Origin of the sequence: Mycetocola sp. 2940 (genome assembly GCF_040548835.1) — a bacterium.
Taxonomy (GTDB): Bacteria; Actinomycetota; Actinomycetes; order Actinomycetales; family Microbacteriaceae; genus Mycetocola_A.
The window spans coordinates 1-113,048 of sequence record NZ_JBEPSK010000001.1 but is presented as its reverse complement, the minus strand read 5'-3'; the positions used below and the strand labels follow the sequence as shown (position 1 = coordinate 113,048).

Annotated in this window: 108 protein-coding genes and 1 pseudogene (1 of these 109 running past the window's edge); 48 read left to right on the top strand and 61 right to left on the bottom strand. The window is 66.6% G+C overall.

Annotated features, from left to right (window positions below; genetic code table 11):
• The 11 genes from murC to ABIE24_RS00495 form a co-directional block, all read right to left on the bottom strand.
• Positions 1-73, bottom strand: partial view of a UDP-N-acetylmuramate--L-alanine ligase gene (gene murC / locus ABIE24_RS00545; RefSeq protein ID WP_354495776.1) — the 5' portion only. 1,325 nt of this gene lie to the left of the window's left edge; 73 of the gene's 1,398 nt are visible here — the first part of the coding sequence; the start codon lies at positions 71-73; the stop codon falls past the left edge of the window.
• Between the two features lie 64 nt (positions 74-137).
• Complete coding sequence (gene murG, locus ABIE24_RS00540) at positions 138-1,214, bottom strand: undecaprenyldiphospho-muramoylpentapeptide beta-N-acetylglucosaminyltransferase (RefSeq protein WP_354495775.1); 1,077 nt, start codon at positions 1,212-1,214, stop codon at positions 138-140.
• Positions 1,211-2,419, bottom strand: a complete 1,209-nt coding sequence (gene ftsW, locus ABIE24_RS00535) for a putative lipid II flippase FtsW (RefSeq protein WP_354495774.1) — start codon at positions 2,417-2,419, stop codon at positions 1,211-1,213. Before ftsW ends, murG begins: the two co-directional genes overlap by 4 nt.
• The gene (murD, locus tag ABIE24_RS00530; protein ID WP_354495773.1) at positions 2,388-3,905 is read right to left on the bottom strand and encodes a UDP-N-acetylmuramoyl-L-alanine--D-glutamate ligase; all 1,518 of its coding nucleotides are present in this window, start codon (positions 3,903-3,905) and stop codon (positions 2,388-2,390) included. The genes ftsW and murD overlap by 32 nt, the downstream gene beginning before the upstream one ends.
• Before the next feature lie 2 nt (positions 3,906-3,907).
• Complete coding sequence (gene mraY / locus ABIE24_RS00525) at positions 3,908-5,002, bottom strand: phospho-N-acetylmuramoyl-pentapeptide-transferase (protein ID WP_354495771.1); 1,095 nt, start codon at positions 5,000-5,002, stop codon at positions 3,908-3,910.
• Positions 4,996-6,408, bottom strand: coding sequence for a UDP-N-acetylmuramoyl-tripeptide--D-alanyl-D-alanine ligase (locus tag ABIE24_RS00520; protein WP_354495769.1), 1,413 nt, complete (start codon positions 6,406-6,408; stop codon positions 4,996-4,998). The genes mraY and ABIE24_RS00520 overlap by 7 nt, the downstream gene beginning before the upstream one ends.
• 71 nt (positions 6,409-6,479) lie before the next feature.
• Complete coding sequence (locus tag ABIE24_RS00515) at positions 6,480-8,267, bottom strand: peptidoglycan D,D-transpeptidase FtsI family protein (RefSeq protein WP_354495767.1); 1,788 nt, start codon at positions 8,265-8,267, stop codon at positions 6,480-6,482.
• A gap of 39 nt (positions 8,268-8,306) precedes the next feature.
• On the bottom strand, positions 8,307-8,891 hold the full coding sequence (ftsL, locus tag ABIE24_RS00510) for a cell division protein FtsL (protein ID WP_354495765.1): 585 nt from the start codon (positions 8,889-8,891) through the stop codon (positions 8,307-8,309).
• Complete coding sequence (gene rsmH / locus ABIE24_RS00505; RefSeq protein ID WP_354495763.1) at positions 8,888-9,844, bottom strand: 16S rRNA (cytosine(1402)-N(4))-methyltransferase RsmH; 957 nt, start codon at positions 9,842-9,844, stop codon at positions 8,888-8,890. Before rsmH ends, ftsL begins: the two co-directional genes overlap by 4 nt.
• Before the next feature lie 104 nt (positions 9,845-9,948).
• Positions 9,949-10,380: a division/cell wall cluster transcriptional repressor MraZ gene (gene mraZ, locus ABIE24_RS00500; protein WP_354495761.1), complete on the bottom strand. Its 432-nt coding sequence runs from the start codon at positions 10,378-10,380 to the stop codon at positions 9,949-9,951.
• A gap of 274 nt (positions 10,381-10,654) precedes the next feature.
• Positions 10,655-11,041, bottom strand: a complete 387-nt coding sequence (locus ABIE24_RS00495) for an SCO2097 family morphological protein (protein ID WP_354495759.1) — start codon at positions 11,039-11,041, stop codon at positions 10,655-10,657.
• Between the two features lie 78 nt (positions 11,042-11,119).
• Between ABIE24_RS00495 and ABIE24_RS00490 the strand changes: the two genes are divergently transcribed.
• A complete protein-coding gene (locus ABIE24_RS00490; protein ID WP_354495757.1) occupies positions 11,120-12,214 on the top strand; it encodes a polyprenyl synthetase family protein in 1,095 nt (364 codons plus the stop codon).
• A gap of 13 nt (positions 12,215-12,227) precedes the next feature.
• Here the strand turns inward: ABIE24_RS00490 and ABIE24_RS00485 are convergent, their stop codons facing one another.
• Positions 12,228-12,572, bottom strand: a complete 345-nt coding sequence (locus tag ABIE24_RS00485; RefSeq protein ID WP_354495756.1) for an Rv2175c family DNA-binding protein — start codon at positions 12,570-12,572, stop codon at positions 12,228-12,230.
• A 150-nt stretch (positions 12,573-12,722) separates the two neighbouring features.
• Here ABIE24_RS00485 and ABIE24_RS00480 point away from each other — a divergent pair, with 150 nt between their 5' ends.
• Both ABIE24_RS00480 and pknB read left to right on the top strand, forming a co-directional pair.
• Positions 12,723-13,793 (top strand): LysM peptidoglycan-binding domain-containing protein, encoded by a 1,071-nt coding sequence (locus tag ABIE24_RS00480; protein ID WP_502916217.1) that lies wholly within the window; start codon positions 12,723-12,725, stop codon positions 13,791-13,793.
• Positions 13,794-13,922: 129 nt separating this feature from the next.
• Positions 13,923-15,863, top strand: a complete 1,941-nt coding sequence (gene pknB / locus ABIE24_RS00475; RefSeq protein WP_354495752.1) for a Stk1 family PASTA domain-containing Ser/Thr kinase — start codon at positions 13,923-13,925, stop codon at positions 15,861-15,863.
• A gap of 596 nt (positions 15,864-16,459) precedes the next feature.
• Here pknB and ABIE24_RS00470 read toward each other — a convergent pair.
• Genes ABIE24_RS00470 through ABIE24_RS00460 form a run of 3 tightly spaced genes read right to left on the bottom strand, consistent with a single transcriptional unit; the run spans position 16,460 to position 19,556 of the window.
• On the bottom strand, positions 16,460-17,833 hold the full coding sequence (locus tag ABIE24_RS00470) for a class II 3-deoxy-7-phosphoheptulonate synthase (RefSeq protein ID WP_354495750.1): 1,374 nt from the start codon (positions 17,831-17,833) through the stop codon (positions 16,460-16,462).
• A 50-nt stretch (positions 17,834-17,883) separates the two neighbouring features.
• Complete coding sequence (locus ABIE24_RS00465; protein WP_354495748.1) at positions 17,884-18,573, bottom strand: lysophospholipid acyltransferase family protein; 690 nt, start codon at positions 18,571-18,573, stop codon at positions 17,884-17,886.
• A gap of 17 nt (positions 18,574-18,590) precedes the next feature.
• Positions 18,591-19,556 carry an ROK family glucokinase gene (locus ABIE24_RS00460; protein WP_354495747.1) on the bottom strand — a complete coding sequence of 322 codons (966 nt, stop codon included), beginning with the start codon at positions 19,554-19,556 and terminating at the stop codon, positions 18,591-18,593.
• A 173-nt stretch (positions 19,557-19,729) separates the two neighbouring features.
• On the opposite strand from ABIE24_RS00460, the gene ABIE24_RS00455 reads away from it, so the two are divergent.
• Positions 19,730-21,556, top strand: a complete 1,827-nt coding sequence (locus ABIE24_RS00455) for an AMP-dependent synthetase/ligase (protein WP_354495745.1) — start codon at positions 19,730-19,732, stop codon at positions 21,554-21,556.
• Positions 21,557-21,627: 71 nt separating this feature from the next.
• Here the strand turns inward: ABIE24_RS00455 and def are convergent, their stop codons facing one another.
• The 3 genes from def to ABIE24_RS00440 form a co-directional block, all read right to left on the bottom strand.
• Entirely contained in the window at positions 21,628-22,119 is a 492-nt protein-coding gene (def, locus tag ABIE24_RS00450; RefSeq protein ID WP_354495743.1) for a peptide deformylase, read from the bottom strand.
• Between the two features lie 25 nt (positions 22,120-22,144).
• Positions 22,145-23,416: a MinD/ParA family ATP-binding protein gene (locus ABIE24_RS00445; RefSeq protein WP_354495741.1), complete on the bottom strand. Its 1,272-nt coding sequence runs from the start codon at positions 23,414-23,416 to the stop codon at positions 22,145-22,147.
• Positions 23,417-23,483: 67 nt separating this feature from the next.
• Positions 23,484-26,891, bottom strand: a complete 3,408-nt coding sequence (locus tag ABIE24_RS00440) for a pyruvate carboxylase (protein ID WP_354495739.1) — start codon at positions 26,889-26,891, stop codon at positions 23,484-23,486.
• Positions 26,892-26,966: 75 nt separating this feature from the next.
• On the opposite strand from ABIE24_RS00440, the gene ABIE24_RS00435 reads away from it, so the two are divergent.
• Positions 26,967-27,785, top strand: a complete 819-nt coding sequence (locus ABIE24_RS00435) for a ParA family protein (RefSeq protein WP_354496415.1) — start codon at positions 26,967-26,969, stop codon at positions 27,783-27,785.
• 340 nt (positions 27,786-28,125) lie between these two features.
• Here ABIE24_RS00435 and ABIE24_RS00430 read toward each other — a convergent pair whose 3' ends face one another.
• The 4 genes from ABIE24_RS00430 to pgsA form a co-directional block, all read right to left on the bottom strand.
• The gene (locus tag ABIE24_RS00430; RefSeq protein ID WP_354495737.1) at positions 28,126-28,671 is read right to left on the bottom strand and encodes a MerR family transcriptional regulator; all 546 of its coding nucleotides are present in this window, start codon (positions 28,669-28,671) and stop codon (positions 28,126-28,128) included.
• A 153-nt stretch (positions 28,672-28,824) separates the two neighbouring features.
• Positions 28,825-29,556, bottom strand: a complete 732-nt coding sequence (ftsR, locus tag ABIE24_RS00425; RefSeq protein WP_354495735.1) for a transcriptional regulator FtsR — start codon at positions 29,554-29,556, stop codon at positions 28,825-28,827.
• A gap of 3 nt (positions 29,557-29,559) precedes the next feature.
• Positions 29,560-30,030, bottom strand: coding sequence for an FHA domain-containing protein (locus ABIE24_RS00420; RefSeq protein ID WP_354496414.1), 471 nt, complete (start codon positions 30,028-30,030; stop codon positions 29,560-29,562).
• Between the two features lie 51 nt (positions 30,031-30,081).
• Positions 30,082-30,699 (bottom strand): CDP-diacylglycerol--glycerol-3-phosphate 3-phosphatidyltransferase, encoded by a 618-nt coding sequence (gene pgsA / locus ABIE24_RS00415; RefSeq protein WP_354495733.1) that lies wholly within the window; start codon positions 30,697-30,699, stop codon positions 30,082-30,084.
• Positions 30,700-30,826: 127 nt separating this feature from the next.
• On the opposite strand from pgsA, the gene ABIE24_RS00410 reads away from it, so the two are divergent.
• Positions 30,827-31,696, top strand: a complete 870-nt coding sequence (locus tag ABIE24_RS00410; protein ID WP_354495731.1) for an SGNH/GDSL hydrolase family protein — start codon at positions 30,827-30,829, stop codon at positions 31,694-31,696.
• 3 nt (positions 31,697-31,699) lie between these two features.
• Here ABIE24_RS00410 and ABIE24_RS00405 read toward each other — a convergent pair whose 3' ends face one another.
• Positions 31,700-32,413: a methyltransferase domain-containing protein gene (locus ABIE24_RS00405; protein ID WP_354495729.1), complete on the bottom strand. Its 714-nt coding sequence runs from the start codon at positions 32,411-32,413 to the stop codon at positions 31,700-31,702.
• On the bottom strand, positions 32,410-33,555 hold the full coding sequence (locus ABIE24_RS00400; protein WP_354495727.1) for a type III polyketide synthase: 1,146 nt from the start codon (positions 33,553-33,555) through the stop codon (positions 32,410-32,412). Before ABIE24_RS00400 ends, ABIE24_RS00405 begins: the two co-directional genes overlap by 4 nt.
• A 175-nt stretch (positions 33,556-33,730) precedes the next feature.
• On the opposite strand from ABIE24_RS00400, the gene ABIE24_RS00395 reads away from it, so the two are divergent.
• Complete coding sequence (locus tag ABIE24_RS00395; RefSeq protein ID WP_354495726.1) at positions 33,731-34,270, top strand: Dps family protein; 540 nt, start codon at positions 33,731-33,733, stop codon at positions 34,268-34,270.
• Here the strand turns inward: ABIE24_RS00395 and ABIE24_RS00390 are convergent.
• Both ABIE24_RS00390 and ABIE24_RS00385 read right to left on the bottom strand, forming a co-directional pair.
• Positions 34,267-34,503, bottom strand: coding sequence for a hypothetical protein (locus ABIE24_RS00390; RefSeq protein WP_354495724.1), 237 nt, complete (start codon positions 34,501-34,503; stop codon positions 34,267-34,269). The two genes, ABIE24_RS00395 and ABIE24_RS00390, sit on opposite strands and share 4 nt — an antisense overlap.
• Positions 34,500-34,829, bottom strand: coding sequence for a DUF7882 family protein (locus tag ABIE24_RS00385; protein WP_354496413.1), 330 nt, complete (start codon positions 34,827-34,829; stop codon positions 34,500-34,502). Before ABIE24_RS00385 ends, ABIE24_RS00390 begins: the two co-directional genes overlap by 4 nt.
• A 184-nt stretch (positions 34,830-35,013) precedes the next feature.
• Here ABIE24_RS00385 and ABIE24_RS00380 point away from each other — a divergent pair, with 184 nt between their 5' ends.
• From ABIE24_RS00380 to ABIE24_RS00365, 4 genes are read left to right on the top strand one after another with little or no spacing between them, the layout of a single operon-like run.
• On the top strand, positions 35,014-35,343 hold the full coding sequence (locus ABIE24_RS00380) for a hypothetical protein (protein WP_354495722.1): 330 nt from the start codon (positions 35,014-35,016) through the stop codon (positions 35,341-35,343).
• Between the two features lie 31 nt (positions 35,344-35,374).
• Entirely contained in the window at positions 35,375-36,205 is an 831-nt protein-coding gene (locus tag ABIE24_RS00375; RefSeq protein ID WP_354495720.1) for an MBL fold metallo-hydrolase, read from the top strand.
• A 9-nt stretch (positions 36,206-36,214) separates the two neighbouring features.
• Positions 36,215-36,616: an RNA-binding S4 domain-containing protein gene (locus ABIE24_RS00370; protein ID WP_354495718.1), complete on the top strand. Its 402-nt coding sequence runs from the start codon at positions 36,215-36,217 to the stop codon at positions 36,614-36,616.
• Positions 36,617-36,641: 25 nt separating this feature from the next.
• Positions 36,642-37,766 (top strand): acyl-CoA dehydrogenase family protein, encoded by a 1,125-nt coding sequence (locus ABIE24_RS00365; protein ID WP_354495716.1) that lies wholly within the window; start codon positions 36,642-36,644, stop codon positions 37,764-37,766.
• A gap of 7 nt (positions 37,767-37,773) precedes the next feature.
• Here ABIE24_RS00365 and ABIE24_RS00360 read toward each other — a convergent pair whose 3' ends face one another.
• Positions 37,774-38,151: a VOC family protein gene (locus tag ABIE24_RS00360; RefSeq protein WP_354495715.1), complete on the bottom strand. Its 378-nt coding sequence runs from the start codon at positions 38,149-38,151 to the stop codon at positions 37,774-37,776.
• A 119-nt stretch (positions 38,152-38,270) separates the two neighbouring features.
• Between ABIE24_RS00360 and ABIE24_RS00355 the strand changes: the two genes are divergently transcribed.
• Positions 38,271-38,642, top strand: coding sequence for a VOC family protein (locus ABIE24_RS00355; RefSeq protein ID WP_354495713.1), 372 nt, complete (start codon positions 38,271-38,273; stop codon positions 38,640-38,642).
• A 308-nt stretch (positions 38,643-38,950) separates the two neighbouring features.
• Here the strand turns inward: ABIE24_RS00355 and ABIE24_RS00350 are convergent, their stop codons facing one another.
• Positions 38,951-39,310: a nuclear transport factor 2 family protein gene (locus ABIE24_RS00350; protein ID WP_354495711.1), complete on the bottom strand. Its 360-nt coding sequence runs from the start codon at positions 39,308-39,310 to the stop codon at positions 38,951-38,953.
• Between the two features lie 91 nt (positions 39,311-39,401).
• Here ABIE24_RS00350 and ABIE24_RS00345 point away from each other — a divergent pair, with 91 nt between their 5' ends.
• A complete protein-coding gene (locus ABIE24_RS00345; RefSeq protein WP_354495710.1) occupies positions 39,402-39,908 on the top strand; it encodes an O-acetyl-ADP-ribose deacetylase in 507 nt (168 codons plus the stop codon).
• On the opposite strand, the gene treZ is transcribed toward ABIE24_RS00345, so the two are convergent.
• From treZ to glgX, 3 genes are read right to left on the bottom strand one after another with little or no spacing between them, the layout of a single operon-like run.
• Positions 39,909-41,648, bottom strand: a complete 1,740-nt coding sequence (treZ, locus tag ABIE24_RS00340) for a malto-oligosyltrehalose trehalohydrolase (protein WP_354495708.1) — start codon at positions 41,646-41,648, stop codon at positions 39,909-39,911.
• A gap of 1 nt (position 41,649) precedes the next feature.
• Positions 41,650-43,977, bottom strand: coding sequence for a malto-oligosyltrehalose synthase (treY, locus tag ABIE24_RS00335; protein ID WP_354495707.1), 2,328 nt, complete (start codon positions 43,975-43,977; stop codon positions 41,650-41,652).
• A complete protein-coding gene (glgX, locus tag ABIE24_RS00330; protein ID WP_354495705.1) occupies positions 43,974-46,184 on the bottom strand; it encodes a glycogen debranching protein GlgX in 2,211 nt (736 codons plus the stop codon). The genes treY and glgX overlap by 4 nt, the downstream gene beginning before the upstream one ends.
• A gap of 265 nt (positions 46,185-46,449) precedes the next feature.
• Between glgX and ABIE24_RS00325 the strand changes: the two genes are divergently transcribed.
• The 4 genes from ABIE24_RS00325 to ABIE24_RS00310 are packed head-to-tail and all read left to right on the top strand — an operon-like array spanning position 46,450 to position 49,298.
• Positions 46,450-47,646, top strand: a complete 1,197-nt coding sequence (locus ABIE24_RS00325) for a baeRF2 domain-containing protein (RefSeq protein WP_354495703.1) — start codon at positions 46,450-46,452, stop codon at positions 47,644-47,646.
• Positions 47,647-47,695: 49 nt separating this feature from the next.
• Positions 47,696-48,088 (top strand): DoxX family protein, encoded by a 393-nt coding sequence (locus tag ABIE24_RS00320; protein ID WP_354495701.1) that lies wholly within the window; start codon positions 47,696-47,698, stop codon positions 48,086-48,088.
• Positions 48,085-48,792, top strand: coding sequence for a hypothetical protein (locus ABIE24_RS00315; RefSeq protein ID WP_354495699.1), 708 nt, complete (start codon positions 48,085-48,087; stop codon positions 48,790-48,792). The genes ABIE24_RS00320 and ABIE24_RS00315 overlap by 4 nt, the downstream gene beginning before the upstream one ends.
• A complete protein-coding gene (locus ABIE24_RS00310; RefSeq protein WP_354495697.1) occupies positions 48,789-49,298 on the top strand; it encodes a mycothiol transferase in 510 nt (169 codons plus the stop codon). Before ABIE24_RS00315 ends, ABIE24_RS00310 begins: the two co-directional genes overlap by 4 nt.
• Here the strand turns inward: ABIE24_RS00310 and ABIE24_RS00305 are convergent, their stop codons facing one another.
• From ABIE24_RS00305 to ABIE24_RS00290, 4 genes are read right to left on the bottom strand one after another with little or no spacing between them, the layout of a single operon-like run.
• Positions 49,299-50,660: a maltokinase N-terminal cap-like domain-containing protein gene (locus ABIE24_RS00305; protein WP_354495696.1), complete on the bottom strand. Its 1,362-nt coding sequence runs from the start codon at positions 50,658-50,660 to the stop codon at positions 49,299-49,301.
• 38 nt (positions 50,661-50,698) lie between these two features.
• Entirely contained in the window at positions 50,699-51,610 is a 912-nt protein-coding gene (locus ABIE24_RS00300) for a hypothetical protein (RefSeq protein ID WP_354495694.1), read from the bottom strand.
• Positions 51,603-54,239: an ATP-binding protein gene (locus tag ABIE24_RS00295; RefSeq protein WP_354495693.1), complete on the bottom strand. Its 2,637-nt coding sequence runs from the start codon at positions 54,237-54,239 to the stop codon at positions 51,603-51,605. Before ABIE24_RS00295 ends, ABIE24_RS00300 begins: the two co-directional genes overlap by 8 nt.
• A complete protein-coding gene (locus tag ABIE24_RS00290) occupies positions 54,208-56,883 on the bottom strand; it encodes a DUF4062 domain-containing protein (protein WP_354495691.1) in 2,676 nt (891 codons plus the stop codon). Before ABIE24_RS00290 ends, ABIE24_RS00295 begins: the two co-directional genes overlap by 32 nt.
• 132 nt (positions 56,884-57,015) lie before the next feature.
• Here ABIE24_RS00290 and ABIE24_RS00285 point away from each other — a divergent pair, with 132 nt between their 5' ends.
• Positions 57,016-58,728 (top strand): NAD(P)/FAD-dependent oxidoreductase, encoded by a 1,713-nt coding sequence (locus ABIE24_RS00285; RefSeq protein WP_354495689.1) that lies wholly within the window; start codon positions 57,016-57,018, stop codon positions 58,726-58,728.
• Positions 58,729-58,732: 4 nt separating this feature from the next.
• On the opposite strand, the gene ABIE24_RS00280 is transcribed toward ABIE24_RS00285, so the two are convergent.
• Positions 58,733-59,602, bottom strand: a complete 870-nt coding sequence (locus ABIE24_RS00280; protein ID WP_354495688.1) for a DUF72 domain-containing protein — start codon at positions 59,600-59,602, stop codon at positions 58,733-58,735.
• Positions 59,577-60,014, bottom strand: a complete 438-nt coding sequence (locus tag ABIE24_RS00275) for an MSMEG_6728 family protein (RefSeq protein ID WP_354495686.1) — start codon at positions 60,012-60,014, stop codon at positions 59,577-59,579. Before ABIE24_RS00275 ends, ABIE24_RS00280 begins: the two co-directional genes overlap by 26 nt.
• Before the next feature lie 103 nt (positions 60,015-60,117).
• Here ABIE24_RS00275 and ABIE24_RS00270 point away from each other — a divergent pair, with 103 nt between their 5' ends.
• Positions 60,118-61,164, top strand: coding sequence for an ATP-dependent DNA ligase (locus ABIE24_RS00270; RefSeq protein WP_354495684.1), 1,047 nt, complete (start codon positions 60,118-60,120; stop codon positions 61,162-61,164).
• A 110-nt stretch (positions 61,165-61,274) separates the two neighbouring features.
• On the opposite strand, the gene ligD is transcribed toward ABIE24_RS00270, so the two are convergent.
• Entirely contained in the window at positions 61,275-62,327 is a 1,053-nt protein-coding gene (ligD, locus tag ABIE24_RS00265; RefSeq protein ID WP_354495682.1) for a non-homologous end-joining DNA ligase, read from the bottom strand.
• 145 nt (positions 62,328-62,472) lie between these two features.
• On the opposite strand from ligD, the gene ABIE24_RS00260 reads away from it, so the two are divergent.
• Complete coding sequence (locus ABIE24_RS00260; protein ID WP_354495680.1) at positions 62,473-63,306, top strand: class I SAM-dependent methyltransferase; 834 nt, start codon at positions 62,473-62,475, stop codon at positions 63,304-63,306.
• 71 nt (positions 63,307-63,377) lie between these two features.
• On the opposite strand, the gene ABIE24_RS00255 is transcribed toward ABIE24_RS00260, so the two are convergent.
• The 5 genes from ABIE24_RS00255 to ABIE24_RS00235 form a co-directional block, all read right to left on the bottom strand.
• Positions 63,378-63,611, bottom strand: coding sequence for a helix-turn-helix domain-containing protein (locus ABIE24_RS00255; RefSeq protein WP_354495678.1), 234 nt, complete (start codon positions 63,609-63,611; stop codon positions 63,378-63,380).
• Positions 63,611-64,096 (bottom strand): DUF2975 domain-containing protein, encoded by a 486-nt coding sequence (locus ABIE24_RS00250; RefSeq protein ID WP_354495677.1) that lies wholly within the window; start codon positions 64,094-64,096, stop codon positions 63,611-63,613. Before ABIE24_RS00250 ends, ABIE24_RS00255 begins: the two co-directional genes overlap by 1 nt.
• A gap of 77 nt (positions 64,097-64,173) precedes the next feature.
• Positions 64,174-64,734, bottom strand: coding sequence for a dihydrofolate reductase family protein (locus tag ABIE24_RS00245; RefSeq protein ID WP_354496411.1), 561 nt, complete (start codon positions 64,732-64,734; stop codon positions 64,174-64,176).
• A 96-nt stretch (positions 64,735-64,830) separates the two neighbouring features.
• The gene (locus ABIE24_RS00240) at positions 64,831-65,265 is read right to left on the bottom strand and encodes a YbhB/YbcL family Raf kinase inhibitor-like protein (RefSeq protein ID WP_354495675.1); all 435 of its coding nucleotides are present in this window, start codon (positions 65,263-65,265) and stop codon (positions 64,831-64,833) included.
• Between the two features lie 98 nt (positions 65,266-65,363).
• The gene (locus tag ABIE24_RS00235) at positions 65,364-66,125 is read right to left on the bottom strand and encodes a class I SAM-dependent methyltransferase (RefSeq protein WP_354495673.1); all 762 of its coding nucleotides are present in this window, start codon (positions 66,123-66,125) and stop codon (positions 65,364-65,366) included.
• Between the two features lie 128 nt (positions 66,126-66,253).
• Between ABIE24_RS00235 and ABIE24_RS00230 the strand changes: the two genes are divergently transcribed.
• From ABIE24_RS00230 to ABIE24_RS00215, 4 genes are all read left to right on the top strand, one after another.
• Entirely contained in the window at positions 66,254-66,604 is a 351-nt protein-coding gene (locus tag ABIE24_RS00230; protein ID WP_354495672.1) for an ArsR/SmtB family transcription factor, read from the top strand.
• Positions 66,601-67,101 carry an SRPBCC family protein gene (locus tag ABIE24_RS00225; protein ID WP_354495671.1) on the top strand — a complete coding sequence of 167 codons (501 nt, stop codon included), beginning with the start codon at positions 66,601-66,603 and terminating at the stop codon, positions 67,099-67,101. Before ABIE24_RS00230 ends, ABIE24_RS00225 begins: the two co-directional genes overlap by 4 nt.
• A 133-nt stretch (positions 67,102-67,234) precedes the next feature.
• On the top strand, positions 67,235-67,360 hold the full coding sequence (locus ABIE24_RS00220; RefSeq protein WP_354495670.1) for a hypothetical protein: 126 nt from the start codon (positions 67,235-67,237) through the stop codon (positions 67,358-67,360).
• Positions 67,357-68,103: an SDR family oxidoreductase gene (locus ABIE24_RS00215; protein ID WP_354495668.1), complete on the top strand. Its 747-nt coding sequence runs from the start codon at positions 67,357-67,359 to the stop codon at positions 68,101-68,103. The genes ABIE24_RS00220 and ABIE24_RS00215 overlap by 4 nt, the downstream gene beginning before the upstream one ends.
• 268 nt (positions 68,104-68,371) lie before the next feature.
• Here the strand turns inward: ABIE24_RS00215 and msrA are convergent, their stop codons facing one another.
• Positions 68,372-68,893: a peptide-methionine (S)-S-oxide reductase MsrA gene (gene msrA / locus ABIE24_RS00210; RefSeq protein ID WP_354495667.1), complete on the bottom strand. Its 522-nt coding sequence runs from the start codon at positions 68,891-68,893 to the stop codon at positions 68,372-68,374.
• Positions 68,894-69,066: 173 nt separating this feature from the next.
• Here msrA and ABIE24_RS00205 point away from each other — a divergent pair, with 173 nt between their 5' ends.
• From ABIE24_RS00205 to ABIE24_RS00185, 5 genes are all read left to right on the top strand, one after another.
• On the top strand, positions 69,067-70,854 hold the full coding sequence (locus ABIE24_RS00205; protein WP_354495665.1) for a DEAD/DEAH box helicase: 1,788 nt from the start codon (positions 69,067-69,069) through the stop codon (positions 70,852-70,854).
• A gap of 7 nt (positions 70,855-70,861) precedes the next feature.
• Positions 70,862-71,506 (top strand): alpha/beta hydrolase, encoded by a 645-nt coding sequence (locus ABIE24_RS00200; RefSeq protein WP_354495663.1) that lies wholly within the window; start codon positions 70,862-70,864, stop codon positions 71,504-71,506.
• A 105-nt stretch (positions 71,507-71,611) separates the two neighbouring features.
• The gene (locus tag ABIE24_RS00195; RefSeq protein ID WP_354496409.1) at positions 71,612-71,908 is read left to right on the top strand and encodes a DUF503 domain-containing protein; all 297 of its coding nucleotides are present in this window, start codon (positions 71,612-71,614) and stop codon (positions 71,906-71,908) included.
• Between the two features lie 118 nt (positions 71,909-72,026).
• A complete protein-coding gene (locus ABIE24_RS00190) occupies positions 72,027-73,106 on the top strand; it encodes an NYN domain-containing protein (RefSeq protein WP_354495661.1) in 1,080 nt (359 codons plus the stop codon).
• Positions 73,107-73,209: 103 nt separating this feature from the next.
• Positions 73,210-74,034 (top strand): class II glutamine amidotransferase, encoded by an 825-nt coding sequence (locus tag ABIE24_RS00185; protein ID WP_354495659.1) that lies wholly within the window; start codon positions 73,210-73,212, stop codon positions 74,032-74,034.
• Here the strand turns inward: ABIE24_RS00185 and ABIE24_RS00180 are convergent.
• A complete protein-coding gene (locus ABIE24_RS00180) occupies positions 73,985-74,467 on the bottom strand; it encodes a DUF7144 family membrane protein (RefSeq protein WP_354495657.1) in 483 nt (160 codons plus the stop codon). The two genes, ABIE24_RS00185 and ABIE24_RS00180, sit on opposite strands and share 50 nt — an antisense overlap.
• A 66-nt stretch (positions 74,468-74,533) precedes the next feature.
• On the bottom strand, positions 74,534-75,916 hold the full coding sequence (locus tag ABIE24_RS00175; RefSeq protein ID WP_354495655.1) for a hypothetical protein: 1,383 nt from the start codon (positions 75,914-75,916) through the stop codon (positions 74,534-74,536).
• Between the two features lie 174 nt (positions 75,917-76,090).
• On the opposite strand from ABIE24_RS00175, the gene ABIE24_RS00170 reads away from it, so the two are divergent.
• Positions 76,091-77,512 (top strand): ATP-binding protein, encoded by a 1,422-nt coding sequence (locus ABIE24_RS00170; RefSeq protein WP_354495653.1) that lies wholly within the window; start codon positions 76,091-76,093, stop codon positions 77,510-77,512.
• Here the strand turns inward: ABIE24_RS00170 and ABIE24_RS00165 are convergent.
• The gene (locus ABIE24_RS00165; protein ID WP_354495651.1) at positions 77,509-77,793 is read right to left on the bottom strand and encodes a DUF8691 family protein; all 285 of its coding nucleotides are present in this window, start codon (positions 77,791-77,793) and stop codon (positions 77,509-77,511) included. The two genes, ABIE24_RS00170 and ABIE24_RS00165, sit on opposite strands and share 4 nt — an antisense overlap.
• A gap of 169 nt (positions 77,794-77,962) precedes the next feature.
• On the opposite strand from ABIE24_RS00165, the gene ABIE24_RS00160 reads away from it, so the two are divergent.
• Both ABIE24_RS00160 and ABIE24_RS00155 read left to right on the top strand, forming a co-directional pair.
• On the top strand, positions 77,963-78,382 hold the full coding sequence (locus ABIE24_RS00160; RefSeq protein WP_354495650.1) for an SHOCT domain-containing protein: 420 nt from the start codon (positions 77,963-77,965) through the stop codon (positions 78,380-78,382).
• A gap of 64 nt (positions 78,383-78,446) precedes the next feature.
• Positions 78,447-79,112 (top strand): GAP family protein, encoded by a 666-nt coding sequence (locus tag ABIE24_RS00155; protein ID WP_354495648.1) that lies wholly within the window; start codon positions 78,447-78,449, stop codon positions 79,110-79,112.
• 7 nt (positions 79,113-79,119) lie between these two features.
• Here ABIE24_RS00155 and ABIE24_RS00150 read toward each other — a convergent pair whose 3' ends face one another.
• From ABIE24_RS00150 to ABIE24_RS00130, 5 genes are all read right to left on the bottom strand, one after another.
• On the bottom strand, positions 79,120-79,725 hold the full coding sequence (locus ABIE24_RS00150; protein ID WP_354495646.1) for a M23 family metallopeptidase: 606 nt from the start codon (positions 79,723-79,725) through the stop codon (positions 79,120-79,122).
• An 80-nt stretch (positions 79,726-79,805) separates the two neighbouring features.
• A complete protein-coding gene (locus tag ABIE24_RS00145; protein ID WP_354495644.1) occupies positions 79,806-80,672 on the bottom strand; it encodes an SGNH/GDSL hydrolase family protein in 867 nt (288 codons plus the stop codon).
• Positions 80,673-80,772: 100 nt separating this feature from the next.
• On the bottom strand, positions 80,773-81,648 hold the full coding sequence (locus ABIE24_RS00140; protein WP_354495643.1) for an SGNH/GDSL hydrolase family protein: 876 nt from the start codon (positions 81,646-81,648) through the stop codon (positions 80,773-80,775).
• An 81-nt stretch (positions 81,649-81,729) separates the two neighbouring features.
• Positions 81,730-82,671, bottom strand: a complete 942-nt coding sequence (locus ABIE24_RS00135; protein ID WP_354495641.1) for a pseudouridine synthase — start codon at positions 82,669-82,671, stop codon at positions 81,730-81,732.
• A 65-nt stretch (positions 82,672-82,736) separates the two neighbouring features.
• Entirely contained in the window at positions 82,737-84,620 is a 1,884-nt protein-coding gene (locus tag ABIE24_RS00130) for an FAD-binding monooxygenase (protein ID WP_354496407.1), read from the bottom strand.
• A 268-nt stretch (positions 84,621-84,888) separates the two neighbouring features.
• Between ABIE24_RS00130 and ABIE24_RS00125 the strand changes: the two genes are divergently transcribed.
• Positions 84,889-87,483 (top strand): ATP-binding protein, encoded by a 2,595-nt coding sequence (locus ABIE24_RS00125; RefSeq protein WP_354495639.1) that lies wholly within the window; start codon positions 84,889-84,891, stop codon positions 87,481-87,483.
• 22 nt (positions 87,484-87,505) lie between these two features.
• Here the strand turns inward: ABIE24_RS00125 and ABIE24_RS00120 are convergent, their stop codons facing one another.
• Positions 87,506-90,538 carry a hypothetical protein gene (locus tag ABIE24_RS00120; RefSeq protein WP_354495637.1) on the bottom strand — a complete coding sequence of 1,011 codons (3,033 nt, stop codon included), beginning with the start codon at positions 90,536-90,538 and terminating at the stop codon, positions 87,506-87,508.
• A 101-nt stretch (positions 90,539-90,639) separates the two neighbouring features.
• Entirely contained in the window at positions 90,640-91,866 is a 1,227-nt protein-coding gene (locus ABIE24_RS00115; RefSeq protein ID WP_354495635.1) for an endonuclease/exonuclease/phosphatase family protein, read from the bottom strand.
• Positions 91,867-92,017: 151 nt separating this feature from the next.
• Here ABIE24_RS00115 and ABIE24_RS00110 point away from each other — a divergent pair, with 151 nt between their 5' ends.
• Positions 92,018-92,275, top strand: a complete 258-nt coding sequence (locus tag ABIE24_RS00110; RefSeq protein WP_354495633.1) for a zinc-ribbon domain-containing protein — start codon at positions 92,018-92,020, stop codon at positions 92,273-92,275.
• A 134-nt stretch (positions 92,276-92,409) separates the two neighbouring features.
• On the opposite strand, the gene ABIE24_RS00105 is transcribed toward ABIE24_RS00110, so the two are convergent.
• Positions 92,410-94,074 carry an MDR family MFS transporter gene (locus ABIE24_RS00105; protein WP_354495631.1) on the bottom strand — a complete coding sequence of 555 codons (1,665 nt, stop codon included), beginning with the start codon at positions 94,072-94,074 and terminating at the stop codon, positions 92,410-92,412.
• The gene (locus ABIE24_RS00100) at positions 94,071-94,706 is read right to left on the bottom strand and encodes a TetR/AcrR family transcriptional regulator (protein WP_354495629.1); all 636 of its coding nucleotides are present in this window, start codon (positions 94,704-94,706) and stop codon (positions 94,071-94,073) included. The genes ABIE24_RS00105 and ABIE24_RS00100 overlap by 4 nt, the downstream gene beginning before the upstream one ends.
• Before the next feature lie 75 nt (positions 94,707-94,781).
• Here ABIE24_RS00100 and ABIE24_RS00095 point away from each other — a divergent pair, with 75 nt between their 5' ends.
• On the top strand, positions 94,782-96,236 hold the full coding sequence (locus tag ABIE24_RS00095; RefSeq protein ID WP_354495628.1) for a serine hydrolase domain-containing protein: 1,455 nt from the start codon (positions 94,782-94,784) through the stop codon (positions 96,234-96,236).
• On the opposite strand, the gene ABIE24_RS00090 is transcribed toward ABIE24_RS00095, so the two are convergent.
• A complete protein-coding gene (locus ABIE24_RS00090) occupies positions 96,233-97,540 on the bottom strand; it encodes a glycosyltransferase (RefSeq protein WP_354495626.1) in 1,308 nt (435 codons plus the stop codon). The genes ABIE24_RS00095 and ABIE24_RS00090 overlap by 4 nt on opposite strands.
• A 162-nt stretch (positions 97,541-97,702) precedes the next feature.
• Between ABIE24_RS00090 and ABIE24_RS00085 the strand changes: the two genes are divergently transcribed.
• Positions 97,703-98,029: a GYD domain-containing protein gene (locus tag ABIE24_RS00085; protein ID WP_354495624.1), complete on the top strand. Its 327-nt coding sequence runs from the start codon at positions 97,703-97,705 to the stop codon at positions 98,027-98,029.
• A 38-nt stretch (positions 98,030-98,067) separates the two neighbouring features.
• Positions 98,068-98,838, top strand: a complete 771-nt coding sequence (locus ABIE24_RS00080; RefSeq protein WP_354495622.1) for an alpha/beta fold hydrolase — start codon at positions 98,068-98,070, stop codon at positions 98,836-98,838.
• A 21-nt stretch (positions 98,839-98,859) separates the two neighbouring features.
• Here the strand turns inward: ABIE24_RS00080 and arfB are convergent, their stop codons facing one another.
• Complete coding sequence (gene arfB / locus ABIE24_RS00075) at positions 98,860-99,282, bottom strand: alternative ribosome rescue aminoacyl-tRNA hydrolase ArfB (protein WP_354495620.1); 423 nt, start codon at positions 99,280-99,282, stop codon at positions 98,860-98,862.
• 106 nt (positions 99,283-99,388) lie between these two features.
• On the opposite strand from arfB, the gene ABIE24_RS00070 reads away from it, so the two are divergent.
• From ABIE24_RS00070 to ABIE24_RS00060, 3 genes and pseudogenes are all read left to right on the top strand, one after another.
• On the top strand, positions 99,389-100,408 hold the full coding sequence (locus ABIE24_RS00070; protein WP_354495618.1) for an aldo/keto reductase: 1,020 nt from the start codon (positions 99,389-99,391) through the stop codon (positions 100,406-100,408).
• Positions 100,405-100,532 (top strand): annotated as a pseudogene (locus tag ABIE24_RS00065) (aldo/keto reductase); the annotation flags it as partial. The gene ABIE24_RS00070 and the pseudogene ABIE24_RS00065, both read left to right, overlap by 4 nt.
• An 82-nt stretch (positions 100,533-100,614) precedes the next feature.
• Complete coding sequence (locus ABIE24_RS00060) at positions 100,615-101,259, top strand: DNA alkylation repair protein (RefSeq protein ID WP_354496405.1); 645 nt, start codon at positions 100,615-100,617, stop codon at positions 101,257-101,259.
• Positions 101,260-101,292: 33 nt separating this feature from the next.
• Here ABIE24_RS00060 and ABIE24_RS00055 read toward each other — a convergent pair whose 3' ends face one another.
• Positions 101,293-102,468 (bottom strand): ROK family protein, encoded by a 1,176-nt coding sequence (locus ABIE24_RS00055; RefSeq protein WP_354495616.1) that lies wholly within the window; start codon positions 102,466-102,468, stop codon positions 101,293-101,295.
• Positions 102,469-102,623: 155 nt separating this feature from the next.
• Here ABIE24_RS00055 and ABIE24_RS00050 point away from each other — a divergent pair, with 155 nt between their 5' ends.
• The 4 genes from ABIE24_RS00050 to ABIE24_RS00035 are packed head-to-tail and all read left to right on the top strand — an operon-like array spanning position 102,624 to position 107,985.
• Entirely contained in the window at positions 102,624-104,774 is a 2,151-nt protein-coding gene (locus tag ABIE24_RS00050; RefSeq protein ID WP_354495614.1) for an alpha-galactosidase, read from the top strand.
• 40 nt (positions 104,775-104,814) lie between these two features.
• Positions 104,815-106,125, top strand: coding sequence for an ABC transporter substrate-binding protein (locus tag ABIE24_RS00045; RefSeq protein WP_354495612.1), 1,311 nt, complete (start codon positions 104,815-104,817; stop codon positions 106,123-106,125).
• A 1-nt stretch (position 106,126) separates the two neighbouring features.
• Positions 106,127-107,071, top strand: a complete 945-nt coding sequence (locus ABIE24_RS00040) for a carbohydrate ABC transporter permease (protein WP_354495610.1) — start codon at positions 106,127-106,129, stop codon at positions 107,069-107,071.
• Positions 107,071-107,985, top strand: coding sequence for a carbohydrate ABC transporter permease (locus ABIE24_RS00035; RefSeq protein ID WP_354495609.1), 915 nt, complete (start codon positions 107,071-107,073; stop codon positions 107,983-107,985). The genes ABIE24_RS00040 and ABIE24_RS00035 overlap by 1 nt, the downstream gene beginning before the upstream one ends.
• Positions 107,986-108,068: 83 nt before the next feature.
• Here the strand turns inward: ABIE24_RS00035 and ABIE24_RS00030 are convergent, their stop codons facing one another.
• Both ABIE24_RS00030 and ABIE24_RS00025 read right to left on the bottom strand, forming a co-directional pair.
• Positions 108,069-108,716 carry a hypothetical protein gene (locus ABIE24_RS00030; protein ID WP_354495607.1) on the bottom strand — a complete coding sequence of 216 codons (648 nt, stop codon included), beginning with the start codon at positions 108,714-108,716 and terminating at the stop codon, positions 108,069-108,071.
• A complete protein-coding gene (locus ABIE24_RS00025; RefSeq protein WP_502916223.1) occupies positions 108,700-109,476 on the bottom strand; it encodes a bestrophin-like domain in 777 nt (258 codons plus the stop codon). The genes ABIE24_RS00030 and ABIE24_RS00025 overlap by 17 nt, the downstream gene beginning before the upstream one ends.
• Before the next feature lie 184 nt (positions 109,477-109,660).
• Here ABIE24_RS00025 and ABIE24_RS00020 point away from each other — a divergent pair, with 184 nt between their 5' ends.
• The 4 genes from ABIE24_RS00020 to ABIE24_RS00005 all read left to right on the top strand — a co-directional run bounded on the left by ABIE24_RS00020 (position 109,661) and on the right by ABIE24_RS00005 (position 112,898).
• On the top strand, positions 109,661-110,149 hold the full coding sequence (locus tag ABIE24_RS00020) for a type II toxin-antitoxin system HicB family antitoxin (RefSeq protein WP_354495603.1): 489 nt from the start codon (positions 109,661-109,663) through the stop codon (positions 110,147-110,149).
• A gap of 78 nt (positions 110,150-110,227) precedes the next feature.
• Complete coding sequence (locus tag ABIE24_RS00015; protein ID WP_354495601.1) at positions 110,228-111,073, top strand: DUF4097 family beta strand repeat-containing protein; 846 nt, start codon at positions 110,228-110,230, stop codon at positions 111,071-111,073.
• A 32-nt stretch (positions 111,074-111,105) separates the two neighbouring features.
• Entirely contained in the window at positions 111,106-112,068 is a 963-nt protein-coding gene (locus ABIE24_RS00010; protein WP_354495599.1) for an ATP-binding cassette domain-containing protein, read from the top strand.
• Positions 112,065-112,898 carry an ABC transporter permease gene (locus ABIE24_RS00005; RefSeq protein WP_354495598.1) on the top strand — a complete coding sequence of 278 codons (834 nt, stop codon included), beginning with the start codon at positions 112,065-112,067 and terminating at the stop codon, positions 112,896-112,898. Before ABIE24_RS00010 ends, ABIE24_RS00005 begins: the two co-directional genes overlap by 4 nt.
• The last annotated feature ends 150 nt before the right edge of the window (positions 112,899-113,048 follow it).

The following is a 113,048-nucleotide window of genomic DNA, read 5'->3' as shown; positions in this document are numbered from 1 at the left end:
ATCCACCGATCCCCACGAAGTGAACAGTTCCGAGCTCGTCCGGGATCTCGGTGGTGAAGTCGGGTTTGATCACGCTGGTGTTCTCTTTCGTTCGGTGGCTCTGGGGCAGATTCAGTTATAACTCATGGGGCTGGACGTCAGCGGCCCGCGACCGCGTCGTGGATGAGGTCGATCATCCGGCTCGAGCCTTCGAGGGTCCCCATCAGCCGTGACTGCACTGCCATGTCCTGTACCCGCATCCGATCGGTGAGCAGGGGAATGAGGGATTCCGAAATCCATTCCGGGGTGAAACGCGCGTCGAGCACGATCACGGCGCCGCCGGCGTGGACGGCGTCGGCGGCGTTGTACCGCTGCTCGCCGTTCCCTACCGGGTATGGCACGTAGGCGGCGGGGATGCCGAGGGCCGAGAGTTCGGACACGGTCGCAGCGCCGGCGCGGGAGACCGCGAAGTCCGCGACGGCGAGGGCGAGGTCCATCCGGTCGCAATAGGTCACCAGGTGGTAGTGCTCTGTGCCTGGGTCCTCGAGATCTGACTTGTTCCCGGTGATGTGGAGGATCTGGTACCCGGCGTCGATGACGGACTGCCTCGCCGCGAAGACGGTCTCGTTCACCCGGCGCGCGCCGAGGGACCCGCCGGTCACGAGGAGCGTGGGACGGTCCACGGCGAGCCCGAAGAAATCCCTGGCCGCTTTGCGGGCGGCGTCACGATCGAGCCGTTCGATCTCCCGGCGCAGCGGCATCCCGACGAAGCGGGAATTCCTCAGCTTCGTGCCGTGGAACGCGACACCGACGTGGCGCGTGAAGCGGGCGCCGAGCCGATTCGCGAGGCCGGGTTTCGCGTTGGCCTCGTGGACGACGATCGGGATTCCCGCCCGGCGGGCCGCGAGGTAGGCAGGAGCGGCAGCGTAGCCGCCGAAGCCGACGACGACATCGATCCTGTGTTCGGCGATCATGGCCTGGATGCTCGCGACGGCCGCCGAGAAGCGCGGACCGAAGCTCAGCGCTTTCCGGTTGATCCGCCGCGGGAACGGCAGTTTCGCGATGGTGAGCAGTTCGTATCCGCGGTCGGGAACCAGCCGCGCCTCCAGCCCTTCCTTCGTCCCGAGGACGTACACACCGGCATCCGGTTCGCGCTCGGTGAGGGCATCCGCGACGGCCAGGAGCGGGTTCACGTGTCCGGCCGTGCCTCCTCCGGCGAGCAGGTACGCGGTCACGAGCGGGACCGCCCCTCTGCAGCGAGCCGCGGCGGTGACGCCTGTTCCCTGGCAAAGGCGAGAATGATGCCGATGGCGGCGAGTGAAGTCAACAGAGCGGTTCCTCCTGCGGAGATGAATGGGAGGGGCACGCCGAGCACCGGGAGCAGGCGGAGGACGACCCCGATGTTCACGAATGCCTGGCCGATGATCCAGACCATGATGGCGCCGGTCGTGATGCGGACGAAGGGGTCTGAGCTGCCGCGGATGATGCGCACGAACCCCACGGCGAGCAGCACGAACATGACGAGGACGACGACCGCTCCGATGAGGCCCAGTTCTTCGCCGATGATGGCGAAGATGTAGTCGTTGGACGCGGCGGGCAGCCATGAGTACTTCTCGCGCGAGTTGCCGAGGCCCAGCCCGAACACTCCCCCGTTGGCGAGGGCCCAGGTACCGTGCAGCGGCTGCCAGCACAGGTTCTCGTAGTCGAGGCATTCGTCGTCGAGGAAGGTCATGATCCGGGCCATGCGGTTGGGGCTGAGGATCGCCATGACGACGAACAGGAGCAGTCCGGCGGCGACAGGAACGGCGAGGAACCGGAGCTTGACGTTCGCGAAGAACAGCGCCCCGATGACGAGGCCGGCCATGATGACAACGGTGCCGAGGTCCTGGCCGGCCAGAACCAGGCCGAGGGCGAGAGCTGCCACCGGGAACACGGGGATCAGGGCGTGCTTCCAGTTGCCCAGGAGGTCCAGCTTGCGCGAGAGGATGCCGCCGAGCCAGATCGCCAGGGCGAGCTTGAGCAGTTCGGAGGGCTGGCCGTTGATCGGACCGAGCGCGATCCAGTTGCGGTTACCGCCTCCGTCGAAGCCGAGGGGGGTGAACACGAGCATCTGGAGCACAAGCCCGGCGGCAAGGACGAGCCAGGCCCAGCGTTTCCAGAAGCTGACCGGTATCCGGCTGATCACGAGCATCAGAGGGATGCCGAGGACAGCGTATGTGGCCTGTTTCCAGAAGCCGCCGAAGAAACCCTTGTTGTCGAGGAACGAGTCGACGGAGGAGGACGACAACACCATCACCAGTCCGACGCCCACCAGGAACAGGGTCGTGCCGAGCACGAGCAGGAAATTCCGGGACTGCGGCGTGAGGGTGCGCCCGAGCAGGATGCGTGCTGATGCCGCTGTGTCGTCGCTACGCGGTGGGCTGGTCGTCGGGGCGCTCATCGGTCAACCCTCCCCATCGTTCCTTCACAGCTTCACTGAATTGACGTCCTCGTTCGGCGTAATTGGCGAACTGGTCCATGGATGCCGCGGCGGGGGCGAGGAGAACGACGTCACCCGACGCTGCCACCCCTGACGCCAGCTCCACGGCCTCGGTCATGACATCACCAGTGTCGTTCGCCGTCACCTCGAACACGGGGACGTTCGGCGCGTGTCGCTGGAATGCCGCGAGCACCGCGACGCGGTCGACCCCGATTACCACGGCGCCGCGGAGACGCTCGGCGTGCCTGGACACGAGATCTCCGACGTCGACGCCCTTCAGCAGGCCCCCGACGATCCAGACGACCGACGGGTATGAGCGCAGCGAGGCGTCGGCCGCGTGCGGATTCGTCGCCTTGGAGTCGTTGACCCAGCCGACACCGCCGGCGGTGAGGACGTGCTGGATGCGGTGTGCGTCGAGCGAGAAGCCGAGGAGCGCCTGCCGGATGACCGCCGGCGGGACGCCGAACGACCGGGCCAGCGCTGCGGCGGCCAGGACGTTCGCGACGATGTGCGGCGCCGAGAGTCCCGCTGCCGCGAGGTCGTCGACGGTGGTGAGTTCGAGCGCTGAGGTGAATCGGTCCTCGAGGAACGCGCGGTCGACGAGGATCCCGTCGACGATGCCCAGGTCGCTCGGTCCGGGAACCCCGAGTCCGAACCCGATCGCACGTGCGCCTTCGGCGACGTCGGCCCGGCGGACCATGTTCTCGGTGACGAGGTCAGAGCGGTTGTAGACACAGGCCACGCGGGTGCGCGAGTACACCTCGGTCTTCGCATCGATGTACGCCTCGAGGGAGCCGTGCCAGTCGAGATGGTCGTCGGCGATGTTGAGGCACACGCTCGAATACGGAGTGACCTTGTCCGGGCCGGACTGGCCGGTGAGGTAGTGGAGCTGGTAGCTGGAGAGTTCGACGACGAGAACGTCGAAACCCTGCGGATCGCGGACGGCGTCGAGGGCGGGGACGCCGATGTTCCCGCACGGGGCGACGCGGAGTCCGGCCTCGGCGAGCATGGCCGCCGTCAGCTGGACGGTTGTGGTCTTGCCGTTGGTGCCGGTGACGAGGATCCATTCGGCCGGTGTGCCCACCTTGTCACGCACACGCCAGGCCAGCTCGATGTCGCCCCAGACCGGGATGCCGGCCTCGGCGGCCCAGACGAGCACGGGATGCGACGGCGGGAAGCCGGGCGAGACCACGAGGAGTTCCGGTTGGTGAGCGACGAGCTCAGCGGGAGCCGCATCGAGGTCGCTCGTCACGAGGCGTGCGCCGATCACCTCGATCAGGCCGGCGCGTTCGTCCCCCGCTGCCGAGGCGACGACGAGCACGTCGGCACCCAGTTCTGCGAGCGTGTCGGCGACCGAGAATCCGGTGACGCCGAGTCCGAGCACGCCGACGCGCAGGCCGGCCCAGTCGGCGTGCCAGCTGGTCAGGGTGTCCAGTCGGTTCGTCACCGTTACCTCAGGATCCACTCGAGGTAGAACGTCCCGACGCCGGCGGCGACGAGCAGGCCACCGACGATCCAGAACCGGACGACGACGGTCACTTCGGCCCAGCCCTTGAGTTCGAAGTGGTGATGGATCGGGCTCATCCTGAAGATCCGCTTGCCCCGGGTCACCTTGAAGTATGCCCGCTGAACGATGACCGAGCCGGTCTCGATGACGAAGAGGCCACCGATCAGGAGGAGGAGCAGTTCGGTCCGGGTGAGGATCGCGAGCGCGGCGATCGCGCCGCCGAGGGCCAGGGAGCCCGTGTCGCCGAGGAAGATCGACGCGGGTGACGTGTTCCACCAGAGGAACCCGATGAGCGCTCCGCAGATGGCCGACGCGACGATGGCGAGGGCCAGCGGGTCGCGGACTTCGTAGCATTTGTAGGCGACGTCGTCGGCGAGGGCAGCACCGAAACAGGACTGGTTGTACTGCCAGAATCCGATGATGACGTAGGAGCCGATGGCGAGGATCGACGCGCCGGTGGCGAGGCCGTCGAGGCCGTCGGTCACGTTCACGCCGTTGGACGCCGCCGTGACGATGAAGCTGGTCCAGAGCAGGTACAGGGTGACGCCGATGACCGGCCCGAGAATCATGAGGTCGAGCGGCAGGTCGCGGGTCAGCGAGATCGCTGTCGACGCCGGCGTGACGCCATCCGCGCTGGGAAAATTGATGGCGAGGATACCGAACGTCACCGCGACGAGGACCTGGCCGAACACCTTCGCCCAGCCGCCGAGGCCCAGGCTGCGTTGTTTGCGGGTCTTGGTGAAGTCGTCGACGAACCCGACCGCGCCGAGGCCCACCATCATGAACAACACGAGCAGGGCGGACACGCTGATCGAGTCCCCGGTGATGAGCATGGCCGTGAAGAAGCCGAAGAGCGTGGCGGCGATAATGACGAGACCGCCCATTGTGGCGGTGCCGCGCTTGGCGTGGTGGGATTTCGGTCCGTCGTCGCGGATGAACTGGCCCCACTCCAGTTTCTTGAACAGTTTGACGAACAGGGGCGTGAGGAACAGCGAGAACGCCATCGCCAGGGCGCCTGCCGTGAGAAGTGCTACCACGAGTACAGATCTCCTAATCGATCGCCCAGGAATCGCAATTTCGCAGAGTTCGAGGACTTCACGAGAACCGTGTCGCCCGGGGTGATCTCTGCAGCGAGGTACTCGTAGGCCGCATCCATATCGCCAAAGTACACGCTCTCGCCATCCCACGAGCCCTCGTTGATGGCGCTGATGTGCATCCTGCGGGCTTCGGGGCCCACGACCACGAGCTGTGAGATGTTTAGGCGAACGAGTTGCAGGCCGATGCGATCGTGCTCCTCGCCGGAGTACTCGCCGAGTTCGCTCATCGCGCCGAGGACCGCGATGGTCCGCTTGCCGGGTTCCGCGATCTGCGCGAGGGTCTTGATCGCGGCAGACATCGAATCGGGGCTCGCGTTGTACGCATCGTTGATGATGGTGACGTCGTCCCGTCCGCCGAGCACCTCCATCCGCCAGCGTTCAGCCCGCGTGAGGGTCTCGAGGGCCGCGGCGGACCGGGCCAGCGGAACGCCGACGGTGTGGGCGACCGCCAGTGCGGCCAGCGCGTTCCAGACGTGGTGCTCGCCGAGCACCCGAAGTGTGATCGACACGGGCTCCTCGCCCGGGACGTGGGCCGTGAACGTGGTTCCGGTGCGTGACCCTGAGATCCCGCTCGCCCGGACGTCCGCCGACGAGTCTTCGCCGAAGCGCAGCACCCGGGCGGGCGTCCGTTCCGCCATGGATGCGACCCGGGAGTCGTCGGCGTTGAGGACGGCGACGCCGTCCGGAGACAAGTCGGTGACCATTTCGGTCTTCGCGGCGAGCGTGGCGTCGATGCCACCGAACCCGCCGGCGTGCGCGAGTCCGACTTTGAGCACCACGCCGATGTCCGGCCGGGCCATCGCCACAAGCCTGGCAATGTCGCCGACGCCACTGGCGCCCATCTCGACGATCAGGTACCTGGTCGATTCGGTGGTGCGGAGCATGGTGGTCGGTGCGCCGACCGCGTTGTTGAACGAGCGGATCGGCGCGACCGTCTCGCCTTCGCCCGCCAAAATCCTCTCGAGCATGTTCTTCGTCGTGGTCTTGCCGTTCGACCCGGTGATTCCGATCACGGTCAGGCCGCCCGCCCGAACGCGCTCGACAACGAACCGGGCGAGCTCACCGAGCGCTGTCACGGCATCCGCGACGACGATCTGCGCGATGGCCGCATCGACCGGGTGCTCGACGATGGCGAGGACCGCCCCGCGTTCGACAGCCGCTCCCACGAACAGGTGCCCGTCGGTGTCGTCTCCGCGCTTGGCGACGAAGATGCCGCCTGGCACGATCTCCCGCGAGTCCGTCTCGACCGGGCCGTCCACGAACGTCTCGCCCGTGGCATCCGTCCCCGCGGGGTGCAGGATGCCGGAAAGCCGGTCTGCGATCTCGGACAGCGTCAAACGAATCATAAAAATGTGTCTTTCCGGCACGCGCAATCGGTGCGGCCTGTGCGAGTGGGAATCAACTCGCACGCTTTGGGTTAGTAGGTCCCCGGGTAGCTCGCGCCGGGGGTCGTCGACGGTGGAATTCCGTACTTCTTGATCACCTGGAGGACCGCCTCTTTGAACACGGGTGCTGCCGCCGCTGATGACCGCTTGTAGAGCGGATCCTTCAGGGTGACAGTGACCACGTATTCAGGGTCGTCGGCCGGAACCGCGCCTGCCATCGATGAATAGAACGTGTCTTGAAGTATACCGTTGATGATCTGCTCGCCCGTTCCGGACTTCGCCGCGACCCGGTAACCGGGGATCTCGAGGGACTCGGACCAGAATCCCTCGGTGACGACGGTCTCCATCATTCCGAGGGTTTCGAGGGCTGCTTTTTCGGAGATCACCCGCTCCGCTTTCGGCTGCTCCGGAACCTGTGTCACCGTGCCATCGGGGTAGCTGCATCCCTCGATCAGCTGCAGCGGCAGCTTCTCGCCCAGGTTGGCGAGGGCCTGGTAGGCGCTTGCCAGTTCGATCCCGGTGACGTCGACTCCCTGGCCGAACATGGTGGTGTAGTAGGTCTGGTTGTCCCATTCCTGCCAGGGGTGGAGAACGCCCTTCTGCTCACCGGGGAAGTTCAGCCCGCTCGCGTGCCCGAACCCGAACGCGTCGAGGTAGTTGTAGCGATCCTCCGGGCTCATCTTCTCGCCGAGCTGGCTGGTGCCGGTGTTCGACGACGTCTGGAGGACGCCGGCGAGCGTCAGGTGCTGCCGTTCGTGCGGGAGGGCGTCCTTGATGCTTGCCCCGTTCTCTGGCTTGTACCGGTAATCGGCGACGACCTGGGAGGCCGGCGTTGCCAGCCCCGCGTCGATGAGGGATGCCGCGGTCAGCGGTTTGAAGACGGAACCCGGCTCGAAGCGGTCCTGGAACACGCGGGACCGTCGTTCCTCCGATGCTGTCGACGACACGTCGTTCGGGTCGAGCGACGGAGCTTCGGCAATGGCCCGGATCTTGCCGGTCTTCGCCTCGGTCACCGTGATCGTTCCCCATTTGGCACCCTGGGCCAGAACCTGCGAGGCCACCAGCTGTTGGAGGTACCAGTTCAAATCGCTGTCGATCGTCAGCTGGAGTTCGCCGCCCGGTTCCGGCTCCTTGGTGACGACGGTCGTCCCGGGAAGCGCGACGTTGTCCTTGCTTCGCTGGAACGCCTGCTGCCCGTTCTTGCCGGTCAGGCAGGTGTCCTGGGCGAGTTCGAGTCCGCCGAGCCCTGCGTTGTCAGTTCCGACGTAGCCGACGATCGCGCCGGCGACGGCTCCGTTCGGGTATGTGCGGCCGGAGGTCTGCTGGGTGTAGATCCACCAGGTGCCGCGCTTCTTCAGCTCGACGAGCGCCTGGTAGGTGCTGTAGTCGACACCCCGGGCGAGAATGGCGAAGTTGGCCGACGCGTCCTTCGCCAGCGCGTCCTCGACGATCTTTTCCAGGTCCTCCGGCTTCTTGCCGGTGGCGGCGGCGACCTCGGCAAGCGCCTCGGCTGCCGGTACGGTGACGCTCTCGCCGTTCTCGTCGGTCCGGGTGATGTCGTCGACGTCCTTCGGCGAAATCGTCACGTCGAACAGGGTCACGCTCCCCGCGAGCAGGACGCCGTTGGTGTCGACGATGTTCCCGCGGGGGGCGTAGAGCGTGCCCGCACCGGACGTCTTCTCGAGCGAGGCGGTGACGAGCTGGTCGGCCCTGACGACCTGGATGTCGACCAGTCGCACGACGAACGCTCCGACGATCGTGACCACGCACAGGATCGCGACAGCCACCCGTCGTCGTGTCGAGAGGGAGTGTTTCACCACGCGTCGTCCTTTGAACCGTGGCATCCGGTAGTCCGGCGCCTAACGGGTCTGTGGCGCGGGGATGCCGTTTTCCAACGATACGGGCGCGACCGGCGCGGCCGGGTCTGCCACGCCTGTACCGGTCGCATTCGGGTCGACGCTCGCCCCCGGGACGGTCACGAGGGGAACACCGGCGATCAGCGAGTTGCCCACCAGTGTCGACGGGCCGACCGGAACCTCGGTCTCCGTGGCCGCCGCTGCCGGTACACCGACGACGGCGCCGTCGGAGAGCCGGAGGTAGGCGGGTGTTCCGTTGATGACCATGCCGAGCGCCTGGGCGTTGGCAGCGATGTACTGGGGAGACGAGACTTCGAGCAGGTCGTCTGAGGCCGACTGCTGCTGCCAGCCGAGGGTCGTCTGCTGCTGCTGCAGTGCCGAGATCTCGTAGGCGCCCTGGCTGAGTCCGACGCTGAGGAGGAGCTGCGCGACCACCATGGCGAGAACGCCGCCGATGGCGACGACGGCGTACGCCAGCTTCGGCCGCGGGCTGGGAGACACGGCCGGGACGGCGCGAACCGGCCTCGGTGTCGTCTGTGGAGTGGGCGCGAACGCCCCGTGGGGCAGGCGGACTGCGGTGGCGCTCATGAGTTCCTCATTTTCAGTCGTTCAGCCGCGCGCAGCCGGACGGGGGTGGCGCGCGGATTCTCTGCCTTTTCCGCCTCGGTGGCGAGTTCCGCACCTCGGACGAGAAGCTTGAATTGCGGGGAATGTTCGGGGAGTTCGACCGGAAGGTCGGCCGGCGAGGTCGACGATGCGGCCGCTGCGAAGTCTCGCTTGACGATGCGATCCTCAAGCGACTGGTAGGAGAGAACGACGATGCGTCCGCCCACCTGCAGGGTGTCGAGGGCAGCGGGAATGGCCGCCCGCAGCACGCTCAGCTCGGTGTTCACTTCGATGCGCAGGGCCTGGAAGACCCGCTTCGCCGGGTGGCCGGCGCGGGACAGCGCGGCGGGGGTGGCATCCTGCAGCAGCTGGACCAGCTGGCCCGAACGGGTGATCGGTGTGACGGCCCGCGCTTCGACGATCTTCCGTGCGTACCGGCCGGCGAGCTTCTCTTCGCCGTAGTCCTCGAAGATCCGGCGGAGGTCACCCTCCCGGTAGGTGGCGAGGATGTGTTCAGCGGTGAGTTCGCTGGTGGCGTCCATGCGCATGTCGAGCGGGGCATCCTGGGAATAGGAGAAGCCCCTCTCGACGCGGTCGAGCTGGAGCGAGGAAACGCCGAGATCGAAGAGGATTCCGCTGGTGTGCTCGATTCCGAGCCCGTCGAGAGCCTGACGGATGCCGTCGTAGACGGTGTGCACGGGATGAAACCGGGCCGAGAAGCGCTTCAGGCGCTCCTCTGCGATCGCCAGCGCGTCGAGGTCGCGGTCGAGTCCGACAAGCGTCAGCTCAGGAAAGCGCTCGAGGAACGCTTCGGCGTGACCGCCCATCCCGAGCGTCGCGTCGACGAGCACAGCGCCTGGCTTGCTGATCGCAGGGGCAAGCAACTCGATGCAGCGTTCGAGCAGAACGGGGGTGTGGATGTTGTCGAGTTCCATGATTCTTTCGGGAGGGGCCCTGGGTCCTGATCCCCATCCATTCCGACCTGCCACCGGGGAAGTGTGTCAGGGCGCGTGAACGGCTGGGAGTCAGGGTCCAGGGACTAGAAGAGCCCGGGGATCACCTCCTCGGCGGTGTCAGAGAACACGGCTTCCTGCTCGGCCAGGTAGGCCTCCCAGGCTTCGGTGTCCCAGATCTCGGCGCGGCTCCCCGCGCCGATGACGGTGAGGTCACGGCTGAGGCCGGCATAGCTGCGGAGGGTGGAGGGAACGGTGACCCGGTGCTGCTTGTCGGGCGTCTCGGCGCTGGCGCCGGAGAGGAAGACACGGAGGTAGTCGCGAGCCTGCTTGCTCGTGACGGGGGCCTGGCGGATCTTCTCGTGAAGCGACTCGAACTCGCGGTTACTGAACACGTAGACGCAGTGCTCCTGACCGCGGGTCATGACCACTCCCCCGGCAAGCTCGTCGCGGAATTTCGCCGGGAGGATGATGCGGCCCTTCTCGTCGAGCTTTGGGGCGTACGTACCAAGAAACATCGCAACGCGCCCCCTTTCGCTCCGGCCAACCTCAGGTGTTCTCCACTTTACTCCACTTCACACCACAAATCTACGAAAAAGCCGGTATTGGAGCCTCAACCGACCCCCAGTCCGCGTCAAACCGGGGTGTAAAGGAGTGGAGGGATTTGGAGGGCGCGACAGCGAAAAGGGAGCGCGGCGCGGCTTGATGAGCCCGGACGAGGCCGTTTACGGGCACAAAAAAGGGCCGACCTTCCGGTCGGCCCTCAGTTCAGGGGGGAATGTGGAGAACCGCTTAGCGGTCGTCCTGGCGCTTGTCCCAGCGATCGTTCATGCGATCCATGAACGTGGTCGAGCCCTTCGTCTTGTTGCTTGTCGAAGCCGAAGCGTATCCGCCGCGGTCGCCAGTCTCTTCAGCCCCGGCCTTGCCGGGCGTGATGGCGACGAGAACGCCTGCGAGCATCACTCCGAATCCGAGGATGCCGATGATCGGCTGCTGCAGGACGACACCGAGCACGAGTGCAGCGGCACCGACGATCGTAATAACGCTTCCGAGCGCGATACTTCGATAGGTGGGGCGACCCCGCCGATCTCCGACGGTCGACACGAAGTCGGCGTCGTTCCGGTAGAGGTTGCGCTCCATCTCATCAAGAAGCCGTTGCTCCTGTTCAGACAGTGGCATGATGTTCCCTCCAACTCGGGTGCGACACAGGTCCATCGGACCCGATTCTAGCAATGCTCAGATCACTAGGCTAGCGGTGTGAGTGAAACTGCCAACCTGCACGATCTGGTCCAGTCCCGAATCGATATCTTCCTGGGGTCGCGTGAGTCCATTCTCGCCCAGGTCGGGGCGGATCTCGCGCCATTCTCCGCCTTCTCTCGGGAGTTTCTCAGCGGTGGCAAGCGCTTCCGGGCCAGCTTCTGTTACTGGGGCTGGAACAGCGTTTCGGACGGGCAGTCCGACTCCGACCAGGACCTCGCCGCGGTCGTCTCGGTCGCCGGCGCTCTGGAGATTTTCCACGCCGCCGCACTGATCCACGACGACATCATCGACAACTCCGACACCCGCCGCGGCGCGCCTGCCGCGCACCGGCGATTCGAGTCTCTCCACCGCGATTCAGGGTGGGACGGGAACAGCGACCCGTATGGGCGGGCCGCTGCCATCCTCCTCGGCGACCTTCTCCTCGGCTGGAGCGATGAGCTCCTCGACGAAGGCCTGGCGGCGCTTGCCCCGGAGCTTCGGCTCGCTGCGCGCGCGGAGTTCGTCCGGATGCGCACCGAGGTCACGGCCGGCCAGTACCTCGACATCCTCGAGGAACGAGCCTGGCGCTCGCGCGCCGAGGACGAGCATCTCCTGCGGGCGGAGCAGGTGCTCACCTATAAGTCGGCCAAGTACAGCGTCGAAAGCCCGCTGGTGATCGGCGCGCTGCTCGGCGGCGCGAGCGACGACCAGGTGTCGGTGCTCCGCGCATTCGGGCTTCCCCTCGGCATCGCTTTCCAGCTGCGCGACGATCTGCTCGGTGTTTTCGGGGATGCCGCCGTCACAGGCAAGCCGAGTGGCGACGACCTGCTCGAGGGCAAGCGCACCGTGCTCGTTGCTCTCGCCCGGACGGCGCTCCAGCCGACGGCGAGGCGCATCTTCGATGAACTGCTGGGTGACCCCGATCTCAGCGCCGACCAGGTGTCGTCGCTTCAGGCGACAATTCGGGAATCCGGCGCAGTCGACAAGGTCGAGTCCATGATCGCGCATCACGTCGAAAGCGCAACGACCGCCCTCCGCGGCGCCGACCTCGGCGACGAAGCGACGGCACGGTTGCTGTCACTCGCCGAAGCGGTGACGCGCCGCAGCTACTGACCCGGGCCGTTCCTCAGGCCAGAGCCTGGGCGATCCGGCGCACTTCGGCCTTCCGGCCGGCGCGCAGGGCATCGATCGGGGCGGCGCCGAGGCTCTCCTCCGGGCTCAGCATCCACTCCATGGCCTCGTCGTCCGTGAATCGGGCGTCGGCCAGGACGAAGAGCGTGCCCCTCAGCTCGCTGAGCGGGAGGTTCTCCTCGCCGAGGAAATCGGCGGGAACGCTGAGGACACCGTTCCTCTTGATCGCGAGGAGCTGTCGCTCCTCGATCAGCCGGCGGATCCTGCTCGGGGTGAGGTTGAGTTTCTCGACGAGGTCGGGAATGGTCAGCCACTGTCGGTTTTCATACGCATCTGTCACCGTACGAGTGTGACACGTCGCCTCGGTTCGGCGGAGCCGGTTCTGTGTTTCAGGCGCGTTACGCCAAACCCCATTGGCCACATTGATTGACTCTCGGCGCACCCGTGTGGGACTGTTGGGGTCGATTGACACACGAACGGGGGCCATTTCATGGCGCAACGAACTGCGACGCCGCGCTCCGCGGCTGATGCGCGCCAACGGGCACGCAATCTCACTTTGCCGATCCTGCTGACGGGGTCGCTGGCCGCAAGCATGCACCTCACGATGCCGACCGAAGCCACCGCCGCCCCGCACTCCCCCACGCCGCGGTCCAGCACGCCGGCCCCTGCGCCGCTGGCCCAGGTGGCAGCACCGGCAGCGGTCCAGGCGCCGCCCGCCCAGTACACGGTGGCATCCGGTGACACGGTGAGCACCATCGCGGCCAGGTATGGCCTTGCGACGGCATCCCTGCTGGCCCTCAACGGGCTCAGCTGGTCGAGCCTCATTTTTCCCGGCCAGGTCCTGAACCTGACCGGAGCCACAGCGACCCCCGCCGCGACGCCGGCTCCGTCCCCGCAATCCCCAGCCCCGCAGTCTCCATCCTCACAGTCGAGCTACACGGTCGTCGCAGGCGACACGGTCAGCGGAATCGCCGCCGACCACGGAGTCAGCGTCGCTGCCATTTACGCAGCGAACGGCCTCGGCGCCGCGAGCATCATTTATCCGGGACAGTCCCTCGCCCTTCCCGCCGGGGCCCCCGCGGCATCCGGTTCCGTCTCTCCGCCGGCTCCGGCACCCGCGCCGACACCGCAGGCCACGAACGACGTGGTCACCCCGCTCAGCGCCGAGATGGCGGTGAACGCCAGCATCATCATCACCACCGCTCGGTCACTCGGTGTCGGCGACGAAGCCATCGTCGTGGCACTTGCCGCAGCCGCGCAGGAATCCAGTCTCCGCAACGTCCAGTTCGGCGACCGGGACTCACTGGGTCTCTTCCAGCAGCGCTCCAGCCAGGGCTGGGGCACACCGGAGCAGCTTCTCGACCCGGTGCGGGCGACGACGGCATTCTTCGGCGGGAAAGCGAATCCCAACCCCGGCCTGACCAGGGGACTGCTTGACATCCCGAACTGGACCTCGATGACCGTCACCGACGCCGCACAGGCCGTCCAGAAGTCCGCCCACCCCGGTGAATACGCGAAGTGGGAAACGTCGGCCCGCTCCTGGCTCGGGCAGCTCCGCTGACCCCGACGCCCGAACCACACCCGCGCGGGTGGCCCGTATCTCACAATCCGGTCACAAATATGAAGCCATTGCGCTCTGGTGCGGTGTTTTGCCAGCGTGCATTGCGCCTCGCTCCATAGACTTCCACTCGTGACAACCAGCCAACGCACCGACCCTATGATCGGTCGTCTCATCGACGATCGCTATGAGGTGCGATCGCGGATCGCTCGCGGGGGCATGGCAACCGTCTATCTCGCCACGGATCAACGCCTGGAGCGGCGCGTGGCGATCAAGGTGATGCACGGACACCTCGCCGACGACAGCAACTTCCGCAACCGTTTCGTCCAGGAGGCACGGTCGGCCGCACGCCTGGCCGATCCGCACGTCGTGAGCGTGTTCGACCAGGGCCAGGATTCCGACCTCGCGTACCTCGTCATGGAATACCTGCCGGGCATCACCCTCCGGGATCTCCTCCGTGACCACGGCAAACTGACTCCGCGCCAGGTCGTCGACATCATGGATGCCGTCACCAGCGGACTCGCGGCAGCGCACCGCGCAGGAATCATCCACCGCGACCTCAAGCCCGAGAACGTCCTGCTCGCCGACGACGGCCGGATCAAGATCAGCGACTTCGGGCTCGCCCGTGCCGCCAGCGCGAATACGGCGACCGGCCAGTCGCTTCTCGGAACGATCGCCTACCTCTCCCCCGAACTCGTCACCCGGGGCGTCGCGGACGCGCGGAGCGACATCTACGCGCTCGGCATCATGATGTACGAGATGCTGACCGGCGAACAGCCGTACAAGGGCGAGCAGCCGATGCAGATCGCCTACCAGCACGCCAACGAGTCGGTTCCCCGGCCCAGCGTCGTCACGCCCTCCGTTCCCGACCCGCTCGACGACCTCGTGCTCTGGGCGACGGAAAGGTCTCCTGACGAACGCCCCAGCGACGCCCGCGAACTCCTGGAACGCCTCCGCGAGGTCGAGAAGCAACTCGGGTTCGGTGCTGCGTCAACGGCCCACAATCCCACGATGCTCATGCCGGCCGCTCCGATCAGCGACACCGCCGAATTCACCCAGGCCCTCACCTCGGCGAACATGTCGACCGACCCGGTGGCCCCCGACGACGCGACATCCACCCTCCGGACAGCGACGGCCCGTCGCCGCAAGAAGGGCTGGTGGATTCTCGCCCTCGTCCTGCTGCTTGCCGTCGCATCCGGTGGAACGGGCTGGTATTTCGGCGCCGGCCCTGGCTCCCAGGTGCTCGTGCCCAGCCTGATCAACGCGACGCCGGAAGAGGCGACGGCGACGCTCACGGACCTGGGCCTCGAGGTCGTTCGGGGTGAGGAATACAGCTTCGACGTGGCTACCGGCCTCGTGTCGAGCACCGTTCCCGCCCCCGGCAGCCAGGTCGACCGTGACGCCACCGTGACCGTCAACGTCTCGCTCGGACGGCAGGCCGTCGAGCTGCCGGCCCTGGCGGGAATGCCACAGAGCGAGGTCGAGGTTTTCCTCTCAGACAACCGGCTCACGCTCGGCACCGTCGACCAGCAATTCCACGACGAGGTGGCATCCGGTGCTGTCATCTCCGCCGTCGACCCTGCCTCAGGGACCGACTTCTCCGGCGGCGGCCAGATCCTCCAGGGCGAGACGCTCGACCTGGCTGTCTCGGCGGGTGCGGTGCCCAACGTCGTCGGCCTCACGCCGGACGCCGCGCGTGCCGCGTTCGAGCAGAGCGGGCTGGTCGTCTCGGACGATGTCACCGAGAAGTACAGCGATGACATCGACAAGGGGCTCGTGATCTCCGCCAGCATGCCGGAGGGGACGGTCCGCCCCAACGACACGGTGAAACTCGTCGTGTCCCTGGGCGTCGACCTCGTCGAGGTGCCGGACCTGATCGGCAGCAATGTCGCGGCCGCGAAGAAGACCCTCGAAGACGCCGACTTCGTGGTCGAGGTGGTCAGCGACATCGCCGAACCCAACTGGGGAAGCCCGTTGCTCACCGTTGACTCGACCGACCCGGTCGCCGGGAAGATGCTCAAGCGGGGTTCGACTGTCACCATCACGGCATACCTCTTCGAGGAAGCGCCGTAGGCGGCCCTCTTCAACCGATCGGTGGCATCCGTGTCCGCCGCGGGCAGCCCGATTCGCCACACCTTGTAGCCCGATCGCGATTTCCGCGACGATTCGTGGCAACCCAATCTGCGCAACGACAGTTCGTGGCGACTCGACCCTCGCTTCGCACCTCTCGAACCGACAACCGCGGCGCCGCACCCGTCAGAACGACCGACAGCGCCCGCTCACTGCCAGCAGCCCGATTCACCACACCTCGTCGCCCAATCGCCAGTTCAGCAACCATTCGCGGCAACTCGACCTACGCAACGACGCTTCGCGGCAACTCGCCCCCGGGCGCCGACCAATCGAACCCACGATCGCGGCGTCGAGCCCTTCGGAACGACCGACAGCGCCCGCTCACTGCCAGCAGCCCGATTCACCACACCTCGTCGCCCAATCGCCAGTTCAGCAGCGTTTCCCGGCAACTCGACCTGCGCAAGGACACTTCTTGGCAACTCGACCTGCGCCACGACGCTTCGCGGCAACTCAACCGGCGCGCCCGCTCCCCGATGGTCCACGAGGGCGCAAAAGTAAAGGCGCCGGGGTACTCCCCCGGCGCCTTCTGCGTTGCCGTTCTACTTGCCGAGTTCCTCAGCGACGAGGAACGCCAGCTCGAGGGATTGCATGTGGTTCAGCCGCGGGTCGCAGAGCGACTCGTAGCGGGTGGCGAGGGATGCCTCATCGAGCATCTCCGACCCGCCGAGGCACTCGGTCACGTCATCGCCGGTCAGTTCCACATGGATGCCACCGGGGTGCGTTCCCGCGGCCCGGTGCGCCTCGAAGAACCCCTTGACCTCGTCCACCACGTCGTCGAACCGACGGGTCTTGTACCCGTTCGGAGTCGTGATCCCGTTGCCGTGCATCGGGTCGGTGACCCACAGCGGTGTCGCATCCGACGCCTTGATGGCCTCGAGAAGAGGCGGAAGGGCATCCCGGATCTTGCCCGCGCCCATCCTGGTGATGAAGGTGAGGCGCCCCGGCTCGCGGTGCGGGTCGAGCTTGTCGATGAGGTCGTACATCGCCTCGGGCGTGGTCGATGGCCCGAGCTTCACACCGATCGGGTTCCGCACCCGCGACAGGAAGTCCACGTGGGCACCGTCGAGGTCGCGCGTGCGCTCCCCGATCCAGACAAAGTGAGCCGAGGTGTTGTACGGGGTGCCGGTGCGCGAGTCGATCCGCGTCATCGGGCGTTCGTAATCCATCAGGAGGCTTTCGTGCGCCGTGTAGAACTCGACGCGCTTGAGCTCGTCGAAGTCGGCGCCTGCAGCCTCCATGAAGCGGACGGCCTTGTCGATCTGCCCGGCCAGCTGCTCGTACTGGTGGTTCGCAGGATTCGTTGCGAAGCCCTTGTTCCAGCTGTGCACCTGGCGCAGGTCCGCGAAACCGCCCTGGGTGAAGGCCCGGATCAGGTTGAGCGTCGACGCGGCCATGTGGTAGCCCTGCACGAGCCGGTTCGGGTCCGCCCGGCGAGACTCCGGGGTGAAGTCGTACCCGTTGACGATGTCGCCGCGGTACGCGGGCAGTGTCACATCGCCGCGGGTTTCCGTGTCGCTGGAGCGCGGCTTGGCGAACTGCCCGGCCATCCGGCCCATCTTGATGACGGGCATGGACGCGCCGTAGGTGAGGACGACAGCCATCTGCAGGATCGTCTTGACGCGGTTGCGAATCTGGTCGGCCGTCGCGCCGGCGAAGGTCTCGGCGCAGTCACCGCCCTGCAGGAGGAAGGCGTCACCGCTGGCGGCGCGGGCGAGACGCTCCCGGAGGATGTCCACTTCACCGGCGAACACGAGAGGAGGAAAGGAAGCGATCTGCGCAGACGCCCTGCCCACGGCATCCGGGTCGGGCCATTCGGGCTGCTGCTTGATCGGCAGTTCGCGCCAATAGTCCAAACCGGAAATCACAGAATCATCTGCCAATACCACCGGGTCAGTCACATCTGTCACGAACATTTTCTTTCTCTGAGGGGAACCGGGCACCTGAGAGGGCCCAATTTCCAACCCTACCGCGAAAGAGTTGGTGCCTTTTCCTTGACGCTCGTGGCGTACACGTCGACGTATTCCTGCTTGCTCAGCCGCTGCATCTCGTACATCAGCTCGTCGGTGATCGAGCGGAGAATGAACCGGTCGCCTTCCATGCCTTCGAATCTGCTGAAGTCGAGTGGTTCGCCGATGATGATCCCAATCCGGCGGACGCGGGGAAGCCGCGTACCGATCGGCATCATCTTTTCGGTGTCGATCATGGCGATGGGAACGATGGGGACGCCGGCCTCGAGCACCATGCGGGCCACACCGGTCCTGCCGCGGTACATTTTGCCGTCGGGGCTTCGCGTGCCCTCCGGATAGATGCCGAGCAGGTCGCCGCCGCCGAGAACGCGGAGCCCGGTGAGGAGGGAGGCCTCGGACGCTTTGCCGCCGGAGCGGTCGATCGGCAGCTGCCCGGTCATCTTCATGAAGACCCGGGTGACCCAGCCCTTGAGGCCCTTGCCGGTGAAATATTCGCTCTTCGCGAGAAACGAGATCCGCCGGTCGAGGTAAAGCGGCAGGAACACCGAGTCGATGACCGAGAGGTGGTTGGAGGCGATGATCGCACCGCCGGTTTTGGGGATGTTCTCCTGGCCGACCACCCACGGGCGGAACAGTGTTTTCAGCAGCGGTCCCGCCACCAGGTACTTCATGAACCAATAGAACATCGTCGTCCCAGTATCCTCTATGCCCGGCTGCCGGGAAGGGTTCGACGTGCGGAGACCCTGGCGAGGTCCGCGGCCCCGACGACGCCGGCATCGTTGACGAGTTCAGCGATGCGGAACTCGGGTTCGGGGTGGTATCCCCGCGCCGGCAGGTGTTCGAGGTAGGAGTGGCGGATCGATTCGAGCAGCAGCTCGCCGACCTGGGCGACTCCCCCGCCGAAGACGAACAGCTGCGGGTCGAGCACGGCTGAAAGCGACGCGCAACCCTGGCCGAGCCAGATGCCGAGTTGCCGGAGCGCGGCGATGGCTCCGCCGTCCCCCTCGCTGATGAGTTCGGACACGTCGTGCCCGGTGAGGATGCCGGCACGGTTACGTCGTTCGGCCAGGGCCTGGCCGATTCCACCCGCGTCTGCGAATTCGTTGGCCATCCGGAGGAGGGCGCGGCCGGAGGCATACTGTTCGAGGCAGCCGTGCTGGCCGCAGCCGCATGGGAGGCCGTCGGGCACGAGGCGGAGATGACCGAGTTCGGCACCGGCGCCGAATCCGCCGCGGAACAGCCGGTCTTCGGTGACGAACGCCCCTCCGACACCCGTCCCGATGGTGAGCATCACCATGTCGCTGACGAGCCGGCCGGCGCCGAACCGGAACTCGGCCCAGCCGGCCGCGTTGGCGTCGTTCTCGATGATGATCGGCAGGTCGATGCGCGCGGACAGCCGCGACTGGAACGGCTCGTTCCGCCAGTTGATGTTGGGCGCGTAATACACGGTCGACTGGGCGGCGTCGATGAATCCGGCGGCGGCCACACCCACGCCCTCGACCTGCCGACCGGATGCCAGCCGGGTCACCATCTCGACGACCGCGTCCTCGATCAGCTGCGTCGAGCCCGTCGGAGTCGCGACACGCGCCTCATCGACGATGGACCCTTCTTCGTCGACGAGGGCGCCGGCGATTTTGGTCCCGCCGATGTCGATGCCAATGGCGTGCACGTGGAAGAACCTCCGGGGCGGGGACGGTGAGCAGTCGAAAGCCACAACAATGATCCTCGCGGCCCGAATCAGTTTAGTGATCCGCGCCAACAGCCGCCATTGTCAGGCTGCCAGAAGCCGACTGACCCCTAGAGTAGACGTATCGTGGCCCCTCAGGTACCAAAGGAGTTACCGTGGAACAGTTTGAAGTCCCCGCCGTCGTCCCGGCCGATCCGAACGCGAACGCGACCGACCTTCTTGTGGAACGAGTGAAGCTCACTCCGAACTCTGCCCTGTTCGCCATCCCCCGCGGCGCCGGCTGGGAAGATGTGTCCGCCGCCGAATTCCACCGCCAGGTCGTCGCCCTGTCGAAGGGGCTCGTCGCCGCCGGCATCGAGCCCGGCGACAAGATCGGGCTCATGGCCAAAACCAGCTACGAATGGTCGCTCATCGACTTCGCGACCTGGTTCGCGGGTGCGATCCTCGTCCCCATCTACGAGACCAGCGCACCCAGCCAGGTGCACTGGAACATGACCGACTCCGGTGCCGTCGCCGCCATTGTCGAGACCGCCGACCACTTCGCCCGGTTCGACGAGGTCCACCCGGATCTCCCGCTCGTCCGGAAGGTCTGGCAGATCGACCTCGGCGACCTCGACAAGCTGGCAGCGAGCGGAACCGGGGTTTCCGATCAGGAGATCGAACGTCGCCGCAACCTTGCGGTCGGTTCCGACATGGCGACGCTGATTTACACGTCGGGGTCGACCGGCAAGCCGAAGGGCTGCGTCATCACGCACTCCAACTTCGTGGAGCTGACTCGCAACTCGGCTGTCGCGTTGGGTGAGGTCGTCGACGGACCGGGCGGAGCATCCACGCTTCTCTTCATCACCCTCGCGCACATCTTCGCGCGGTTCATCTCTGTACTCAACGTGCACGCGGGCGTGAAGACGGGTCACCAGCCCGACACGAAGCAGCTGCTGCCGTCGCTCGGATCCTTCAAACCCACGTACCTGCTCGCCGTGCCACGCGTGTTCGAGAAGGTCTACAACTCCGCTGAGCAGAAGGCCGAAGCGGGCGGCAAGGGAAAGATCTTCCGCAAGGCCGCCGACGTGGCCGTCGCCCACTCGATCGCGAAGCAGAAGGGCGCCTCGATCCCGCTCGGACTGAAACTCCAGTTCGCGCTGTTCGACAGGCTCGTCTACGGCAAGTTGCGCACCGCCATGGGCGGCCACGTCGTCTACGCCGTCTCAGGTTCCGCCCCGCTGGGCCCCCGGCTCGGGCACTTCTTCCACAGCCTCGGCATCGAGATCCTCGAGGGCTACGGCCTCACCGAGACCACGGCACCGGCGTCGGTGGGCCGCCCAGGCAAGACCCCGATCGGCACCGTCGGTCCGGCGATGCCCGGCGTCGCGATCCGGATCCTCGACGACGGTGAGATCGAGGTGAAGGGGATCAACGTCTTCAAGGAGTACTGGAAGAACGCGGATGCCACGGCTGCATCGTTCCACGACGGCTGGTTCCGCACCGGTGATCTCGGTTCGTTCGATGCGGAGGGTAACCTCACCATCACCGGGCGCAAGAAGGAGATCATCGTCACGGCGGCCGGAAAGAATGTCGCCCCGGCCGCGCTCGAGGACCCGATCCGCGCCAACCCGGTGGTGGGACAGGTCGTCGCCGTCGGTGACCAGCGCCCGTTCATCTCGGCGCTGATCACCCTTGACCCGGAGATGCTTCCGACCTGGCTGGGGAACAATGGCCAGGAGACGAATCTCACCCTCGACCAGGCGGCGAAGAACCCGGCCGTCCTCGCCGAAATCCAGCGGGCCATCGACGCGGCGAACGCCAGGGTTTCCCGCGCCGAATCGATTCGCAAGTTCGTCATCCTTCCCACCGAGTTCACCGAGGCCAGCGGGCACCTGACGCCGAAGATGAGCATCAAGCGCCATGTCATCCTCGCGGACTTCGCCGGCGAGATCGACAAGCTGTACGCTGACGCGCCGACCCAGGGCATCCCCCTGGGCTGAGCCGAAACGATGACGGCCGGTCCCTCTCGATAGAGTGGGACCGGCCGTTTCTTCGTGCCGGACGAAGCCGGCTAGAACCAGTCGCTTTCGCGGATCTCCTTCATGGCTGCGCGACGATTCTCCTTGTCGAGCCGGTCGAGGTACAGCAGGCCGTCGAGGTGGTCGATCTCGTGCTGCAGCGCCTGGGCCAGCAGTCCTGTACCGCTCAGCTCCACGGGTTCTCCGTCGAGGTCGTTCCCTGTGACGCGCACGAACGGGTAGCGAGGGGTCGGGTACCAGAGCCCGGGCACCGAGAGGCAGCCTTCATCGACCGGCTCCTTCTCGCCCTTCGTCTCCACGAGAACCGGATTGAGGATGTAGCCGATGTCACCGTCGATGTTGTAGCTGAAGGCCCGCAGGTTCACCCCGATCTGGCTGGCGGCGACGCCGGCGCGGCCCGGAGGCGTCACGCTGTCGATCAGGTCGTGAACGAGGCCCCGGATGCCGTCGTCGATGGTGTCGATCGGTTCGGACGCGGTCTTGAGGACCGGGTCTCCGAAGATGCGGATCTGTCGTTCTGTCACTGGTGTCTTTCGGTCGGGGCGATGGTCATCGACGTCGAGAGGGCAAACCCTCGACGACGTGTGCGGCGAGAATGCGGGCAGCGTGCCGCGTCACCGGGCGGAGGTTGTGGAAGTCGATGGCGGCGCCCGCGGCGAGTTGCGGGTCGTACGGGATGCGAACGATCTCACGCACGCGGGATTTGAAGTGGCTCTCGATCTCATCGAGGCGCACCATGTGCGCGCCCTGGGTTGCCGTGTTGAGGGCGACGACGGAGTTTGCCACGAGGTGCTCGTACCCGTTCTGCTCCAGCCAGGTCAGGGTCTCGGATGCCAGGCGGGCCTCGTCGACACTCGAACCGGAGACGATGACGACGGAGTCGGCGAGCCCCAGGGTCGCACGCATGACGGAGTGCACGATGCCTGTGCCGCAGTCGGTGAGCACGAAGGAGTAGTACCGGGCGGCCAGTTCGGCCACCGTCGTGTAGTCGTCTTCGTTGAACGCTTCGGCCAGGTGCGGGTCGGTGTCGGATGCGAGAACGTCGAGCCGGGTCGAGTCGCGGGCGACGTGCTTCGAGAACTCGGTGTATCCGGTGATGGCGTCGACGTCGCGGACGATGTCGCGAACGGTGTAATCGGTGTGCTGTGCGATCCGTTCGGAGAGGGTTCCCCGGTCGGGATTCGCGTCGATGGCGATCGTCCTGTCCTCGCGGGCGTCGGCGAGAGCCATCCCGAGAAGTGCCGTCACCGTCGTCTTGCCGACCCCGCCCTTGCGGGTGAGGACCGGAACGAACCGAGCTCCTCCGTTCACCGGGCGACGGATGCGGCGGTCGAGTTCCTTGCGTGCGGTCGCGGCCGCTGAGTCGCCGAGGTTCACGCGGTGGAAGGTCGTGTTGTACACGAATCGCTGCCAGCGGCCCTCCGGCGCGACCTGGGCTCCCGGCATCCCGTCGAGGAGCCGTTCGCTCGTCAGCAGGGCCGACGTCTCCGGCGCCCCGGTGGCGTACCGTGTCGCGCTGATCCCGGCCGGTGCATCCTGGGTCGGAACGGTGGCAACGGGTTCCACGACCTCGACGGAGCGTGTGGACGGCGGGTCGGCGGCCAGGGTGTCCGGGTTCACGGGGACGTCGTCGATGGCCACGGCGCGTTCGTCCTCAGGTATGTCGTGGATCGGCGACGCCGGGAGCTGGACGGTCACTCTCGGTGTTTCTCCGACGACGTCGATCGCCGCCGTGTCGACGTGAATGTTCTCGAGCTTGGGTGCGACGACGTCGTCACTGGTGTGACGCGCGGATCCGCCGTCTGATCTGGTAGGAGCCATGAGACTACCCCCTTCGTTCGGGTTCGACCTCAAGCTTAGGCGGCAGTCGCGAAATCGCGAGCATTCCTCACTCTTCCGGGTGGACCACGACGAGGAGGTCCCCGGCTTCGACCTGCTGGGTGGTCGGGATGGCGAGTCGCTGGACACGTCCGGTGACCGCCGACGTAATGCCCGCCTCCATCTTCATCGCCTCGATGGATGCGACGGCGTCTCCCGCCTCCACGAGGTCACCTTCCTGCACCTTCAGGGTGACGACACCCGAGAATGGTGCGGCGACCTGGCCGGGCTTCGACGTATCGGCCTTCTCGACCACCTTGGTCTCCACCTTGATGCTCGTGTCGCGGATGAACACCGGTCGCAGCTGCCCGTTGAGGGTGGTCATGACGGTGCGCATGCCCTTGTCGTCCGGCTCGCCGATCGCTTCGAGGCCCGCGTAGAGGCGCACGCCCTTGGCGATCTCGATGACATGCTCGGCGCCCGGTTCGAGCCCGTAGAGGTAATCGATCGTGTCGACGACGGAGAGGTCGCCGTAGGCCTCACGGACCGACTCGAACTGCTTCGTCGGCCCGGCGAAGAGCAGCCGGTTGAGGGTGGCCCGTCGGTCGAGCGACGTGCCGTCGAGGAGCTTCTGGTCGTCGTCACTGAGCGGCGAGACCTCGATGTTGATGTTCCTGCCCGCGAGTACCTTGCTGCGGAAAGGCTCCGGCCAGCCGCCGGGCAGGTCGCCGAGCTCGCCGGCCATGAAGCCGACGACGGAGTCCGGGACGTCGTACTTCTCCGGGTTCTCGGCGAAGTCGGCCGGGTCGGCCCGAACAGCCGCGAGGTAGAGGGCGAGGTCACCGACGACCTTCGACGACGGCGTGACCTTCGGCACGCGGCCGAGGATGTTGTTCGCCGCGGCGTACATGTCCTCGATCAGTTCGAAGTGGTCGGCGAGGCCCAGCGCGATGGCCTGCTGGCGCAGGTTCGACAGCTGCCCACCCGGGATCTCGTGGCGGTACACGCGTCCGGTGGGGCCGGGCAGGCCTGACTCGAACGGCTTGTAGATGTGGCGGACGGCTTCCCAGTACGGCTCGAGGTCGGTGACGGCCTGGAGCGAGAGCCCGGTGTCGCGTTCGGTGTGGGCGAGAGCGGCGACGAGGGCGGATGCCGACGGCTGGCTGGTCGTGCCGGACATCGGTGCGCTGGCCACGTCGACCGCGTCCGCTCCGGCCTGGGACGCCGCGAGAAGTGTCGCCAGCTGGCCGCCGGCGGTGTCGTGGGTGTGCACGTGCACGGGCAGGTCGAAGCGGTCGCGGAACGCCGACACGAGCCGGGCCGCGGCGGCCGGGCGCAGCAGCCCCGCCATGTCCTTGATCGCGAGAATGTGCGCGCCCGACGAGACGATCTCGTCGGCAAGTCTCAGGTAGTAGTCGAGGGTGTAGAGGTTCTCGCTCGGGTCGAGGAGGTCACCGGTGTAGCAGACGGCCACCTCGGCGACGGTGGTGCCTGTGGCGAGCACGGCGTCGATGGCCGGGCGCATCTGGCTCACGTCGTTGAGGGCGTCGAAGATGCGGAAGATGTCGACGCCGCTGTCTGCTGCCTCGCGGACGAAGGCATCCGTCACCGCTGTCGGGTACGGCGTGTACCCGACCGTGTTCCGGCCGCGGAGCAGCATCTGGATGTTGATGTTCGGCAGCGCCTCGCGCAGGCTCGACAGCCGCTCCCAGGGGTCTTCGCCGAGGAACCGGAGGGCGACATCGTAGGTGGCGCCGCCCCATGCCTCGACCGAGAGAAGCTCGGGGGTCAGCCGGGCGACGTGCGGCGCGGCGGCGAGCAGGTCACGCGTGCGGACCCGGGTGGCGAGGAGGGACTGGTGCGCGTCGCGGAACGTGGTCTCGGTGACGGCGAGGGCAGTCTGCTCCCGGAGCGCGCGGGCGAAGCCCTGCGGGCCGAGCTCGAGCAGCCGCTGGCGCGCGCCGGCCGGGGCCGGCAGGCTCAGGTCGATCGCCGGGAGCTTCTCGGCGGGGTGGAAGTTGGTCGGGCGCGGACCGTTCGGCTGGTTCACCGTGACGTCGGCGAGCCAGTTCATGATCTTCGTCCCGCGGTCCTTCGAGACCCGGCCGCGCACCAGCTCGGGGCGTTCGTCGATGAAGGAGGTGCTGAGGTCGCCGGCGACGAAGGAAGGGTCCTCGAGCACGGACTGGAGGAAGGAGATGTTGGTGGAGACCCCGCGGATCCGGAACTCGGCCAGGCCGCGCTTGGCACGCGCGACGGCCGCGGGGAAGTCGCGTCCGCGGCAGGTCATCTTGGCGAGCATTGAGTCGAAGTGCGGGCTGATCTGCGCACCGGGGTTGATGGTTCCACCGTCGAGGCGGATGCCGCCGCCGCCCGGTGACCGGTAGGTGGTGATCTTTCCGGTGTCAGGGCGGAAGTTCTGCGCCGGGTCCTCGGTCGTGATCCGGCACTGGAGCGCGGCCCCGTGCAGGTGGATCTGGTCCTGGGTGAGCCGGAGGTCGGCGAGGCTCTCCCCCGCCGCGATGCGGATCTGAGCCTGGACGAGGTCGACGTCGGTGACTTCCTCGGTGACGGTGTGCTCGACCTGGATCCGCGGGTTCATTTCGATGAAGACGTGCTTGCCGGCGTTGGCGCCGGCGGTGTCCAGCAGGAACTCGACGGTCCCGGCGTTGACGTAGCCGATCGACCGGGCGAACGCGATGGCGTCACGGTACAGGTTGGCGCGGAGCTCGTCGCTGATGTTCGGCGCCGGTGCGATCTCGACGACCTTCTGGTTGCGGCGCTGCACGGAGCAGTCCCGCTCGAACAGGTGCACGGTTTCGCCGCCCTTGTCGGCAAGGATCTGCACTTCGATGTGCCGCGGGCGGATAACCGCCTGCTCGAGGAACATGGTGGGGTCGCCGAAGGCACTGTCCGCCTCGCGCATCGCCTCGGCCAGCGCCGGAGCGAGCTCGTCCTTGGTGGCGACGCGTCGCATCCCGCGCCCGCCGCCGCCGGCGACGGCTTTGGCGAAGAGGGGGAATCCGACGGCGTCGGCGCCGGCCAGAAGCTCGTCGATGTCGCGGGATGCCGGGGTGGAGGCGAGAACCGGAACGCCGGCTTCGATCGCGTGGGTCTTCGCGGTGACTTTGTTGCCGGCCATCTTGAGCACGTTCGAGGTTGGTCCGATGAAGGTGATGCCGTTCGCGGCAGCCTGCTCGGCGAGATCGGGGTTCTCCGAGAGGAAGCCGTAGCCGGGGTAGATGGCATCCGAACCGGATTCGATCGCGACGCGGATGATCTCTGCGACATCCAGGTAGGCCCGGACCGGGTGACCGGGTTCGCCGATCTGGTATGCCTCGTCTGCCTTCAGCCGGTGCATGGAGTTGCGGTCTTCGAACGGGAAGACGGCGACGGTTTTTGCGCCGAGTTCGTAAGCGGCGCGGAACGCGCGAATGGCGATTTCGCCTCGGTTGGCAACGAGAATTTTGTTGAACATGCAGACCTCTCTGGCAACACGGCGCACAGGGAACAGTTAGGTTCTGCAAGCTTAGTGAAGGTAACGTATCTACTTGTGCACGTACTCAGCGTCTCGAGCCTCAAGGGAGGCGTCGGGAAAACCACCGTCAGCCTTGGCCTGGCGTCAGCCGCGTTCGCCAAAGGCGTTCGCACTCTCGTCGTCGACCTCGACCCCCAGTCGGATGTTTCCACCGGCATGGATATCTCCCTCGCCGGTCGACTGAACATCGCCGATGTCCTCGCTTCTCCCAAGGAGAAGACGGTTCGTCAGGCGATCACCCCGAGCGGCTGGACGAAGAACCACGCCGGCACCATCGACGTGCTCATCGGGAGCCCGTCCGCCATCAACTTCGACGGTCCGCACCCGTCGATCCGCGACATCTGGAAGCTCGAAGAGGCCCTCGCCCACGTCGAGGACGACTACGACCTCGTGCTGATCGACTGCGCCCCCTCGCTCAACGCCCTCACCCGCACCGCGTGGGCGGCCAGTGACCGGGTGGTCGTCGTGACCGAGCCCGGCCTGTTCTCCGTGGCCGCGGCCGACCGTGCGTTGCGCGCGATCGAGGAGATCCGGCGTGGCCTCAGCCCCCGCCTGCAGCCCCTCGGCATCGTCGTCAACCGTGTGCGCTCCCAGTCGATGGAGCACCAGTTCCGGATCAAGGAACTTCGCGACATGTTCGGTCCCCTCGTGCTCAGCCCCCAACTGCCCGAGCGCACGTCGCTCCAGCAGGCGCAGGGCGCGGCGAAACCGCTGCACATCTGGCCGGGCGACAGTGCCCAGGAGATGGCAGCGAACTTCGATCAGCTGCTCGACCGCGTTCTCCGCACCGGTCGTGTCGGCGAGTACGCCGAGACCGCGCAGGCCGCACGCTAACGCTGCCTCGCCCGCTCCCCGGCCGCCAGGTCATCCGGTTCGGACCAGGTCACCCGGTACGCCGGATGTTTTCGTCCGCAGTGGATGACCCGGCGAGCAGCAGGCGACCGCCGAGCGATCGCGCACCGCGGCATCCGCCCGGTCGAACCGATCGCAGAGTCCTCAGCGAGCCGACGCTCCCCCGGTCGCGAAGTCATCCGGTTCGGACCAGGTCACCCGGTACGCCGGATGTTTCCGTCCGCAGTGGATGACCCGGCGAGCAGCAGGCGACCGCCGAGCCGGCACTGTGGCGCGTCGGATGTCTTCGTCCGCTTGGGACGACCGGGCGACCGAGAGTGCGTCAGGCGGTGCGTGCCGCGCGACGGGCGGCGAGTTCGTCCATCGGGTCGGCGGACTGCGAGTCGAACTCGATGAGGGTCGTCTCCACCTCGCGGAGGACCTTGCCCACGGCGATGCCGAAGACGCCCTGGCCGCGGCTGACGAGGTCGATGACCTCGTCGTCAGACGTGCACAGGTAGACGCTGGCTCCGTCGCTCATGAGCGTCGTCTGCGCGAGGTCGTTGACCCCGGACTCCCGGAGCTGGTTGACGGCGGTCCGGATCTGCTGGAGCGAGATGCCCGTGTCGAGCAGGCGCTTGACGAGTTTGAGCACGAGGATGTCGCGGAACCCGTAGAGGCGCTGCGACCCGGAGCCTGCGGCACCCCGCACCGTGGGTTCGACCAGGCCGGTGCGGGCCCAGTAGTCGAGCTGGCGGTAGCTGATTCCAGCGGCGCGGGCGGCGACGGCGCCACGGTAGCCGGCCTGGTCGTCCATCTCGGGAAGCCCGTCGGTGAACAGCAGCCCGAGGTCATAGCGAGCATTATCGTTGGCGGGGATTTCGCTCATCCGGGTGCTCCTCTTGGTTCGGCTGCGGCGGTACCGCACACTCAACGGTACCGAGGGCTGCGGGGTTCTACAACGACATCCGACAGGGGAGGTCGGCGTGTCGGCGGGCCGTGATCATTCTGTGACAATCAGGGCCGCGGTGTCAGTCTAATCTCACGACGTCAATCGGCCCAGTGCGCTTCGCACGAGGCTGGCGCGAATCACATCGAGCTGGCCGGCGATCTCACCGGAAAGTTCAGCGGCACGGGCGCGGCTTGCTGCGTCCTTGCGCCGGGCGATCGGGAGCAGGGCGCTCTCGATCATGCTGACCTCGCGCTCTGCCGTGGCCCGGTACCCGCGCAGGTGGCGCGGCTCGATGCCGCACTTCTTCAGGGCGACGAGCGAGCGGAGCACCGTGACGGCATCCTCGCCGTAGCTGTCGGCCGGGGTGAGGATCGATGCCGAGATCGCCTCGGAGAACAGCGTCGCGGTCGCCCCGGATTCACGGAGGATGTCGTCGCGCTGGTAGCGGCGTCCTGCGGGGATGATCGTGGACAGCTGCCCGTTCGGCGCGGCCCCGGGCAGCACCGGCGTGCGACCGGCATCGATGTCGGCCAGATGCCCGCGGATGACCTTGAGCGGCAGATAATGATCGCGCTGCATCGAGAGGATGAGGCGCAGCCGTTCGACGTCCTGGGGCGAAAACTTGCGGTAGCCCGATTTCGTGCGCGCCGGTGAGACCAGCCCCTGCTCTTCGAGAAACCGAAGCTTCGAATTGCTGAGCTCGGGAAACTCCTGCGCCAGCCGCGCCAAGACCTGGCCGATGCTGAGAAGCTGCGGGGCTGCACTCCTGGATTTGCCGGGGTCGCGCTGGTCGTAATTGCGGTGCGCTGCCTGGGCAGTCACGATCTAGGCGCCCGCGGGCGGGTGCAGGTCGAGTCGGGACGGGTAGAACGTCAGCCGGAACTTGCCGATCTGGACTTCGGCACCGTCACTCAGCAACGCGCTGTCGATACGGACCCCGTCAAAATAGGTTCCGTTGAGTGAGTTGAGGTCCTTGATCTCGAACGCCACCCCGTGCCGGAGGAACTCGGCGTGACGACGCGAAACGGTGACGTCATCGAGGAAGATGTCGGCGTCAGGATGCCGGCCGGCGAGCGTGACGTCCGCGTCGAGGAGGAAGCGGGCACCGCTGTTGGGACCCCGGCGGACGATCAGCAAGGCTGAACCGCTCGGCAGGGCAGCAATGGCATCCTGCTCTTCGAGACTGACGTCGCTGTCGACGTTTGAGAGGTTTGCGCCGAACTCCCGGCTAAAACTCGCGGTTGTATCGTTTGCGGCACCACCGGCTGCTTCGTTCTGCGCCGCTGGCTCGCGCAGAAACGCCCCGGTGGGGGGACTCTGCTCGTGGGGATATGACACCTGAACCTCCTAGGGTTCCAGCGTATCGGATCGGGGGCCCCTCTGCCCCGTGCGTTTGCCAGTTGCTCGCACGGTTTGGACGATGTACAGTCCCCCGGCCCACCAATACAGCGCGGCGCCGACAATCGAGATCACCAGCCCGACCGGCTGCGTCACGGCAGCGGTGGCAGGGAATGCCGCTGCGAGCATGAGCAACGGCAGGCCGACGAACAGGCAGGCCGTCGCCCACTTGCCCACCCAGTTCACCGGGAACGCACCGTGCCCGATCCTGGCGAGCACGGCGGCGAGCACGACGAGCATGACGTCCCTCGCGATGATCACCACGACGAGCCAGAGCGGGATGAGGTCACGCCAGCCCAACCCGAGCAGCGCGGCGAGGATGTAGAGCCGGTCCGCGGCCGGGTCGAGCAGCTGGCCGAGTTTTGAGACCTGGTTGAGGCGCCTGGCGAGGTATCCGTCGAGAAAGTCGGTGAGACCGGATATCGCCAGCACGACGAGAGCGAGGATGTCCTCCCCCTCGACCAGGAGGATGAGGAACACCGGCACGAGTGCGAGGCGCAGAAAACTCAGGATGTTCGGGACCGTCAGAATACGGTCGCTCGCCTCTGGGTTCTCCCGCTTCGTCACGAGACCAGTCTACGGATCGCCCCTCCGCGCCGGGGAAACGCCGCGCGGCGGCGGCAGAGCACCGGGCGGTTCCCCCAATCCGGGTCACATGGCAGGAGCGGGCCGGGCGACGACGTACCCTAGACGAATGAACCCGCCGCGACACCCCCCGACCCCGGATGCCCGTCGTCGCGGGCGCGGATTCGTCTCGGCTGTCGCGCTCCGGGTCGGGATCCCGGTTGTCGTCGTCGGCGTTCTGCTCAGTGTTGCTTTCGCGACCGTTCCACGCCCGGCTCAGGGAACGTCGGCCGGCTCGGACAGCGGCCCGGCCATCGCCGCCGAACGGCAGTCACGACTGGTCTCGTTCGCCGACGCGCGGGACCTGCTGGCCGATTCCGGCCGGCCGTTCGTCGTCACCGTCATCGGAGACTCCACGGGCGACGCACCGGGTGAATGGGTCGACCTGGCCTTCCGGCAACTCTCCGAGGACCTCGACCGTCCCCTGGTACAGCACCCGTGGGACCTGCTCACGAAGTCCTACCTGCCGGAGATCAGCTCGAACACGGATGCCGCGTCCGCCCCGATCATCGTCTGGAACGGCTCGGCGAGCGGCAAGACCGGCGCGTATTCGCTTGCGCACTTCGACACGATGGTGCCGGCGCAGCCGGACCTCGTGATTTTCAACCACGGCCTGAACAACGTCCCGAAACCGGAGACCGTGGCACCGCAGCTCACCGCTCTCGTCGCCGAAGTGGAGCGGTACTGGCCCGCGTCTGTCGGCTACGCGGCGATCCTGGAGAACCCGCGATTCGACGACTGGGCGGACGCACACGCCGCCGTGCTCGACAATGTCGGCTCGTGGCTCGCCGAGAACCAGGCCATCCGTGCCATCGACGTGTATTCCGCCTATCGGGCCGCCGCGTCGCCTGAGTCCCTTCTGCTGCCTGACCTCCTGCACCCGAGCCCCGCCGGCTCCGCGCTCACCGCAGCCACCGTGCTGGAGACGCTTCGCCGGTGACCCTTAGTCCGGATCCCGCAGCAACAGGAGCCGGAAGGGGACCTGCGCGCTCACGGTCCAGCCGGGAGGCGCCAGCGCAATGAGTTCGCCCAGCATGTAACTGCGCCGGATCGACATCAGTCCGTCTTCACGGATGAACGATCCCCTGAACCGCGCAGCCGCGAACGCCGAGAACAGCAGGTAGGCCGCGACGGACCGGCGGATGTCGCTGTGCACGACGGCCACGCGTGCGAGCCGTTCCGAGTCGGCGAGCACCGCACCCAGTTCGGCGGCGCTGAGGTGGTGCAGCACGTGGTTGGAGAGAACGAAGTCGAACTGTGCGCCCTCGTCGGCGAGCTCCGTGCTCGAGCACACCCGATGCGCGAAGCCAGCAGCCGGTGGCAGGGTTTCGACGTAGTCGAAGGCACGCGGGTCCGGGTCGATGGCCGTCACCTCGAGCCGCACGCCGTCACGCCGTGCCCAGCGCAGAAGAGCCCGTGCGACGTCGCCGCCGCCTGAGCCGATGTCGAGCACGGTGTGGACGGGACCGGTGAATCGCGGGCGGATCTGGCGAACGTAAGTCGTCCACCAGCCGGCAACCACCCGGTTCACGTGCGGGAACGCCGCGTAGGTGCGGAACAACGCCTCCCGGTCGCACGAGGCCTCGTCCATCCGCTCGACGAGCGCGTCATCGCGCGTCGACAACGGCAGACGCACGCCGGCTCGCATCAGCGTCATCGCGGGACGCCCGTTCGGGTGAACAGCCCGGTTTCGACGGTCAGGCCCGGGCCGAACGCCATCGCGCAGACGCGATCGTCGGTGTGGCTGTCTGTGTCGGCGGCCTGCTCGAGGATCTCCTTGAGCACGAACAGGACGGTGGCGCTCGACATGTTGCCGTAGTCGCGCAGGATGCGCCTGGACGGTTCGAGCTGGCTTTCGCTCAGGCCGAGTCTCGCTTCGACCTTGTCGAGGATGCTGCGGCCGCCCGGATGGATCGCCCACGAACGGATGCCACCGGCCGGGTCGGCGGCCAGCGCGGGCTCGTTGGAGAGGAGCGGGGTGAGCGCCCCCTCGATGTAGGTGTCGATGATCTTCGGCACAGCTGCGCTGAGCACCATCTCGAAGCCGGCGTCCCCGATGATCCAGGCCATGTCCTTGTCCCCCACCGGAGTGAGGTCGCTGGCGAGCCTGTCGATCGTGAGGAACGGAGCATCCGAGGCGGGCGGCCGGCCGGTGACGATCGCTGCGGCCGCGCCGTCTCCGAAGACCGACGACGCGACGATCTGATCAGGGTCGTTCGACGACCGCACGTGGATCGTGCAGACTTCGCACGAGACGACCAGCACGACCGCGGCCGGGTCTGCACGGCAGAACGCGGCGGCCGCCCTCAGCGCCGGGAACGCGGCATAACACCCCATGAATCCGATGTTGTAGCGTTCGGTGCTGCTGGGCAGGCCCAACTGCCTCACGAGCTCGTAGTCCGGCCCCGGCGCGTAAAACCCGGTGCACGACACCGTCACCACGTGGGTGACGTCACTCGCGGCGATGCCCGGGCACGCCTCGAGGGCAGAACGGGCCGCCGCCTCGAACAACGGGCGCGCCTCGCGGATGTACACGTCGTTGCGGGTGCCAGTCGACGGCGACAGCAGCACGCCCGTGGGCCCGTCGTAGAAGACCGACTCGGCGTCGGCGTCGTTCGCAACGAAGTCGGCGATGACGCTCCGCCTGGTCTCGATGCCTGACACGTCGAACGACGTGCGCACCAGGCGCTCCCCCAACCGGGTCAGCCCCGGCTGCCGCGCGAACACATCACGAGCATCCGCCTGAACGAGAACCGTGGGCGGCAGTGCTGTCTGGATGGTACGGATGTACGCGGGCATAGTTCACCTTAGGCAGACGACGCGGCGGCTGCGGCTCGCTTGACTATTCCACTGAGAACGCACAGCAAACCAGCGACCTTTATCAGCTTCACCGGTGATTGCAAGGGCCTTGAGGGCATTCCGGGGAGTCCATAGCGTGTCCAGTGCTCACATCCACCTCCGAAAGGACTCTTCCATGTCGACTGCAACCCGCGAACGCACCAGCACCTCTGAAGCCGGAGCAAAGACGACAAGGCGGCAGAAGCCCGAGCGTGGCTTCCTGGCTTCGAAGGAGCTCGCGGACTGCCTGCAGAAGGTCCTCGTCGACCTGATCGAACTGCACGTCCAGGGAAAACAGGCCCATTGGAACGTCGTCGGCAAGAACTTCCGCGACCTCCACCTCCAGCTCGACGAGGTCGTCGAGGCCGCACGCGAATTCTCCGACGAGGTCGCTGAGCGGATGCGTGCACTGCACGCCACCCCGGACGGCCGCAGCGACACCGTGGCCGGGAACACCACATTGCCCGAATTCCCGGCAGGCGAGACCGACACGGCGAAGACCGTCGATCTCATCACGGTCCGGATCGAGGCAGCCGTCGGCACCATGCGCGACGTTCACGACCAGGTGGACGAAGAAGACCCCACGAGCGCCGACATCCTGCACGCCATCATCGCGAAACTCGAACAGTACGCCTGGATGATCAGCGCCGAGAACCGCACGACCGGCAAGAACTAGAGCGGACTGTCGCTGGCTGAGGAGACGGTCGCCATCACATCGACGACGGCGACCGGAATCCCCGTCGTGATGAGCAGGTAGGCCGGTTCGAGGATGCCCTCACCGCTGTTCGCTACGAGCCAGTGGGGAGTGTCTTTCGCCATCGCGTCGGTGATTTCCTTCTGAACGGCAGCGAGCTCCCGGTTCGGGATCGTGTACTTGACGCCACCGTAGATGACTTCGATGCGCTTCATAGCTGGCCTGCGTCGGTCGAGACGGAGTTGGCGGGCGGTTCGGGGACGATCTGGAGTCCTCCGGCGGAGTTCGACGATGCGCTCAACGCGATGATCCACTCCCGGTTGAGGGCAGGCAGGCGGGACCCGAAGTACTTGTAGTGCAGCGGGATGTTCGGGGCGAGCCAGATGGTGCTTCGCCCGTCTCCGACCGCCGGGTCGTCCTTCCAGCTGAAGTAGAACGATTCGCCACGCCGCAGCTTCGCACCGATCACGATCTGGAGGTGAGCAAGCACCCGGTCGTCAAAATCGACAGTCAGCGTCGAATCGTAGAAGAGCTTGCCCATCGGGACCTTTCGGAGTTTGCAGGACCAGCGGGGGAACCGATCCATTTTGTACCCTAGTCGCCCGGTAGGCGCAGAGCGAGCCGAGAAGAGCGTCCCGGTGACGGATCGCCGCGTCGCTTATCCGTCCTGCAGCCTCTGCACAAGGCCCTTGAGCCTGAATCCTGAGCGGAGGACAGTCGACGGAATGAGACGACTTTACTATTCCAGTGGATCCCTGCTGACTGGCGACGAGGTGTGCAAAGCCGTCCTTCGATACGCTCGCGCCCTCGCCATCACCGGCGACGCTGACATCATCGTTATTCCTGTCGTCACCGACGACGGGATATCCGGGCTTGCCCACATGCTCGTCGGGCCGGCGAGCCAGGTCTTCTCGATGCCCGCTGCAAGCCAGGGAGACGACCCGTACGACGCAGACATCATCGACAAGCTCAACGCCATGACACGAGGCCTCCAGCCGAGTCGCCCGGAGGCTGAAGCCGCGCGCACCGACGTGCACGATCTCGACATGTACTGAGTCCAACCACGGCGGGCCGTAGGATCGAGCCATGTCCGCCTGGAACGAAGTCTCCGACCGCGTCTACCAGCGGCGTTACGATCCGCTCGACATCTCCGTCTGCGTCGTTGTCGGCGACACCGGGCTTCTCCTCGTCGACACACGCTGCAATCCGCGGGAAGCCGACGAGATCCGATCCGACATCGCTGAGCTCAGTTCAGCGCCTGTCCGGTGGGTGGCGAACACCCACGCCCACTACGACCACAGCTTCGGCAACCAGCGATTCGGGTACGCCGAGATCATCGGCCACCACCTCGTGCCGCAGCACTTCATCGAATTCGAGCAACCCCGGCTGACGGCCTGGGCGGCGAACCCCGCAGGGTCGCCGCAGTACGACTGGGACCAGGTGGAACTGACCCCGCCGACCGTCCTCGTGCACTCCCCGCACGAACTCGACCTCGGCAACCGGCTGGTCCGTTTTCACCCGCTGACGCCCGGTCACACCGACACCGACCTGGTCGTCGAGATTCCGGATGCCGCCACCTGGCTCGTCGGCGACATCATCGAACAGTCGGGTCCCCCGATGTACGGCTCCGGCAGTTTCCCGCTCGACTGGCCCGGGGTGCTTGACACGCTCGCCAGGTCGATCGGGCCGAACGACGTCCTCATCCCGGGGCACGGCAGCCCGGTCGACCGGGCGTTCCTGCTCGAGCAGGCGGCCGTCCTGCATGTCGTCGCCGACGGCATCCGCTCGTCATTCGATCAGCACGAGCCGGTCGAGTCGGCCAGCGAACGCGTCGCGTCAGCATCACGGCTGCCCCTTGAAATCGTCGAATCAGCTGTCCTCCGCGGCTACAGCCTTCTGTCGGCGGCACGGTCGTAGGCTCGGAGAATGAACACCCCCGTTCCGAGCGCCCGCGTCGACAGCTGGCTGTGGGCCGTCCGCATCTACAAGACGCGGTCGATGGCCACGACGGCCTGCCGTGCCGGGCACGTGCGGGTCGGCGGGGAACGCGTGAAAGCGTCGCATCCGGTGAAGATCGGCGATGAAATCCGCGTGCGCGAAGGCGGATTCGACCGCATCGTCGAAGTCGCGCGGATCGTGGTCAAACGGGTCGGCGCCCCCGTCGCCGCCGAGTGCCTGGTCGACAGGACTCCCCCGCCACCACCCCGTGAAGAGGTCGCGCTCGTGCCGATGCGCGACCGAGGGGCAGGGCGCCCGACCAAACGGGAGCGCCGCGACCTCGAGAAGCTGCGCGGCCGGGATGCCGTCGCGTACGACCCGGAGGACTGATCGGGCGGGTCGGTAGTCTGGGGGCGTGACGAACCTCGACATCGACCTGCTCGAGCGGATCCGCTCGAGAGCACCCGGCTACGACCGCGACAACCGGTTCTTCGCCGAGGACCTCGACGAGCTGCGGGCCGCCGGCTACCTCGCGCCGCAGTCGCTCGCCGATGGGGTGAAGAACCAGAGGTTGCTCGCCCGGTACGCACCGGCGACTGCGCTGGGGATCAACATGCATCACGTGGTGGTCGGGGTCGCCCGGGTACTCCATGACCGGGGTGACGCGAGTCTCGACTGGATCCTCGACGACGCCAGGAACGGAGAATTATTCGGCTTCGGGGTCAGCGAAGCCGGCAACGACGAGGTGCTCTTCGACTCCCGCACCGCGGCGGTGCCCGGTCCGGACGGGTCGTTCTCGTTCACCGGACGCAAGATCTTCACCTCGCTCTCACCGGCCTGGACGCGACTCGGCGTCTTCGGCCGTGACGACTCGGACCCTGCTGCGCCGACCCTGGTGCACGGGTACCTCACCCGGGAGTCCGGGGGCCACTCCCCGGTCGGGACCTGGGATCCCCTGGGGATGCGGGCAACTCAGAGCTTTTCGACCCAGCTGGACGGAGCCGTCGTCCCGGCCGAACGGATAGCCCGCGTCCTCCCCGTCGGCCCCAGCCCCGACCCGTACATCTTCGGGATCTTCAGCAACTTCCTGCTGCTGATCGGCTCGGTGTACGCCGGCATCGCCGATCGTGCGCTGGACCTCGGCGTCGAGGCTGCCGGGCGCCGCACCTCGATGAAAAACGGCGGGCGCCGGTATGCCGACGACCCCGATATCCGCTGGCAACTCGCCGACGCGGCCATCGCGCTCGATTCGCTCGGCCCGCAGCTGGAAGCCCTTGCCTCCGACGTCGATCACCTCGGCGACCACGGCTCCGGCTGGTTCCGGCTCCTGGTCGGGGCGAAGACGCGCGCCGTCGATGTCAGCCGCAGTGTCGTGGAGACCGCCATCCGGGTGTCAGGCGGCAGCTCCTACGACGCCGGAAACGAACTGTCGAGGCTGTACCGCGACTCCCTCGCCGGCCTGTTCCACCCCAGCGACCCGGAGTCAGCGCACTCCACCGTTGCCACGAACCTGCTCGGACCGCTGAACGGCGAGGCCTGATCAGCGCCTACATGGAGAGCACCGAGAGCACGTTGCCTGCCGGGTCGCGGAACCACGCGATGGACGGGCCGTTGTCGCGCATGATGCCCTTGTCATCGGTGGGGAGATTCGGGTCGTCATAGATCTTGGTCTTGATCCCGCGTCCGTTGAGGTCGTCGACAGCGGCGTCGACGTCGGAGACGACGAGGTTGAGGATCGTGAAGGATGCCGGGGTGTGGTCCGGCTTCGGATACGCCATCACGTCAGCGCCGCCCGGGAGCTTGATCCGAAGAACACCCATTTCGTCATCGGTCACGGTCAGACCGAGCTTCTCCGAGTAGAACGACCGCGCCGCGTCGATGTCGTCGACGCTGAAACTGCTGAACCCCTGGGCCGGTGTGAACATGGTTTTTCCTTTCTCCTGAAACACGGTTCACGATGGCACAGGCGAACCCGATCCGCGAGGGGGGTTCCGGCATCCGTCGGTCGCTTTCTAGGCTGGGCGCGATCGCGAAGGAGATACTCATGGACTGGAAAATCGAACTCATCGCCGTGCCGGTCACCGATGTGGACGAGGCGATTGAGTTCTACGCCAACAAGGTCGGTTTTCACCTCGACCAGGACTACACCGTCACAGAGGGCCTGCGCTTCGTGCAGTTGACGCCGCCCGGATCGGCCTGCTCGATCGCGTTCGGTGAGGGCATCACCGACATGGCGCCCGGCTCACAGACCGGGATCCAGGTGGTCGTGCCCGATGCGGATGCCGCCCGCCAGCACCTTCTCGACCACGGCGTCGAGGCCAGCGACGTGGACGACCAGCCGTGGGGTCGGTTCGTCTTCTTTCAGGACCCCGACGGCAACAAGTGGGCGTTGCAGCAGTTGCCGCCGCGCGACTGAGCGACGCGGGGCCACCGCCGACCGGCCCACAACTCCGCCAGACTCGCGGCCGCGGCCGCTCCCGTTCGCGCAAATCTGCTGCACGGACAGCACACGCCGCAGAACCTGGCGGAGTTATGTGCAGTTCCAGTCCGACCTGCCGGCTGATCGGCCACGGCTGACCGGCGCACAACTCCGCCAGACTCGAGGCCGTAGCCGCCTGCTCCGACAAGAACCCGAGGCACGGCAGCTTCCCGCCGCGGGATCTGGCGGGGTTATGCGCACGTCGGAGCCGGTCCTCCGTCGCTACTCGATCACCAAGAAGGGGGTCAGGACGGCCGCGCCTGGTCCATCCACCACTCCGTGAACTCGGCCGCACGGCCCTCCTGGCCCGGCCGGATCACCCAGAGATTGCTGTACGTCCGGCCGCCGGTGTAGGCCGTCGTCCCCTGGACCACCCAGACGTCGTCCGTGACCACGAGGGGCGACCACTCGAACGAGTGGTTGCCCGGCTCGTCCTTTCGTTCGAGCCAGCCCTCGACGATCGCGTCGACTCCGCGCCAGGGTTCGATCCACGGTTCGGTGTAATACAAGGCATCATCCGTGAACAGGGCACGGATGTCTTCCGGTTTGTTCGATTCCCAGGCGCGCTCATACGCCTGCATCCAGGATGTCGTGAGGTCGGTCATGGATCCGGTTTACCCTTCCCGGGCGCCGGCGGGCAACCGGTGGTCCGGGCGACCGCACCCGATTACGCTGGCAGGTCGACGAAGGAGGACCATGCAACTCGAACTGGTCGAAGGCGACATCACGGCGCAGACCGTGGATGCCATTGTGAACGCCGCCAACAGCTCCCTGCTCGGTGGCGGAGGGGTCGACGGTGCCATTCATCGCGCCGGAGGGCAGGAGATCCTCGCCGCCTGCCGTCACCTGCGGGCAACGACGCTTCCCCACGGCCTGCCGACCGGTGAGGCGGTCGCCACCACGGCGGGGCGGCTCAACGCACGGTACGTCATCCACACCGTCGGTCCGGTGTGGGATCCGGCCGACGACCGGTCCCACCTCCTGGCCGCGGCGTACCGGAACAGCCTCGTCCTCGCGACGGAACTCGGTGTGGCGTCCATCGCGTTCCCGGCCATCTCGGCCGGGATCTACGGCTGGCCGCTGACGGATGCCGCCACGATCGCCGTCCGGACGGCCCGCGACGTGGCACCGTCATTCCCGGTCCGCTTCGTCGTGTTCAACCGGCCGGCAGCCGAGGCCTTCCGCAACGCCCTGGCGTTGTGATCAGCCCAGCACGACCACCGAGTGCGCCGGAACGAGCCGTTCGCCGCCGACCGGCTGGGCCAGGCCCTCGCCTGACGCGGTGAACGAGAGCAGCACCTGCCCGTCGGGCACCGGAAGTGTGTGCGCGGTGCCGTCGAAGTTCACCAGGACACGGGCAGCGCCTCGGCGAAGAACGAGCCAGCGTTCCTCCTCGTTGACCTCGACACTCGTCGAGCCGAACCGAGGGTCGGTGAACTCCGGGTGTTCCCGGCGCAGGGCGGCTGCGGAACGGTAGAAGTCAAGGACCCGGGCGTGATCGCCGTTCGCCAGCTCGTCCCAGTCCAGCTTCGAGTTCGTGAACGTGGCCGGGTCCTGCGGGTCGGGCACGACGTCCGGGTCCCAGCCCATCCGGGAGAACTCGGCGATGCGTCCTTCTGCCGTCGCCCGTCCCAGTTCCGGTTCCGGATGCGACGTGAAGAACTGCCACGGCGTCGACGCGCCCCACTCCTCCCCCTGGAACAGCATCGGGGTGAACGGGCCGAGCAGGGTCAGCGCCGCCGCGATGGCGAGCTGTCCGGCATCCAGCTGCGCCGACAGTCGGTCGCCGATGGCACGGTTGCCGATCTGGTCGTGGTTCTGGTTGGCGACGACGAGGCGCCAGGTCGGCATACGTTCGGTGTCGATCGGGCGGCCGTGGGTACGTTCGCGGAAACTCGAGAAGGTCCCGTCGTGGAAGAACCCGCGGGTGAGGACCTTCCCGAGAGCCGAGAGGGGTTCAAAGTCGGCGTAGTACCCGGTCGTCTCCCCGGTCAGGGCAACGTGCACGGCGTGGTGGAAGTCATCGCTCCACTGCCCGTCGAGGCCAAAACCGTTCGCCTCACGCGGGGTGATGAGCTTCGGGTCGTTGAGGTCCGACTCGGCGACGAGGCTGAGCGGACGGCCGACCGACGCACTGAGGGCCGCGACCTCGCCGGCGAGCTGTTCGAGCAGGTGCACGGCGCTGTGGTCGGTGAGCGCATGCACGGCGTCGAGGCGCAAGCCGTCGACGTGGTACTCGCCGAGCCACATCAGTGCGTTGTCGAGGATGTAGCGACGGACGGTGTCGGAGTCGGGGCCGTCGAGGTTGAGCGAAGACCCCCAGGTGTTTCCGGGCCCGTCGGTGAGGTACGGCCCGAACTTCGGGAGGTAATTGCCGCTCGGACCGAGGTGGTTGTAAACGACGTCCTGGATCACACCGAGCCCGGCGGCGTGGCAGGCGTCGACGAAACGACGGTACCCGTCGGGCCCGCCGTAGCCCTCGTGGACGGCGTACCAGAGCACCCCGTCGTAACCCCAGTTGTGGGTTCCGTTGAACGCATTCACGGGCAGCAGCTCGACGAAGTCGACGCCGATCGACACGAGGTGGTCGAGCCTTTCAGCGGCAGCGTCGAAAGTTCCCTCAGTCGTGAACGTGCCGATGTGCAGTTCGTAGATCACCGACCCGGCGAGCTGGCGCCCGGTCCACGCGGAAGCCGCCCAGTCGTGCCCCGGGTCGACCACCCGGGAGAGCCCGTGCACGCCGTCGGGCTGCTGCCGCGAACGCGGGTCGGGGAACGGGCCGTCGCCGTCCACCAGGAACCCGTAATCGGTGCCGGGGGCCGGTTCGAGCCCACGGCTCTCCCACCAGCCGCCGTCCGTGCGGCTCAGCTCGAGCGTGTCGCCGCCCAGTCGCAGGTCGACGCGGTTGGCGCGAGGCGCCCAGACGCGGATGCCGTCGGTCATGTCAGTTCCCCATCGCTCGGTGATCGTCGAAGTCGTCGGTGACGAGAAGGGCGACCGGGTACTGCCGAAGAAGGTCAGCGAGTCGCACCGTCCCGCCGGCGTAGCGTTCGCCGGTGAGCGCGTCGAGCCAGCGGTGACCGGCAAGCTCGAGCGTCGTGTCGGCCCAACCGCCTGCCGCCTCCAGCCCCAGCGGCAGGCGCGTCGCCACGGTCACGGCGTTCCCGCGGTCGAAGGCGACGACGTGGTCTGCGGCGCTTCCGTAGGCAGGGACGGGAAGGTAGCGGGAGAACCATTCCGGCTTGTCGCGGCGAAGCCGCAGCGCCCGCGAGGTGACCAGCAGTTTCGCCGCACCGGTCTCATCGACCTCCGGCAGCCAGCCCCGGTCGACCCGGGCCAGGTACTCACGGCGGATTCCGAAGTCCACCTGGCGGCGGTTATCGGGGTCGACGAGCGACGTCTCCCACAGTTCGCTGCCCTGGTACACGTCGGGAACACCGGGGGCGGTGAGCTGCAGCAGTTTCGCCCCGAGCGAGTTCGACCAGCCGGCCTGCTCCACGCGGGCGACGAAGGTCGTGAGGATGCCGTTCAGTCGCTCGTCCTCGAAGATCGCGGCGACGAGGTCATGCATTCTCGCTTCGAACGCCGCATCCGGGTTCGTCCAGGTGGTCGACGTTCCGGCCTCGCGCGATGCTTTCTCGGCGTAGGCGTCGAGCCGTTCGCGGCTGATCGGCCAGGCGCCGAGAACGGCTTCCCACAGCAGTTTTTCGAATGGACCGTCGTCGAGCGGCGCGATCTCCCGCAGTTGCCCGAGAACGGTTTCCCACTCGGCGGGGATCTCCGCCAGCACCGAGATGCGCGCGCGGACGTCTTCGCCACGCTTCGTGTCGTGGGTCGACAGCGTGGTCATCGATGCCGGGAGAACCGCCTGGCGGTGCTGCTGGCGGGAGTGGAAGTCGTCGACACTGATCGAGAACTCCCCCGGCTCAGCCCCGACCTCGTTGAGCGATGTGAGTCGACTGAACCGGTAGAAGGCGGTGTCCTCGACTCCCTTGGCCATGACCATCCCGGAGGTCTGCTGAAACCGGACAGCGGCCGGATGCTGCCGGTCGGCCAGCACCGGAAGGAGGGCGTCGATGCGGTCGGCCAGTTCCGGGCGCCGCGCTGCCGCAATCCGCGCCGCGTGCCGGAGGTGCTCTTCGCCGAACGGCACATACGAGCGGTACACCGGAAAGGCGGCGAGGAGTTCGGCGAGAGCATCGGCAGCCCCCGGAACCTCGGGGACCAGGCGCGCCAGTCGCAGCACTTCGGAGCGCAGGATGCCGTCAGCGATGCGCCGCTTGTTCTCGAAGATCAGTTCGGGCCAGATCGCGTCGGCCTCAACGGTGGTGCCCTGAAGCCGGCTCTCGAGCGCGTCGAGGGCGGTCTTGCCTGCCGGGTCGACGAGGACCCGGTCGATGTCGCCGAGCGCATCGTATCCGGTGGTTCCGGCGGTCGCCCAGCTCGGCGGAAGCTGCTCGTCACCCTCGAGGATTTTCTCGACGAGCACGTACGTGCCCCCGGTCGCCGCTTGAAGCGCATCGAGGTACCCGCCCGGGTCGGCGAGGCCGTCCGGGTGGTCCACCCGCAGCCCGTCCACGAGCCCCTCGCGGACCCAGCGAACGATCTCAGCATGCGACTCGGCGAAGACCCACGGCACTTCGACGCGGATGCCGGCGAGCGAGTTCACGGCGAAGAACCGCCGATAGTTGAGGTCGGCGTCCGCCCGGCGCCAATTCACCAGCTCGTAATTCTGCCGGCCGTGGACGACCCGCGGGTCCGCTCCGTCGTCGGCGCTGCCCGGAGCGAGGGGAAACGCGTTGTCGTAGTACCGCAGCTGCCCGTTCGTGATTTCCAGCGCGTCGAGCTCGGTGTCGCCATCGCCGAGAACGGGGATCCGGATCTTGCCGTTCGCCGCGTCCCAGTCGACGTCGAACGCTTCGGCATATCGTGAGCCCTGGCCGTGGGTGAGCAGGTCCTGCCACCAGCCGTTGGCCGACGGCGTCGCGACGCCCATGTGGTTGGGCACGATGTCGACGAGGATGCCGCGCCCGGCCGAGCGCGCGACGCTCGCGAGCGTGGCAAGGCCATCGGCGCCGCCGCGGACCGGGTCGATCCGCGAGTGGTCGATCACGTCATAACCGTGGTCAGAGCCCGGTTCGGCGACGAGGAGTGGCGAGAGGTAGAGCCAGTCGGCGCCGAGCGAGGTCACGTAGTCGGTGACCTCGCCGGCGTCGTTCAGGTCGAAGCTCTCCCGGATCTGCAGACGATACGTCGACAGAGGGAGCTTCACGTTACGGCTCCTGGCTTCACTTCGGTGGAGTGCGTGAGCTGCGATCCGCTGAGGACGGCGAGGGATGCCGCCACCGAGTGGTCCGGTTCCGCTTCGGGAGCGCTGTACGCGCGCATGACGAGGAGCGACCGGGCGGCGACGTGCTGCAGCGATCCCGCCTTGCGGGGCACGGAGTCGGCGCCTTCACCGGCGGTGTCGACGACGATCTCCCATGCCTTCGAGTACTCCTCGGGCGGAAGCGTGAACTCGGCGTCTTCGGCATCCGCATTGAAGAAGAGCAGGAAGTTGACGTCGGTGATGGCCTGGCCGCGGGCATCACGCTCGCGGATCCCCTGGCCGTTGAAGAACACACCGACGGTGCGGGCGAGTTTCACGTCCCAGTCTTCCGGCTGCATCTCTTCGCCTTCACGGTTGAGCCAGACGATGTCCGACAGCGGCTCTCCTTCGCCTCGGCGAACGGGCCGGCCGTCGAAGAAGCGGCTGCGACGGAACACCGGGTGCTCCTTGCGCAGCCTCGCGACGGCGGAGGTGAACTCAACGAGTGGTGCGTCCGCCTGGTCCCAGTGCACCCAGGTCAGTTCGTTGTCCTGGGCGTACCCGTTGTTGTTTCCCTGCTGGGTCCGTCCGAGTTCGTCGCCGTGCAGGAGCATCGGCACCCCCTGAGACAGCAGCATGGTGGCGATGAAGTTGCGCTGTTGGCGCGCCCGGAGCCCGAGCACCGTGGGGTCGTCGGTCTCGCCTTCCGCACCTGAGTTCCACGAACGGTTGTGCGATTCGCCGTCGTTGTTGCCTTCGCCGTTGGCGTCGTTGTGCTTCTCGTTGTACGACACGAGGTCGCGGAGGGTGAACCCGTCGTGTGCGGTGACGAAGTTGATCGAGGCGACCGGCCGGCGGCCGGAGTGCTCGTACAGGTCGGCTGAGCCGGTGAGCCGCTGCGCGAACTCCGCGAGCGTCGACGGCTCGCCGCGCCAGAAGTCGCGTACGGTGTCGCGGTACTTGCCGTTCCATTCCGTCCACTGGGGAGGGAAGTTGCCGACCTGGTACCCGCCGGGGCCGACGTCCCACGGCTCGGCGATGAGCTTCACCTGGGAGACGATCGGGTCCTGCTGCACGAGTTCGAAGAAGGTGGAGAGCCGGTCGACTTCGTACAGGTCGCGCGCAAGTGCGCTGGCGAGGTCGAACCGGAAACCGTCGACGTGCATCTCGGTGACCCAGTACCGAAGGGAGTCCATGATGAGCTGCAGGGAGTGCGGGTGCCGCACGTTGAGCGTGTTGCCGGTGCCGGTGTAATCGGTGTAGTACCGCTTGTCGTCGTCTTCGAGGCGGTAGTAGGCCTCGTTGTCGAGGCCGCGGAACGACAGCGTCGGGCCGAGGTGGTTGCCTTCTGCTGTGTGGTTGTACACGACGTCGAGGATGACTTCGATGCCTGCTGCGTGCAGCGAGCGGACCATGCCCTTGAATTCCTGCACCTGCTGGCCGTCTTCGCCGGTGGACGAGTAGTCGCTGTGCGGGGCGAAGAAACCGATGGAGTTGTAGCCCCAGTAGTTACTCAGGCCCTGGTCGAGCAGCGTGGAGTCCTGCACGAACTGGTGCACCGGCATCAGTTCGATCGCCGTGACGCCGAGCTTGAGGAGGTGCTCGATCGTGGCGGGGTGGGCGATCCCGGAATAGGTGCCGCGCTGAGACTCGGGGATCGCCTCGTTGAGCTGGGTGAGACCCTTCACGTGCGCCTCGTAGATCACGCTCTGGCCGTAAGGGACCCTCGGATGCCGGTCGCCGGCCCAGTCGAAGAACGGGTTGACCACAACGCTGAGCATCGTGTGCGGGGCGGAGTCCTCATCGTTGCGCGAGTCCGGGTCGCCGAAGTTGTACGAGAACAACGCCTGGCTCCAGTCGTTGGTGCCGCACGTCGCCTTCGCATACGGGTCGAGGAGAAGCTTGTTCGGGTTCGCACGCTTCCCGTGGCTCGGGTCGTAGTCACCGTGCACACGGTAGCCGTAACGCTGTCCAGGCTGGACCTCGGGAAGGTAGCAGTGCCAGATGAAGGCCTCCACCTCCCGCAGCTCGATCCTGGTTTCGTCGCCACCCTCCTCATCGAAGAGGCACAGCTCGATCTTGTGTGCAGCTTCGCTGTAGACGGCGAAGTTCGTGCCGCTTCCGTCGTAGGTTGCACCGAGCGGGTAGGCGGTTCCTGGCCAGGTTTCCATCGATCTCCTTGGTGTACTTCGCCGGCGAGTTCTCGCACGGCGCGGGTACAAATCTAGTTTGTCGACGCCCGACCTCCCTCTTCGGGGGTTTTCGCTGGCTTTTTCGCACGACGGATGATAAGCGCATTTCGCATTCCGGCGGCACCCGCAATTCGGTCTTGTGCGTCTGGACCTCCGAGGGTTTCATGGAACCATCGCTACATCGCTGTGCGGTCGCCGATCTGGTAGATCCCCGGTGTAACGCCACACATCGGAGGAGGACGTCATGGCCAACCGACCAGCAGTGGAGAACGAGAAAGCGACTCGCGACATCCGCAACGAACAGTTCCATGATTGGGCGTCGCTGTGGCGCCGCCAGGAACGTTCATCTGTTGTTCATGTCGAGGCCGCCGCACTGTTCGACGGTTCAGGGCAGGATGCGGAGACTCGCAGGCAATCCATCCAGGATTCCCTCGCCGCCGAAGGCGCGCCAGACGAGGACCGCGCCGTCATCGACCGGATCCTGTCCGAGCCGACCGGGGTGGGCGGGCCCTGTTCGCGATTCGTGGTGGTTACGGATGGAGAACCGGTGGTGAACGAGGTTCTCGCCGGACCGATGGCATCCGCCGAGATCGTGTCGCATACGAAAGTTCCGAACCTGCTCCCCCTTCTCGTCGACCGCGGCAACGACGCGTTGTATCTCGTCGTCGAGGCGGGCAGGGACGGTGGAGAGATCCATGCTTTCCGGGCGCGCCACAGCGCAGCGCTGCGCAGTGAGGACGTGCAGGGGCGGACGGACAGCCTGAACAAGGTCCAGGCGGGCGGCTGGGCGCACAGCCGGTACCAGCACCACTCGGAGGAGATCTGGAAGCAGAACCAGAACCAGCTGGCCGATGCGGTCGACGCATTGGTCAGGGAACTGCGGCCCCGCCTGATCGTCCTGGCCGGCGACCTCCGCGCTGTGCAGCTCCTCGTTGAGGAGCTCGCACCGGCATCGCGGGAGATCGCATCGACGGTCGCGACCCATGTGCGGGCCGCCGGGTCATCGCGCGGAGCGCTCAACGACCATGTCGCCTCGAAGCTCGACGAGCTTCGCGCAAAGGACGAAACCGCGGCGATCGACCGCCTGTCGGCCGGCGACTTCGAGAACGGCGCCGTCGGGGTCGGTGCGGTGATCCACTCCTTGCAGCAGGGGCAGGTGGAGACCATACTCCTCGACCTCGATGCGCTCGGCGACCGGCCGCTGTTCGCACTCGCCTCCGAACCGTGGGTGGCCTCTGCCCCGGAGGAAGCGCTCGGCGCAAAGGTGCTGGAGTCGGTTCCGGCGGCGCTCGCCCTGGCCAGGGCGGGGCTCGTCGCTGACTCCCGGCTGTTGTTCGTCGAATCCGGTCGGCTGCCGGAGCGCGCGGGCGTGGCCGCGGTGCTTCGCTGGCCCACCGGCCCCGCGGTACCCGGAACCGCACGCTGGACCCCGCGTCCTTAGGAGCCCGCGTCCGTCGCGGAAACACCCGCTAATCCCCTACTGTGGCTGGATGAGTGCGAAGACGACTCCTCCGGCCCAGTGGGCGGGAACGGCCCTGGCCGGCCTGTTCGCGGTGACCGGGACGCTGCATTTCCTGCGTCCGGCCATCTTCGATGCGATCGTGCCCCGGGGCCTGCCTGGCTCCAGCCGCATGTGGACGTGGGCGTCGGGGATGGCCGAGTTCCTTCTCGCCGGTCTCGTAGCATCCCGGTTCCGCAACCTGGGCGGTCTGCTTTCGGCGGTGTTCCTCGTCGCCGTCTTTCCGGCGAACGTCCGCACCGTCCGGGTGGTGCGAAGACAACCTCCGACGGTCCGGCTGATCGCGCTGGCGCGGCTGCCGCTGCAGGCGCCGTTGATCGCTCTGGCTCTCCGGGTCGGCCGAGGCGAGGACGGAACCCGATGACCGGCACCCGGAAGCCCGACACCGCAGCCGCTGTCGGCCACCTGCTCGCGAACGTGTTCGCGCTGCTGCAGCGGTGGCGGCATCCGCGTCCGATCCATCCTCACGGCGTCGCGCTCGAAGGGACCGTGCGGTTCCTCACCGGCAGCGCCCCCACCGGCTTGTCCTGTTTCGATGATCCTGTCTCGGCCGAAATCGCCGTTTCGGCGCGGGCCTCCCGGTCGCTCGGCGTGCCCGCTCCGCTGCCCGACGTCATCGGGCTGGCGCTTCGGCTTTCGCTCCCCACCGGTCCCGCCGACCTGGTTCTCGCGTCGACCGGCTTCGGCTTTCCCTCACGATTCTGGCTGGCGTTCCAGCGGTCACCATCCCGTGCCCGGTTCACGACCCTGTTCCCCTATCGATCGGCGCGGGGTCCTGTCCTTATCGCCGCCCGCACGATCGAGCCGGCGAGCCTCCCGACGGAACCGTCCGCCCTGGCCAGGGCGCTCGAAAAAACGACCTGGCGCCTGCGCCTCTATTCCGCGACGACGGCCGGGCGCTGGTATCCGTTCGCGATCGTCGAACTCGGCCGCTCGCCCGAGCAAGCGATCGACACGTCGGACCGGTTCGACCCGATGCGGAACCCGCTGCCGGGTTCTGACTGGTACCCGTGGGAACGCCGCCTGCGGCAACCCTCCTACTCGAACGTACAGAGGAGATCTTCATGACCGGCGCAGACCTTCTGACGGATGCTTTCGGGAGGGTGGCCGAGAGCGTCCACCGCACGGTGAAAGGCCTCGACGCGCGAACGCTGATGGCGCGGGTTGACCCGGACGCGAATTCCATCGCCTGGCTGATCTGGCACCTCACACGGATCCAGGACGACCACATCGCCGACATCCTCGACACCGATCAGATCTGGCTCTCAGCGGGGTGGGTCGACCGGTTCCGGCTGACCCTTTCCCCGGCCGACACGGGCTTCGGTCACTCGAGCGACGAGGTCGCCGCCGTGGTGGTGGACTCTCCGGACCTGCTGCTCGGTTATTTCGACGAGGTGCATGACCGCACGATGCATCTTGTTGCCGGGGTGTCGAAAACGGAACTCGACCGGATCGTCGACGAAAACTGGACCCCGGCCGTCACGCTCGGAGTCCGGCTCGTCAGTGTGCTCGCCGACGACCTCGAGCACGTCGGCCAGGCCGCGTTCGTGCGGGGCCTGCTCCAGCGCCGCTGATCAGCGGGCGCGGGCGGCGAGCCGCCGCAGCGCCGTCAGCGGGATGGTGAGCCAGTCGGGCCTGTTGCGTGCCTCGTACACGGCCTCGTACACGGCCTTGTCCATCTCGAACGCGTCGAGGAGTTCGCGGTGGGCGCGGAGGTCCGTCCCGGACTCAGCGATGTAGCCGTCGAGGAAGGCGTGGCGGGACGCACTCGTCCATGCTGCGGCGTGTTCCGTGCTGCCGAGCGATCCGGCCACGTAGTCGAAGCTGCGGAGCATGCCGGCGACGTCGCGGAGGGCGAAGTCTGGCCGGGATCGTTCGAGCATGGGTCGCATCGGTTCACCCTCGAAGTCGAGGAGGATCCAGTGACCGTCGGCGAGCAGGACCTGGCCGAGGTGGTAGTCGCCGTGGATGCGCTGCAGCGCAGGCCAGTCCAGGTTCCCGGCGGTGGAATACAGGCGCTCGATCGGCTCGCGAAGTTCGGCGATGGCAGGGACTTCATCGATCGCAAGTTGGAGCCGCGCCTGCCAGCTGGCGAGGGTTTCGGCGACGTTCTCCGCCGACGGGGAAAGGGTTCCGAAGGCCTCTGCCAGGGTGCGGTGCACTTCGGCGGTAACGACCCCGAGAGCATGGGCGTCTGTGGTGAAGTCCTCCCCGGCTTCACTGGCACGCAACGCGAAGCGCCACGCGTCTTCGGCGCCCGCCAGGAACTCCTGGGCGAATGCGAGGTGCCCGCGGGCGCGGCCTCCGGGTTGCCCGGAGTCGTCCCACTCCCCTTCGATGCATCCGATCGAGTGCGGCACACTCTCGGATCCCGCCGCCGCCAGGGCTGACTGCAGCACGACGTCAGGGTTCTCACCGTGGTGCAGCGCCCGGAAGACCTTGCAGATCACCCGGAGGGGTCCGTCCGGGGTCGTGACGCGGTAGATGATGGAGGTGTTGGACTGTTCCCCACGGAGGACCCGAGCGGCGAGGATCGTCGTCAGGTCGAGGTTCGCGAAAGCGCGGCCGGTGGCATCCGCCCCTTCGGAAACCGCGGCGGCGTTCGCGGTGATCATGCGCAGCAGCGCTTCGGCGTAGGCGGGGTCGTGGGGTCCGTCGTACAAGTGGACGGTGTCGTTCCCGTCAGCGTAGGTGCCGATCAACGCCGCATCGCCGTCGTCGAGGGGTGATGTCCGCTCGGTGACGGGCACCTGGTAGAGCACGGGAACGGTCGCGCCATGGTCCATGATCAGGTGCGTGTGCACGCGGGCGTCGACGGCTGGGATCTGCCAGCTGCCAATCAGTTGGAGCTCGGGAAGGCGTCCTTTGCTGGCGAACCAGCGTTGGGATCCGAGCCAGGGGGCGATGAGATCGAGGTGGCTCGTCAGCAATGACATGTACGAAGACTATTACGCCTGCGGGTCAGACCCGTCTGTCACGCCTCGGGGTTGACAGCGCTTCTCCGAGTGTGGGGTGCCTGTTCCGCGCCTCGGCGAGCACGACGATCGCAGTACAGATACAAAACCGCGTACGCGACGAGCGCCACGCTGAGGGTGACCACCACCGGCAGGGTGACCGCGTTCTCCCACAGCAGCTGGTCCCGGCAGAGGACGACGGCGAGGTTGAGGAGGACCAGGCTCACCATCTGCGCCTGGAAGATCCAGCGGAACGCGCTCCAGCGGGAGTCGACCAGCAGCCAGATGTGCACGGTGCCGGGAAGGGTGAGCACCGTTCCGACCACGCGCGCGGTCAACGGCGTGAGCTCCCACGCCCACGAGCCGATGGCCACAGCCGGGTTGAAGAAGAGCACCAGGCCGGTTGCCAGCGAAACCGCCCCGAAGATGGCGAGCAGAATGCGCACCGGGCGAGAGATCGTCGTATCGACGGCATCCGGTCTGCCTCGATCCGCCCGCCAGTTCACCACGAGGACGCCCAGCAGCAGCACCGGGCTGACGAGATAGAGCGTCGCCCAGGTGATGAACGAGATGTGGCCGAAGTGGAAACGGTCCCAGTGGAGCACCGTGGCGATCGCCAGGAGCGTCGCGAAGAGCACGACCGCCGGGAACCCATGCCTGACCCGGTGCCAGCGATCCTGTCTGAGCACCTGAAGAAAAAACCAGATGCCTCCGGCGTAGGCCGCCCCAAGCACCATGGCGGTGAGAGGCGGCTGGATCGTCCACGCGAACAACCGCTCGGTGTCTGCCGGAAACCCATACAGCAGCACGACCGCGGCCGCGAGGAAGGGCAGCACTAGCACGGCGACCGCTTTCGTAAGCGGTCGGATGCCGTCATCACCGCGCGCGGGGCGCGTGCGTCCTTCCGATCCCCCGGTCTCGTGGTCAGCCATCTTCTGGGCCTCCTCCCGTGCCTGCCTGTGCGGGGAGGCGCAATGCTTCCTCAGCCGCTGCCCGAGCCGAGAGGCTCCGCCCAGCTGCTCGGGCCTGCTCGAACGCCGATGCTCCGTCGCTCGCCAGGATCTGCCCGACCCACTGCTGGTGGAACGAGAACGACGGAGCGTTGTAGATGCCGCTCTGCTCCCGCAGCCGTTCGGCAGCTCCAAGGAGACGACCAGCACGCTCGAGGTCGCCGAGCGATGCGGCTGTCGCCACCATGCCTTCCAGGCCGTACGCGATTCCCTCGTCGTGCGCGAGGCCGAGCGACAGGGTGAGACTCTCATCGAACGACGCCTGCGCTGCGGGAAGCGCCCCGAGCAGGATCTGGGCCCAGCCGAGGTGGTGCAGGGCAATGGTCTCGCTGAGTTCGTCCTGCTGCGCTCGAGCGAGGGTCAGGCTGTCCTGGAACCGGTCGAGGGCGGCCTGAACATCGTGCTGCAGCAGGGCCACCCGCCCCAGGGTGACCAGCGCCATCCCCTGCCCCCACCTGTCCCCGGCGCTGCGGAAGATGTCCAGGCTCGACTCGAGATGCTCGGCTGCTCCGGCGGGGTCGGGTTCACGTGCGGCGAGCAACGCCAGCGCGAGCGTAATCCGGGTCAGGGCTTCGCCTGGAGGGTCGCCTGCCCGGCGGAACAGCTCGGCGCTTTCCAGGAGGCCGGGTATCACTTGGCCGTCCGGATCCTGCCAGAAGGCGGTAGCACGCGCGTAGTACAAGGCCACGGCGCGGGTGAGGTCCTCGACCGGCGCGCCGGATGCCAGTACGGACTCCATCCACCGGCGCACCTCCCCGAAGTGGCCGCCCAACCACCAGTAGATGTACAGCGTCCAGACGAACTCGGCGGCGCGATCCCAGTCCTCCCGCTCGAGGAGGTACCGCGCCGTTGCCCGGAGATTGTCCCGATCGTCGGTGAGCCTCACCATCCACTCCCGTTGCTTCGGGCCTTCGAGTTCGGGCTCGGCTTCGACCCCGATCGCGAGGAAGTAGCGGGCGTGCCGCTCGCGGAAGTCGGCCAGGGTCCCAGCCGCCTCGAGTTGCTCGAGAGCGTACGCGCGAACCGTCGCCAGCACCGAGAACCAGGAACGGCTTCCGCGGTCCTGCTGTTGCACGAGGCTGCTGTCGACGAGTGCGCCGAGTGCGCCCAGGGTGTCGGCGCTGGGCGTCGGATCCCACACCGCTTCGATCGCCTCGAGTGCGAACCCGCCCTCGAACACTCCGATGGCGGCGAGGAGGTCTTTCTCGTCGTCGCCGAGCATCTGCGTGCTCCACTCGATGGTGCGTCGCAGCGTCTGCTGCCTCGCCGGAAGATCACGCGGCCCGCCCCCGAGGAACGGCAGCAGGCGGTCAAGCCGTTGGAGGATGGCCGCGGGCGACAGGACCCGGATCTTCGCCGCCGCCAGTTCCAGCGCGAGTGGTACACCGTCCAGTGCCGCGCTGATGCCGGCAACCGCTCCCATATTGGCCTCGGTCACCTCGAAGTCCGGCTTCACCGCGTGAGCGCGCTCGACGAACAGCTCAACCGCCGGCACCCGCACAATCGCGTCGGGTGTGATCGCCGCCCCCGGCGCAGGAAGCGCTAGGGGCCCGACCGCGAAGCTGCGCTCCACTGACACCCGGAGGAGAGCGCGGCTGGTGACGAGAAGGGTCAAATCCGGGACCGCCGTCAGCAGCTGCGTCAGTGTCGGAGCCGCATCGACGATCTGCTCGAAGTTGTCCAGGATCAGCAGCATTCGGCGAGCGCGCAGCGCCATCGTCAGTTTCTCGAACAGCGGGCTGTCACCGTCATCACGCACTCCCAAAGCCTGTGCAAGGGCGACAGGGACGAGCGCCGGGTCGTGTACTGCTGAGAAGTCGACGAACCGCACCCCACCGTCGAAAGCGTCGCGGACCCTTGCTGCTGCCGCGATGGCGAGCCGGCTCTTGCCGATACCGCCCGGTCCGGTGAGCGTCAGCAACCGGGTGGACCCGCCCCGCAGTATCCGTTCGAGGGATTCGAGTTCCTTGTCGCGGCCGATCAGTTCGGTGAGCGGCACGGGCAGGATCACCGCGTCGTCCGAATCGATGACCGCCGGTGGCGCCTCAGGAGGTGCAGCCGTCAGTTCGTCCCTGCTCTGGTCGAATCGCTCAGCGAGAAGGATGGCGAGGTCCGCTTCGATGAGACCCCGCAGTTCGCGTGCGTCGGAGAAGTACTTGAACGACGCTGAATCGTCTGAGCGGATGCGATCGAGCAGGTCGGTGAGACGGGGTTCCCTCGCCTCCGACTCCCGGATGTAGATCAGCTTGGGCATCGACCGGGCCGACAGGAGGTATTCGTCAGCGAGACCCGACACCTCCTCCCCGGGCGCAACCCAGCCGTACCGATCCCCATACAGGCCGACGAAGACATCGCTCTGCGCCAGGTAGGCGCGATAGAGGTCGCGTGGGGGGTGGGGCCGTGCGCCGAGTTCGAACATCACCGGCGCGAGGTGCAGGCGCTCGATCGCGGTGCGCGCCGCCTTGCGCTCCGGCGCCAGCTCTTTCAGAGTCGAGCTGACGAAGACACGGAGGCGCTGGTCAGGCGTTCGAATCGCTCGCGAGGGATTCATCTGAAAATTCTGGAACGATCCGGTCACTGCGTCCACCCCTCGTCTCCTGCAGGAGAGGCACGTTCAGGGCCTCCTCAACGGCTTGTGTGGGCGTGAGGGCCCGCCCTGTCTCCCGGGCCCGGTCGAACGTCGGAGCGGATTCGCCGGCGAGAATGGGGGCGATCCAGTCGGGGAGGAAGGAGATCGCCGGTGCGTTGTAGAGCCCCGTCTGCTCCCTCAGCCGTTCGGCGGCTCCGAGCAGGCGACCGGCGCGCTCGAGATCGCCGCGGGAAGCTGAGATCGCAACCATGCCTTCCAGACCGTGGGCGTTCTCTTCGTGGTGGCCGAGATTCAGTGACAGGCGGAGGCTGGCGGCGAACGACGCCTGTGCCTCCGGAATGGCGTCGAGCAAAAGATGCGCCCATCCGAGGTGGTGCAGCGCGATCGCTTCGGTGAGTTGGTCACCCTGCCGTCGGGAGAGTGCCACACTCGCGGTGAACCGCTCGAGCGCGCCGTCGACGTCGTCCTGTAACAGGGCAACGTGTCCGAGGGTGACGAGCGCCATCGCCTCCCCTCGCGCGTCACCGGCGTTGCGGAACAGCGTCAGGCTGGACTCGAGCTGCTCTCCGCCACTGGCCGCGTCAGCTTCGGGCCCGAGGAGCAGGGCCAGCCCAAGCGAGATTCGGGTCAGTCCCTCGCCTGAAGAGTCTCCCGCGCGATGGAACAGCTCAGCACCCTCACGAAGGCCGGGCACCACCTGTCCCTCGGAGTCCAGCCAGAACGTGATCGCGTGTGTGAAATAGAGGGCAATCGCCCGGGTGCGGCCGGTGACCGAAGCCCGGGAACTCAGGATCGTCTCCATCCAGCCGCGCACCTCTCCCAGATGTCCGCCCACCCACCAGAAGACGTACAACGACCACGCGAAGGCGGCCGCCCGGTCCCAGTCCTTCTGCTCGAGAAGGTATCGCCCCGTTGCGCGGAGGTTGTCTGAGTCGTCGGCGAGCTTCGCCATCCACTCCTGCTGCGACGGACCGACCAGCCCCGCGGCTGCCTCCAGCCCAACCGAGATGAAGTATCGGGCGTGTCGTTCCCGCACGTCGGCGAGGATCCCCAATGACTCGAGCTGTTCGAGTGCATAGGCCCGCACCGTGGCCAGAACGGAGTAGTAGGAACGATCGCCCTTGTCCTGTTGACGCACGAGACTGTTGTCGGCGAGGGTGCCCAGAGCACCGAGTGTGTCGGCGCCGGGGTCCCAGACCGATTCGATCGCCTCCAACGAGAACCCGCCATCGAACACCCCGATCGCGGCGAGGAGACTCTTCTCGTCGCCGCCAAGCATCTGTGTGCTCCACTCGATCGTCTGCCGGAGGGTCTGCTGGCGGGCAGGCAGGTCACGGGGCCCGCCACCCAGAAACGGCAACAGGTGGTCGAGCTTCGTAAGTATCGACGCCGGCGACAGGACGCGGATCTTCGCTGCCGCCAGCTCGATGGCGAGCGGTAAGCCGTCCAATGCTGCACAAATTCCGACGACGGCGTCGACGTTCACCGACGTGACCTCGAAGTCCGGCTTCACGGCGCGGGCGCGCTCGAGAAAAAGCGCGACGGCGGGGACCCCGACCACCGCACCCGGGTCGGCACCCGTCCTCTCGGTGGGCAGGTCGAGTGGCCCGACCGGGTAGCTGTGCTCGACCGACAGTCGGAGCAGGCTGCGGCTCGTGACCAGGAGGCTGAGATCCGGTGCTTCGGCGAGCAGGTCAGCGAGCGTGGGGGCGCCGTCCACGATCTGCTCGAAGTTGTCGAGCAGAAGGAGCATCCTGCGGCCGCGGAGCGCCATGGCGAGCTTCTCAGCGATGGGAGCGTCTCCTGTGTCCCGAACGCCCATGGCCTGGGCAATCGTGTGAGGCACGAGAGTCGGATCGTGCACCGGCGAGAAATCGACGAACACCACACCGTCCGGAAAGGCGTCGCCCACGCGCCCGGCCACCGCGATGGCCAGCCGGGTCTTGCCGATGCCGCCAGGGCCGGTGAGGGTGAGAAGCCGGGTCGACGCACCCATGAGCATCGGAGCGATGGCGTTCAGCTCCCGCTCCCGACCGACCAGGCCGGTGAGCGGCACCGGCAGCCGGACCGACTCTGCAGGAACAGCGACTTCCTCCTCCCGTGGTTCTTCGACCGGGTCCCCGTTCCTGCCGAGGTCGAAGCGCTCGGCAAGGAGCGTCGCGAGGTCCGCCTCGAGAAGCCCCCGCAACTCGCCGGCGTCGGAGAAGTACTTGAACGACGCAGTGTCGTCTGAGCGGATGCGATCGAGCAGGTCGGTGAGTCGCGGTTCCCTCGCATCAGACTCGCGGATGTAGATCAGCTTCGGCATCGTCGGAGACGACAACAGGTATTCGTCCGCCAGACCCGACACGTCTTCACCCGGCGCGACCCAGCCGTACCGGTCCCCGTACAACCCCACGAAAATGTCGCTCTGGGCCAGGTAGGAGCGGTACAGGTCGCGGGGCGGGTGAGGTCGTGCCCCGAGCTCGAACATCACCGGGGCGAGGTGAAGACGTTCGATGGCGGTGCGCGCCGCCTTGCGCTCCGGAGCCAGCTCCTTCAGGGTCGAACTGACGAAGACCCGGAGGCGCTGGTCAGGCGTTCGAATCGCTCGCGAGGGATTCATCTGCAAATTCTGGAACGATCCCGCCGTTCCGTCCACCCCGCCAATAACCCGGTGGTGGGATCCCGGGGCCAGGGGTACTGTGGCGGCATCCGGCCGCGGTTTCGGCCGGGCAAAGCGGGTGAAGGGTGCGACATGGCCAGTGACACGGACACGACGAGCACCGAACCGATCATCCTGGCTTGCGCGGCCGCCGATGACACGAGGGAACAACTGGCCGCGGAACTCTCCCGACGCTATTCAGCGAGTTATCGCATCCTCTCCTCGGCGAGCGCGGCAGAGTCCGCACACCTGCTGCGGTCCGCCGCAGATGCCGGGAGTCCTGTCGCCCTGGTGCTTTCCGACGACCTCACGGAGGACAAGGACGACGGCACCATCTTCGACGTGGCGCGCCGGCTGTTCCCCGACGTCCGCCGCGGTCTGGTCGTGCGGTGGGGCTCATGGGTGGACCCGGATGTCGCCCAGTCGATCTTCTCCGCCATGACCCGCACCCTGATCGACTACTACGTCGTGCAGCCCCGGCACAGCCCCGACGAATACTTCCACCGCACCGTCACCGAGTTCCTGCTCGAATGGGAGCGCGCGGCCGGTAACCATTCCCCCGACGCGATCGTGCTCGGCCGGGACGGGCTGCCCCGGGTACACGAGATCCGCCGGTTCCTGTCGCGGGCCGGCATCCGGTTCCGTTATGCCGCCCCCGGGTCGCCGCTGGCCGAAACCACGGCCGCCGACACCGGGCGGCCCGAGTCTGACGCCCCTGCCGTGCGCCTCGCCGACGGCCGACTTCTCGTCGACCCCACCAACGCGGAACTCGCGGATGCCGTCGGCCTCACCACCACACTCCCCTCGCACACCGTCGACCTCGTGATCGTCGGCGCCGGGCCCGGTGGGCTGGCCGCCGCCGTCTACGCCGCCTCAGAGGGCCTGGACACTCTCGTGCTCGAACGGGAGTCCATCGGCGGCCAGGCCGGGTCGAGTTCGCTGATCCGGAACTACCTCGGGTTCTCCCGGGGCGTCTCAGGCGCCGAGCTCTCCGAACGCGCGTACCAACAGGCCTGGGTCTTCGGTACCCGCTTCGCCCACACCCGCGAGGTGGTCGGTATGGAGATCGACGACGACGGCTTCGTGATCCGGGTCGCCCCGGGTGACAGTGTGCGCGCCCGTGCGGTGGTGCTGGCGAGTGGCGTGTCGTACCGCAGGCTCTCGATCCCCGGACTCGACCCGTGGGTGGGCTCCGCCGTCTTCTACGGCGCCTCCGCAGTCGAGGCCAAGGCGCAGACGGGGAGGATCGTGCACGTCGTCGGCGGGGGCAACTCCGCAGGTCAGGCGGCGTTGCACCTGGCCCGCTATGCGGCATCCGTCTCGCTGATCGTGCGCGGCCCCAACCTCGCCGCCAGCATGTCGGCGTACCTCATCGAAGAGCTGGAGGCGGCGGGCGTTGCCGTGCTCACCGAGGCGAAGGTCATCGGAGGCGGGGGGTCTGGCGACCGGCTCGACCACCTGGTGCTGCGGCATCGAGGCACCGGTGAGGAGACGACGGTTCCTTCGAACGCGCTGTTCATCACGATCGGCGCGGCTCCCCACACCGGATGGCTGCCGGAGCAGGTGCTCCGCGACGACTGGGGGTTCGTCTGGACCGGAAGCGATGTCGTGCTCGAAGGTGGGAGGCGCGCCTGGTCGCATGAGCGGCCGCCGGGGGTGCTGGAAGGATCGGTGCCCGGCTTCTTCGCGATCGGCGACGTGCGCCGTGGCTCGGTGAAGCGGGTGGCGTCGGCGGTCGGCGAAGGCTCCGTCGTGATCTCGTCGGTGCATGCGTTCCTGGCCGAACGTTCCGCAGAGCGAGGCTGAGAGGTCAGTCGGCTCTCGAGAGGAGCTCCCGGAGGCGCATGGCGTCGTACGGCGCCCGCACCTTGACGTCGTTGTCGCAGTACACGTAGACGTCGCGTGGCAGGCGGTCGGGAACGGTGGCACCGGTGCGCCAGCCGTCGATGCGCGCGGCCCATTCCCGCAGCGCCTCCTCCGGGTATCCGCTCACGTACAGCTCCTCCGCGCCGTGCAACCGCACGTAGACGACGTCCGACGTCACCTCGAACAGTTGCGGGAAATGACCGGCGCTGTCGGCGACGACGATGCCGGCGTCCTGTTCGCGCATGAGCTCGACGAATTCGTCACAATCGAAACTCGGATGCCGCACCTCGACACAGTGCCGGATCGGCCGGTCCGCGTCGGTCTCGAGCCAGGCACGGCCATCGAGCCGTTCGTCGTGACCGCGGGCGAACTCCACCGCCGACGCTGTCGTCCGTGGCAGCGCTGCGAGGAACGAGCGCACCGATTCGGGATCGAACGCCAGGTTCGGTGGAAGCTGCCAGAGAACGGGGCCGAGTTTCGGCCCGAGGGCGAGCAGCCCCGACGCGAAGAAGTTGGGCAGTGCCGTGGCTGCGTTGCGCAGCCGGAGGAGATGGGTGAGGTATCGGCTGCCCTTCACCGCGAACACGAAGTCATCGGGCACCTCGGCGGCCCAACGCTGGTAGTTGGCCGGCGTCTGCAGCGAATAGAACGACCCGTTGATCTCGACCGAGTCCAGGCGTTCCGCCACGTAGGCCAGTTCGTTCTTCTGCGCGAGGCCCTTCGGGTAGAACACCGACCGCCAGGGCTTATACCGCCAGCCGGAGATTCCCACCATGGCCCGGCCGGCGCTATCGGGTGGGCGCGGGCCAGACATAGGGCAGATCGTCGGGGACGCCGGGGAACAACGGTCCGTAGTGCGCCGGGTCCTTGCGAATCAGGTTCGATCGGTGGCTGAGGTGGAGCGCTTCGTCGCCGAGCCACGGCGGCAGGTCGAGGTCGTCCTGACCGATGATCTCCACCTCCGGGGCGAACAGCAGCACCTGCGCGCGGACCGTGTCGGAGTGCCCGCGCTCGATCCAGGCATCCGTCATCTCCAGGCCGTACCGGGTCAGCGCCGGAACGTATCCGCGCCACATCTTCGCCGCCGGGTGGTTACGCCAGCCGTAGGTGGGGATCGTCACCGCGCGGAGCAGTTGCAGCGCTTCCACCCGCTGTTTGCCGAGGCGCGAACGGTCGAGAACACGCGCGCTTTCGGCGAAGGACGGGTACGGGAGGAAGGTCTGCACAGTGGCACGACGCTAACACCGGCGCTCGCCGACGCGACACGGGTTGACGCGGGGTCAGTGCTGCCACTGTCGCCGCGACCCGCGGGTACGGCAGGATCGAGCCATGGAAACTTCGGCGCTCCCCTCCCCCATGCTCGCCAAAGCAGTCGACGCGGTCCCCGAGCCTGACAGCGTCGACGGCGGCCTGAGCTACGAACCGAAGTGGGACGGGTTCCGCGCGATCGTCTCCTTCAACGGCGACACGGTGGAGATCGGCAGCCGCGGGGCCAAGATGCTCACCCGGTACTTCCCCGAACTGACGGATGCCCTCGCCCGGCTCCTGCCTGGACCCTGCGTCCTCGACGGCGAAATCGTCGTACCGACGGGCGAGCCCGGCAGCCAGCGTCTCGACTGGGAAGCGCTGACCGCGCGCATCCACCCGGCCGAGAGCCGGGTGCGGATGCTCGCTGCCGAGACCCCGGCCATGTTCGTCGCCTTCGACCTTCTCGGGCAGGACGGCGAGAGCACCCTCGACGTGCCGTTTGCCGAGCGTCGGACCCGCCTGGAGGAGCTCGTCGGCTCGGCGGAGCACCCGCTGCACCTCACCCGGACCACACGCGACGTCGGACTGGCCCGGAACTGGCTGGTCGAGTTCGAGGGAGCCGGGCTCGACGGTGTGATCGCCAAGCCGCTCTCCGCCGGCTACGCGCCCGGTAAACGGCTGATGCTGAAGATCAAGCACCACAGGAGTGCCGACGTGGTGATCATCGGCTACCGCGTCCACAAGAGCGGTGCGGGTGTCGGTTCGCTGCTGCTCGGCCTCTACGACGAGAGCGGCGTCCTGCGGAACGTCGGAGGAGCATCCGCCTTCAGCAACGCCCGACGGCTCGAGCTCGTCGACGAGCTTGCTCCCCTGGTGCAGCGGGATGAGAACGGCGAGATCGCGAGCGCCGCAACGGATCGCAGCCGGTTCAGCGGCAGCAAGGACGTCTCGTTCGTACCGCTGGAGCCGACGCGGGTGGCCGAGGTGCAGTACGACCAGATGGAGGGCATGCGCTTTCGGCACACCGTGCAGTTCTTCCGCTGGCGGCCTGACCGCGAGGCGACGTCGTGCACCTTCGACCAGCTCGACCGGCCGATCGCCTATGACCTCAGCGACGTCCTCGACTAGTCGTACGGGCCAACCAAACGCTCAACAGGATCGGATTCACGAAACCGACGCTCTACAGGAAGAAGTGCACCATTTCAGCGGCCTTGTCCTGTTGACAGATGGGTCACCGACTAGTCGCCTTTTTTCGGGAGGTCGCCGTCCCAGTTCTCGGCGTTCTTGCGGCTCGGCTGCACGCGGGGCGGCTCCCCCGGCATCTTCGGGAAGTCAGGCGGGAACGGCAGCTCGCCCTGGCCGTTCGACACGTCGCGCTCCCACCACTCGAGCAGGACGTCGATGGTGCCGGGCTTCTCGTGCAGGTTCGCCCACGGGTCACCGACCGTGCGCAACCGGTCGGGCACCGTCAGGATGGTGTACGCCGTGGGGTCGGCGCTCTCGAGTTCGTCCCACTCCAGCGGGCACGACACCGGCGCATGGGCGAGTGCCCTCGGGCTGTATGCGCCAGCCATGGTGCGGTCACGGTTGGCCTGGTTGAAGTCGACGAAGATCCGCTCGCCGCGTTCCTCCTTCCACCACTTGGTGGTGACCTTGTCCGGCATCCGTCGTTCCAGTTCCCGGGCGGCGGCAATGACCGCATGTCGGACGTCGAGGAACTCCCGTACCGGGTCGATCGGCGCGAACACGTGGATGCCGCGGTTGCCGCTGGTCTTGACGAAGGCGGTCAGACCCGCCTCCTCGAGCACGGTGCGGAGGGCGAATGCGGCGGGAACGGCGTCGTCGAAGTCGGTGCCCGGTTGCGGGTCGAGGTCGATGCGCAGCTGGTCGGGATTGTCGGAGTTGTCGGCCCGCGACGGCCACGGGTGGAACACGACGGTGTTCATCTGCGCGGCCCAGACGGCGGCGGCAGGCTCGTCGAGGACGAGTTGCGGATGGGACCGCCCGCTGGGGTAGACGACGGGGACCGAACGGACGTAGTCGGGAGCTCCCTTGGGCGGGTTCTTGGAGAAGAACTGTTCGCCGTCGATGCCGCCGGGGAACCGTTGAAGCGACACCGGGCGATTCCCGTTGGCCCGGATGAACGCCTCGCCGACATCGACCAGGTAGGTGGCGAGGTCGAGTTTCGTGATGCCCGGTTCGGGCCACAGCACCCGCGTGGGACTGGAGATGCGCACGGCGCGCTCGTCGGTCGGACCGGGAACCGCGAGCATCACTGCGTCTTTTGCCATGGGGTCAACCTACCGGCGAACGGCATGGGCGGCTACGCACGAATTCCGTCGCTGAACCCGGTTGCCTGCCCGTGACGGTCCGGCGCATCCTGAGGAAAACATACGCAGCGGCACGCCAGTGCTGCCAGAAACGAAGGGAAGAACCATGACGGAAGTTCTCACGGGAACGGACGCCGACAAGGCGCTGAAAGCGAAACATCGTGCAATGTGGGCGCTCGGGGACTACCCGACGCTTGCGTCCGACCTCCTTCTCGACCTGGGCGCGACGATCGTGCACGCCTGTGGCATCAGCGCCGGACAGCGGGTACTCGACATCGCGGCGGGGTCGGGAAACGCAGCCATTCCCGCGGCGCAGGCAGGAGCGAGCGTCGTCGCGAGTGACCTCACCCCTGAGTTGCTCGACATCGGCAGGCGCAAGGCTGACGAGGCGGGTGTATCCCTCGAGTGGCGGCAGGCCGACGCTGAGGCTCTCCCCTTCGCTGATGGTGAGTTCGACACGGTCATCTCGGTCGTCGGGATCATGTTCGCCCCGCACCACGAGGTGAGCGCGAACGAACTGCTCAGAGTCTGCCGGCCGGGTGGAACGGTCGGTCTCATCAACTGGACCCCCGAGGGTTTCATCGGGCAGATGTTCGCCACCATGAAGCCGTACGCGGCGCCGCCCCCTCCCGGTGCGACACCTCCGCCCCGGTGGGGAGACGAGGATCACGTTCGCTCGTTGCTCGGCGACCGGGTGACCGACGTCACCGCGACACGGAAGTCGCTGCCGGTCACCGCCTTCGACTCCGCCGAGGCGTTCCGCGACTACTTCAAGGAACGGTACGGGCCCACGATCGCGACCTACCGCAACATCGCCGACGATCCGGAGCGGGTCGCCGCGCTCGACCGCGACCTGGTCGAACTGGGCAAGCGCTTCGACAAGGGATCCGGCGACCTCGAATGGGAATACCTGCTGGTGACTGCACGAAAGTCCGCGTGACCTGTCGTCCGGGACCCCATCGGCGCGGGGTCCCGGACGCCGGCCTCATCGCTGCGGGTCATGACGAGACGCTAACGGGCTTCGAGACCTTCCGGGGAGCCGTCTGGTACCCAGCGAAGCAGGTCGCCCGGCTGGCATTCCAGCACCTCGCACAGCGCCTCGAGCGTCGTGAAGCGTACTGCCTTGGCGCGCCCGTTCTTGAGTACCGCGATATTGGCTGGCGTGACCCCGACCCGTTCAGCGAGCGTGCCCACCGGCATTTTGCGCCTGGCGAGCATGACGTCGATGTCGACGACGATCGGCATCAGATCACCTCGTTCAGCTCGGACCGCAGTTGTTCTGCCTCGATCTCGCGGGCGACGGCCTGGGCCAGCAGCATCCGCAGGACGAGCACGATCAACGCGACACCGGCGATGACGAGTGACGCCCCGCAGATGAGACCGACGATGCCGGGCGCCACGCCACCGGGCGCGAGCAGGACGGCGAGGAGGAAGGTCAGGAGTGAACCCGCCGCGATCGCCCCGATGATGATGTCGACGTAACGGAAAGCGCCTCGGGTGAACACCGAGCCTCTGTTCACCATCGTCAGCAGGCGCCACACGCAGATCGCGCTGACCTGCATGGTCACGATTCCGAGAGCCAGGATGCCGACGAACAGTGCCCGGATCCAATCCTCCGTCCCTTCCAGATCCGCCCACACCAGCGGCAGTATGACAAACTGCACCCCCAGCGACCCCACGAGTGCGAGGGCGATTACGATGCGCAGCGCGACGATTGTCAACTTTCCCATGGAGGAACCTTCTTCCGTTTCGATAGAAAGATATCGATAAACGGTAGATTTCGCAAGGTGCTCGATCACCGTCAGGGCTACGGACGTGCTGCGTACCGCAGATAGACGATGCCGCTCGCGAAGCGGCGCTCGTCCAGCAGCTCGAGCCCTGCGTCGCTTCCGTCCGGGAAGAACGGCGTCCCGCCCCCGACGAGCACCGGGCAGAGGAACAGCTGGTACTCGTCCACGAGGCCGGCGGCGACCGCGGCTGCGGCGAGCGTCGGGCCGCCGATGGAGATGTGGCGTTCCCCTTCTTCTTTGAGCCGGGCCACGGCATCCGGGTCGAACTCCCGCTCGACCCGGGTTCGCGGCGTGGTGGCCGATTCGAGCGACCGGGAGAACACGATTTTGTCGGCTTTCCGCCACAGATCGGCGTAATCGAGCATGACCTCGGACTGGTCGGGCATCTCCGGAACGGCCTCCCACACCTTCATGACCTCGTACATCCGCCGGCCGTAGAGGTACGTCGTCGCCGACCGCTCCAGGTCGTTGACGAAGGCGTGGACCTCCTCGTCGGGTGCTGCCCAGTCGAAAGTGCCCGACGTGTCGTTGATGTACCCGTCGAGCGAGACGATCCCCGTGTAGATCAACCGGCCCATGGCGTGTCCTCCCTGTGCGATGGGGACCATTCGACCACGGTGGACTTCACAAGGCCACCACCTGCGGCGTCCTCCCCCGGAACGAACTCCTCCGCGTCAGCGGGAGTACGTGCCGATGAGCGAGGCCTGCTCGAGAACCGCGTTCGCGTAGCTCCGGAGGAACTCGGCCCGGTTCGGTGAACCGTCGACAGCGCGCGAGAGCGCGTACACCGTGAAGGTGTAGTGGTGCGTTCCGTGCCCGGCCGGAGGTTTTGGCCCGTACCACCCGGGTTCGCCGGCGTCGTTCGGCCCCTCGCGGTAGTCGGCGACCGCGACCTGCGCCGTCCCGGGCGCGAGACCGTACGCGGTCCAGTGGGTGAAACCACCGCGACCTGGCGCATCGGGGTCATGGCAGATGAGAGCGAGTTCGACGGCGGACTGCGGGACGCCGTCGATCGTGAGCGACGGCAGATCGTTCTCCCCGTCACCCGTGCAACGGACGGGAATCCGTTCACCGTCAGGAAAGTCGGTCGAGTGGATCGAGAGTGCCACGAGTTTTCTCCTTTTTCGGTCAGCGTACGAATCGGTCGGCGCCTACATTCTGGACCGGATGACGTGCTGAGAGCACTCCCCGGACGACGGTTTCGTCGTCACGCCCCCTTTTCGCGTGCGCGACCGACCGCGAACCGGAACGCGTTCTCCAGGCGATAGCCGCCTCCAGGCATCCGGAACCCCCGGGCTGCGTTGAGAACCGTACCGGCGCCCTCGGCGAGGCCGACGCTGTCTTCGCCGAGCAGGATGCCACGGACAAGCGCGCTGTCATCGGGCGCCTCCCACCGCGCAGGAACCGTGCCGGACGCCACGAGCCTGAGCCCGCCCGCACGGACCAGCCGCTCGAGTCCGCCCGGAAGCCGGAGATCGTCGTCAGGCGGAAGCTCTTCGTCGAACGAGGCCGCGACCGCCTGTTCGATCAGGTGGATGTCGTTGCGTGCGGCGTCCGCCCAGTTGGCGACGGCGACGAATCCTCCGGGAACGGTGACGCGCGCCATCTCGGCGAGCGCAGCATCCGGGTCGTCGACAAACTGCAGGGCGTTGACCGCGGTCACCACGTCGAAGGATGCGGCGGGCCACGGCAGGGAGTCGACGGAACCCGGGCGGATGTCAGCTGCGGGAACCCTGGCGCGGGCAAGGGTGAGCATGCCGGGCGCCGGGTCGATTCCTGCAGTGACGGCACCTGCCTCCTGGACCATGCCGAGGAACTCCCCGCTTCCGCAACCGACGTCGAGCACCCGCGTACCCGCGCGGATGCCGGTGGCCGCCACGATTGCCCGCCGCACCGGGTCCGCGAAACTGCCCCACAGTTCCGCCCACTCAGCCGCGACCGCCGACCAGGCGTCTCCTGCATCGTCCACGGACGCCTCCTCGACCACCCGGGAATCGGGCTCGGCGGTCACACTAACACCGGCGCGACGGGCACGACACCGGTGGCAGTCCAACAACCCCTTGGCGGGCGCTGCCGTCGGTGCTAACCTGCAACCAAATGGTTGTAGATAAGTTGAGCGACCCGACAGTGGATCGCATTTTCCAGGCCCTCGCGGATGCGACCCGCAGGGACATCGTGTCGCGCACCCTGTCGCACGAACTGTCGGTCTCGGCGCTCGCCGAACACTACGCGATGAGCTTCGCCGCTGTGCAGAAACACGTGGCGGTACTCGAACGCGCAGCCCTCGTCACCAAGGTGCGGCGGGGGCGGGAGCAGCTCGTCCACGGCAACGCCGAAACGCTTCGCCGTGCGGCTCGCCTGCTCGACGCGTACGAGAAGATCTGGCACGACCGTGCCGAACGCCTCGGAGATCTCCTCTCCGAGTCAGAGAAAGGAAGAGAACAGTGACCGTGATCAGCTCACACAAAGACGTCGAAAACCTGACCCTCACCGTCACCGCCGAGTTCGCCGCCGGCGTCGACCAGGTCTGGCAGCTCTGGGAGAACCCGCGTCTGCTCGAACGCTGGTGGGGTCCCCCGACGGTGCCGGCGACCTTCGACCGACTCGACTTCGAACCGGGCGGAGACGTCAGGTACTACATGACCGGGCCTGAGGGCGAGAAGCCGCGTGGCTGGTGGAAGTTCGTCGACATCAGCGCGCCGCACCGCCTCGAGTTCGATGAAGGATTCGCTGGTGACGATGGCGAACCTCTCGACCCCGACGACGGCGCCCGTTGTGTCGTCACGCTCGAAGAAGAAGAAGGCGTCACGAGAATGACCTTCGTCACGACGTTCAGGAGCACCGAGCAGCTCCAGCAAATGTCTGACATGGGTATGGAAGAAGGCCTGACCGAGGCGATCGGGCAGATCGACGGGATCCTCGCGGAATCCGCTGTCCGTCGCTGACCCGCGGCATCCGGTACCTGCCCGACAGGAGACGACGCGCTGACCTGTGCGTTCTCTCCTGTCGGGCGTCCGTGTGCCCCGATTCCTCCGGTCGGCCGGGGCCCGCCGCCTGGCCTGGTCCTAAGGTGATGGCATGAGTAACAACATCCCCACCTGGCCCGCACGAACCGGCATGGCAGGAGTTGCCCTCTTGTCGAGCGTGGCCGTCGCGTTGATCGCCGCGGCGTGCTTCGTCTGCACCTTGATCTTCAATCAGTGAGCACGGCGAGGCGGGTCGCGCTCGTCACCGGAGCCGGTCGGGGACTCGGGGCGGAGATCTGCCGCGCCCTCGCCAACGACGGATGGGCGGTGGCGGTCAACGACCTCACTGAACCAGCCGCGGCATCCGTCGCAGCAGCGATCCGCGCCGACGGAGGCACCGCCGAAGCCTTCGGTGCCGACGTCACCGATGAGGTCGCCGTGACCGACATGGTGGCCCGCATCACAGACACGCTCGGCGTGGTCACCGCGCTCGTCGCCAACGCGTCAGGTCCACAACCACCGATCCTGGTCGAGGACCTCCTCTGGGCCGACGTGCTCCGACACCTCGAGTTCTTCGCCAAGAGCCCGCTCCTGCTCACCCAGGCCGTCCTCCCGTCGATGAAGGCGGCGGGAACGGGGAGGATCGTCCACATCGGTTCCGACCTCTTCGAGCGGGGGGATGCCGGATGGTCGGGCTACATGGCGGGGAAGGGCGCGATGCTCGGCCTCACCAGGGGGTGGGCTCGCGAACTCGGCATTCACGGCATCACGGTGAATCTCGTCGCGCCCGGGTGGATCCCGGTCGAACGTCACGGGGCCCTCTCCCCCGACGTCGAATCGGAGTGGCGGGCGCAGCAGGGCGTCCAGCGGATGGGGGTTCCCGCCGACGTGGCGGCGGCCGTCGCCTTTCTGGCATCCGATCGGGCGGGCTTCATCACCGGCGAGCGACTGGCCGTGAACGGCGGGCATCACCTCGGCTGAGGAGAGGGATACCACCGCGGTCACGACAGACCGAGAGGAAGACCGGTAGGACCACCCGACCAGTGACGGACCGGGCCAGGTCGGGTGGTCCAGCTCAAGGCACCTCAGCCAGAATCCTGCGGGCGCGGCGTGCCCGCATCACCCCTGTCGGGTGAATGCGGCGCGCCAGCGGCGGCGCAGGGTTTCGCCCGAGCCCGCCTCGTCCGGTCCCGGTTGCAACGAAAAAGCGCTCTCGAGCGAACTCGGGAGCGCTTCTCGACGGGGTGCTTTAGCCGGCGACCTCGGCCTCGCGGCGCGGAAGCTTCCAGCCCGGGCGGACGAAGTGGCAGGTGTAGCCGTTGGGGTACTTCAGCAGGTAGTCCTGGTGTTCCTCTTCGGCCTCCCAGAACTCCCCGGCAGGCGTGACCTCGGTGACGACCTTGCCGGGCCAGAGGCCTGAGGCGTCGACGTCGGCGATGGTGTCCTCGGCGACGCGCTTCTGCTCGTCAGAGAGGTAGAAGATCGCCGAGCGATAGCTCGACCCGACGTCATTGCCCTGGCGGTTCTTCGTCGACGGGTCGTGGATCTGGAAGAAGAACTCGAGCAGGTCGCGGTACGAGATCTGCTGCGGGTCGAACACGATCTCAACAGCCTCGGCGTGGTTGCCGTGGTTTCGGTACGTCGCATTCGGGGTCTCGCCGCCGGAATAGCCCACGCGCGTCGAGAGCACTCCCGGGCGCTTGCGCAGGAGCTCCTGTGCTCCCCAGAAACATCCTCCGGCGAGAATCGCGGTTTCGGTGGTACCAGTCATGGTGTGGCCTCCTCGTGTTGAACACTGTCCATTGTCGGGCATCGTGTCGAGAAGGAGAACAGAGCGGCATCCATTGCTGTTCCCGGGTGCCTGAGAGCGGGCCGAGAGTTATCGGCGGCGCCTGCAACATCCGTCACGACAGATACACATCCACATAGGACTACCGTTAGGGTATGACTTCCCCTGATACAACTGTGCCCAGCGACGCTGATTCCGCCGGCCAGAAATTTTCCGAGCTTGGGCTCGCTGACGCAGTGCTCAAGGCACTGCGTGATGTTGGTTACGAAACCCCGTCCGCCATCCAGGCCGCCACCATTCCGCCACTCCTCGCCGGTCGCGACGTCGTCGGACTCGCCCAGACCGGAACCGGCAAGACTGCCGCATTCGCCCTGCCGATCCTCTCGCGCCTCGACATTTCGCAGAAGACCCCGCAGGCCCTCGTGCTCGCGCCGACCCGTGAACTGGCGCTGCAGGTCTGCGAGGCGTTCGAGAAGTACGCGGCGCACCTCAAGGGTGTCCACGTCCTGCCCGTCTACGGCGGCCAGGGTTATGGCGTCCAGCTGTCGGCCCTGCGCCGCGGTGTCCACGTCGTCGTCGGGACTCCCGGCCGGATCATGGACCACCTCGACAAGGGCACCCTCGACCTGTCCGAGCTCAAGTACCTCGTGCTCGACGAGGCCGACGAGATGCTGAAGATGGGCTTCGCTGAAGACGTCGAGACGATCCTCGCCGACACCCCCGACGACAAGCAGGTCGCCCTCTTCTCCGCCACCATGCCGGCAGCGATCCGCCGCATCTCGGCCAAGTACCTGCACGACCCCGAAGAGATCACGGTCAAGAGCAAGACGACGACCTCGGTGAACACCACCCAGCGGTACCTCGTCGTGTCGTACCCGCAGAAGGTGGACGCCCTCACCCGCATCCTCGAGGTCGAGAACTTCGAGGGCATGATCGTCTTCACCCGCACCAAGAACGAGACCGAGACCCTCGCCGAGAAGCTCCGTGCCCGTGGCTACTCGGCCGCGGCCATCTCGGGTGACGTCGCCCAGGTGCAGCGTGAGCGCACCGTCAATCAGCTCAAGTCGGGCAAGCTCGATATCCTCGTGGCGACGGATGTCGCGGCTCGCGGACTCGACGTCGACCGCATCAGCCACGTGGTCAATTACGACATCCCGATCGACACCGAGTCCTACGTGCACCGCATCGGCCGCACCGGGCGTGCCGGGCGCAGCGGAACCGCGATCAGCTTCGTGACGCCGCGTGAGCGCCGCCTGCTCACCGCGATCGAGAAGGCCACCCGCCAGCCGCTGACCCAGATGCAGCTGCCGAGCGTCGACGACGTCAACGCCACCCGCCTGAGCCGCTTCGACGACGCGATCACCGAAGCACTCGGCCAGCCGGACCGCATCGACCAGTTCCGCGACATCATCGGCCACTACGTCAAGCACCACGACGTTCCCGAAGCCGACGTCGCGGCCGCGCTCGCTGTGGTGTCCCAGGGCGACACCCCGCTCCTGCTCTCGCCCGAGGAGATGCGCGCCCAGCGTGACCGTGACGAGCGTGAGCGGAAGGAAGCATCCGCTTCTCGTCCCAGCCGCGACGACCGCGGACCATCGCGTTTCGAACGGGGTGACCGGGTCGAGCGCCGCCCGCGAAGCGCGAGCGACTCGTCGCTCGCGACCTACCGCATCGCCGTCGGCAAGCGCCACAAGGTCGAGCCGCGCCAGATCGTCGGCGCGCTCGCGAACGAAGGCGGGCTGAGCCGGAACGACTTCGGCCACATCGACATCCGGCCCGAGTTCTCGCTGGTCGAGTTGCCGGCGAACCTGTCCGACGACGTGCTCGCGAAGCTCACCGGCACCCGCATCGGCGGCAAGCTGATCGAGTTGCGTCCCGACCGCGGCGCCCCGGGCAAGCGGGACGACCGCGACGACCGCTCGGCGCGCAAGCCGCGGCGCTAGGCCGCTCATGTCCGCTCTCATCGACGTCGCCGTTCGACGCCCAGCCGACCCGGCGACCCAGCCGGGGCAACCGCTGCTCTTGTTCCTGCACGGTTTCGGGTCGCACGAGGAGGACCTTGCCGGTCTCGCCTCGTTCCTGCCGGACCGGTTCGACTGGGTGTCGTTGCGCGCGCCTCTCGCTATTTCGGCGAGCGGGTTCGCGTGGTTCCCGATCACGACGCCGGGTAAGCCCGAGCCGGCACCGGTCCACGACGCAACCGAAGCGATCCTGCGGTGGCTGGATGATCACGTCGACGAGTCGACTCCGATCATCCCGGTCGGGTTCTCGCAGGGCGGCCTCATGGTTACCCAGCTGCTCCGCCACTCCCCTGCGCGTTTCGCCGCCGGGGTCGTGCTCTCCGGGTTCAGCCTCGACGCTGTGCTCCCCGGCGACGAGGAGCTCGCCCGGCTGCGACCACCGGTCTTCTTCGGGCGAGGCGACGTCGACGGCGTCATCTCACCGCAGACCACCGCGCGGATCGCCGCGTGGCTGCCCGCACACAGCACCCTGACCGAGAAGGTGTATCCGGGCCTCGCTCACTCGATCTCGGCCGAAGAGCTCGCCGACATCTCGGCGTTCCTCGACGACGCGGTGCCCGCGACCGCCTCCTGAGGCGCTTGCTCGGTTAGAGACGGCTGGACTTCTCGAGAAAGTCCAGCCGTTTTCGGCCGAGCAACGCGGATGCCGCCGGCAACGCCCGCGTGGCATCCTGAGGGGATGTGGATCGGCTGGATCGAATTCGACCTCCTGCTCGGCGACGTGCACACGCTCAAGGAGAAACGCTCGGCCGTGCGACCCCTCGTCGCCGAGCTTCGCCGGCGTTTCGAGGTGAGCGTCGCCGAGGTCGGCCACCTCGACCTCCACCGGCGGACTGCGATCGGCGCCGTCGTCGTGTCGGCAGATCATCGTCATGCCGCCGAGGTCCTCGACGAGGTGGAGCGTTCTGTGGCGAACCGTCCGGAGTTCGAGTTGCTGTCCGCGCATCGCGGGTTCAGCACGTCGCACGACGAGTGAACGCTCGGATGCTGCCCACGTCAGCAGCCCCCGGCGCTCACCGATTGGGCTCACAGTTGGCGCGCCCGCCACGCACGGGCCAGACTGGGAGCACACCCTCCACCGAGAAGAGCTCGACATGCCCGAACCCGTCGATTCACGCGTCGCCGTCTACATCGACTTCGACAACATCGTGATCTCGCGCTACGACCAGGTGCATGGCCGCAGTCAGTTCATGCGCGACCGCGCCCGCGGCTTCACGGCCGCGGACCGCGAAACGGACCCGGAGATCGCGGAGAAACTCGGCCGCGCGACCGTCGACGTCGGCGCGATCATCGACTTCGCCTCGTCGTTCGGGACGCTAGTCCTCACCCGCGCCTACGCTGACTGGTCGGCCCCGGTGAACGCCGATTACCGCGGGCAGCTCGTCAGCCGCGCCGTCGACCTGGTGCAGCTGTTCCCCGCCGCCGCCTACGCGAAGAACGGTGCCGACATCCGCCTCGCCGTCGACACGGTGGAGGACATGTTCCGCCTCCCCGACCTCACCCACGTGATCATCGTGGCGGGCGACTCGGACTACATCGCACTCGCCCAGCGCTGCAAGAGGCTCGGCCGCTACGTCGTCGGCATCGGCGTCGCCGGATCGACGAGCCGTTCGCTGGCTGCCGCCTGCGACGACTTCGCGACCTACGACGCGCTGCCCGGCGTGAAGCCGATCCCGGCCGCACCGCTCAAGGAGAAGCCCGAGCCCGCAGCCGCCACGGCCACCCGCCCGTCCCGGTCGAAGAAGACGGTGACGGATGCCACCGACACCGCCACGAAGGAACCGTCGGTTCCCAAGGAGCTCGCCTCCCCGGCCGCCCCGGTGTTCTCCGACCCGGACTCGGCAGTTCCGCCCAGACGGCGGGCGTCCCGGCGTGCCAAATCGCCCGAGCCCGAGGTCGAGGAAGAATCCGAGGTCGAACCGGACCCCCAGGTGGTTGCCACCAGTCTTCTCGAGCGCGCCCTCCGGCTGGGACATGAGAAGGATGACGCCGACTGGCTGCACAGCTCAAGCGTGAAGACCCAGATGAAGCGGATGGACCCGTCGTTCAGCGAGAAAGCACTCGGATTCCGCTCCTTCTCAGACTTCGTCAAATCGCGTGACACCGTGGCCGAGATCGACGAGACCAGTACCGCCCGGCTCGTGCGCCTCTCCCCGGCGCTCTCCGACCGGTAGTCGCTCCGGGATGCCGCCACGGGGCATCCCGGAGCGGTGGTTCATCCTGCGCGGATGATTCGCCCGGCGACCTCACGGTGTGGACTGCGGGACGGAGGTCGTTATGTGTCGTTGGATTGCGTATTCCGGTTCGCCTGTACTTATCGAAGATCTGCTGTACAAGCCCGCCAATTCGCTCGTCGTCCAAAGCAAGCACTCCCGGCTGGGCGTGGAGACTGTCAACGGCGACGGTTTCGGTGTCGGCTGGTACGGTTCCCACGAGACGCCGGGGATCTACCACAGCATCGAACCCGCCTGGAATGACCGGAACCTGCGGGAACTCTCGGCGCAGGCATCCGCCGGGCGGGTTTTCGCCCACATCCGTGCGTCGACGGGGTCAGCGGTACAGCAGACCAATTGCCACCCGTTCCGTCATGGTCGGTGGCTCTGGATGCACAACGGCGCGATCGCAAATTTCCCGACGGTGAAGCGTGACCTGACGCTGGCTGTCGATCCGTCGCTCTACCCGGATATCGAAGGGTCGACCGACTCCGAGGTGTTCTTCTTCCTCGCCCTCACTTTCGGACTCGCCGAGGACCCGCCTGGGGCCGTCGCCCGCGCGGTGGGACTCATCGAGGAGACCGGTCGGCGCCACGGCGTCGAGCTACCGATCCAGATGACGGTAGCGACGACCGACGGTGAGACCACGTGGGCGTTCCGGTACTCGAGCGCCAGGCAATCCCGATCCCTGTTCCACAGCACCGACGTGTCGACGTTGCGCTCGCAGTATCCGGACAATCCCGTGCTCCACGATCTCTCGAAGGATGCGCGACTCGTGGTGTCAGAACCGCTCGGCGACCTGCGCGGAGCGTGGCAGGAGATCCCGGAATCCTCGTGCATCATCGTCCGGGGCGCCCGAGCCGACCTGCACGACTTCGCACCGGTGTGACGATCAGGCGACGCCCCTCCGAGCCGCGCAGCTCCTGGCCCCGCACGACAACCGCGTAGATGATGATGATGTCGATCGCGATGACGATGAAGGACCACCAGGGCTGCAGCGGTACGAGGAACATCTGCACGACGGCGCTGAGGACGGCGACGACAATCGCCGTCACCCGCGCCCAGCCGGCTTCGGAGAAGAGCCCGATCGCGGTCACGAGTTGGAGGGCGCCGACGAACAGGTTGACCCAGCCCCACCCTTCCACATTGAGGAGGAAGAGTTCTCCTTCGACGACGGCGTAGTACGTGTCGGGACCGACGACGGCCGCCAGACCCTGAATGCCGCTGAAGACGCCGCTGACCAGAAGGATGATCGCCGCAAACCTCACCCATCCTGCCCACTCCGTTTGCGGGGCGGCGCGCCGGGAACTCTCGGTGCTCATGGTGTTGTCCTCTCCTGGTTGGTGGTTGTGCCCACAGGGAGATGCCTCGGGCGCAGCGGTCCCGCGTCACTCGACCTCGACGACGGGCACCCCTTCTTCGGCGGCCGCCGGCACCGTGACCACGGGGCGTTGCACGAGTTCCAGGACGGCCAGGGCAAGTACAGCCAGCACCAGCGTCCACAGGGTGAGTTCAACGGTGACGGGTCGCACGAACAGCACGACCAAGGCCGCCACAACGGCGATGAGGGCTCTGAGCAGGGTGCGGTGCGTGTAGATCCAGACTCCGAAACGACCGGTCGTGATGCCGCGGCGCTCGGCCGCGCCGCGAATGGCACCCGCCGTTTCGCTCGCCATGCCCCGAAGTCGTCGGGGAATCTCGAACGGGCCAGCCAGCCAGCCGACCAGGGCCACGACGAGAGCAAGCACGAGGACCGCAATCGCGGTGTTCCGTATGTCACCGGCGACGGTCTCATAGAGCAGCCCGGCAACACCCGCCGGAAGAACGGACGGGCTGAGTGCCGAGATCACCGCGATGCTTCCCGCTGCGAGGGCTGCCAGCGTCACAGCCATGGAGAGGGCCAGCGCGATTGCCGCCCAGATGAGTGCGATCGGACGGCGACGTGCGACGAGAACGCCCAGCGCCAGCAGCAGTATGGCGATCCAGGGCAGCCAGGCACCTGCGGTCACCGCGAGGCCGTAAGCGAGCCGAGCCGTCGCGAGGGCATCAGACTGCGCGATGACGATCGTTCGGTCGACCTCGGGAATCTGGTTGGCAAGGCCAATCCCCCGGTCGATCAATGCTGATTTCACGGCGTCGATGATGGGGCCGAGCTGAATACCGATTGACCCGTCGTCGCCCAGCTGGAGCGCGGCATCCGGGTCCGCCCCCATGGCGCGCACGAGTTGTGTGTGACTGACGCGCAGAGCTGTGGCCCAGACGTTGGCGAATGCCTCTGACTCCACAAATCGGGTGACCACGTTCTCCAGGAGCGACTGGACGCCCGAGGCCGCCGGCCCTTTCAGCAACTCGAGTGCCTCAGTCGCCCGCGGGCCCGTGCCGAGCTCCGTAATGCCATCGATGACATCCGCCGTGAGCGTTGGGATATCGATCCGCTGGTTGATCTCCGCAAGGACCTCGTTGGCGATGTACGCCTGAACTTGCGGGTCCTCGGCCAGCGGGGCGTACGTCGCAACGAACTGGTCAGTGTCGGTCAGAACGACTTTCGACCACGACGCCACGAGCGCAACGGGGGCAAGCAGAGCCCCGAGGACGATAAGCACAGTCGCGAGAAAGGTCCATGCCCAGCCCCGAGGCTTCCGGCGAGGGAATTCTCCCGTCTCGGCGGGCGTCGTGGGACGCTGCGCTTTGTACTGTTCGCGCAGGGCTCCGTTTTCGGCCTCGAGTTCTTCGATCCGCCTGAGCAAGTTGACATTCGCCGGGTCAGTCATGAGCTCCTCGATCGTGCCGATTCTGTGTGCTGACGGTTACTCTGCTCGACCACCGTGCCGTCCAGATCACCCACGGAGCATGAGATATCGCCTGAGGTCGGGAGGTCCCTACCTGCCGCGGACGTACGGCATTACTCTGTGGCTGAACGCCACAGCCCTGGATGAATGGTGACGATGACCACGAACACGCTCGACTCCGCTCCCGAGACGACCGCGGTGTCGCTCGACGGCAGGTCCTTCCAGTTCGCCGGATCGCTTCGGTCGGCATTCCAGCCCGGCGGGTTCGTCACCCTCCACTCTGAGGACGGCACGCGGCAGCTGGGCCAGGTGGAGGAGGTCGCCTTCTCGATCGGTGGCGGCGACCTGCAGGGCTCGGGCCGCATCCTGGGAGTCGTGTCCGACGACGGCGAGAAACTCGACCAGCGCCGCGGGGTGCCCTTCGGTGCGGCGCGCGTGCGAGTGGCAGACGCCGCGGAGGTCGAAGCGCTGTACGACGACCCTGGGGCCGTCCTCGAGATCGGCTCGTACCTCGCTTCGGCAGACGTTGCTGCGCACCTGCTCCCCCACCGATTCAACCGCCACACCTTCTGGTGCGGCCAGAGTGGGTCGGGCAAGACGTATGCGCTCGGCGTCGTCCTCGAGCAATTGCTTCTGCGCACCAACCTGCCGATGGTGATTTTCGACCCGAATGGGGACTTTGTTCGGCTTCGGGAGTCCAGCCCGTCAGCAGAAGACACGGATGCCGCGCGCGCGCTCGCGGAACGTAACATCCGGATTCTTCGTCCGTCGTCTCCGGACCCCGATTCGCTTCGGGTCAGGTTTGTCTCACTCCCCTTGCACGCGAAGGCCGCTGTCATGCACCTCGATCCACTCGATGATCGGGAGGAGTACAGCGAGCTCATTCACATCGAAGAAACGATGGGGGCCCTGGACGGAAAGGACGTCGTGTCCGCACTGATCGCGCGGGGCACGTCATCCGCGGCGGCCCTCGCTGCCCGGGTGGAGAATCTCGGGCTCCTCGACTGGAATGTCTGGGCGCGGGGCTTCGAGGCGGTCACCGACATCGTCGACACCCGGCCCGATGCGACGGTGCTCGACCTCGGCGGGTTCGACAATCCCGACGAGTCACTCGTCGTGGCGATGGCGGTGCTTGACGATCTCTGGGCGAGGAGGGAACAGCGGCGCCCGCTGCTCATCGTGATCGACGAGGCGCACAATCTGGGCTCGCCCGAACACCAAAGTCCCCTCCACGTCGCAGTGCGCGAACGACTCATCCAGATAGCAGCGGAGGGAAGAAAGTTCGGTCTCTGGCTCCTGCTGTCGACGCAGAGGCCGTCACGGATCCATCCGAGCATCATGTCGCAATGCGACAACCTGGCGCTGATGAAAATGACTTCGCCGATCGACCTCGATGAACTGGCGACGATCTTCGGATTCGTTCCGCCCGCGATGCTCGCTCGAGCCTCCCGTTTCGCCCAGGGTGAAGCGCTGTTCGCCGGCGGATTCACCGCCGCGCCGATGATGGTGAAGATGGGCGGTCGCCTCACCCTCGAGGGCGGCGTCGACGTACGAGTGCCGATGAGGCCGTCGAGCTAGGTTCCCGACACTGAGTTCGGAACCGGGTTCACCGACACCAGTTCGATGTTGAGGTTCCCGAAGATCGTGAGGATTCCCTGCAGCTTCGTCTGGTCAGGGACGAACCCGACCAGGTGCGTTTCGCCGTGTTCCACCTTGCTGATCTCAAAACCGTCGATCAGGTCGGCGACCGGCTCGCTGAGCGTGCCTTTGATGACGATCTCGAACGATTCACTGGTCACTGCCCTGCCCTCCCACGCCTCCGCATTCATCTTCCGGTCCGCTTTTCGCTCCGTCGTCATCCGCAAAGGGTGAACGACCCGAACCACGGCAGGTGGTTTCCGGACCGGAGCCGACCTTTCTCGTCGGTAGGGCGAGAAGTCCGCGGCAGGTGACGGGATGGTGCGGCAGATGTCACCCACTGCGGATGACTATCTGGGCCTCGCCTGTGGGTTATGTTGCAGTGGATCGATGCGGGATGACACAAAAGAGGAGCTGATGGGCATGGACGCGTTGAGCAACCTGTGGGGCATTCTCCTGTGGTTCTTCTGGATCTATGTGTTCATCGCCTACCTGTTCGCTTTGTTTCTCGTGCTCGCAGACATCTTTCGCGATAAGTCGCTGAACGGATGGCTCAAGGCCGTCTGGGTCATCTTCCTTGTCTTCCTGCCTCTGGCGACTGTGATCATCTACCTCCTCGCCCGGGGTAAGGGAATGAACGAGCGAAACTCGCGTGGCATGGTGAGTCCGTCCGACCCCGCCGACTACGTGCCTCGATGGGGTGAAGGGGTGAGCGGATCCGATGAGATCGCCAAAGCCCAGTCGCTCCTCAAGTCCGGGGCGATCTCAGAGGCGGAGTACGCAGCGCTCAAGGCCAAGGCACTGGGGTAGCGCTCCGCGCGAGCCGGTCGCGCCGCGAAGGCGACGGTCGGATGACACAGATCGGCGAGACGCCATGACTGAGGCCATCGGGCAGATTCTGCCGCTGGCGATAGCCGTGGCACTGAGCACCATCCCGATCCTCTCGGCGATTCTCATCCTCCTCTCCGACGCGAAGCCACTGGTGAGCGTCATGCTCCTGATCGGCTGGGCCGTGGGCATGTTTCTGGTGCTCGCGGTGTTGACGATCGGGTTCGGGCTGGTGCCGACGTCATTCCGACGGCGAGATGACACGGCTGTGGGAGTGATTCGGATCCTTCTCGGCAGTGCCCTGCTCGTGTACCCGATCGTCACCTGGCGGCGCCGGCACAGGCGGCAACCGTCGGAGTCGCCTCGCTGGATGAGCGCTCTGGACCGGATCAACGCGTGGGGGGCACTCGGTTTCGGAGGAGCCCTCGCCCTTCGCCCGAAGAACCTGATCCTTTCCGTCGCCGGTGCCGTGGTGATCCGTGACGCCTCACTCCGCGCCGGGGACGCGGTCGTCGTCATCGTCGTTTTCACGCTGGTCGGGGTCTCGACGGTCGCCCTCCCCATCATCGGATATCTCCTGGCGCCGGAAAAGGCCAGAAACCCGCTTGAGGCCACCCGAAAATGGATCATCGCCAACAGCGATGCGCTCATGCTCGGGGTCGCGCTCATGGCCGGCGCGGTGATCATCGGGTCCGGGTTGACGAAATTGTGAGCATCTCTTACTCCGCCGGTTGCACCACCGCGCCTTCGCCGGGAACGCCGGTAGTACGGAGTTCGAATCCCGGTCTCCCTGCCGCCTGCTCGCGGTACCGCCGAAAGGTGATCGGGATGCCCCGGGCGAAGGGCAGATCGTCGCTGTCCATCGCCTGGAGGTGAAGGTGCGGCTGGGTCGAGTTGCCTGAATTGCCGCATTGGGCGAGGGGGTCCCCTCTCGCGACGTGGTCACCGAGATTCACCCGCAAGGAGTCCCGGCGCAGATGCACAAGAGCAACGAATGTTCTGCGGTCGGGCAGGGCGAGCACGACGAAATTGCCTGCAACAGCGGCGACTCCTTCCCGGAGTCTTGCCTTCTGACCGAGGTGATACGGCACCAGTGCCAGCGGCGACCGCCTCGCTTCGTGGTCGGGTTCGCCGTCGTGCAGGCCGACCACGATGCCGTCGACGGGAGCAAGGATCGGTCGGCCGAAACCGACGAACCGCTCGGGCCGTTCGGTCCCGAACAGGGTGTGCCGGTCACAGATTGTCGACGTCCGGCGGCGGGTGTCCACGCCGACGAAATCGATGGCGTACCGCTCGCCCAGCACGTCGGCCCCATGACTCGGCACGCGCCGAGCGGGGCTGTTCTGCGTCAGCCACAGGCCGGTGAACGGCAGCGAGAGAACGATCTCGCTGCCATTCGACTCGGTCAGAGTTCCGACCGGATCGCCGTCGTGTATGCGGCGTAGCCGGCGGCGGTGGGATGGAACGCATCGGGTCCACTCGCATGAATCCACGGCTGTGTGCTGCCGATGCTGTGTCCGGCGAAGTCATCTGTGACGTCGACATAGTGGATGTCGACACCGGTCAGGGCGAGCCGTTGTACGACCCCGGCTATGGTGCCGTTGAGCAGGTCCATCGCCGCATTGAGCTGGCTGATGATTGCGTAGTTCGGGTCGGTCGGCGGCGGAGTTTCGAACAGGTACGGATAGCCGGTCACGAGAATCGTCGCATCCGGGGCAGCCGCTGCCACCGCGGTGAACGTCGTTGCGAGTCTCACCGCGAGCTCGCTCGGCACTCCGGGGGCGGGCGGGGTGAGAAGGGCACGCGCGGCTGCCAACGCTGCCTGGCACTGCGGTGACGTGAAGGACACGGTGCAGGCTGCTGAGATGGCGCCGACCCCCAGGTCGTTCGCTCCGACCGTGAGCGTAATGAGATCGACATGCTTGTTCTTCTTGAGAGCCGCGAGTTGTCCGAGCACATCGGTCGTCGTCGCCCCGCTGCAACTGGCATCGGTGACAAGCTTCACATGCTTGTCGTCGTCGAGCATCTCGGGATAGCTCAGGTCGCTCTGCAGGCAGGCGTTGTCGTAGAACCCGGCGCCCTGGCCGGCAGCATAAGAGTCTCCGAGCGCCACGTAATTGACGACGGGGCTCTGCGCGGCCGGTGCTCCGACGGCGACAGCACCCGCCGGGGCCGCGTGGGCGGGCCCCGCAATGAGAAGTCCTGCGAGCAGGATGGACGCCGCGAGCCCAAGGGCTCCGGCGTCGGCGGACGAACGAGATAACCGGATCATGGGCAAAAGCTACTCTCAAAACCGACGGTCCACCATCAAAAGTGAGGAATGCTCGGCTTAAGGTGCCCTCGCCGGGAGTCGAGGGCTCAGGCCACCTGCGTCACAGCTCCGATCGGATCGCCTCCGCGTATGCGACGTAGCCCGCCGCGGTCGGATGGAACGCATCAGGTCCGCTCGCATTGATCCACGGGTCGGGGCTGAGAATTCCGTGGCCGGCCAAATCGTCGGTGACGTCGACGTAGCGGATGTCGACCCCTGTCGCCGCCACAAGTGCGACAGCGGTCTCAATCGTCGTGTTCAATGCCGCCGTCGCGGTGTTGATCGCGACGATGGTCGCATAGTTCGGGTCGGTGGTCGGGGGCGTCTCGAAGAGGTACGCGTACCCGGTAACCAGGATCGTCGCATCCGGGGCGGCCGCGGCCACTGCGGCGAATGTCGTCGCGAGTCGCACGGCGAGTTCGCTCGGCTCCCCGGGAGCCGGCGGTGTCATCAGAGCGGTCGCGGCGGCCAGGGCGTTCTGGCACTCCGGCGACGTGAACGCCACGGCACAGGCGGCCACGACACCGGCGCCGCCGAGGTCGTTGGCGCCGACGGTCACCGTGACGACGTCGATGTCCTTGTTCGGCTTAAGTGCCGAAAGCTGTCTGAGGATATCCGCGGAGGTGGCACCGCTGCAGCTCGCATCGGCGATCAGCTTCACGTGCTTGATGTCGTCGAGCAACTCCGGGTAGCTCAGGCTGCTTTGCCTGCAGGCGTTGTCTTCGTTGAACCCGGCGCCGACTCCGGCAGCGTACGAGTCGCCCAAGGCGACATAGTTGACGACCGGGCTCTTTCCCTGGTCAGCCTGGATGGCGTGGATGGGGGCGGCGGCCGGGGCGGCTTGGGCGGCAACCGGCGAAAGTAGTCCTGCAAACAGGATGGACGCGGTGAGGGCTAGCGCTCCTGCGTCGGCGAACGTTCGGTGTCTCCGGATCATGGCGAACAAAATACTCTCCGGCTCTCGAGAACGCCACGGGTTTCTGAGGGTAGAGAATCAATCAGCCGCCTTGCCGAAGCTTCAGCGCGACATCGAATGACCCTCGTCCAGCAGTGGCAGTGAGCGCACACTGGCGAAGCGACGCGCTCCGCCGTCGACCGGGTCGGTGAAGCTCAGCTCGCTGGCAAGCAACTGCAGCGGATGGGCGAAGTCGTCGACCGAGACCTCCCTGACCACCGGGTAGAGCGGGTCTGAATCGATCGGAATCCCCAGGCTGAGCATGTGCATGCGCAGCTGGTGGGTGCGCCCGGTCCGCGGTGTGAGTCGATAGACGGCCCGCGACTCGTCGATCACGGTCTCCAGTTCGATTAGGGATTCCGAGTTGGCGGGCTTTCCCGGCACGATGTCGCCCTGCATCCGGCCGCGGTGCTTGACGAGGTGGTTGCGAACGGTAACGGGCAGCTCGAGGCCAACGCGCCGCGGCGCAAGTGCCCGGTAGATCTTGCCGACCTCGCCGCGCTGGAACATCGACTGGTAAGCCCCGCGCCAGCACTTCTCGGTCGCGAGGATGAGCAGCCCCGACGTCACCCGGTCCAGGCGGTGCAGCGGCGATAGCTGCGGCAGCTCGAGCTCCGCCCGAAGACGCACGACCACGCTCTGCGCCACGTGCCGCCCCCGTGGAATCGTGGAGAGGAACGCCGGCTTATCGACCACGACGATGCGCTCGTCACGGTGAACCACGTGGATGTGGCCGGGGACGGATGCTTCGACGCGGAGGTCGCGATGGAACCAGACGAACGTGTGCGGCCGGTATGGATCGTCGGCGGCGACAGGACGGCCCGCTTCATAGACGAAACGCCCCTCGGCGAGGAACGCGGGCACGTCGAGAAACAGAGACAGGCGCTCATGCAGCCAGTCCCCCATGGTCGGCCAGGGGTCCGGTCGCGAACGATCCAGGTCAGGTGTCCGCATCCACGCGGGGTCGAGCCCGAGTCGTTGCGGCAGGGGCGAACGGGGAGGCACTCCTCGATGGTACGTCACGGCGCTTCAACCGCATGCGGCTCGCGCCGCTGCGCCCAGGCCGCTGATTACCGGGCGAAAAGAATCGGCCGGAAGAATGCTGCGAGCTCGTCGGTCGCTGACAACGGAAGCACGTTGGCCACGTACTGGTCCGGGCGCACAACGACCACCGCCCCGCCCCGATCGATTCCGCGGAGGTCGAAGATGTCGTGGAGCGGGTCGGTCGCGTACACCTTTTCGTAGTCGATCAGCTCGAAAGGTCCGACCCGCGGCAGGAAGGTGTCGGGAACACGGGCGATGTCGATCGCGGTGTGGGCCTGCTGGTAGATCACCTTGACATCGAAGACGCTGTCGACGTCGGTGTCTTTTGGTGTGTGGACGAGAAGAGGCGAATCCGGAGAGGTCCTGAGCCACTCGGCCCAGTCGGCGACCCCGGAGGCCGCGCCGGCTGCGGCCGCGTCAGCGAAGGCATAGAGGCGCCACCGACCGTCTGCGCGATGGTGGTGGCCCAACTGGACCGGATTGGCGTCGGCGACCCGCACGACGGGGGCAGACTTGAATCGCTTGCCGAGAGGGAACCCGACAGCGAGTGCTTCGTGGGTCGCCTCGCCGATCACCATCGACCGCGCATACTGGGTCATGAAGCCTGCCGGGAATTCGGCGGTGCTTGTGTAGAAGGTCTCGAGCTCGGCCGGGTCGCTCAGCTCCTCAGGCTTGCGGGCCATGAGGGTCGACCACTCTTTGTCGAACTCGATGAGGTTCTTCGCGACAACCTGTCGTTCGGCCGAGTACGTACTGAGCAGGCTCTCGGGGCTGCGCCCATCGAGCACGTGCGCCAACTTCCAGCCCAGGTTGAATCCGTCCTGCATCGACACGTTCATCCCCTGGCCGGCCTTGGCGCTGTGCGTGTGGCAGGCGTCCCCCGTGATGAAGACCCTCGGCGTGCGGGAGCCGAGGTCTTCTGGAACCACGTCGTCGAACCGGTCGGTGAGCCGATGGGCGACCTCGTAGACGCTGTGCCAGGCGACGTTCTTCACGTCGAGCGTATACGGATGCAGAATGTCGTTCGCCTTCGCGATGATCTCCTCGATCGTCGTGCTGCGAATTGCGCCCTTGTTGTCGGCCGCAACCTCTCCGAGGTCGACGTACATGCGGAACAGGTAGCCACCCTCGCGAGGAATGTGCAGGATGCTCCCTGCTTCGGACTGGATGGCGCACTTCGTGCGGATGTCAGGAAAGTCCGTGACCGCGAGCACGTCCATCACTCCCCACGCGTGGAAAGCCTGGTCGCCAGCCATCGTGCAACCGATCGCGTGGCGCACACCGCTGCGCGCGCCGTCCGCACCGACGACATACTTCGCGTGAACGATTCGTCCCTCGCCTTCGAGCGCTCCGGTTGTGTGCGTAAGCCTGACAGTTACCGGATATTCGCCCTCGCCCACCTCGAGACCGAGGAACTCGTAGCCGTAATCCGGCTTCATTCGCGTGGGCGAGTTGGCCATCACGTCGGCGAAGTAATCGAGTACGCGGGCCTGGTTGACGATGAGGTGCGGGAACTCGCTGATCCCGGTCGGGTCATCGACTGCCCGAGCCGTGCGGATGATCCTCGTCGGGTCGGTGGGATCTGGTTTCCAGAATGCCATCTCCGTGATGCGATAAGCCTCGGCGATGATGCGTTCCGCAAATCCGAACGCCTGAAAGGTCTCGACGCTGCGCGCCTGGATGCCGTCGGCCTGGCCGATGGCGAGACGGCCGCCGCGTCGTTCGATGATGCGGGTTGTGATGCTGGGGAACTGCGAAAGCTGGGCTGCCGTGATCATTCCGGCGGGGCCGGTTCCGACGATGAGGACGTCCACCTTCTCGGGAAGCTCTTCGGGGCGGTTGAGGCCCACCCCTGCCGGCGCCTGCATCCTCGGGTCCGTGGACACATATCCGTGGTGGTGGAATTGCACGGCTTCCTCACTTCTTTGTGACGACTCGGGACGCCCGAGGTATTCGATAATAGAACGCATTGTTCTCATATCGCTCGTCGCATTCTATGACGGCCGATTGGGCGTCACAAGCCGACCGGGACACGCCTGCTCATCGGGCTGAAATTCATGCTCGCCCCGGAACGCGGCTGACGTCCCAACAACCCGGGCTGGACGCCGCTCCCGCTGCGCCCGACAATGGCTCCATGTGCAGCCGAATCAGTGGCAGCGGGACGACAACGTGGTCGTCGTGAGCGACGCAGGCCACGCACGCCCGATCCGCACCCCGGACCAGCGGCTGCGGGTGTTCGTGAGTTCTACGCTTCGCGAACTCGAACCCGAAAGGCGCGCAGCACGCGACGCGATCGAGAGGTTGCGGTTGGCGCCGGTCATGTTCGAACTCGGAGCGCGGCCACATCCTCCGCGGGACCTTTACCGGGCATACCTGGAACAGAGTGATGTCTTCGTCGGGCTCTACTGGCAGCAGTACGGATGGATCGCGCCGAACGAAACGATCTCGGGTCTCGAAGACGAGTACCGGCTCGCTCCCCTCGCGATGCCAAAGCTCATCTACCTCAAGCAGCCGGCGGACCGCCACGAGCGCCTCGACGGCCTCATCGCTCGTATTCGTGACGACGATACCGCCGCGTACAAGTCGTTTTCGAGCGCTGACGAGCTCGGTCAACTGATCGAGGCCGACCTTGCAACCCTGCTCGCCGAGCGGTTCGATGCGTCCCGTGCGTCGCCTGGCCCGAGCTCCACCGAGGACGCGACCTCCGGCCGATTGCCGGCATCCGTCACCCCGCTCGTGGGCCGGGAACACGATGTCTCCACGCTTCTCGCCTGGCTGGGTGGGGAAAGGCGGCTGATCACTCTTGCCGGACCTGGTGGCATCGGCAAGAGCCGGCTTGTGATCGAGGTCGCACGACTTGCCCAGAACCGTTTCGACAGGGTGACGTTCGTTGCGCTGGAACATGTGCGTGACGCCGAGGACGTGCTGCCGGCCATCGCTCGCGGGCTCGGAGTGCGGGAGGCCGAGAACCGCCCGGTGGCGGAGCTCATTGCCATCGCGCGTGCAGGGCGGCGCGACCTCCTCGTTCTCGACAACTTCGAGCAGATCCTCACGGCCGCCCCACTTCTCGTGTCACTTCTCACCGACATGCCCGGCGCGACCTGCCTTGTGACCAGCCGGGCGAGGCTACGGGTCCGCGGCGAGCACGTGTTCGACGTCGAGCCCCTGCGCGTGCTTGCGAAGCCGGCGACGGCCTCCCTTGCCGAAATTCTCGAGTCGCCATCGGTCCAGTTGTTCCGGGAACGCGCTGAGGCCGCTGACCCTCGGTTCCGGATGACTGCCGGCAATGCTGAGCACGTCGCGCTCATCTGCCGGGCGCTCGACGGCGTTCCGCTGGCGATCGAGCTTGCGGCTGCCCGCATCCGCGCCCTCACACCGGCGACGATGCTCGCGAAACTGGACCGGGTACTGCCGCTGCTCGTGACGGCCGCCCGCGACGTGCCGGAGCGCCAGCGCACGATCACGGCGACCGTGGAGTGGAGCATCCACCTGCTCAGTGCCGACGCGCAGATGCTGTTCACGCGACTCGGCGTCTTCGTCGGGGCCTTCAGTCTCGACGCCGTCGAGGCTGTCGCCAGCGAGGAACCGTGGGCGACAGATCTGCTCGGGATCCTGCTCGAACTCGTCGACAGCAGCCTCGTGCGGCAGCATGACGTCGAGGGCGTTCCGTTCTTCTCGATGCTCGCGCCCGTCCGCGAGGTTGCGACGGCGCGGTTCGCCAGCGATGAGGGTGCTCCCGACGCGCGTCGCAGACATGCTGAGCACTATATCCGCGTGGCCGGGGAGGCGGAGCCGCTCCTGGAGGGGGCGACCCAGCTGACCACCCTCACCAGGCTCGAGGCGGAACGGGACAATCTGCGTGCCGGATACCGGTACCTGATCGCCCTCGGCGACGTCGACACCGTCGCCGGCGCAGTGTGGAGCCTTCTTCTCTACTGGTGGATCCGCAACCTCCTGCCGGAGGCACGGGCGTGGATGGAGAACATCCTCGAGGCAGGCGTGCCGTTGGCGGACCGCACCCGTGCCATCGCGATCGCCTTCTCGTCCTGGGTCGCGTTGTCGCAACCGGGCACGGCAGTCGATCCCGGTCGCATCGACGAGAGTGTGAAACTGTTCCACGGCGTCGGCGACGATTTCGGTGAGGCCTGTGCACTCACGGTTCTCAGCATCGCTTATCTGTCGGCGTCGCCTCCCGACCTCGACCGTGCCGAAACAACGCAGCGGCGCGCCGTCGAGCTGGCGCGGGAGTCCCCCTCGTTCCGAGCACTCTTTCGCGGCGCACTGGGCAGTGTGCTACTGGTGCGCGGACGTGCCTCCGAGGCCCTCGCCATTTTTGACGAGGTCATCGACGACTCGGTGCGCCTCGGCGACCGATTCGTCGAAAGCATCACGCTGACGGATGCCGGCTGGGCGCGGCTCACACTCGGAGAAGCGCGACCCGACCTGTTCGTGAAGCATCTGAGGCTGTCGCTCGACATCGGCAATGAAGATGGCATCGGCTATGCCTTCGAGGGGCTGGCTGCGTGCGCCGCGCTGACCGGCGACGCCGGCCGCGCCGGCGTTTTCCTCGGCGCGGCCGAAACCGCCCGAAAGCGCACCGGCATGATCGAGCAACGGTCGTACGTGATCCTTCTCCGCCCGCTCATCGACCGGATGCTCGCGTCGGCCGACGCGGGGACGGACTTCGAGGCGGGACGTGCCCGGGGCCGCACGCTGTCGCGGCGGGAGGCGCTCGAACTGGCGCTGGGGCCGACACCCGCTATCTCCTCGTGAGGTCGGCACACACGCCGGGTCCTCATCGTATGAACGGAACGCCGTTCCGGCGCAGGCCGAAGTGGCGCCGCCACCAGGGGGGTCGCCGTGCGGGCGGAACGTCGGGTTCGGGCGTCGGCTCGGGCACGTTTCGTCCCGAGGTGAGCATCGCCACCAGTTCGTCGCGCGCCTCCCGGTATTGTGGCGTCGACAGGTAGTCGTTGTGGCGCGCGACCGCCCAGAGATACGAACGGGGTGACCGCTCAGTCGCCCTGCGGTCGATCGGGTTCTCATTGACGCCGTCGGTCTCGTTGCTCCAGAAGCCGGTCACCGGAAAACCCAGGTAGTCGGTTCGCCGCCAGAGGCTCCGCCACCGCGGTGCCACCGGGTCGTCCGCGTCGCTCAGATTTCCGCCGAGAAGTTCGACGACGGAGTCCGGATCGCCTTTCACATGGACCGGTAGCGCGGGCGGCCGGTTGTCGGCGATCACCTGCCGTCTCCATGGATCGGCGGCGAGCATCTGGGGCCCCTGGGTACCGCGCACTCCCAGAATGCGCGGGCCGAAAACCTCTGGGAAGAACCGGCTGAAGTAGGGGCGCAGTTGTACCCCATGAGTCAGCAGGGCGACGCGACCCAACTCGTCATTGTCTTCGTTTCCCTTCATCGCGAGGATCGCGCCCACGGCGATCGTCGCTCCCATCGAGTGCGCCGAGAGAATGACCCGTCCTTCGGCACCCCCCTCGTCCAGACCCGGCCCCATCCACCGTTTGATTCTCTTGGTCACCTCGGGAACGGCACGTTCCGCGTAACACGGCGGCGCGAACGGATGCCCCGCCCGGGGAAAGAAGCAGATGATGTCCCAGACGAGCGCGAGTGGCCTCTCGGTGGAGGTGACCGCGTTTGTCACAACCGCGGCGACCGCTCCGAGTGCGATGAGGCCGATGGCCCATCGGGAGACAGACAGGAGGGAGTCCCAGAACGGGGCCCCCGCGAGAAGACCGCCGAGGTAGGGGATGGCGAGCGGAACCAGCGCAACGGCGGTGAGGATGGCGAGAACCCGCAGGAGCGGCTCGCCCCGGTGAAGAAGACCCGCGACCCGGCGCGCGTCTGCAACCACTCGGAGACGTCCGCTTGGCCGCACCTCATTGGGAGGATAGTCCCTCTCGCGCACCACCTGGGGCGGTCGCTTTCCTGGTTCGGGGTTCGGAGGGGGTGGGACGGTTTCGTCGTTGGCAACCAGCCGGCTCGTTCCTCCGAGATCCTCGGATCCGGGCCCGGGAAGGCTGAAGGCCGGAAAGCGACGCAAGGCCGCACCCACGGTGAGCACGACCAAGACGAGAAAGACAATCAGCCCGACCACGAGCATTCCACCGAACAGCGCATGGAAGGGCGGAGCCTCGATCGCCTCGGGCGTCGGGACCTGCACCGATCCTGGCTCGTCGGGCTCCGGTGGATTGATGAGTCGCCAGCCGTCCTTCACCACAGGCTCGTCGGTGTCCGCCGTCAGCCAGGCGTGTGTGCCGAGCACGAACAGACTGGTGATGATGAGTGACGCGAGCAGCGCCAACAACAGCACCACTGCGGCGCCGTTTCCGTGCCACCCCGTGTGGCGGCGAGCTTCCCTCACTCGGGCATCCGTGAACGGCAGATACCCGATGACGATGGCCACCCCGACCAACCCCACTGAAGACCACGCGAGGAGCGAACGCCAGCCGCTGAGTTCTTCCGGGGCGAGTCCCCACAGAGCGGATGCCACACCGCAGGCGAATGCCAGCGGCAACACGAACCACGACACGGTGCGGCGTCGCCACCGGTATCCCCAGCTGAGGCTCGCCACCGCAATCAGAGCCCCACCGGCTGCAACGGCGGTCGGCGTGACGGTGAGGCCTCGGAGGCTGGCGGCGGCCTCGATATTTTCCTTCAAAACTGGCGTATGAAGGGCGAAGATCGCCCAGGCGATCCAGGCAACATAGGCCACAGCCGACAGCACAAGGATCGTCGTCGACCAGCCACGCTTGGAACGGGTGGACCAGCTCTTGCCGCTCAGCCCGGCTGCTGCCGTGATCACGGCGGCGCCGGCGAGCAGGGCGGCGGAGACGGCCAGTGCGATCATCGGCACCGGACCGGCTCCTGTGGCGTCGACACGTCCCAGGAGGATGTCAAAAAGATCGGCGCCTGGAACGGTGACCCGTCCTTCGCCGGAAGCGGAGTCGGTGAGGGCGTCCGCCGCGAGAAGGAGAAGGATGAGCGCGATGGCGGCAGCGAAGTGGGCGCGCTCAGACGTCTGCCCTACCCGCGAGCGATGCCAGAACCCGGCCGACGAGAGCAGCGCCGGTCGCGGAGGATCCGCCTCGCTCGCGTCTTCGTCCGTGGGCTCGTTCGGGGTCGTTGTGCGCTTAGCGTCGTCGTCGAACGACCTCTGCGGGTTGAACATTCCGCGGGCCCGCAGGCTGATCATGTAGATCAGCAGTGTCACCGCAATCGGAGCGATGCTGAAGAGTGCCGCTCGGGAGATCGGACTCCACTCCGACAGGAAGTCGAACCAACCCGGCAGTGCCGCACAGGCCTGGTGACGGAGTCTGCCGTTCTCGTCCTCGACAGCCTGGAAGCATTGGAGACCCATCAGGTGGACGAACACGGTGAGGAACCCCACGGTGTAGAACAGCGTCTGCAGGAGCGCGAAGACACGAATCAGTACCGCCCCATCGCCGCCCGCCCACCACTTGGGGTCCTCGTCGGTGCCTTTGATGTCGCGTCTCGCCCAGTAGGCGAGGTTGCAGAGGCCGAACGGGAGCACGAACAGCCACCCGACGTGCACGACCGCGCGGCCGATCAGGGCAAGGGCGGAACCGCCTGACCGGGCCTGGTTTCCCCAGGAGTATGCCTCTGCGACGGTTTCGACGCCGGCGGGAGGCTTCGCCCCTGGGGCGTAGAGCTTCGGCCTGATCCGCCAGAACGAGCCCTGGTCGTCACCGCCTTTGCGTTCGACCTCCTCGGTCGTCGTGCACAGCATCTCTGCCGGCGGCGAATTGGCGATTCCGTGGATCCGCAATTCGAGCACTCGCATGTTCGCCATCACGACAGGCCAATCTTGTCGAGGCCCCCTCGTGCTGGCGAGGATACTCCGCTTCAGAACGGCTGTCCACGCTCCAGACTTGCTGGTGCGAGAGGCACAGTTCAGGCGCGTACGCGCACATCCACCCAGACCAGGCGGTGGTCGCTGCTCGGGAACGGGAAGACGCCCGTCAGCCGCGAGAGCGGGTCAGCCTGAGTCGGCCAGAACACTCCGGAGTCGAGGACCCGAAGCTTGCGGGAGGGCAACACGTAGTCTGCCCGGAGGTTGCCGGGCGCGGTGTCGGCGAAATCGGCGGTGTCGTGACGCGGGTCTCCCTGGTGAGACGCGTTGGCACCGCCTTGCAGGGCTGACGCCTCAACGGCCCCCTCCGACGCCGGCAGTGGATCGACGATGCGCTTGTGATCGAGGAGCTGGTCGATGGCGACATCCACCGAGTCCCCGTCGAACGGGTCGGCGTTCTGATCGCCGACGATAACAAACGGCTGGCTCGGCCGCAGGCCGCGCTTCTTGCCGGCGTCATCGATGATGTATTTTGATTTTCCTGGCGTGACGTAGTCCGCCCAGAACCGGATCTCGTCGTGGTTGCGCTGGCCGTTGCGGTCCTCAGGCCCGTCGAACGTCGGCGGCGTCGGGTGCGAGGCGAGCACGTGAACAGTCTTCTTGCCGACCTGCACCGGAACATCCCAGTGTGATTTGCTCGACAGGCGCATGACCTCGAGCTCGTCGGGTGAGAACCAGTCGGCTGGTTCAGCGGTGGCTGGGTCGTCGGGCAGAAGTGCCCCTGGCATGTCTTTCCACAGGAAATTCTGGAAGGTCCGCACCTTCTCCGCCGCGATCGGGTACTTCGACAGAATGGCCATGCCGTACTGTCCATCGAACGCACCGAAGCCGAAGGCGTCGTCGCCGCCGCCGATGCTGCCATCGTTGTTGAGGTCGAACCCGCTCGGAATTCCCGTGTTCGACGGCGCAACAAACGCGTACGGGTAGTCGACCGGATCGGCCCCGCCTTGCCCGATCGAGAGGTAGTTGTCGCGGAACAGGTCGGCGGCGCGCTGGTTGGGCACATAGTCGAACTCGTTGAGCAGGATGATGTCGGGATTCGTGCGCTGGATGACCTCGGCGACGGTGCGCGCCTGCTGGTCTCCCGGTGAGCTGAGGTCCGCCTCCAGTTCGCCTGCGCTTGCCCGGTTCAGAGACAGGTTGTAGGTGGCGACGCGAAGTTCGATCGTTTTCTGTTTGTGCGGCTCGGCGGCGGCGGGGACAGCGCCGAGGCTCACGAGGAGTCCGCCCAGGACGGCGACGGCGGCGAATGGGCGTCTCGTGGACATGGTGCTCCTGACGGCGAACGGCTGGTGGTGCGGACGACGGTGGGTTCAACCTATGCCCCGCGGGTAACAACCGGAAGTACGTTCCGCAAACGGATGCCACGGCAAGCGCAAGCCCCTCGCCTGTATTCGCGGCGCTCCATACACTCGTCGGATGCTTCTCATCTTCGGTACCACGCTGCGCGACCGGGTTCTCGTCGTCGTCAGGTTCCTCTGCCAGTACTGCAACACGGACGCATCGCAGGACGTGATCGAGAGCGCGACGAAGGTCTCGCTCTTCTTCATTCCGCTGTTCACCGTCTCCCGGCGGTATTTCGTGATCTGCTCCCACTGCGGAGGCACGACCGCGCTGACGAAGGAACAGGCGACGAACGGCATCGAATGGGCGACCCGTCACCGCCAGATGACCTGAACACGGGCGATCTGAACGCTGGTCCGGGCGGGGTCGGCTCGACGGACTCCCGAAGCGCCACGGGTGCTGCGGGCGAGCGAAGGGCGGGCGCCAACCGGCGCCCGCCCTGTTTTACGGGTCGAAGCTCGACTCACTCACCGTCGACGAAGCGAGAGCGAGTCCTCGAGGCGGTGGTCATGCGTTTCGCTGATGGACGCGGCGCCCGAGCCGTTCCGCTGCGCGGCCTCGAGTGCTTCGGCTTCCTCTCCCCCGATCGCCTCCCCGCGTGCCACGAGGCCGGCCACATCCGAGAGCGGGATGCGCTTGAGGAAGAGCGAGAGCAGGAACGCGATCGCGATGAACGGAAGCAGGTACCAGAACACCGGCGCGAGCGCGTCGGCGTACGCCGTCACGACCCCGTCGCGGACCGCCTCCGGGAGCGATGCCAGAGTCTGGGGATCGAGAGTCGATGTCGCGGTTGCGGCAGCCGAGGGATCTGCGCCCGCTGTGGTGAAAACATCCGTCAGATTGTCGGTGAGGCGCGTGGTGAAGATGGTGCCGAAGACGGCGACGCCGAGTGAGGCCCCCACCTCGCGGAAGTAATTGTTCGTGCTCGTCGCCGTGCCGACCATCGAGGCGTCCACCGCATTCTGGGCGACGAGGACCACGACCTGCATGATCAGGCCGAGCCCGGCGCCGAAGACGAACAGGTAGATGCAGATCAGCCAGATCGGCGTCGACGCGGCCAGCGTGGTCATGGCGACCATGGCGGCACCGGTGACGATCGTGCCCACGATCGGGTATGCCTTGTACCGGCCGGTCTTCGAGATCGCGATGCCAGATCCGATGGACGTGAGCATGAGCCCGGCCATCATCGGGAGCATGAGGAGACCGGATGCCGCGGCGGACGTCCCCGAGGACATCTGCAGGAAGGTGGGCACGAACCCGATGGCGGCGAACATGCCCAGGCCGAGGGTGAGCCCGATGGCCGTGGCGTTGACGAAGACCGGGTTCCTGAACAGCGACAGCGGGATGATCGGATCCTGCGCCTTCGACTCGACGAGGACGAACAGCAGCGCTGCGACGACCATGCCGATACCGAACGCCCAGGTCTCGAGGGCGCCCCAGCCGTGGTCGGAGCTCCCGCCGAAGTCGGTGAAGAAGATGAGGCAGGTCGTGAACGCCGAGAGCAGGATCACGCCGAGCACGTCGACCGGCTGGGTTGCCTTTTTGTTCGGCAGCCTGAGGGTGAACCAGGCGATCGCGAAGGCGGCGATACCGACCGGGATGTTGATGTAGAACGCCCACTGCCAGGTGAGGTGGTCGACGAAGAAGCCGCCGAGCAGGGGTCCGCCCACGGCGGAGAGTCCGAAGACAGCGCCGAGGGGTCCGAGGTACTTGCCGCGCTCGGAGGCGGGCACGATGTCGGCGATGATCGCCTGCGAGAGGATCATCAGTCCGCCACCGCCGAGTCCCTGCACCGCACGCCACAGGACGAGCTGGGTGAAGTCACCGGCGAAGGCGCACCCGACGGAGGCGATCGTGAACAGCGCGATCGCGACGAGGAACAGCCGCCGGCGCCCGAGCACGTCACCGAACTTGCCGTAGACCGGCATCACGATCGTCGTCGCGAGGAGGTACGCGGTCGTAAGCCAGACCTGGTGCTCCACTCCGCCGAGCTGCCCCACGATAGTCGGCATGGCCGTGGAGACGATCGTCTGGTCGAGGCTCGACAGGAGCATGCCGGCGATGAGCGCAGCGAAAATGATCCAGATGCGGCGTTTGGTGAGGAGGATCGGCTCCTCGGTGGTGGTCGTCACAGGGTGGCCTTTCGAGGGGTTGTCGGTGGAGCCATGACGACGCGGAGGGCGGCGAGGTGGTTCCGGAGAGTCGACGAGAAGTCGTGGGTGCCGGCGGGGTCGAGGTAGTGCTCGCCGGCGTGCTTGAGAAGCGTGGACAGGATGCCGACGACTGCTTCGGCGCGGGGATCATCGGCTGGCACGTTCTCACGGGATGCCACCACGGCGACAGCCTGCCTCTCGCGTTCGCGGGTGGCGCCCATGAACCGCAGGAGCAAACGTGGCTCGCGTTCGATCGCCGCAATGAACTCGGCGTGACCGGCGTGGTCGTGACCCGTCGCCTCGAAGTGGCCGATGACGAGTTCGACGAGGTCGTCGATCACCACCGCCCAGCCGCGGGACCCTCGGGCGAGGAACGCTTCAGAGAACTTCTCAAGCTCTTCTCCCGGATCGACGCCGAGCACGGCATCCTCCTTGCTGGGGAAGTAGTTGAAGAAGGTCCGTCGTGAGACATCGACCTCATCGCAGACCTCTTCGACGGTGAAACCGCTGAGTCCCCGCTCCGCGGTCAGCCGACGCGCGACGGAGGTGAGGCGGGAGGCCGTCGCCAGCATCCGCTTCTCACGGCGATTTGTATTTGCACTATCGGGCATGGTGTGTATTTTTGCACTAATTGCGAGAGTGTGCAAACTTCCGGAGGCCCACCGGCGCGCCCTAGCATGGGATCCATGCACCGCTCACTGCCGAGAAGCACACCGTCCGCCCACAGTGTCGATGCGCGCGGTATTGCCGCCTTCGTCGACGCCGTCGAAGCAGCGCCGAACGTCGAGCCGCACAGCGTGATGCTCCTGCGGGACGGCCACGTGCTGGCCGAGGGCTGGTGGTCGCCGTACACCTCCGACCGGGTGCACCTGCTGTACTCGCTGAGCAAGACCTTCGCCACGACCGCAGTCGGCATCGCCGTCGATGAGGGCCTGATGTCGCTCGATGACACCGTTCTCAGCCATTTCCCTGAACTGGAGCGGGTGATAACCGACCCCCGCAGTCGACGCATACAAGTCCGGCACGTGCTGGCGATGGCGAGTGGACATCGTGAAGAAACACTGCAGCGGGCCCATGAGATCGACGGCAGCGACCTCGTGCGCGGCTTTCTCCTCCTGCCGCCGGACGAGGAGCCGGGAACGGTCTTCGCCTACAACCAGCCGTGCACGTATGCGCTCTCGCGTATCGTGCAGCGCGCTTCGGGTACGTCACTGACCGATTATCTGCGGCCTCGGCTGCTCGATCCGCTCGGGATCGACGATATCGGCTGGATCGCCGATGACGGCGGGCACGAGCTGGGCTTCAGCGGCCTGCACGCGCAGACCGAGGCGATTGCCGCGATCGGTCAGCTGTACCTGCAGAAAGGAGAGTGGGACGGACGGCAGGTGCTGCCCGCCGCATGGGTGGAGGAGGCGACCCGGTCGCACGTCGCGAACGGTGCGGACCCGGCATCCGACTGGGAGCAGGGCTACGGCTTCCAGTTCTGGATGGCGCGGCACGGCTACCGCGGCGACGGTGCCTTCGGCCAGCTCTGCGTCGTGCTGCCCGAGCACGGTGTCGTTCTGGCGATGACCGGCCAGTGCGACGATATGCAGGGAATCCTCGATCTCGCCTGGGAGCACCTCCTCCCGGCGTTCGGGGGAAAGGGTGGCTCGGGAGCGGGCGACGAAGCGGATGCCGCGCTCGCCGCACGACTGGCATCCCTCGCCCTGCCTCCTCTCGACGGTGCGCGGCCGGGCGGCGATATCGAATCAAGGCACTTCGTCCCTGCAGCGGACAACGCGCTCCCCCGGCTCAGTGGCATCGACCTCTCCCCTCTCGACGGGGGCGTGGCGCTCAGGCTCACCGAAGGGGACGATCGCCTCGATGTCCGAGCCGAGTTCGGCGGGTGGACAGTCCACGATGCGACCGCGGCGAGCGCGGGATGGGCGGACGCCGACGGTACGGCGCTCACCATCGATGTGATCTTCGTCGAAACCCCGCACCGGTTGCACCTGAGCTTCGACGTGGCGGGCGGCACCTTCGCGGCGCGTTGGGAGACGGAACCCATGCACCCGCTTCCTCTGCGTGCGATGCGTAAACCGGCCGCAGCTGATCCGATTCAGGTTTCTGACGCGGGCCATGACGCCATGAAGGCTTAGCCGGCACCGCCGGCCCGCCGAGGCGTCGCCGCCGTCAGGTGCTCGAGCTCCTCGAGGAGCGCCTGTCCATTGGCGTCGCGAGCCACCACCTCGCCCAGGCTCTCCGCGGCCCGACGGTAGGCGGGATCACCGAGTACCTCACCGACCGCCGCGGCGATCTTCGCCGCCTTCGAACGCCGTGACACGGTGATGCCCGCGCCTCGCGTGGTCACCCGCGTCGCGTTGTCGGCCTGGTCGCGGCCGTGGGGAAGGATCACAAGGGGCAGGCCTGCGGCGAGCGCCTTGATCACTGATCCGTGACCGCCGTGCGTGACAACCAGGGCGGCTTCCCGCAGAACCGCCTGATGAGGGGCGGATGCCGTGACGGTCACATTCGCGGGAGCCCTGATTTCGTCAGGCCGCACCGCAGGGCCTGTTGTCACCAGGCCCCGGACCGGTAGGGTGCCGAGCGCGTCAGCGATCCTCTGCATGCACGCCACATGGTTCTGGAACGTCGACGACATGGCGACAAGCACGAGGGGTTGATCCCCAGGCGGCGGGGTCCATGCTTCGTTTGCTGCCCATGCCGGGTCGTCGAGAATGGGCCCGACATAGCGGGCGTTGTCGGGGATCCTGGCCGGGAAGTCAAAGGACCATGACGTGAGGATGAGATGACGTCTCGCCCGCTTCAGCTGGTCCCACGTGGTCTCCACCGGTTCGAGGCTGTACACGGCCCGGAGCGCATTGATTCCCGCGAGGGTGTACCGGTCGAACAGCCGCCCGCTCGCGGCGAAGATCACCCGGTCGCGAAGTCGTCCGATCGGCCCGCGAGCAGGAGACATCCCCGTGCCGAACGGCGGCATGCCTTCCGCGGGGATCAGGTAGACATTCGCAATGAGCAGGTCGAACGGCACGGAACGGGCCTCTGCTGCGACCATCGCGCCGAGGGTCGCGAAGGATCCCAGCACGAGGTCCGGTCGCAACGCCTCGATCGCCGCCACCGTGTCTTCGGCCTGAGCGGGCGCGGGTCCCACCATCATGTGGTTCGCCATGCCGCGCGCGAGGCTCATCGGAGTCCGCAGTTCCCAGTCGCGGAACTCAGCCGTCGGTGGTGCCGACCAGGGGAGAAAGTCGCCACCCGCTGCGCGAACCTGGTCAACCAGCCGTGTGTCCGCGAGCACCGTGACCCGATGGCCCCGGCGCACGAGCCGACGGGCGACGCCGAGCTCAGGAGGAACGGTTCCGCCTGCATCGGCGAGCGCGAACAGGTAGCGCAGAGGTTCGGCGGCACGCTCGGTACCCTCCGGCGGCTCAATGCTGGTCATGCCCGACATGCTAGGCAGCGCCCCCACCGGCGGCAACGGGTCTGGTTACCCGGTTGATGGCGCGACAGGAGGAGTCCATTCTGGGGTGGAACACCACGCTGCAGCGAAGAACCAGCTGCGCACCACTCAGAAGCGCACCACTCAAAAGCGAAGGACGAGATCATGCCTCTCTATCTGTCGAAATTCAGTTACACCCCTGAAACCTGGGCGAGGTTGACCAAGAACCCCGAGGATCGCCGGAAGGCTGCGCAGGCGTACATCGAAGCGGTCGGCGGCAAACTGCACGGCTTCTGGTACGCCTTCGGGGAGCACGATGGCTACACCCTGTGGGAAGCTCCCGACAACACCTCCATGGCCGCCGTCGCCCTTGCGATCAACAGTGGCGGCGCCCTCAGCGAAATGGAAACGACCGTGCTGTTGACCGTCGACGAAGCTCTTGACGCTCTCGGCAAAGTCGGGCAGATCTCGTACCGGCCACCGGGCGCCTGACCGGCTTGGCGAGAGAGGTTCCCGTGTCGAGTTATCTGATGACCGAATTGAATGACCGGGTCGCCTTCGACCACCGGGGCGACGGCCCGCCCGTTGTCTTCGTCGCCGGTGCAGGACCGTGGCGAGAGATCGACGCAGGGACCACGCAGACGGCCGAGCTCCTCGCCGGGATGGGGCACAGCACCGTGGTCTACGACCGCGTCGGCCGTGGTGAAAGTGCCGCAACAGGCCCGATCACCGCGGAACGCGAGCTGGCCGCGATCGCCGCCCTTCTCGACGAGGTGGGCGGAAGCGGCGTCCTCTGCGGGCACTCATCAGGATGCTCCCTCTCGCTGCTCGCGGCGGCCCGCGGCCTCCCTGTCGCGGGACTCGCCCTCTGGGAGGCTCCCCTCTCCCCTCCGCACAGCGGTGCGAACGAGCTGGCCGATGAGTTGCGCGGCCTACTCGCCGCCGGTGACCTGGACCGTGCCCTGAGTCTCTACATGAGAGACATGCCACCGGAGCTTCTCGAGTTCGTCAAGGCGATCCCCGCCATGGTCGACCAGGCGGCCAGCTTGCAACCTGACGCCGATTCACTCGCCTGGGCGGAGTCCGGACCGCTGTCGGAACTTCTCGCGGACATCCGGATACCGGTCCTCGCGATGGTGGGAACGTCGAGCTACGACGAGGTGATGGTGCCGGCCGCCGAACTCATTGTTGCCGCGATCCCGGGGGCGGAGTGGAAACGGATGCCGGGTGCCGAGCACGAATGGGAGCCCGTTCCCATGGCCGCGCAACTCGCCGAATTCGCGTCGAGGGCGGCGCACTGACCGGGGTTCTCACGCCGCGGGTCATTCGGCTGGGGGCCGCCGCCTCTGTTGTTTGGTTTGTGAGCGCTGTTCCTTCGCTGCGAGGCGACGGCGTTGGGAGCCCCGTGAAGGCTTCGTCGGACGGCGGCGCGGGCCCTCGGGAGCGAGACCCGCGGCCACGATCGCGGCGAGTTTGCGCAGGGCGATCTCGCGGTTGCGCAGCTGCGAGCGCTCTTCGGAGGCGGTGACGGTGAGCACACCGGCGACGAGACGGCGGGCGAGACGGTCGACCAACAACTGGCGTTGGTCCTCGGAGAGCACCTGTGACTCCGCGACGCTCCACGACAGCTCGACGCGACTGTCGGAGGTGTTGACGTGCTGGCCGCCTGGCCCCGATGAACGCGAGAACCGCCAGCCGAGTTCGGATGCTGGAACCGTGAGCGCGGGCGACACTTCCAGATCCATGTAACAAGCGTTGCACGACCAGTCGGAAAGGAGGTACTGGCGGGGACTCCCACGATGGCCGACTCTGTTCTTGACTGGAGGCATCCGATTCATCAAGGAGAAACACATGGATTACCGCCTGTTGGGACGCACAGGAGTGGAAGTCAGTCCGCTCTGCCTGGGCACGATGATGTTCGGCGCCTGGGGCAACCAGGACGCGGACGATTCGATCCGGATCATCCACCACGCGCTGGATGCCGGCATCAACTTCGTCGACACCGCCGACGTCTACTCGGCCGGGGAGTCCGAGGAAATCGTCGGGAAGGCCCTGAAGAGGCGCCGCGACGACGTTGTGCTCGCCACCAAGTTCTTCATGCCGATGGGAAAGGGACCGAACCACGGCGGAGGCTCCCGGAGGTGGATCATGCAGGCGGTCGAGGACTCCCTCCGGCGGCTCGGCACCGATTACCTCGACCTCTACCAGGTGCACCGTCCGAACCCGGCGATGGATGTCGAGGAGACGCTCGGGGCACTCACCGACCTGGTGCTCCAGGGCAAAGTCCGTTACATCGGGTCGTCGTCCTATTCCGGCAGCCAGATCGTCGAAGCGCAGATCGCAGCGCGAGATCGCAACCTGGCCCGTTTCGTCACCGAGCAGCCCCCGTACTCGATCCTCGTTCGCGGCATCGAAGAGGACGTGCTTCCGACCATCCAGCGCTACGGCATGGGAACGCTCACTTACAGCCCGCTGGCCGGCGGATGGCTCTCCGGAAAGTGGCGCAAGGACACCGCCCCGACGCCCACGTCGTCGGCGCGCCCCAGCGCCCGTTTCGACATGACGAGCGCGGCGAACCAGCAGAAGCTCGAGGTTGTCGAAGCACTGGCCGAGGTCGCGGATGAGGCCGGAATCTCGCTGATCGAGCTGGCCGTTGCGTTCGTGATCAATCACCCGGGGGTCACCTCGGCCATCATCGGCCCGCGCACGAAAGAACAACTCGTGTCGCAGCTGCCGGCGGCGGATGTGACGCTGTCGGCCGACATCCTGGACCGCATCGACGAGGTGGTCTCCCCGGGTGTCACGCTAAACCCCGACGACAACAGCTACGGCGCCAACGAGCTGACCCCATCGGCGCGGCGCCGCTCATGACGAACAGCACGTTCACCCTGAACAACGGGGTCACAATGCCCGCCATCGGTCTGGGTGTCTTCCAGACTCCGCCCGCGACGAGGTCTTCCTCGAAACCAAGATCTGGATCAGCGACTACGGCTACGGCTACGTAGACTCGACTCGTGCTCTGACAGGAGGCTCGAGTGATTTCAACGACCGTTGACCCGACGACCGTTCCCGAGGTGATGGCCGAGCTGGCAGCACTCGAAGATCCCCGGGCGCGCGAGGTGAACGCCAGGCACGGCGACGACCACGGCGTCAACCTCGGCAAGCTGCGTGCGATCGCCAAACGCCTGAAGACGCAGCAGGACCTGGCACTCGACCTCTGGGCGACCGGTGACACCGCGGCGAGGCTGCTCTCGCTTCTGATCTGCCGGCCGAAGGCGTTCGAGCAGGGTGAGCTCGACCGGATGCTGCGCGAGGCACGGATTCCGAAGGTGCACGACTGGCTCGTGAACTATGTGGTGAAGAAGAGCCCGCACGCCGAGGCGCTGCGCCTGGCCTGGTTTTCTGATTCAGACCCCGTGGTCGCCAGCGCCGGCTGGGCATTGACCTCGGAACGCGTGGTGAAGAGCCCCGACGGCCTCGACCTGCCCGAGCTGCTCGACGTCATCGAAGCGGAGATGAAAGATGCCCCGGAACGGCTGCAATGGGCGATGAACCACTGCCTGGCACAGATCGGGATCGAGCACGCCGAGCTTCGTGCCCGTGCCATCGACATCGGTGAGCGACTCGAGGTGCTCAAGGATTACCCGACGCCGCCGAACTGCACCTCTCCGTTCGCGCCGATCTGGATCACCGAGCTGGTCCGCCGGCAGCAGGTTTCCTAGAACTCCGCCCGGACCGATCTGTCTGCGGGTTGGCTATCGAACGGCACGCGCCCCGACCGGTGTGCCAGCGGGTACGCGAAGTCGCTCGACGGCGTTCTGGATGGCGATCGCGGCTGCTCCGCGTGCCCAGGAGTCGAAACCCGATGTGTCCACATGCACCGCCACCCGAGTTGCTTCGGGGTCCCGGTCCTCCGCCATCGACGCGGCCGCGACGCCGCCGACGATCTCCCAGAGCGCAACGCCGTCACCCGTGAGAACGATTGCGTCGACCATCGCGATGTTTGCGATCATCACCAGCATGCGGCCAAGCGAGCGCCCCGCCGCGTTCGTGACTGCGGCGGCTACCGGATGCCCCGAACGGGCAAGGTCGAGCACTTCGTCATAGTCAACGTCGCTCCCCAGCGCCATGGAGACCTGGGCTTCGATGCTCGGAATGGAGAGCATCGCCGTCGAGCAACCGCGATGCCCCTGTGCGCACAGGGGGCCACTCCCATCCAGCGGCAGATGGCCGCCGAGGCCCAGACCGGAATCGACAGTGCTCACGACCTGATCATGCATGACGAGCCCGTACCCGACTCCAGCGCCGATCGTCACGACGGCGAACGCCGAAGCCCCCCGAACCGCGCCGAACCAGTGTTCCGCGGTCGTCAGAGCGACCACGTCGTTGTCCACCGCGACAGGCAGGCGGAGCTTCTCTTCGAGCAGGTCGGCGAGGGGAACATCCCGCCAGCCGAGGAACGGCGCGCGCGTCACAACCCGCTGGCCAGAGACGTTGCCGCCGACAGAGACGCCGACGAAGTCCACGTCGACGCCCGGCCCGCACAGCTCGGCCACGAGTGCGGCAATCGTCCTCACGACCGTCGGAACGGCGTGATCGTCGAACGGTCGCTCGGCACGCGCAACGGCGGTGGCGCGCAAATCCGTGAGGACAGCAACCGCAGCATCACCCGTGACCTTGACGCCGATGAAACGATGCGCGTCAACGCGCACATCGAGCGGTCGGGTCGGACGACCAGGCCCTCCTGCGATCTCCGCCGCCTCGACGAACAGGCCGCGTTCGAGAAAGGGTTTGCTCAGCCGAGTGAGGCTGGCCGGCGACAGGCGGAGCCGACGTCCCAGATCCGAGCGGGAAATAGGCCCGTGAATGATCACTTCGCGCGCCAGCTCGCGCGCGGTGTCACTCGCCTCGCTGTCCGACAGGCTCGGCATCAGGCCTCCTCGTTCGTTTTTTCCATCCTGACATAAACCGCGACGAAAACAGCCATGGTTTGTCGATCTGATCCACGAAACCCGCGCGTGCGTGGCACGAGGCGCCATTCTTTGAACGTATTGACATCTATTTATTTTTGACGTAGAAATAACTCATGCAACGCCGCAACGACGTCATCCACCTCCGCAACGGGGGCACCAGTGTCGTCCTCGACACCCGACGCGGGCCACTGCCGTCCATCGTGTTCTGGGGCGCCGATCTCGGCGACCTCAGCCAAAGCGAAGCGGATTCCCTCGGCGTCGCCGCACGACCACAGCGGGTATCCGGAGGACTCGACGAGCCCGCCCCCCTCACCCTGATACCTCAGGAATCGTCTGGGTGGCTTGGCACACCGGGCCTCTCCGGGCACCGCGCAGGACGGTTCTTTTCGACCCGGCTCGCGACCCAGGCAATCGACCTGGACGAGGAATCCGCAACCCTGGTCATCGAAGCGACCGATCCGGATGCCGGACTTGCCGCGACGGTCACCCTCGAGGTGACCGCGGCAGGGCTTCTGCGTCAGCGGATCGCGCTGGAGAACCGTTCGGGCGAGCCGTATTCCCTGGTGTCTCTCGCCCCGACCTTTCCCCTGCCGCACGACGTCGCCGAACTTCTTGACACGACAGGCCGTCACCTGCGGGAACGTTCGCCGCAGCGCCACACGTTCACCATAGGCACGCACCTCCGGGAGAGCCGTCGGGGGCGCCCCGGTTCTGACGCCAGCCTCCTCCTCGCGGCCGGGCGGCCTGGTTTCGGGTTCGAGCGCGGGCTCGTCTACGCCGTGCACACGGCGTGGAGCGGCAACCACCGGCTGCTTGCTGAACGGACGCCGACGGCCGACTCGTTCCTCAGCGCCGGCGAACTGCTGGTCAACGGCGAGATGGTACTCGCGCAGGGCGAGACCTACACGACCCCGTGGGCGATCGGCTCCTGGGGAGACGGACTCAACGAACTGTCGCGTCGCTTCCACGACGAATTGCGATCCCGCCCGCACCACCCGACGCGCCCACGCCCGGTGACCCTCAACACATGGGAGGCCGTGTACTTCGACCAGGATCTCGACAAGCTCCGTGCTCTCGCGGAGCGCGCCGCCCGGGTCGGCGTCGAACGCTTCGTTCTCGACGACGGCTGGTTTCTCGGCCGCCGCGACGACACGGCGGGACTCGGAGACTGGTTCATCGACCCCGCGGTGTGGCCGTCGGGGCTGACGCCGCTGATCGATGCCGTGCGGGGTCTCGGCATGGAGTTCGGACTCTGGGTCGAGCCGGAGATGATCAACCTCGACAGCGACCTTGCCCGCCAGCACCCGGACTGGATCCTGCGCGGCCGCGTGGACCTGCCCGTCTCGGCCCGCCAGCAGCACGTGCTCGACCTCGCGCACCCCGACGCCTGGCAGTACATCTTCGAGCGGCTCGACGCGCTCCTTCTCGACAACGACATCGCCTACCTCAAATGGGACCACAACCGCGATTTGCTCGAGGCAGGCGCGGCCGACACCGGCAAGCCACGAGCGCACGAGAACACTCTTGCCCTCTACCGCCTGCTGTCCACACTGAAAAGCCGCCACCCGGATCTCGAAATCGAGTCGTGTGCGTCCGGCGGCGCACGGGTCGACCTCGGAATCCTCGAGCACACCGATCGCATCTGGACGAGCGACACGCTCGACCCGATCGAACGCCTGCAGATCCAGCGGTACACCGGCCTGCTCGTCCCCGCAGAGATCATGGGGGCGCACCTCACCAGCCCCAAGGTGCATTCAACGGGGCGGGCGGTGTCGCTCGATCTCAGTGCCGGCGTCGCCCTGTTCGGGCACCTCGGTATCGAGTGGGACCTCACCGACCTCGATGAGGGCGGCCTCGACGCGGTTCGGCGCTGGGTCGACATTCACAAGCGGCACCGGCGGACGATCCACTCCGGCGTGCTGGTGAACGGTGACACGGCGGATGCGACGACAGACGTTCGCGGTGTCGTCGCCGCCGACGGGGCATCCGCCCTCTTCACCTTCACGCAGGTCTCGACCAGCGTGACGTACCCGCCCGGACGCTTCACCCTGCCAGGGCTGGCCCCCGCCCGCCGCTACGACGTGCGGATTGCTGCCGGCAGCGTCAGCGCGGGACCGGGCCAGTCGCCGCTCCCCTGGGCCGAGCAGCCGATCCGGCTGACCGGTCGCCAACTCGGCACGGTGGGTCTGCAGGCCCCGGTGCTTTATCCCGCCCAGCTCATCCTTCTCGAGTTGTCGGCATCAGAACCCAACGAACCGCACTAACCACACGCGGTTCACATCCCCATGCGCAAGGAGGCACATCATGGATAACAGCGACACCCCTCGAGATCAGTACAGAAGAAGGCGCTCTCGCCGACTGGGTCTTGCGGCGTCCGCGGCGGTCGCCGCGCTTTTGCTCTCCGGTTGCACCGGCCAGGGCGACAGCGACGTCGTCACCCTGGACTTCTTCCAGTTCAAGGGAGAAGCCCTCGAGGACTTCACCCAGATCATCGAGGACTTCGAGGCGGAGAACCCCGACATCAGGGTCGTGCAGAACCAGGTCGCAGACGCCGACACCACCATCCGTACGCGCCTCGTGAAGGACGACGTTCCTGACGTCATCACCCTGAACGGCAACGGTGGCCTCGGGCAGCTCATGCGTGCCGGCGTCTTCCACGACTTCAGCGGCGATCCGCTGCTCGACCGGATCAACCCGGCGGTGCAGGACATCCTCGCGGACATCGGTTTCGCCGAAGGCGAGGTGAACGCGCTCGGCTATGTGAACAACGCGAACGGCGTCATCTACAACCGGGAGATCTTCGAGGAGCAGGGTCTCGAAGTGCCCGAAACCTGGGACGAGTTCATCGCCGTCTGCGATTCGCTGGAGGCGGCGGGAATCACCCCGTTCTTTGGCACTCTCGCCGACAGCTGGACGGCCTTGCCGTCGTTCAACGCCCTCGGGGCATATCCGTCGCAGGGCGACTTCTGGGATGAGATGCGGGCTGAGGGCGAGAACGTCGGCCCGAACTCGTCGGTGTCGTTCGAGAAGGACTTCCAGGAGGTCCTCGAACAGCAAGCCGAACTCTTCTCCTATGCTCAGGATGGTTACCGCGGTCGCACCTATGACGATGGAAACGCTGCCTTCGCGAATGGTGACGTGGCAATGCTCATGCAGGGCATCTGGGCGATCAACCCGATCAAGGGCATCAACCCCGACATCGACGCCGCCATCTTCCCCTACCCTGCCGCCGAGAACCCGGACGATCGGCTGCTCGTTTCGGGCGTCGATGTCACAGTTCTCATCGGCAAAGACACCCCTCACTTCGACGAGGCCAAACGCTTCGTGGACTACCTGTTCGAGGCCCAGGTGCAAGGAGAATTCGCCGCCTCCCAGCGCATGGTGCCGTCGCTCACTGATGCACAGATCAGTGACGATCCGGCTGTGCAGTCGGTGAAGCCCTACTTCGACGAGAAGAAGATCACCGGTTTCATCGATCACCAGGTACCGCCGAGCATCCCGCTCGCGGCCATCATCCAGCAGTTCCTTTTTGACGGAGACGCGGATGCCGCGCTCGCAACGCTCGACAACGAGTGGAGCAAAGTAGCCCGTCGAACGATCCAAACCGGAGAGTGACATGTCGACGACGACAACAGAAACAGAGGCGGTTCTGATCGCCGGATCGCGACGCGGTTCAGGCCCACGGCCTCCCGCCGTCCGCGTCGAAGGGCGGGCAGCTCCCGCGTTCTACTGGATGGTATGGCCGGCGCTCATTTTGTTCGCCTTTTTCCACACCGTCCCGGTGCTCGTGGGCATCTTCTTCAGTTTCACGAACTATCCCGGGTTCGGCGAATGGGATTTCGTCGGCTTTTCGAATTACCTGAACCTGTTCCGGGACGACCGGGTACTCGCAGCGTATGGCTTCACGTTCGGGTTTGCGATCGCCGCGACCATCCTGACAAACGTCATCTCTCTCGCGATCGCGCTGGGTTTGAACGCGAAGATCGTGGCGCGCAACGCCTTCCGGGGCGCCTACTTCGTGCCTTACGTGCTCGCAGTTCTCGTCGTCGGGTACGTGTTCCAGTTCCTGTTCTCGAACTCGCTGCCGAAAATCCTGCCCAACATTCCGATCGTGGCTGACAACATGCTGTCGAACCCTCAATGGGCGTGGCTCCCGATCGTCGTCCTCGCGGTGTGGCAGGCAAGCGCGTTCGCGATCATCATCTACCTGTCGGGGCTTCAGACGATCCCCCAGGAACTGTACGAGGCGGCGTCGCTCGACGGGGCGAAGGCATGGCGACAGTTCCGCTCGATCACGTTCCCCCTCATCGGGGCGTTCTTCACGATCAACATGGTGTTGAGCCTGAAGGGCTTCATGCAGGTCTTCGACCACGTCATGGCGCTCACGAATGGCGGCCCCGGCACGGCCACCGAATCAATCTCGGTGCTCATCTACAAGGGCGGCTTCACGGGTGGCGAGTTCGCCTACCAGAGCGCCAACGCGGTCATCTTCGTGATTGTGATCATGATCGTTTCATTCCTTCAGTTCCGAGTGTTGCAGCGCAGAGAGGCGGACTTCTAATGACTACCGCAACGAATACGACAGCGCAGACAACGGCGCTCGTCGAGACCGAGGGGCCACGCCCCCGTCGTCGGTTCCGCCAGGCGGATGACGATACCCGCAAGATCAACTGGTGGGCGACCGCGTTCATTGCGGTGTGCTCGCTGACCGTACTCATCCCGCTCTATCTGGCGGTGATGGTCGCGTTGAAGACTCCGGACCAGATCGTGACGGGCACCGGGTTCGAATGGCCGGCACCGTTCGACTGGGCCAACTTCGCCGAAGCCTGGACCCGAACAAACTTTCCGCAGGCCCTCCTGAACACGGCTCTCATCACCGTGGGCGCGGTGGCTTTGACGTTGGTGAGCAACTCCATCGTGTCGTACGCCATCGCCCGGAACATCCACCGGCGGTTCTTCAAGAGTGCCTTCTTCTACCTGCTCGCCGCCATGTTCATCCCTTTCCCGATTATCATGCTTCCCATCGTCAAGCAGACGTCCCTCCTGGGTCTCGACAACCAGGTCGGAATGATCATCATCTACACGGTGTTCGGGCTCTCGCTCAACGTGTTCATCTATACGGCCTACATCCGGACCATTCCGATTGAACTGGAAGAAGCAGCCCGGGTCGACGGAGCAAGCACCTGGAGGGTGTTCTGGTCGGTGATCTTCCCGCTCCTCGCGCCGATGAATGCCACCGTCGGCATCCTCACCTGCGTCTGGGCGTGGAACGACTTCCTCATGCCGCTCGTCATCCTGAGCGATCCTGAAGATCGCACGCTGCAACTCGCGCAGTTCGTGTTCCAGGGCCAGTTCAACACGGACTACACCGTGGCGTTCGCGTCGTACCTCATGGCGATGGCTCCGCTCCTGCTTGTCTATGTGTTCTCGCAGCGCTGGGTCATCTCAGGAGTCACGCGAGGTTCGATCAAGTAACGACGCCGAAGAGCCCCGGCCCGCGAGAACGTTCTTGCGGGTTCGGGGCTTCTTCGTGCGAAGGAGACCACCTGCAGCGAGGGTCATAGTCCGATACTGATGGGGAACGTGGCAACCCACAGGAGGGCGCCGACGAGAACCGCGAAACCGGCACCGAGCATGACGAGCCGGAGCCTCCGGCTGCCCATCTTCGTGCTGATTCCGGCGAAGAACAGGACGACGGCATACAGGACAACTGTGAGGACATAGTTGCTTGCGATTTGAAGGTCGCGTCGGACTTCCTCTGCGGACTTCTCGGCGTCATCGTCGAGCTGTATCGCCTTGTTCTTCGCTTCGACGTGGTACTCCGACATGGCAAATGGGGTCTCCGGTGCGTCCGAAGCGGTGAACGGCTCGGTCTCCATCCATGCGTCGAATGCCCGCGCGAATTCAGGACGGAAGCGGTCAAGATAGAACGTGGCAAGTTTGGAATCGCCGCTCTGGTCGGCGTCGGCCCACGCGATGAACGTGGCGACGTCGATCTCGGTCTGAGCTTCAGCCAGGCTGGACGCGCGAGCAGCCTCGATGCGGATGGCATTGGTACGACTGGTCGCCTGGGCCTGCTCGCCATGCCATCGCGTCGCCTGGTAGCTGCTCCACGACGTGGCAACGGCCGCCACGACCAGGAGAAACGTCACGAAAAGCTCGAGGCGGTCGCGGTTGGCAGAGCCCTGGTCAGCGCGCGATGCCATTGCTGTCACAGGGTGGGTTCAGGTCCAACCCGACGAAATCGAGTTCGGCGTCGATGATTCGAATCGTGCGCTCCATGGCTGTTGGACGGAGTTGCCCAACACCCGCTGCATGCGGATTGTCGAAGAAGACGAGAAGCACAAGCAGCGCAGTGATGATCAGCGTGACGCTTCCCATCAGCATGCCCTGGGTCACGGCGCCTTCCTCCGGATCGGCGAAAAACAGCATGTAGACGAGGATGACGACGAAGATTGTGAAGAGCGCGATCCACAACGGCAACGGAACGAGCCCCTCGGCCGAGTGGATTCGGTCGAGCCGCGCCTGTTCGCGTTCCCCCGTTTGCTCCATCCATCGGTCATAGGCCGACTGCTCGGCGGGGGTCTGCGGGTCCGCTGCCTTTATCGTCAGGTACATCTCCCCACCCCACGGGTTGATGGATTCACTCAATTGCCCGCGCTCGAGGGCGGCCCACTGCGGCCCGATGACCGATCGCGCATAACAGACGAGCTGGCCCGTGAGATCCTCGGCCGTGCCGGCCGGCAGGAACTGAGCAGTCTCCAACTGCTGTGCGACGATCGCAGCCTCGGCCTCTGCTCCGGCGCGCGACTCATCGTACGACTGAAAGGCGATGACGATGATGAAACCCAGGAGCACTGAGAATCCGGTGGCCAGCACGCCGAACACGCCAGACGCCCGGTCGCCGTCGCTGAAATAGCTTCCCGCCGGAGCACGTCTGCGTACCAGCAGCATCGCCGTGATCATCACGGCCGTGACCGCGATGATGGCGGCGAAGCCGATGACCAGGTTCATCTCGTCCTCCCTTCGGCGCGGAAAATGTGCTCCCCATGGTCCACGCCGCCGCTCGCCGACGTGTCCCCCCATCGGGATGAAAAGCGTGACACCACAAACACTTGACGTGACACCATCGTGGTGTCACGATGGTGACATGGAACTCGGACAGTACGTGAGCGACCTGCAACGCCAGCTGGTCGACGCCGCAGAGAACGGCTCGGACGACACCCGCGCCGTCGCCGAGCGGCTGGCCGCCGGGCTCGACGCCGCGACGCGGCTCGTCCTGCTCGACGCCCTGTCGGCTGCGGCGGGCGAGATCACCCGCGACCTCGCCCCGGGCGCGGTCGACCTGCGCCTGCGCGGTCGCGAGGTCGAGTTCGTCGTCACCCAGCCGGGTACCGAAGCCGACGGCGACGACCGGCCTACGGCATCCGTCGACCTCGACGATGCCAGCACCTCGCGCACGACACTCCGGCTGCCCGACGCCCTGAAGGCGCGGGTCGACGAGGCTGCGGCCGCTGACGGCCTGTCCGTCAACACCTGGCTGGTCCGCGCCGTGGCTGCGGCGCTCCAGCCGAAACAACGACGGTCCGCGCAGCGCACGCTCCGCACCGGCGACAACTTCGCGGGCTGGGCGCGCTAACCGCCCAGCTCACACCATCCACAGCCCCGCGACGCCGCGGGGTCGGACGAACACGCCCACAGAAGGGAAAGCGCCAGCATGCCCACTTTCACCACCCCCTCCCCCATCGACCTCGCCATCAGCCTGCCGGTCGGATCGATCGACGTTCTCGCCGGTGACCGGAATGACACGGTCGTGACGGTGTCGCCCACCAACCCGGCGAAGGCCGTCGATCGCCGCGGTGCAGAGGAGACGCGGGTCGATTTCGACGGCCAGCGGCTTACCATCACCGGCCCGAAACCCCGGATCAGCTGGATCGGCCCGACCGAATCGGTCGACCTCAGGGTGGAACTGCCTGCGGGATCCCGGCTCACGGCGGAGAGTTCCGTCGGCAGCCTCCGCGCCGTCGGCCGCCTCGGGGCCACCCGCATCAAGGCCTCCACCGGCGCCATCGATGTCGAGGCCACCGGCGACCTGTGGCTGCGGGCCGGACACGGCACCGCCACCGTGGGCGTGGCCGACGGTGCGGTGGAGATCACGGCCGACCATGGGCAGATCCGGATCGGAACGGTCACCGGGGACGCCGCCCTCAAATCGTCGTATGGAAGCATCCGGATCGACGAGTGCGGCGGCGACCTCGAGGCCAAACTCTCCTACGGTGATCTCGAGGTCACGAAAGCGCTTGCCTCCGTCACGGCGAAGACAGCGTACGGCAGCATCCAGGTGCGCGAGGTCTCGAGCGGGTCCATCCAGCTCGAGAGCGGCTTCGGCGGGATCAGCATCGGCGTGCGACCGGGCACCCCCGCCTGGCTGGACCTGTCGTCGAGGGAGGGGCGCGTGCGCAACGAACTCGACGGCGACCGGGCCCCCGAAGCCGCCGAACAGACGGTGGCGGTCCGTGCGCGTACGTCGTACGGCGATATCACCATTTCTCACGCCCGATGACGTCGGGCACCGAACAGAAGGGAACGACAGACATGAACACTCCAGCCATCGATGTCCGGGGGCTTCGAAAGTCTTACGGCGATAAGGTCGTGCTCGACGGCGTGAATTTCTCCGTCGCCGCCGGCACCGTCACCGCCCTGCTCGGCCCGAACGGCGCAGGCAAAACCACCACGGTGCACATTCTGAGCACCCTCGTGCGGCCCGACAGCGGCGCAGCGTTCGTGAACGGATGCGACGTCGTGCGCGAGCCGGACGGTGTGCGCGCCGGAATCGGCCTCACCGGCCAGTTCTCGGCGGTCGACGGCCTGCTCACCGGCGAGGAGAACCTCCTCCTGATGGCCCGGCTGCGCCATCTCGGACCGAAACGCTCCAAAACCCGGGTGGCCGAGCTGCTTGAGCAGTTCGACCTCGTTGAAGCTGCTCGCAAACCGCTCGCCACCTACTCCGGCGGGATGCAGCGCCGCCTCGACCTGGCGATGACCCTCGTCGCCACTCCCCGCGTGATCTTCCTCGACGAGCCGACAACGGGCCTGGACCCGCGCAGCCGCCACACCATGTGGGACATCGTGCGCGAACTCGTCGCGGAGGGCACGACGGTTCTGCTCACGACCCAGCACCTTGACGAGGCAGACGAACTCGCACACCGCATCGCGGTGCTCGACGGTGGCCGCATCGTCGCCGACGGCACGCCGGACCAGCTCAAGCGGCTCGTCCCCGGCGGGCACATCCAGCTTCGATTCGCCGATCCCGGAAGCCTCGAGGCGGCGAGCCGCCTCCTCGACGAGTCCGACCGGGACGAAGCCGGGCTCGCTCTCTCCGTGCCGAGCGACGGAGGGGTCGGAACGCTTCGAAACGTCCTCGGCCGCCTCGACGAGGCCAACCTCGAGGTCGACGACCTCAGCATTCACACTCCCGACCTCGACGACGTGTTCTTCGCCCTCACGGGGAAGAAAGAGGAGTCGGGTCGGGTCGAATCGAAAGGAACGCAGTCATGACCACCCTCACCCGGGCGCGCCCAACGCCGGGTGCCAGAAGACAATCGCACGTTGTCGCCGATTCGATGACGATGCTCCGCCGCAATCTGCTGCACATCGTGCGCTACCCGGGTCTGACGATCTTCACCATCGGTGGGCCTGTGGTGTTCCTGCTGTTGTTCGTCGTCGTCCTCGGCGGCACGCTCGGGGCCGGCCTGCCCGGCGTGGACCCGGCGGGCGGCCGGGAGGCGTACCTCGCGTATGTGATGCCGGGCATCCTTCTGATCACCATCGCCGGAACCGCCGGGGGTGCGGCGACAACGGTCTCGATGGACATGACCGAAGGAATCACCGCCCGGTTCCGGTCGATGGCGATCTCGAGGGCGGCGGTGCTGGCCGGGCATGTGCTCGGCAACACCATCCAGGCGATCCTCGCGGTCGCACTTGTGCTCGGCGTCGGCTGGCTGATCGGGTTCCGCCCGACAGCCGGCCCGATGGAATGGCTCGCGGCTGCCGGCCTCATCACGTTCATCTCGTACGCGATCAGCTGGCTCGGTGTGGCAATGGGCATGCAGGCGAAGTCCGTCGAGACGGCGAGCAACCTGCCGCTGCTGCTCGTTCTGCTGCCGATGCTCGGCAGCGGCTTCGTGCCCACCGAGTCGATGCCGGAGTGGCTGCAGTGGTTCGCTGAGTACCAACCCTTCACGCCGTTCATCGAGGCGCTTCGGGGGTTGCTGCTCGGAACCCCGCTCAATGGGTACCCCGCACTCGCCATCGGCTGGTGCATCGTGATCACGATCATCGGGTACGTCTGGTCGATGGTGATCTATGAGCGCAAGTCGGTGCGCTGAGCCCACACCATGCGTCGGGGGGGGGGGGGGGGGGGGGCCCCCCCCCCCCCCCGCCCCCCCGCCCCCCCCCCCCCGCCCCCCCCCCCCCCCGGGGGGGGGGGGTGTGTTATATTGGGGGTTTGTTTGGGCCCCGGGCGGGGGCGGGGTGGG

Bases quoted from the DNA above. Each gene is read 5' to 3' on its own strand.
- ftsW (WP_354495774.1), bottom strand. From the start codon at position 2,419: ATGAGCGCCCCGACGACCAGCCCACCGCGTAGCGACGACACAGCGGCA.
- ABIE24_RS00520 (WP_354495769.1), bottom strand. From the start codon at position 6,408: ATGATTCGTTTGACGCTGTCCGAGATCGCAGACCGGCTTTCCGGCATC.
- ftsL (WP_354495765.1), bottom strand. From the start codon at position 8,891: ATGAGCGCCACCGCAGTCCGCCTGCCCCACGGGGCGTTCGCGCCCACT.
- rsmH (WP_354495763.1), bottom strand. From the start codon at position 9,844: ATGGAACTCGACAACATCCACACCCCCGTTCTGCTCGAACGCTGCATC.
- mraZ (WP_354495761.1), bottom strand. From the start codon at position 10,380: ATGTTTCTTGGTACGTACGCCCCAAAGCTCGACGAGAAGGGCCGCATC.
- ABIE24_RS00495 (WP_354495759.1), bottom strand. From the start codon at position 11,041: ATGCCACTGTCTGAACAGGAGCAACGGCTTCTTGATGAGATGGAGCGC.
- ABIE24_RS00480 (WP_502916217.1), top strand. From the start codon at position 12,723: ATGGCGCAACGAACTGCGACGCCGCGCTCCGCGGCTGATGCGCGCCAA.
- ABIE24_RS00470 (WP_354495750.1), bottom strand. From the start codon at position 17,833: ATGTTCGTGACAGATGTGACTGACCCGGTGGTATTGGCAGATGATTCT.
- ABIE24_RS00465 (WP_354495748.1), bottom strand. From the start codon at position 18,573: ATGTTCTATTGGTTCATGAAGTACCTGGTGGCGGGACCGCTGCTGAAA.
- ABIE24_RS00445 (WP_354495741.1), bottom strand. From the start codon at position 23,416: ATGGCTCCTACCAGATCAGACGGCGGATCCGCGCGTCACACCAGTGAC.
- ABIE24_RS00440 (WP_354495739.1), bottom strand. From the start codon at position 26,891: ATGTTCAACAAAATTCTCGTTGCCAACCGAGGCGAAATCGCCATTCGC.
- ABIE24_RS00430 (WP_354495737.1), bottom strand. From the start codon at position 28,671: ATGAGCGAAATCCCCGCCAACGATAATGCTCGCTATGACCTCGGGCTG.
- ABIE24_RS00410 (WP_354495731.1), top strand. From the start codon at position 30,827: ATGAACCCGCCGCGACACCCCCCGACCCCGGATGCCCGTCGTCGCGGG.
- ABIE24_RS00405 (WP_354495729.1), bottom strand. From the start codon at position 32,413: ATGACGCTGATGCGAGCCGGCGTGCGTCTGCCGTTGTCGACGCGCGAT.
- ABIE24_RS00400 (WP_354495727.1), bottom strand. From the start codon at position 33,555: ATGCCCGCGTACATCCGTACCATCCAGACAGCACTGCCGCCCACGGTT.
- ABIE24_RS00395 (WP_354495726.1), top strand. From the start codon at position 33,731: ATGTCGACTGCAACCCGCGAACGCACCAGCACCTCTGAAGCCGGAGCA.
- ABIE24_RS00390 (WP_354495724.1), bottom strand. From the start codon at position 34,503: ATGAAGCGCATCGAAGTCATCTACGGTGGCGTCAAGTACACGATCCCG.
- ABIE24_RS00385 (WP_354496413.1), bottom strand. From the start codon at position 34,829: ATGGGCAAGCTCTTCTACGATTCGACGCTGACTGTCGATTTTGACGAC.
- ABIE24_RS00380 (WP_354495722.1), top strand. From the start codon at position 35,014: ATGAGACGACTTTACTATTCCAGTGGATCCCTGCTGACTGGCGACGAG.
- ABIE24_RS00375 (WP_354495720.1), top strand. From the start codon at position 35,375: ATGTCCGCCTGGAACGAAGTCTCCGACCGCGTCTACCAGCGGCGTTAC.
- ABIE24_RS00370 (WP_354495718.1), top strand. From the start codon at position 36,215: ATGAACACCCCCGTTCCGAGCGCCCGCGTCGACAGCTGGCTGTGGGCC.
- ABIE24_RS00360 (WP_354495715.1), bottom strand. From the start codon at position 38,151: ATGTTCACACCGGCCCAGGGGTTCAGCAGTTTCAGCGTCGACGACATC.
- ABIE24_RS00355 (WP_354495713.1), top strand. From the start codon at position 38,271: ATGGACTGGAAAATCGAACTCATCGCCGTGCCGGTCACCGATGTGGAC.
- ABIE24_RS00350 (WP_354495711.1), bottom strand. From the start codon at position 39,310: ATGACCGACCTCACGACATCCTGGATGCAGGCGTATGAGCGCGCCTGG.
- ABIE24_RS00345 (WP_354495710.1), top strand. From the start codon at position 39,402: ATGCAACTCGAACTGGTCGAAGGCGACATCACGGCGCAGACCGTGGAT.
- treZ (WP_354495708.1), bottom strand. From the start codon at position 41,648: ATGACCGACGGCATCCGCGTCTGGGCGCCTCGCGCCAACCGCGTCGAC.
- glgX (WP_354495705.1), bottom strand. From the start codon at position 46,184: ATGGAAACCTGGCCAGGAACCGCCTACCCGCTCGGTGCAACCTACGAC.
- ABIE24_RS00325 (WP_354495703.1), top strand. From the start codon at position 46,450: ATGGCCAACCGACCAGCAGTGGAGAACGAGAAAGCGACTCGCGACATC.
- ABIE24_RS00320 (WP_354495701.1), top strand. From the start codon at position 47,696: ATGAGTGCGAAGACGACTCCTCCGGCCCAGTGGGCGGGAACGGCCCTG.
- ABIE24_RS00315 (WP_354495699.1), top strand. From the start codon at position 48,085: ATGACCGGCACCCGGAAGCCCGACACCGCAGCCGCTGTCGGCCACCTG.
- ABIE24_RS00310 (WP_354495697.1), top strand. From the start codon at position 48,789: ATGACCGGCGCAGACCTTCTGACGGATGCTTTCGGGAGGGTGGCCGAG.
- ABIE24_RS00305 (WP_354495696.1), bottom strand. From the start codon at position 50,660: ATGTCATTGCTGACGAGCCACCTCGATCTCATCGCCCCCTGGCTCGGA.
- ABIE24_RS00300 (WP_354495694.1), bottom strand. From the start codon at position 51,610: ATGGCTGACCACGAGACCGGGGGATCGGAAGGACGCACGCGCCCCGCG.
- ABIE24_RS00295 (WP_354495693.1), bottom strand. From the start codon at position 54,239: ATGAATCCCTCGCGAGCGATTCGAACGCCTGACCAGCGCCTCCGTGTC.
- ABIE24_RS00290 (WP_354495691.1), bottom strand. From the start codon at position 56,883: ATGAATCCCTCGCGAGCGATTCGAACGCCTGACCAGCGCCTCCGGGTC.
- ABIE24_RS00285 (WP_354495689.1), top strand. From the start codon at position 57,016: ATGGCCAGTGACACGGACACGACGAGCACCGAACCGATCATCCTGGCT.
- ABIE24_RS00280 (WP_354495688.1), bottom strand. From the start codon at position 59,602: ATGTCTGGCCCGCGCCCACCCGATAGCGCCGGCCGGGCCATGGTGGGA.
- ABIE24_RS00270 (WP_354495684.1), top strand. From the start codon at position 60,118: ATGGAAACTTCGGCGCTCCCCTCCCCCATGCTCGCCAAAGCAGTCGAC.
- ligD (WP_354495682.1), bottom strand. From the start codon at position 62,327: ATGGCAAAAGACGCAGTGATGCTCGCGGTTCCCGGTCCGACCGACGAG.
- ABIE24_RS00260 (WP_354495680.1), top strand. From the start codon at position 62,473: ATGACGGAAGTTCTCACGGGAACGGACGCCGACAAGGCGCTGAAAGCG.
- ABIE24_RS00255 (WP_354495678.1), bottom strand. From the start codon at position 63,611: ATGCCGATCGTCGTCGACATCGACGTCATGCTCGCCAGGCGCAAAATG.
- ABIE24_RS00250 (WP_354495677.1), bottom strand. From the start codon at position 64,096: ATGGGAAAGTTGACAATCGTCGCGCTGCGCATCGTAATCGCCCTCGCA.
- ABIE24_RS00245 (WP_354496411.1), bottom strand. From the start codon at position 64,734: ATGGGCCGGTTGATCTACACGGGGATCGTCTCGCTCGACGGGTACATC.
- ABIE24_RS00230 (WP_354495672.1), top strand. From the start codon at position 66,254: ATGGTTGTAGATAAGTTGAGCGACCCGACAGTGGATCGCATTTTCCAG.
- ABIE24_RS00220 (WP_354495670.1), top strand. From the start codon at position 67,235: ATGAGTAACAACATCCCCACCTGGCCCGCACGAACCGGCATGGCAGGA.
- msrA (WP_354495667.1), bottom strand. From the start codon at position 68,893: ATGACTGGTACCACCGAAACCGCGATTCTCGCCGGAGGATGTTTCTGG.
- ABIE24_RS00205 (WP_354495665.1), top strand. From the start codon at position 69,067: ATGACTTCCCCTGATACAACTGTGCCCAGCGACGCTGATTCCGCCGGC.
- ABIE24_RS00200 (WP_354495663.1), top strand. From the start codon at position 70,862: ATGTCCGCTCTCATCGACGTCGCCGTTCGACGCCCAGCCGACCCGGCG.
- ABIE24_RS00195 (WP_354496409.1), top strand. From the start codon at position 71,612: ATGTGGATCGGCTGGATCGAATTCGACCTCCTGCTCGGCGACGTGCAC.
- ABIE24_RS00190 (WP_354495661.1), top strand. From the start codon at position 72,027: ATGCCCGAACCCGTCGATTCACGCGTCGCCGTCTACATCGACTTCGAC.
- ABIE24_RS00185 (WP_354495659.1), top strand. From the start codon at position 73,210: ATGTGTCGTTGGATTGCGTATTCCGGTTCGCCTGTACTTATCGAAGAT.
- ABIE24_RS00180 (WP_354495657.1), bottom strand. From the start codon at position 74,467: ATGAGCACCGAGAGTTCCCGGCGCGCCGCCCCGCAAACGGAGTGGGCA.
- ABIE24_RS00175 (WP_354495655.1), bottom strand. From the start codon at position 75,916: ATGACTGACCCGGCGAATGTCAACTTGCTCAGGCGGATCGAAGAACTC.
- ABIE24_RS00170 (WP_354495653.1), top strand. From the start codon at position 76,091: ATGACCACGAACACGCTCGACTCCGCTCCCGAGACGACCGCGGTGTCG.
- ABIE24_RS00165 (WP_354495651.1), bottom strand. From the start codon at position 77,793: ATGACGACGGAGCGAAAAGCGGACCGGAAGATGAATGCGGAGGCGTGG.
- ABIE24_RS00160 (WP_354495650.1), top strand. From the start codon at position 77,963: ATGCGGGATGACACAAAAGAGGAGCTGATGGGCATGGACGCGTTGAGC.
- ABIE24_RS00155 (WP_354495648.1), top strand. From the start codon at position 78,447: ATGACTGAGGCCATCGGGCAGATTCTGCCGCTGGCGATAGCCGTGGCA.
- ABIE24_RS00145 (WP_354495644.1), bottom strand. From the start codon at position 80,672: ATGATCCGGTTATCTCGTTCGTCCGCCGACGCCGGAGCCCTTGGGCTC.
- ABIE24_RS00140 (WP_354495643.1), bottom strand. From the start codon at position 81,648: ATGATCCGGAGACACCGAACGTTCGCCGACGCAGGAGCGCTAGCCCTC.
- ABIE24_RS00120 (WP_354495637.1), bottom strand. From the start codon at position 90,538: ATGGCGAACATGCGAGTGCTCGAATTGCGGATCCACGGAATCGCCAAT.
- ABIE24_RS00115 (WP_354495635.1), bottom strand. From the start codon at position 91,866: ATGTCCACGAGACGCCCATTCGCCGCCGTCGCCGTCCTGGGCGGACTC.
- ABIE24_RS00110 (WP_354495633.1), top strand. From the start codon at position 92,018: ATGCTTCTCATCTTCGGTACCACGCTGCGCGACCGGGTTCTCGTCGTC.
- ABIE24_RS00100 (WP_354495629.1), bottom strand. From the start codon at position 94,706: ATGCCCGATAGTGCAAATACAAATCGCCGTGAGAAGCGGATGCTGGCG.
- ABIE24_RS00095 (WP_354495628.1), top strand. From the start codon at position 94,782: ATGCACCGCTCACTGCCGAGAAGCACACCGTCCGCCCACAGTGTCGAT.
- ABIE24_RS00090 (WP_354495626.1), bottom strand. From the start codon at position 97,540: ATGACCAGCATTGAGCCGCCGGAGGGTACCGAGCGTGCCGCCGAACCT.
- ABIE24_RS00085 (WP_354495624.1), top strand. From the start codon at position 97,703: ATGCCTCTCTATCTGTCGAAATTCAGTTACACCCCTGAAACCTGGGCG.
- ABIE24_RS00080 (WP_354495622.1), top strand. From the start codon at position 98,068: ATGACCGAATTGAATGACCGGGTCGCCTTCGACCACCGGGGCGACGGC.
- arfB (WP_354495620.1), bottom strand. From the start codon at position 99,282: ATGGATCTGGAAGTGTCGCCCGCGCTCACGGTTCCAGCATCCGAACTC.
- ABIE24_RS00070 (WP_354495618.1), top strand. From the start codon at position 99,389: ATGGATTACCGCCTGTTGGGACGCACAGGAGTGGAAGTCAGTCCGCTC.
- ABIE24_RS00060 (WP_354496405.1), top strand. From the start codon at position 100,615: ATGGCCGAGCTGGCAGCACTCGAAGATCCCCGGGCGCGCGAGGTGAAC.
- ABIE24_RS00055 (WP_354495616.1), bottom strand. From the start codon at position 102,468: ATGCCGAGCCTGTCGGACAGCGAGGCGAGTGACACCGCGCGCGAGCTG.
- ABIE24_RS00050 (WP_354495614.1), top strand. From the start codon at position 102,624: ATGCAACGCCGCAACGACGTCATCCACCTCCGCAACGGGGGCACCAGT.
- ABIE24_RS00045 (WP_354495612.1), top strand. From the start codon at position 104,815: ATGGATAACAGCGACACCCCTCGAGATCAGTACAGAAGAAGGCGCTCT.
- ABIE24_RS00040 (WP_354495610.1), top strand. From the start codon at position 106,127: ATGTCGACGACGACAACAGAAACAGAGGCGGTTCTGATCGCCGGATCG.
- ABIE24_RS00035 (WP_354495609.1), top strand. From the start codon at position 107,071: ATGACTACCGCAACGAATACGACAGCGCAGACAACGGCGCTCGTCGAG.
- ABIE24_RS00030 (WP_354495607.1), bottom strand. From the start codon at position 108,716: ATGGCATCGCGCGCTGACCAGGGCTCTGCCAACCGCGACCGCCTCGAG.
- ABIE24_RS00025 (WP_502916223.1), bottom strand. From the start codon at position 109,476: ATGATCACGGCGATGCTGCTGGTACGCAGACGTGCTCCGGCGGGAAGC.
- ABIE24_RS00020 (WP_354495603.1), top strand. From the start codon at position 109,661: ATGGAACTCGGACAGTACGTGAGCGACCTGCAACGCCAGCTGGTCGAC.
- ABIE24_RS00015 (WP_354495601.1), top strand. From the start codon at position 110,228: ATGCCCACTTTCACCACCCCCTCCCCCATCGACCTCGCCATCAGCCTG.
- ABIE24_RS00010 (WP_354495599.1), top strand. From the start codon at position 111,106: ATGAACACTCCAGCCATCGATGTCCGGGGGCTTCGAAAGTCTTACGGC.
- ABIE24_RS00005 (WP_354495598.1), top strand. From the start codon at position 112,065: ATGACCACCCTCACCCGGGCGCGCCCAACGCCGGGTGCCAGAAGACAA.